At 69.7% G+C, this 115,343-nt stretch carries 90 protein-coding genes and 1 pseudogene (2 of these 91 running past the window's edge); 57 read left to right on the top strand and 34 right to left on the bottom strand.

Annotation, left to right across the window (positions count from 1 at the left end; translation table 11 throughout):
• The 4 genes from A605_RS15665 to A605_RS13570 form a co-directional block, all read left to right on the top strand.
• Positions 1-50: the final stretch of a hypothetical protein gene (locus A605_RS15665; RefSeq protein ID WP_169331444.1), read on the top strand. 97 nt of this gene lie to the left of the window's left edge; only the last 50 of its 147 coding nucleotides appear in the window; its start codon lies off the left edge, out of view; its stop codon occupies positions 48-50.
• A 235-nt stretch (positions 51-285) separates the two neighbouring features.
• Entirely contained in the window at positions 286-1,182 is an 897-nt protein-coding gene (locus A605_RS13580) for a universal stress protein (RefSeq protein WP_015402084.1), read from the top strand.
• A gap of 215 nt (positions 1,183-1,397) precedes the next feature.
• Complete coding sequence (locus A605_RS13575; RefSeq protein WP_015402083.1) at positions 1,398-1,655, top strand: GlsB/YeaQ/YmgE family stress response membrane protein; 258 nt, start codon at positions 1,398-1,400, stop codon at positions 1,653-1,655.
• 237 nt (positions 1,656-1,892) lie between these two features.
• A complete protein-coding gene (locus tag A605_RS13570) occupies positions 1,893-2,522 on the top strand; it encodes a TetR/AcrR family transcriptional regulator (protein ID WP_015402082.1) in 630 nt (209 codons plus the stop codon).
• On the opposite strand, the gene yidC is transcribed toward A605_RS13570, so the two are convergent.
• Positions 2,510-3,916 (bottom strand): membrane protein insertase YidC, encoded by a 1,407-nt coding sequence (gene yidC / locus A605_RS13565; RefSeq protein ID WP_015402081.1) that lies wholly within the window; start codon positions 3,914-3,916, stop codon positions 2,510-2,512. The genes A605_RS13570 and yidC overlap by 13 nt on opposite strands.
• Positions 3,917-4,200: 284 nt before the next feature.
• Between yidC and A605_RS13560 the strand changes: the two genes are divergently transcribed.
• Both A605_RS13560 and A605_RS13555 read left to right on the top strand, forming a co-directional pair.
• Positions 4,201-5,544, top strand: coding sequence for a sensor histidine kinase (locus A605_RS13560; RefSeq protein WP_015402080.1), 1,344 nt, complete (start codon positions 4,201-4,203; stop codon positions 5,542-5,544).
• Positions 5,545-5,551: 7 nt separating this feature from the next.
• Complete coding sequence (locus tag A605_RS13555) at positions 5,552-6,190, top strand: LuxR C-terminal-related transcriptional regulator (protein WP_015402079.1); 639 nt, start codon at positions 5,552-5,554, stop codon at positions 6,188-6,190.
• A 13-nt stretch (positions 6,191-6,203) separates the two neighbouring features.
• Here the strand turns inward: A605_RS13555 and A605_RS13550 are convergent, their stop codons facing one another.
• Positions 6,204-6,530, bottom strand: a complete 327-nt coding sequence (locus A605_RS13550; protein ID WP_015402078.1) for a histone-like nucleoid-structuring protein Lsr2 — start codon at positions 6,528-6,530, stop codon at positions 6,204-6,206.
• 525 nt (positions 6,531-7,055) lie between these two features.
• Positions 7,056-7,691 (bottom strand): DUF6474 family protein, encoded by a 636-nt coding sequence (locus A605_RS13545; RefSeq protein WP_015402077.1) that lies wholly within the window; start codon positions 7,689-7,691, stop codon positions 7,056-7,058.
• Between the two features lie 106 nt (positions 7,692-7,797).
• Here A605_RS13545 and A605_RS13540 point away from each other — a divergent pair, with 106 nt between their 5' ends.
• Positions 7,798-9,372 (top strand): TM0106 family RecB-like putative nuclease, encoded by a 1,575-nt coding sequence (locus tag A605_RS13540; RefSeq protein WP_015402076.1) that lies wholly within the window; start codon positions 7,798-7,800, stop codon positions 9,370-9,372.
• 51 nt (positions 9,373-9,423) lie between these two features.
• Here A605_RS13540 and A605_RS13535 read toward each other — a convergent pair whose 3' ends face one another.
• Both A605_RS13535 and A605_RS13530 read right to left on the bottom strand, forming a co-directional pair.
• Complete coding sequence (locus tag A605_RS13535; protein WP_015402075.1) at positions 9,424-10,821, bottom strand: hypothetical protein; 1,398 nt, start codon at positions 10,819-10,821, stop codon at positions 9,424-9,426.
• Between the two features lie 71 nt (positions 10,822-10,892).
• Positions 10,893-12,146 carry an MFS transporter gene (locus tag A605_RS13530; RefSeq protein ID WP_015402074.1) on the bottom strand — a complete coding sequence of 418 codons (1,254 nt, stop codon included), beginning with the start codon at positions 12,144-12,146 and terminating at the stop codon, positions 10,893-10,895.
• 95 nt (positions 12,147-12,241) lie between these two features.
• On the opposite strand from A605_RS13530, the gene A605_RS13525 reads away from it, so the two are divergent.
• Complete coding sequence (locus A605_RS13525; protein WP_015402073.1) at positions 12,242-13,174, top strand: LysR family transcriptional regulator; 933 nt, start codon at positions 12,242-12,244, stop codon at positions 13,172-13,174.
• Between the two features lie 140 nt (positions 13,175-13,314).
• The gene (locus tag A605_RS13520; RefSeq protein WP_149029449.1) at positions 13,315-13,911 is read left to right on the top strand and encodes an LURP-one-related/scramblase family protein; all 597 of its coding nucleotides are present in this window, start codon (positions 13,315-13,317) and stop codon (positions 13,909-13,911) included.
• 98 nt (positions 13,912-14,009) lie between these two features.
• Here A605_RS13520 and A605_RS13515 read toward each other — a convergent pair whose 3' ends face one another.
• Positions 14,010-14,615, bottom strand: a complete 606-nt coding sequence (locus tag A605_RS13515) for a superoxide dismutase (protein ID WP_015402071.1) — start codon at positions 14,613-14,615, stop codon at positions 14,010-14,012.
• Between the two features lie 268 nt (positions 14,616-14,883).
• Between A605_RS13515 and msrA the strand changes: the two genes are divergently transcribed.
• The 3 genes from msrA to A605_RS13500 all read left to right on the top strand — a co-directional run bounded on the left by msrA (position 14,884) and on the right by A605_RS13500 (position 18,741).
• On the top strand, positions 14,884-15,555 hold the full coding sequence (gene msrA / locus A605_RS13510) for a peptide-methionine (S)-S-oxide reductase MsrA (protein WP_015402070.1): 672 nt from the start codon (positions 14,884-14,886) through the stop codon (positions 15,553-15,555).
• Positions 15,556-15,796: 241 nt separating this feature from the next.
• Entirely contained in the window at positions 15,797-18,262 is a 2,466-nt protein-coding gene (locus A605_RS13505) for a molybdopterin oxidoreductase family protein (protein ID WP_034990959.1), read from the top strand.
• Entirely contained in the window at positions 18,259-18,741 is a 483-nt protein-coding gene (locus A605_RS13500) for a hypothetical protein (RefSeq protein WP_015402068.1), read from the top strand. The genes A605_RS13505 and A605_RS13500 overlap by 4 nt, the downstream gene beginning before the upstream one ends.
• A 40-nt stretch (positions 18,742-18,781) precedes the next feature.
• Here the strand turns inward: A605_RS13500 and A605_RS13495 are convergent, their stop codons facing one another.
• Complete coding sequence (locus A605_RS13495; protein ID WP_244428989.1) at positions 18,782-19,483, bottom strand: HAD family hydrolase; 702 nt, start codon at positions 19,481-19,483, stop codon at positions 18,782-18,784.
• 104 nt (positions 19,484-19,587) lie between these two features.
• On the opposite strand from A605_RS13495, the gene A605_RS13490 reads away from it, so the two are divergent.
• Entirely contained in the window at positions 19,588-21,342 is a 1,755-nt protein-coding gene (locus A605_RS13490) for an alkaline phosphatase D family protein (protein WP_015402066.1), read from the top strand.
• A gap of 69 nt (positions 21,343-21,411) precedes the next feature.
• Here A605_RS13490 and A605_RS13485 read toward each other — a convergent pair whose 3' ends face one another.
• From A605_RS13485 to A605_RS13475, 3 genes are all read right to left on the bottom strand, one after another.
• Entirely contained in the window at positions 21,412-22,377 is a 966-nt protein-coding gene (locus A605_RS13485; protein WP_015402065.1) for a DMT family transporter, read from the bottom strand.
• A complete protein-coding gene (locus A605_RS13480; RefSeq protein WP_015402064.1) occupies positions 22,377-22,913 on the bottom strand; it encodes a TetR/AcrR family transcriptional regulator in 537 nt (178 codons plus the stop codon). The genes A605_RS13485 and A605_RS13480 overlap by 1 nt, the downstream gene beginning before the upstream one ends.
• Before the next feature lie 146 nt (positions 22,914-23,059).
• Complete coding sequence (locus A605_RS13475) at positions 23,060-24,895, bottom strand: alpha/beta-hydrolase family protein (RefSeq protein ID WP_015402063.1); 1,836 nt, start codon at positions 24,893-24,895, stop codon at positions 23,060-23,062.
• A 125-nt stretch (positions 24,896-25,020) separates the two neighbouring features.
• On the opposite strand from A605_RS13475, the gene A605_RS13470 reads away from it, so the two are divergent.
• The 4 genes from A605_RS13470 to A605_RS13455 all read left to right on the top strand — a co-directional run bounded on the left by A605_RS13470 (position 25,021) and on the right by A605_RS13455 (position 29,643).
• Entirely contained in the window at positions 25,021-25,995 is a 975-nt protein-coding gene (locus A605_RS13470; RefSeq protein WP_015402062.1) for an L-lactate dehydrogenase, read from the top strand.
• A 90-nt stretch (positions 25,996-26,085) separates the two neighbouring features.
• Positions 26,086-27,972: a pyruvate kinase gene (locus tag A605_RS13465; protein WP_015402061.1), complete on the top strand. Its 1,887-nt coding sequence runs from the start codon at positions 26,086-26,088 to the stop codon at positions 27,970-27,972.
• A gap of 5 nt (positions 27,973-27,977) precedes the next feature.
• Positions 27,978-28,694: a glycerophosphodiester phosphodiesterase family protein gene (locus tag A605_RS13460; RefSeq protein WP_015402060.1), complete on the top strand. Its 717-nt coding sequence runs from the start codon at positions 27,978-27,980 to the stop codon at positions 28,692-28,694.
• Between the two features lie 28 nt (positions 28,695-28,722).
• Positions 28,723-29,643, top strand: a complete 921-nt coding sequence (locus A605_RS13455) for a DUF5926 family protein (RefSeq protein ID WP_015402059.1) — start codon at positions 28,723-28,725, stop codon at positions 29,641-29,643.
• Positions 29,644-30,046: 403 nt separating this feature from the next.
• Here the strand turns inward: A605_RS13455 and A605_RS13450 are convergent, their stop codons facing one another.
• The 4 genes from A605_RS13450 to A605_RS13430 form a co-directional block, all read right to left on the bottom strand.
• Entirely contained in the window at positions 30,047-30,511 is a 465-nt protein-coding gene (locus A605_RS13450; RefSeq protein WP_015402058.1) for an Hsp20/alpha crystallin family protein, read from the bottom strand.
• Between the two features lie 365 nt (positions 30,512-30,876).
• Entirely contained in the window at positions 30,877-32,334 is a 1,458-nt protein-coding gene (locus tag A605_RS15150; protein ID WP_081602144.1) for an LCP family protein, read from the bottom strand.
• Between the two features lie 75 nt (positions 32,335-32,409).
• Positions 32,410-33,153, bottom strand: coding sequence for a CPBP family intramembrane glutamic endopeptidase (locus tag A605_RS13435; RefSeq protein WP_015402055.1), 744 nt, complete (start codon positions 33,151-33,153; stop codon positions 32,410-32,412).
• A complete protein-coding gene (locus tag A605_RS13430) occupies positions 33,150-34,379 on the bottom strand; it encodes an amidase (protein ID WP_081602189.1) in 1,230 nt (409 codons plus the stop codon). The genes A605_RS13435 and A605_RS13430 overlap by 4 nt, the downstream gene beginning before the upstream one ends.
• 35 nt (positions 34,380-34,414) lie before the next feature.
• Between A605_RS13430 and pheA the strand changes: the two genes are divergently transcribed.
• The 3 genes from pheA to A605_RS13415 are packed head-to-tail and all read left to right on the top strand — an operon-like array spanning position 34,415 to position 36,645.
• On the top strand, positions 34,415-35,392 hold the full coding sequence (gene pheA, locus A605_RS13425; protein ID WP_015402053.1) for a prephenate dehydratase: 978 nt from the start codon (positions 34,415-34,417) through the stop codon (positions 35,390-35,392).
• Positions 35,389-36,078 (top strand): histidine phosphatase family protein, encoded by a 690-nt coding sequence (locus tag A605_RS13420; protein ID WP_015402052.1) that lies wholly within the window; start codon positions 35,389-35,391, stop codon positions 36,076-36,078. The genes pheA and A605_RS13420 overlap by 4 nt, the downstream gene beginning before the upstream one ends.
• Positions 36,079-36,126: 48 nt before the next feature.
• On the top strand, positions 36,127-36,645 hold the full coding sequence (locus A605_RS13415) for a DUF421 domain-containing protein (protein WP_015402051.1): 519 nt from the start codon (positions 36,127-36,129) through the stop codon (positions 36,643-36,645).
• A 6-nt stretch (positions 36,646-36,651) separates the two neighbouring features.
• Here A605_RS13415 and A605_RS13410 read toward each other — a convergent pair whose 3' ends face one another.
• The 3 genes from A605_RS13410 to A605_RS13400 all read right to left on the bottom strand — a co-directional run bounded on the left by A605_RS13410 (position 36,652) and on the right by A605_RS13400 (position 38,927).
• Positions 36,652-36,999, bottom strand: a complete 348-nt coding sequence (locus A605_RS13410) for a metallopeptidase family protein (protein WP_015402050.1) — start codon at positions 36,997-36,999, stop codon at positions 36,652-36,654.
• A gap of 2 nt (positions 37,000-37,001) precedes the next feature.
• Complete coding sequence (locus tag A605_RS13405; protein WP_015402049.1) at positions 37,002-38,093, bottom strand: septum formation family protein; 1,092 nt, start codon at positions 38,091-38,093, stop codon at positions 37,002-37,004.
• A gap of 63 nt (positions 38,094-38,156) precedes the next feature.
• Positions 38,157-38,927: a GntR family transcriptional regulator gene (locus A605_RS13400; protein WP_015402048.1), complete on the bottom strand. Its 771-nt coding sequence runs from the start codon at positions 38,925-38,927 to the stop codon at positions 38,157-38,159.
• A 164-nt stretch (positions 38,928-39,091) separates the two neighbouring features.
• On the opposite strand from A605_RS13400, the gene serS reads away from it, so the two are divergent.
• The 4 genes from serS (at position 39,092) to glpK (ending at position 43,783) form a co-directional block, all read left to right on the top strand.
• Positions 39,092-40,351, top strand: coding sequence for a serine--tRNA ligase (gene serS, locus A605_RS13395; protein ID WP_015402047.1), 1,260 nt, complete (start codon positions 39,092-39,094; stop codon positions 40,349-40,351).
• A gap of 76 nt (positions 40,352-40,427) precedes the next feature.
• Positions 40,428-41,354, top strand: a complete 927-nt coding sequence (locus A605_RS13390) for a lysophospholipid acyltransferase family protein (protein WP_034990985.1) — start codon at positions 40,428-40,430, stop codon at positions 41,352-41,354.
• A gap of 2 nt (positions 41,355-41,356) precedes the next feature.
• Positions 41,357-42,184 carry a Cof-type HAD-IIB family hydrolase gene (locus tag A605_RS13385; protein ID WP_015402045.1) on the top strand — a complete coding sequence of 276 codons (828 nt, stop codon included), beginning with the start codon at positions 41,357-41,359 and terminating at the stop codon, positions 42,182-42,184.
• 75 nt (positions 42,185-42,259) lie between these two features.
• Positions 42,260-43,783, top strand: a complete 1,524-nt coding sequence (gene glpK, locus A605_RS13380; protein ID WP_015402044.1) for a glycerol kinase GlpK — start codon at positions 42,260-42,262, stop codon at positions 43,781-43,783.
• A 343-nt stretch (positions 43,784-44,126) separates the two neighbouring features.
• Here glpK and A605_RS13375 read toward each other — a convergent pair whose 3' ends face one another.
• Positions 44,127-46,268 carry an N-acetylmuramoyl-L-alanine amidase gene (locus A605_RS13375; RefSeq protein WP_027004436.1) on the bottom strand — a complete coding sequence of 714 codons (2,142 nt, stop codon included), beginning with the start codon at positions 46,266-46,268 and terminating at the stop codon, positions 44,127-44,129.
• Positions 46,269-46,481: 213 nt separating this feature from the next.
• Between A605_RS13375 and glf the strand changes: the two genes are divergently transcribed.
• From glf to A605_RS13355, 4 genes are all read left to right on the top strand, one after another.
• The gene (glf, locus tag A605_RS13370; protein ID WP_015402042.1) at positions 46,482-47,654 is read left to right on the top strand and encodes a UDP-galactopyranose mutase; all 1,173 of its coding nucleotides are present in this window, start codon (positions 46,482-46,484) and stop codon (positions 47,652-47,654) included.
• A gap of 253 nt (positions 47,655-47,907) precedes the next feature.
• Entirely contained in the window at positions 47,908-48,531 is a 624-nt protein-coding gene (locus A605_RS13365) for an arsenate-mycothiol transferase ArsC (protein WP_015402041.1), read from the top strand.
• 83 nt (positions 48,532-48,614) lie between these two features.
• The gene (locus A605_RS13360) at positions 48,615-49,301 is read left to right on the top strand and encodes a phosphatase PAP2 family protein (protein ID WP_015402040.1); all 687 of its coding nucleotides are present in this window, start codon (positions 48,615-48,617) and stop codon (positions 49,299-49,301) included.
• 520 nt (positions 49,302-49,821) lie between these two features.
• Positions 49,822-50,460 carry a three-helix bundle dimerization domain-containing protein gene (locus A605_RS13355; protein ID WP_034990990.1) on the top strand — a complete coding sequence of 213 codons (639 nt, stop codon included), beginning with the start codon at positions 49,822-49,824 and terminating at the stop codon, positions 50,458-50,460.
• Between the two features lie 8 nt (positions 50,461-50,468).
• Here the strand turns inward: A605_RS13355 and A605_RS13350 are convergent, their stop codons facing one another.
• The gene (locus A605_RS13350) at positions 50,469-51,920 is read right to left on the bottom strand and encodes a DUF5129 domain-containing protein (RefSeq protein WP_015402038.1); all 1,452 of its coding nucleotides are present in this window, start codon (positions 51,918-51,920) and stop codon (positions 50,469-50,471) included.
• Positions 51,921-52,043: 123 nt separating this feature from the next.
• Here A605_RS13350 and A605_RS13345 point away from each other — a divergent pair, with 123 nt between their 5' ends.
• The 18 genes from A605_RS13345 (at position 52,044) to A605_RS13260 (ending at position 81,831) form a co-directional block, all read left to right on the top strand.
• A complete protein-coding gene (locus A605_RS13345) occupies positions 52,044-54,032 on the top strand; it encodes a glycosyltransferase (protein ID WP_015402037.1) in 1,989 nt (662 codons plus the stop codon).
• The gene (locus tag A605_RS13340; protein WP_015402036.1) at positions 54,029-54,571 is read left to right on the top strand and encodes a phosphatase PAP2 family protein; all 543 of its coding nucleotides are present in this window, start codon (positions 54,029-54,031) and stop codon (positions 54,569-54,571) included. Before A605_RS13345 ends, A605_RS13340 begins: the two co-directional genes overlap by 4 nt.
• On the top strand, positions 54,568-55,548 hold the full coding sequence (locus A605_RS13335; RefSeq protein ID WP_015402035.1) for a decaprenyl-phosphate phosphoribosyltransferase: 981 nt from the start codon (positions 54,568-54,570) through the stop codon (positions 55,546-55,548). Before A605_RS13340 ends, A605_RS13335 begins: the two co-directional genes overlap by 4 nt.
• A 299-nt stretch (positions 55,549-55,847) precedes the next feature.
• Positions 55,848-57,830: an arabinofuranosyltransferase AftB family protein gene (locus tag A605_RS13330; RefSeq protein ID WP_042440182.1), complete on the top strand. Its 1,983-nt coding sequence runs from the start codon at positions 55,848-55,850 to the stop codon at positions 57,828-57,830.
• A 254-nt stretch (positions 57,831-58,084) separates the two neighbouring features.
• Complete coding sequence (locus A605_RS13325; RefSeq protein WP_027004441.1) at positions 58,085-59,110, top strand: alpha/beta hydrolase; 1,026 nt, start codon at positions 58,085-58,087, stop codon at positions 59,108-59,110.
• A 451-nt stretch (positions 59,111-59,561) separates the two neighbouring features.
• Positions 59,562-61,505: an alpha/beta hydrolase-fold protein gene (locus tag A605_RS13320; protein WP_015402032.1), complete on the top strand. Its 1,944-nt coding sequence runs from the start codon at positions 59,562-59,564 to the stop codon at positions 61,503-61,505.
• Between the two features lie 2 nt (positions 61,506-61,507).
• Entirely contained in the window at positions 61,508-62,014 is a 507-nt protein-coding gene (locus A605_RS13315) for a DUF732 domain-containing protein (RefSeq protein WP_015402031.1), read from the top strand.
• 4 nt (positions 62,015-62,018) lie between these two features.
• Positions 62,019-62,987, top strand: a complete 969-nt coding sequence (locus A605_RS13310) for a cutinase family protein (protein WP_034990963.1) — start codon at positions 62,019-62,021, stop codon at positions 62,985-62,987.
• Between the two features lie 175 nt (positions 62,988-63,162).
• The gene (locus A605_RS13305; protein WP_015402029.1) at positions 63,163-65,016 is read left to right on the top strand and encodes a FadD32-like long-chain-fatty-acid--AMP ligase; all 1,854 of its coding nucleotides are present in this window, start codon (positions 63,163-63,165) and stop codon (positions 65,014-65,016) included.
• Between the two features lie 331 nt (positions 65,017-65,347).
• The gene (pks13, locus tag A605_RS13300; RefSeq protein ID WP_015402028.1) at positions 65,348-70,282 is read left to right on the top strand and encodes a polyketide synthase Pks13; all 4,935 of its coding nucleotides are present in this window, start codon (positions 65,348-65,350) and stop codon (positions 70,280-70,282) included.
• 25 nt (positions 70,283-70,307) lie between these two features.
• Positions 70,308-71,858 (top strand): acyl-CoA carboxylase subunit beta, encoded by a 1,551-nt coding sequence (locus A605_RS13295; RefSeq protein WP_015402027.1) that lies wholly within the window; start codon positions 70,308-70,310, stop codon positions 71,856-71,858.
• A 366-nt stretch (positions 71,859-72,224) separates the two neighbouring features.
• Entirely contained in the window at positions 72,225-73,298 is a 1,074-nt protein-coding gene (locus A605_RS13290; RefSeq protein WP_149029448.1) for a GNAT family N-acetyltransferase, read from the top strand.
• Positions 73,299-73,454: 156 nt separating this feature from the next.
• Complete coding sequence (locus A605_RS13285; protein WP_149029447.1) at positions 73,455-75,740, top strand: GNAT family N-acetyltransferase; 2,286 nt, start codon at positions 73,455-73,457, stop codon at positions 75,738-75,740.
• Entirely contained in the window at positions 75,737-77,248 is a 1,512-nt protein-coding gene (locus A605_RS13280) for an oligosaccharide flippase family protein (RefSeq protein ID WP_015402024.1), read from the top strand. The genes A605_RS13285 and A605_RS13280 overlap by 4 nt, the downstream gene beginning before the upstream one ends.
• A 42-nt stretch (positions 77,249-77,290) precedes the next feature.
• Positions 77,291-78,106, top strand: coding sequence for a polysaccharide deacetylase family protein (locus A605_RS13275; RefSeq protein ID WP_149029446.1), 816 nt, complete (start codon positions 77,291-77,293; stop codon positions 78,104-78,106).
• Positions 78,103-79,464: an O-antigen ligase family protein gene (locus A605_RS13270; RefSeq protein ID WP_015402022.1), complete on the top strand. Its 1,362-nt coding sequence runs from the start codon at positions 78,103-78,105 to the stop codon at positions 79,462-79,464. Before A605_RS13275 ends, A605_RS13270 begins: the two co-directional genes overlap by 4 nt.
• Positions 79,465-79,607: 143 nt before the next feature.
• A complete protein-coding gene (locus A605_RS13265; protein ID WP_027004443.1) occupies positions 79,608-80,750 on the top strand; it encodes a GumC domain-containing protein in 1,143 nt (380 codons plus the stop codon).
• Positions 80,716-81,831, top strand: coding sequence for a glycosyltransferase (locus tag A605_RS13260; RefSeq protein WP_015402020.1), 1,116 nt, complete (start codon positions 80,716-80,718; stop codon positions 81,829-81,831). Before A605_RS13265 ends, A605_RS13260 begins: the two co-directional genes overlap by 35 nt.
• Positions 81,832-81,892: 61 nt before the next feature.
• On the opposite strand, the gene A605_RS13255 is transcribed toward A605_RS13260, so the two are convergent.
• Positions 81,893-82,921 (bottom strand): glycosyltransferase family 4 protein, encoded by a 1,029-nt coding sequence (locus A605_RS13255; RefSeq protein WP_015402019.1) that lies wholly within the window; start codon positions 82,919-82,921, stop codon positions 81,893-81,895.
• Positions 82,918-84,333 (bottom strand): exopolysaccharide biosynthesis polyprenyl glycosylphosphotransferase, encoded by a 1,416-nt coding sequence (locus A605_RS13250; RefSeq protein WP_081602142.1) that lies wholly within the window; start codon positions 84,331-84,333, stop codon positions 82,918-82,920. Before A605_RS13250 ends, A605_RS13255 begins: the two co-directional genes overlap by 4 nt.
• A gap of 598 nt (positions 84,334-84,931) precedes the next feature.
• On the opposite strand from A605_RS13250, the gene A605_RS13245 reads away from it, so the two are divergent.
• Together A605_RS13245 and A605_RS13240 are read left to right on the top strand one after the other, a co-directional pair.
• Complete coding sequence (locus A605_RS13245) at positions 84,932-86,035, top strand: glycosyltransferase family 4 protein (RefSeq protein ID WP_015402017.1); 1,104 nt, start codon at positions 84,932-84,934, stop codon at positions 86,033-86,035.
• Positions 86,028-87,140, top strand: coding sequence for a cellulase family glycosylhydrolase (locus A605_RS13240; RefSeq protein ID WP_015402016.1), 1,113 nt, complete (start codon positions 86,028-86,030; stop codon positions 87,138-87,140). Before A605_RS13245 ends, A605_RS13240 begins: the two co-directional genes overlap by 8 nt.
• A 403-nt stretch (positions 87,141-87,543) precedes the next feature.
• On the opposite strand, the gene A605_RS13235 is transcribed toward A605_RS13240, so the two are convergent.
• From A605_RS13235 to trmB, 5 genes are read right to left on the bottom strand one after another with little or no spacing between them, the layout of a single operon-like run.
• The gene (locus A605_RS13235; RefSeq protein ID WP_015402015.1) at positions 87,544-87,927 is read right to left on the bottom strand and encodes a DUF3054 domain-containing protein; all 384 of its coding nucleotides are present in this window, start codon (positions 87,925-87,927) and stop codon (positions 87,544-87,546) included.
• Positions 87,924-89,108, bottom strand: a complete 1,185-nt coding sequence (locus A605_RS13230) for a lysylphosphatidylglycerol synthase transmembrane domain-containing protein (protein WP_015402014.1) — start codon at positions 89,106-89,108, stop codon at positions 87,924-87,926. Before A605_RS13230 ends, A605_RS13235 begins: the two co-directional genes overlap by 4 nt.
• Positions 89,109-89,112: 4 nt before the next feature.
• On the bottom strand, positions 89,113-91,647 hold the full coding sequence (locus A605_RS13225; protein WP_015402013.1) for an MMPL family transporter: 2,535 nt from the start codon (positions 91,645-91,647) through the stop codon (positions 89,113-89,115).
• A gap of 14 nt (positions 91,648-91,661) precedes the next feature.
• The gene (locus A605_RS13220; RefSeq protein WP_015402012.1) at positions 91,662-92,339 is read right to left on the bottom strand and encodes an NYN domain-containing protein; all 678 of its coding nucleotides are present in this window, start codon (positions 92,337-92,339) and stop codon (positions 91,662-91,664) included.
• A 40-nt stretch (positions 92,340-92,379) separates the two neighbouring features.
• Positions 92,380-93,186, bottom strand: coding sequence for a tRNA (guanosine(46)-N7)-methyltransferase TrmB (gene trmB / locus A605_RS13215; protein WP_015402011.1), 807 nt, complete (start codon positions 93,184-93,186; stop codon positions 92,380-92,382).
• 227 nt (positions 93,187-93,413) lie between these two features.
• Here trmB and A605_RS13210 point away from each other — a divergent pair, with 227 nt between their 5' ends.
• From A605_RS13210 to A605_RS13200, 3 genes are all read left to right on the top strand, one after another.
• The gene (locus tag A605_RS13210; RefSeq protein ID WP_015402010.1) at positions 93,414-94,712 is read left to right on the top strand and encodes a hypothetical protein; all 1,299 of its coding nucleotides are present in this window, start codon (positions 93,414-93,416) and stop codon (positions 94,710-94,712) included.
• A gap of 7 nt (positions 94,713-94,719) precedes the next feature.
• Positions 94,720-95,193: a DUF6802 family protein gene (locus tag A605_RS16075; protein WP_015402009.1), complete on the top strand. Its 474-nt coding sequence runs from the start codon at positions 94,720-94,722 to the stop codon at positions 95,191-95,193.
• A 105-nt stretch (positions 95,194-95,298) separates the two neighbouring features.
• Entirely contained in the window at positions 95,299-97,128 is a 1,830-nt protein-coding gene (locus tag A605_RS13200; protein ID WP_015402008.1) for a phosphoenolpyruvate carboxykinase (GTP), read from the top strand.
• A gap of 784 nt (positions 97,129-97,912) precedes the next feature.
• Here the strand turns inward: A605_RS13200 and A605_RS13195 are convergent.
• Positions 97,913-99,454, bottom strand: a complete 1,542-nt coding sequence (locus A605_RS13195) for a CitMHS family transporter (RefSeq protein ID WP_015402007.1) — start codon at positions 99,452-99,454, stop codon at positions 97,913-97,915.
• A gap of 276 nt (positions 99,455-99,730) precedes the next feature.
• Between A605_RS13195 and A605_RS13190 the strand changes: the two genes are divergently transcribed.
• Together A605_RS13190 and A605_RS13185 are read left to right on the top strand one after the other, a co-directional pair.
• Positions 99,731-101,392, top strand: coding sequence for a sensor histidine kinase (locus A605_RS13190; RefSeq protein WP_015402006.1), 1,662 nt, complete (start codon positions 99,731-99,733; stop codon positions 101,390-101,392).
• Between the two features lie 2 nt (positions 101,393-101,394).
• A complete protein-coding gene (locus A605_RS13185) occupies positions 101,395-102,060 on the top strand; it encodes a response regulator (RefSeq protein ID WP_015402005.1) in 666 nt (221 codons plus the stop codon).
• A 10-nt stretch (positions 102,061-102,070) separates the two neighbouring features.
• Here A605_RS13185 and A605_RS13180 read toward each other — a convergent pair whose 3' ends face one another.
• Positions 102,071-102,841: a class I SAM-dependent methyltransferase gene (locus A605_RS13180; RefSeq protein WP_027004445.1), complete on the bottom strand. Its 771-nt coding sequence runs from the start codon at positions 102,839-102,841 to the stop codon at positions 102,071-102,073.
• A 150-nt stretch (positions 102,842-102,991) separates the two neighbouring features.
• Between A605_RS13180 and A605_RS13175 the strand changes: the two genes are divergently transcribed.
• Positions 102,992-104,101 carry a glycosyltransferase family 4 protein gene (locus tag A605_RS13175; protein ID WP_015402003.1) on the top strand — a complete coding sequence of 370 codons (1,110 nt, stop codon included), beginning with the start codon at positions 102,992-102,994 and terminating at the stop codon, positions 104,099-104,101.
• Positions 104,102-104,218: 117 nt separating this feature from the next.
• On the opposite strand, the gene A605_RS13170 is transcribed toward A605_RS13175, so the two are convergent.
• On the bottom strand, positions 104,219-105,838 hold the full coding sequence (locus tag A605_RS13170) for an MmpA family trehalose lipid delivery protein (protein WP_425277969.1): 1,620 nt from the start codon (positions 105,836-105,838) through the stop codon (positions 104,219-104,221).
• Positions 105,835-107,040 (bottom strand): PorA family protein, encoded by a 1,206-nt coding sequence (locus tag A605_RS15145; protein ID WP_161607633.1) that lies wholly within the window; start codon positions 107,038-107,040, stop codon positions 105,835-105,837. The genes A605_RS13170 and A605_RS15145 overlap by 4 nt, the downstream gene beginning before the upstream one ends.
• Before the next feature lie 65 nt (positions 107,041-107,105).
• On the opposite strand from A605_RS15145, the pseudogene A605_RS15140 reads away from it, so the two are divergent.
• Positions 107,106-108,149 (top strand): annotated as a pseudogene (locus tag A605_RS15140) (acyltransferase family protein); the annotation flags it as partial.
• Positions 108,150-108,208: 59 nt separating this feature from the next.
• Here the strand turns inward: A605_RS15140 and A605_RS16070 are convergent.
• From A605_RS16070 to A605_RS13140, 3 genes are read right to left on the bottom strand one after another with little or no spacing between them, the layout of a single operon-like run.
• Positions 108,209-111,469 (bottom strand): DUF3367 domain-containing protein, encoded by a 3,261-nt coding sequence (locus tag A605_RS16070; RefSeq protein WP_015401998.1) that lies wholly within the window; start codon positions 111,467-111,469, stop codon positions 108,209-108,211.
• Between the two features lies 1 nt (position 111,470).
• Positions 111,471-111,668 carry a DUF2613 domain-containing protein gene (locus A605_RS13145; protein ID WP_015401997.1) on the bottom strand — a complete coding sequence of 66 codons (198 nt, stop codon included), beginning with the start codon at positions 111,666-111,668 and terminating at the stop codon, positions 111,471-111,473.
• Between the two features lie 56 nt (positions 111,669-111,724).
• A complete protein-coding gene (locus A605_RS13140) occupies positions 111,725-112,201 on the bottom strand; it encodes a universal stress protein (protein WP_034991013.1) in 477 nt (158 codons plus the stop codon).
• A 226-nt stretch (positions 112,202-112,427) separates the two neighbouring features.
• On the opposite strand from A605_RS13140, the gene A605_RS13135 reads away from it, so the two are divergent.
• Positions 112,428-113,651 carry a glycoside hydrolase family 3 N-terminal domain-containing protein gene (locus A605_RS13135; RefSeq protein WP_015401995.1) on the top strand — a complete coding sequence of 408 codons (1,224 nt, stop codon included), beginning with the start codon at positions 112,428-112,430 and terminating at the stop codon, positions 113,649-113,651.
• Positions 113,652-113,672: 21 nt separating this feature from the next.
• Here the strand turns inward: A605_RS13135 and A605_RS13130 are convergent, their stop codons facing one another.
• Positions 113,673-114,563: a LysR family transcriptional regulator gene (locus A605_RS13130; protein ID WP_015401994.1), complete on the bottom strand. Its 891-nt coding sequence runs from the start codon at positions 114,561-114,563 to the stop codon at positions 113,673-113,675.
• A gap of 256 nt (positions 114,564-114,819) precedes the next feature.
• On the opposite strand from A605_RS13130, the gene A605_RS13125 reads away from it, so the two are divergent.
• Positions 114,820-115,343, top strand: partial view of an MFS transporter gene (locus tag A605_RS13125; protein WP_015401993.1) — the start only. Its footprint extends 955 nt past the window's final position; only the first 524 of its 1,479 coding nucleotides appear in the window; the start codon lies at positions 114,820-114,822; the stop codon falls past the right edge of the window.

The raw sequence follows: 115,343 nt of genomic DNA, 5'->3' as shown, positions 1-115,343 counted from the left end.
TCTACCCGGCGAACGCCGATCCGGCCACACCGGTAGAAATCCCGGAGTAGGCCCGGGCCTCCGCGGAGAGAGCTGGATGAGCCCAGCGTAGCCGGTGCCCATTCGGGCGCCGGCAGTGGTCTTTTCGGGGTGGGGGCGCATGCTGGCTGGTTGTAACCACTGATGGAAACCTGTGGCTCCCGGTATAATCAGTAGATGTACAGGGTCGCCCCCGGACCGCGGCCGACACCGGTGCCGCCCGGGAGACACCACAGCCACGTCCACCCACACGAAAGGGCGATCGAGATGACCAGGGAAGATATCGTAGTCGTCGCAGTTGATGGCTCCGCCGCCTCACACAATGCGGTGCGCTGGGCCGCGAACACGGCCAACAAGCGGGGCATCCCGCTGCGCCTGGCCTCCAGCTACACCATGCCGCAGTTCCTCTACGCCGAGGGCATGGTGCCCCCGCAGGAGCTGTTCGATGACCTCCAGTCGGAGACGATGGAGAAGATCGACGAGGCGCGCGAGATCGCCTATCAGATCGCCCCGGACCTCAAGATCGGCCACACCATCGCCGAGGGCTCCCCGATCGACATGCTGCTGGAGATGTCCCGTGACGTCACCATGATCGTCATGGGCTCCCGCGGCCTCGGCGGTCTGTCCGGCATGGTCATGGGTTCGGTCTCCGCCTCCGTGGTCTCCCACGCGTCCTGCCCGGTAGTCGTCGTGCGTGAGGACAACGACGTCACCGAGGACTCGAAGTACGGTCCCGTCGTCATCGGTGTCGACGGTTCCGAGGTGTCCCAGAAGGCCACCGAGATCGCCTTCGCTGAGGCCGACGCCCGCGGTGCCGAGCTCATCGCCGTCCACACCTGGATGGACATGCAGGTCCAGGCCTCCCTCGCCGGTCTCTCCGCCGCCCAGCAGCAGTGGGAGGAGGTCGAGCGGGAGCAGACCGAGATGCTCGCCGAGCAGCTCGCCCCGCTGACCGAGCAGTACCCCGAGGTTCCGGTCAAGAAGATCATCACCCGCGACCGGCCGGTCCGCGCGCTCTGCGAGCAGGCCGACGGCGCACAGCTCCTCATCGTCGGCTCCCACGGACGCGGTGGCTTCAAGGGCATGCTCCTGGGCTCCACCTCGCGTGCACTGCTGCAGTCCGCCCCGTGTCCGATGATGGTCGTCCGCCCCGAGAGTCTGTAACCCCCCGCTTGCCGACGCCCGCTCCCGCCTGGCGCGAGAGCGGGCCTTGTCGTCCCCGTTTCCCTGACTTTCCACTTCGACCTGCACCACTGCAGTTTTCCCTCACTTATGCCACACTGGTCACATGACCATATGTGATACGTGTCGCAGCAGGTCATACGTCCGTTAGCCATGAAGGGCGGAGAAAGTAACCTCACGGAAGTTAGGAGAACACAATGCTCGGACTGGGAATCATTGGATGGATCATCATCGGCGGGCTGGCCGGGTGGATCGCCTCCAAGATCAAGGGCACTGATGCCCAGCAGGGTATCCTGCTCAACATCGTGGTCGGTGTGGTGGGTGGCCTGCTCGGTGGTTGGCTGCTCAGCCTCTTCGACGTGGACGTCGCGGGAGGCGGGCTGATCTTCAGCTTCCTCACCTGTCTCCTCGGCGCCGTCATCCTGCTCACCATCGTCCGGATGGTACGCAGATAACCTGACCTGACCTTTAGCGATACGATGCCCGCTCGCCCCGCAACCGGGGGAGCGGGCATTGTCATGGAGCTTCCGGGTTCCGGAGCAGTTTCACTGCAGCGGGCGTCGTCATGTGCGCGGGCCCTCCGACGGCGGGCCGGATCAAATGAAACGTACCGGTTTGTCTATATTGGGTAGGAGGAATCGTCCGGCGCAGGGCGAGGTAACCGAAGCACGAGCAGAAAGGACGGGAACGCCGTGGCCGCAGGCACCGCCAGGAAGAAGACGAGTAGCCGTCGCCGCAACCGGCCCAGTCCGCGCCAGCGGCTGCTCGACTCCGCCACCAACCTCTTCACCTCCGAGGGCATCCGGGTCATCGGCATCGACCGCATCCTCCGTGAGGCGGACGTCGCGAAGGCGTCCCTGTACTCGCTCTTCGGTTCCAAGGACGCGCTCGTGATCGCGTACCTGGAGAACCTCGACGAGCAGTACCGTCAGGCCTGGATCGAGCGGACGCAGGGCGTGACGGACGCGGAGGAGAAGATCCTCGCCTTCTTCGACCAGGCGATCGAGGAGGAACCCGCGAAGGACTACCGCGGCTCACACTTCCAGAACGCCGCCAACGAGTACCCGAAGCCGGAGACCGAGTCCGAGCAGGGCATCGTCTCCGCCGTCATGGAGCACCGCCGCTGGATGCACCAGACGATGACGGACCTGCTGACCGCCAAGAACGGCTATCCCTCGGCCACCCAGGCCAATCAGTTGCTCATCTTCCTGGACGGTGGCCTGGCCGGTGCCAGGCTGCTGCGCGACACCGCCCCGCTGGAAACCGCGCGCGATCTGGCCCGGCAGCTGCTGTCCGCCCCGCCGGCGGACTATTCGATCTGACGCTCCGGGCGCTGTCCGCCGTCGTCGCTGTCACCGGGTTCGCGGCCGACGACACCCGACTCGGCCACGCCGCGGTCCGGCTCGGCTGATCTCCCGACGGTCGGGGTCGGCTCCTGGTCCGCCTCGTCCTCCGCCCCGGCCGCCGTGCTCGCGGTGCTCTCCATGGCCTCCGTGGATTCTGTGGATTCGGTGGATTCCGTGATCTCGGCCCCGGTGGGGTCGTCCGGGGTGGCCCCGTCCCCGCCCTGCTGCTGTTTCCCCTCGCGCTCGGCCTTCTTGGCGCGGCGCTTCTCCCGGTTCAGCTGCAGGCGGGCGGCCTGCTTGGCCTTGCGGATCTTCTTGCGCTCGGCCTTCTCTGCTTCCTTCGCCTCCTGCCGCGCCTCCCGGTCCGCAGCCAGCTCGCGGCGGATTTCCCCGAGCCTCCACGGCTGCACCAGCGCCCGCAGCCGCAGTCGGCGCAGGTGCCACTTGTGGGCCCGCTTGGCCCGCAGTGCCTCCTTCACGACGCCACGGCGCTCCCTGTGGTGGGTGATGTGCTCCTCCTGCAGCGGCATCGTGCGTGCCAGCGCGACCTGGGCGATGGCGTTCTGGACCAGGGTCCACAGGTTGTTGGCGAACCAGTAGAGGATGACCGCCACCGGGACCGGACCGAACAGGCCGAGGCACAGCAGCAGGACGGGCACGAAGATGGCCAGGACGATGATGAACTTCTGCAGCCCGCGGGACAGGCTCGAGTCCCAGTCGAGGGTCTGCAGACTCCGGGTGATCGACAGCACCATGTTCAGGGTGGTGAAGACGATCGCGAGCAGCAGGAAGGGCAGGATGAAGTCGCGGACCCCGCCGCTGGTGGTACCGAGTGCGGCGAGCTGCTCCTGCGGCATCGCGATGTAGGCCGGCAGGGGCACACCGCCGACGCGGGCGTCGAGGAAGGACCTGATCTCATCCGCGGTGAGGAATCCGATGTGGGTGTCCGGGGCGACCTCCAGGCCCCCGGAGGGGCGGGCCATCCGCAGGAGAACCTGATAGAGGCCGAGGAACGTGGGGATCTGGATGAGCGCCGGCACGCAACCGGCGGACGGCCGGTAGTTGTATCTCTGGTGCAGTTCCTTCTCTGCGGCCGCGTGCGCGGCAACGGACTCCTTGTCCGTGGCCTTCGCGTACTTCTCGGCCAGCGCGGCCTTCTCCGGGCGCATGAGCACAGCGGTACGACCGGAACGGATCATCACCCAGTAGAACGGGGCGATGAGCGCCCGGACGGTGACCACCAGTCCGAAGATCGAGATCAGCCACGCCCGCGAGTCCTCCATCCCGAACGCGTCGTGCAGCAGCATGTGCCAGAGCTTCATGACGCCCGACACCGGGTAGATGAATATTTCCAGCACGGTGGCGCTCAACCATCCTTCACGTTCGGGTGGACCAGGTTCCTCGGGTGGACCGCCGACAGGGCGGGAGATGTTGAATTACCCAGTTGATGGTACGTCGCACACCCTCCCCGAACGGAACTGGACGCCACCACCCGGCCGTCGCCGCACCCCGACCCGGAATCCACCGGGTTCCCACCGGGGCGCACCTGCTCTTCGCCGTCCCCCGGGGCGACCCGCCCAACCCCCTCCTCCGGACCGTGCCGACACCGCCGGCAACGCGGGGAATCGGGGGTCGGCTGGGTAGGCTCACACGCATGGAGACCAGCCCCAACCCGCGTCCCGCGGACCGCAGTGACACCGCCACGGACCCCGACCAGCTCGAGGCGATGCAGGCCTCCGGGCTCCCGGGCGATGCGGCGCTGCGCGACGGCATCCACATCCTGACCTCGGTGGTGCTGGTCGCGGCGCTCGTGTCCTCGGTGCGCCTGCCGTTCAACGTGGCGGTGACCAATCTCCTGCTGTGTTCGTTGTTCGCACTGCTGTACTTCGTCGGCTCGGCGAACATCGGGCGCTGGCGGGAGCCCGCCCAGGTCGCCTGGGTCATCACGCTGACGGCCGTGTGGCTCGTGGAGATGATCGTCGCCCCGGTCGGCATGTACCTGCTGTTCACGCTGTTCTTCCTGTACCTGTGGGTGATGGACGACCTGCGCGGGGTCCTGTCGGTCGTGTTCGCCACCGCTGTGGCGGTGATCGTGCAGATCCCCGACGGCCTGACGGTGGGTGGCGTGATGGGCCCCGCGGTCTCCGCGATCGTCACCCTGGCCATCCACTGGGCCTTCCGTACGCTGGCGCGCATCAGCCGTGACCGGGAGCAGCTCATCCGCCAGCTCATGGACACCCGCACCCAGCTGGCGGAGACCGAGCACGCCGCCGGTGTCGCCGCCGAACGCCAGCGGCTGGCCCATGAAATCCACGACACCCTCGCCCAGGGTCTGTCGAGCATCCAGATGCTCCTGCACGCCGCGGAGCGGGACCTGCAGGCCACCGGGCTCAGCGGGGAGCAGCTGGCTGGCCCGCTGGAGCGCATCACCCTGGCCCGCACGGTGGCTGCCGACAACCTCGGGGAGGCCCGCGCCATGATCGCCGCCCTGCAGCCGGCCTCGCTGTCGCAGACCTCCCTCGCCGGCGCGCTGGAGCGCATGGCCGCGAACTTCGGGGGGACGGGCGGGGTGGACATCACCGTCGATGTCGACGGGGACGGCCACCAGCTGCCCATGCAGACGGAGGCCGCGCTGCTGCGCATCGCCCAGGGCGCGGTGGGCAACGTGGTCAAGCACGCGGGTGCCACCCGCTGCCGGGTGACGGTGACCTATGAGCCGGACGAGGTACGTCTCGACGTCGTCGACGACGGGCGCGGCTTCGACCCCGCGGACGTCGCGAAGCGGCCCATCGGCCTCGGTCACATCGGGCTGGACGCGATGCGCCGGCGCGCCGTCGAGCTGGGCGGGGCGCTCGAGGTGGAGTCCCATCCGGGCTCCGGAACGGCCGTGTCGGCGTCGATACCGCTGACGGAACCCGGCGACGGAGAGACTAGAATAGGGCGGGAAACGCCGCCGTCGGCGGCTGGATCTCCTGATGCTTCCGAGGAAGGGGCCTGATGCCGTCATGATCCGAGTGATGTTGGCTGATGATCACGAGATCGTCCGACTGGGGCTGCGGGCCGTGCTCGACGAGGCCGACGACATCGAGGTGGTCGGGGAGGTCGCCACGGCCGATGCCGCCATCGCCGCCGCGCAGGCAGGCGGCATCGACGTGATGCTGATGGACCTGCGCTTCGGCCCCGGCGTCGAGGGCACGCGCGTGACGACGGGCGCGGAGGCGACCGCCGCGATCAAGTCCGCGATGGACAACCCGCCGAAGGTACTGGTGGTCACCAATTACGACACCGACGCCGACATCCTCGGCGCCATCGAGGCCGGCGCGGTGGGGTACCTGCTCAAGGACGCCCCGCCCACGGATCTGCTGGCGGCGGTCCGGTCGGCGGCCGACGGGGACTCGGCGCTGTCGCCGGTCGTCGCGGACCGGCTCATGACCCGGGTGCGGACGCCGCGGACCTCCCTGACCCCGCGCGAGCTCGAGGTGCTCAAGCTCGTGGCCTCGGGTTCCTCGAACCGGGAGATCGGGCACGCGCTCATGCTCTCCGAGGCGACCGTGAAGTCGCATCTGGTCCACATCTACGACAAGCTCGGCGTGCGCTCGCGCACCTCGGCGGTGGCCGCCGCCCGCGAGCAGGGGGTCCTGTAAGCCGCTGCCCGGTTCAGGAGTGTGCCTCGTTGTAGGCGGCGATGATCTCATGGGGGATCTTGCCGCGGTTGGCGACGGCCTTTCCCTGCGACTGGGCCCACCGGCGGATCTCCCTGGGGTGGACGCGGGCACCTCCGCCGCGGCCGTGCGCGCTCGGGGCAGGGCGGGCGGCCTGGACGAAAGGCTCGAGAATCTCGCGGAATTCACGGGCGTTCTTCTCGGAGAGATCGAGAATGTAGTCGTTGCCGTCGACGCTGAAACGGACCACGTGCACCTGCTCTTCCGTGATGGGGGTGTTGTCGAGGTCGTCGAAGTACTGGGTGATTTCGCGGCGTGCCATAAGTGTTTCTCCTGCAGGTTTTTCTCCGGTCTCCCAGATGAGAAGGCCGTTCCTTTCGGGGTTGAGTTTCTGCTCTTTCCCGAAAGCCGTGGTGGATTAGGTGGAAAAGGCCGGAACAGATGGACGGAGCCGGGGAATCGAACGTCCAATGGCGTCGCTTTTATTCTACAAATATGGCGCCATTTCCGAAAGGCTGAGAAACACTCTAATAAAAAGGATCGACCTGCGCAGCAGTACCTCTCAGATAATATTTTTGATCGAAGCGGTAGGGGGTGCCTGCTGGGGTCAACGGGCAGGGAAAACGGCCTCCGAGCATGTCGGAGGCCGTTCGGGGCGAAGGAGTGGGGGCGCCGCTGAGCGGGGGCGATGGTGAGGCGATGGGGGATTATGCCACCCGAAACGGGGGTAGTTTCCACGTTGTCCGAGAGGATCGGCCGAAAGGTTTACCGGCCCTTCTTCTTCGCCTTTCCGCCTGAGAAAACACCGAGAGAAATGAAGAAAACGCCCGGGCCGCGGGACTGCCGTCTACCGCTGCCGGAGTCGCTCCTGGATCTGCTGGGTGACCTGGTCGATGTCCCGGGAGACGCTGTCGTGGGCCCGGCGGCGCTGCTCGGGGGTCATGTACTCCGCGTTGTCGACGGCCGCGCTCAGCTCGTCGAGGCGGTCGTTGACGTCACGGACGAAGCCGGGCATCAGGGAGGTGTCCTCCAGGTTGTCGCGTACTCCCTGGATGCGGGCCTTCAGTGGGGCACCGTGGCCCGCGAACTCGGCCAGCTGATCGGGCGTGACCCCCAGTTTGCGGGCGCGGGCGGCGATGAGCTGCTCGCGCCCGGCGGTGACGCCGCGGTAGACCAGCGGCAGGACGATCGGGAGCGCGACCCGCGCCGTGCCCGACCACTTGATGATCTTGCGGGCGCTGACTTTGCCCTCCTTGACCTGCTGCAGCGCGTTCTCGGCCATCTTGCGCTGGTGCTTGCGCTTGGCCTTCAGGCCCTTCTTCTCCGCCTTGAGCAGATCATTCTCCTGCTGGACCAGCAGCTTCTCGCGACGCAGCTGCAGCTTGGCCTCCTCCTTGGCCTCCTGGCGGGCGCGCACCTTGGCGGCCTTGATCTCGGCCTTGGTCCTGGCGCGGCTCTTGCGGATCTTTTCGAGGATGCCCATGTAACTTGCCTTTACTTCCCGAGTGTCGCTGTGGTCACGGTCGGGTTCAACATTACCCGTACCGGTGGGCTATGCTCTCGCCATTGTGGATGCCCGAGGAGAAGCCGTGGATGACGGGCGGTCGGGAACGGCCGACCGGGTCGCTGACCGCCTGCAACCCGCCGACCTTGTGGGCTGCGGATACCGCCTGGTCCAGCGGCGCCGGCACCCCGACGTGCCGCGCACCGAGGCAGCCCGCCGCCGCCTCGAGCGCCTGGCCCTGGCGCGCCGGATCGTCCTTGACGCGCTGCCGACCCGCCCCGCCCTCGGCGACGGCCGCTCACGCCGCTTCCTGCGCATCGACATCCCCGCCCCGCCGGTCAGCGCCGCCACCGAGGAGGAACTCGAGCAGGCCGAGTTCGACACGCTCGAGGCTCTCGCCGCGGAGGCGAACCTGATCACCGGCGCCACCTTCACGGGCACCTCCGAGGGGGCGGAGTGGCGGGTGGATGTCGACGTCCTCGCCCGCCGCCCCGACGGGACCTACCTGCCGGTCATCGTCAGCAACCACCGCGTCGCCCGCCCCCACGAGGCCTCGACCATGCCGATGGTGGCGACCTCGCGCCTCGGACTGAGCGAACCCATGGACGCCCCCTTCCGGCAGCGCCACCACGTCGCCGACGGCTACCGGCTCGGTCTGGCGGCCCGCGCCCTGGCCGAGGTCGGCCTCGACAGCGGATGGGGAGGGGCCATCGGCCAGGACCGCACGCGGGCCTTCATCACCCGCACCGGCGGCTACCAGGAGGCCCTGACGACCGCGCTCACCGCGCCCCTGCCCGACGCCCCGCGCCGCGTCAAGGAGTGCGCCTCCTGCCGCTTCTGGTCGCTGTGTGAGCCGGAACTGCTCGCCACCGACGACATCAGTCTCTTTCTCCCCGGTGACCGCGCCGCGAAGCACCGGGCGGAGGGTATCACCACCGTCAGCGGGCTCATCGACGCCCCCGCCGGGCAGGTCTCCGAGCTCGCCCGGGCGTGGCGCGACGGGATCCCCCTGCTGCGCCGGGTCGACCGTGCCACCGCGCCGCGGGCGGACGTGGAGATCGACGTCGACATGGAGGCCTACCTCGACCAGGGCGCCTACCTGTGGGGCACCTTCGACGGCGACGAGTACCGGCCGTTCGTCACCTGGCGGAAACTCGGCGGCGCCGCCGAGGCGGAGAACTTCGCCCGGTTCTGGGCCTGGCTGATGGGCCGCCGCGCGGCCGCGCACGCCGCCGGACAGACCTTCGCCGCCTACTGCTACTCCTCCCACGGGGAGAACCACTGGATGCTGCAGTCGGCCCGCCGGTTCGCCGGGCGGCGCTTCGGGGAGGTCACCGTCCCCGACGAGGATGAGGTCACCGCCTTCATCGGTTCCGACGAGTGGATCGACATCTTCCGTTCCGTGCGCGAGCAGCTGGCCGGGCCCCGGGGCCTGGGCCTAAAACTCGTGGCTCCGGAGGCCGGATTCACCTGGGACGACGAGGACTTCGACGGCGAGGAGTCGATCCACGCCCGTCGGGTCGCGCTCAGTGGCGGGCCGGAGGCGGAGGGGGCCCGGGCCCGGCTGCTGCGCTACAACAGCGACGACTGCCGCGCCACCGCGGCCGTCCGCGTCTGGCTCGACGCCGGCGCGCCGGGTACCCCGCTGCTGGGGGAATAGTGGCCCTGAGAAGTGCGCGGCTGCGCACTCTGCGCCGTGCGGCGGGCGTCGTCACGCGCCGGGGCCCTGGAGTCCGCCGAAGATACTGAGCAGCAGTGCGAGCGTGGCCACGCCTGCGGTGACCTGCCCCCACGCCGGTGTCGGATCCTCCTCCTTCGGGGAATCTGCCTCACCGGTGATCACCCTGCGCTGGGCGCGCACCGCACGGATCAGCAGCGGGAGGAAGACGGCGAGGGCGCCCAGACACAGGATCGAGGACACCACCCGCAGCCACGAGTGGTCCGTGGCCAGCCAGATGGCCAGGCCACCGTTGATGAGGGTGAGGCGGTACAGGCCACCGCGGTTGACCTCCCTCAGGCCCGCGCGGGTGGCGGCGGGGCCACCGTGCATGGTGGTGGGCAGCAGGTAGCTCATCACCCCGATCAGCAGCTGCGCGGCGAAGCCGATGAGCAGCTGATTGGTGGGCAGCGGAACGCCGCTGACACCGCCGTCGGCGAGGAACACCTGGACCGTCAGATGGACCAGGGTGCCCACCAGCCACAGCACCGCGAGCAGCACCGAGCCGGAGGCGTAGTTGACCCGGTCACGCGGGTCCTTCATCACCTCGCCGACATTGCGCAGCCACCCGGAGAGGCTGACGAGCCAGCCTGCCACGTAGACCGTCAGGCCGAGGCCCGCAGCGAGGAGGCTGTCGACGAGGACGCCGAACGTGGTGACGAGGACACCGACGGTGAGCAGGGTGAGGGTGGGCCGGCCGTGTCCGGCGATCCCCCTCGTGCGCCAGATGGAGGGGAACAGGACCGTCAGGGAGCCTGCGGCGGCCAGGCCCACGAAGCCGAGGACGTTGACCACCAGGTGGGCCAGCACCAGCCGGCCGTGGAGCCCGACGGCCGGATTCATGGCCAGCAGTGCGCCGATGACGGCGCCCACCGGCAGGCACAGCGCCGAGACCACATAAGCCAGCGCCGCCGGGCGGAAGCGCGTGCCCCGGTCGGAGCGCACCCACTGGCGGGCCAGGGAGACCGCGTGCCACACCAGCACCAGTCCCACGATCAGGGCGCCGACCTGCGTGATGGTCCAGTGCAGCTCCCACCACTCGCCCAGGATCTGACCGGCGAGGGTGACGACGATGCCGACGTTGAGCAACTGGATCCGCCGCAGCTGCCACGGGCGGGCTTCGTCACTGAGCCGCTGGTGGAGGAAGCGCTCGGTCAGGTGCTGGGACCACAGCACGATCGAGTTGGTCACCGCGCCCAGGGTGAACATGTGGATGAGCACCCAGCGGTAGTCGGGGATGAGCGTGTGGACCGCCCCGGCGACGACGAGCAGCAGCAACCAGACGGTGACCGGTCTGCTCGCCCGGCGGTGCCAGTTCCTCCTGCTCCAGCCCTTGGGGGACGGGGTGTGATCGGCGGCCGGTGGGACGCTGTCCATGTCGTGCTCAGCCATGGAATTCAACCTACTCCAGATTAATTACCGGACAAACCGTGGAATAGGGGGAGCACCCGCTCCGGACAGACCTACCCTCCGGCCCCTCCGACGGCGGGAGCGCCGTCGCCGGCATCGGCCTCCTCGCGGCGGGCCAGCAGCGCACCGATGCCGATGACCGGGGCCAGGGCCACCACCAGGACGAGGACGAAACCGCCCCAGGGCAGGAGCGCGAAGATGACACCCGCCAGCGCGCCGAGTACCGAGGAGCCGACGTAGTAGCAGAACAGGTACATGCTCGAGGCCTCGGCGCGGTGGTCGGTGGCGATCAGCCCGATCCACCCGGAGGCCGTGGAGTGCATGGCGAAGAAGGCGGCCGTGAAGACGAACAGGCCGGCCAGCACCAGCGGCAGCCAGCCGACGGCGGTGGCCGCCAGCCCCAGCAGCATCAGCGCGGCGCCGGTGAGCAGGACGCGCCCGCGTCCGTACCTCTCCGTCAGGGCACCGGCCCGGGTGGAGCTCCAGGTGCCCGACAGGTACATGAGGAACACGACGCCGACGAGCGCGGGGGAAAGGCCGAAGTGGTCGATCATCCGGAAACCGAAGAAATTGTAGAGGGAGACGAACACCCCCATGCCGATGAACGCCGTCAGGAACAGGCCCGCCAGCCGCGGGTTGCGCCAGTGCCCGACCATCGCCGTCAGCTCGTCCCGCAGGTGGAGCCGCCGCGGAGTGAAACGCCGCTGGCGGGGCAGCAGCACCACCATGACGACCGCGCAGGCGAGGGCCACCAGGCCACTGACCAGCAGCGCCCACCGCCAGTGCGTGAACTCGAGCAGACCGGCCGGGATGAGGCGGCCGGTCAGGCCACCGACCGTGTTCCCGGCGATGTAGACGCCCATCGCCCGACCCAGGTCGTCGGGGTGGAGTTCCTCGGACAGCCACGTCATCGCCACGGCGGGCACCCCGGCGATCATGACGCCCTGGAGCGCGCGCAGGGCGATCAGCATCGCGGCGTCCTGGGCGAGGGGCAGGAGCAGCCCCAGCAGGGTGGCCGCCACCGCCGAGACGATGAGGACGCGGCCGCGACCGAATTTCTCCGACAGGATCGACGCCGGCACGACGCACACCGCGAGCATGCCGGTCGCCGCGGAGACGGTCAGGGCCGCCTCGGTCGGGGTGATGTCGAGGTCCTCGACCAGGATCGGAAGAAGGGCCTGAGTGGCGTACAGGGTGTTGAAGATCGCCAGGCCGGCGGCGAGCATCGCGAGGACGGCACGCCGGTAGTCCCGCTCGCCGCGGCGCAGCCCGGCGGGCAGGGAAGGTGTGGTCGGGCTCACGGACATGTCTGTTATCGTCCCCCACCCGGGCTCATGAGTAAAATGACCGAAACAGCTGATTCCGATTCATGTCCCGCATGAAAAATCGGGGGGTGTCTCCCATGGCCGAACCGGGGCCCTCTGATCTGCGCGGTTTCCTCGCTGTCGCGGAGGCGGGCCACCTCACCGACACCGCCGCCATCCTGGGAATATCGCAACCCACGCTGACCAGGCGCATCCGCCGCGTCGAGGAGTTCACCGGCGCCACCCTCTTCGACCGGACGGGGCGGCGCCTCGTCCTCAACGCCCGCGGCCGCGCCTTCCTCCCGCACGTCCGCCGTATGATCGCCGAACTCGAGGACGGCGTCGCGAAGGTCGCCCGCCTGATGGACCCTGAACGGGGCGTCGTGCGCCTGGACTTCATGCACTCCCTGGGCACCTGGCTCGTGCCCGACCTGCTACGCGACTACCGGGCGCGCCACCCCCACGTCGAGTTCCGGCTCCACCAGGGCGCGGCCCGGCAGCTCGTCGGGCGGGTGCTTTCCGACACCGCCGACGTCGCGCTCGTCGGTCCCCGCCCGGAGGAGGCGGGAGGTGAGCTGGGCTGGCACCAGCTGCGGCTGCAGCGCCTGGCGCTCGCGCTGCCCGAGGCACACCCGCTGGCGGCCGAGGGTGCCGTACCCGTCAACCTGCAGGAGGCCGCGGAGGAGAACTTCATCGGCATGCTCCCCGGCTACGGCACCCGCCTCCTGCTCGACCGGTTGGCCGCCGAACACGGCTTCACCCCGCGCCTCGTCTTCGAGTCCATGGAGCTGACCACCGTGGCGGGTCTGGTCTCTGCGGGGCTGGGGGTGGCGCTGCTGCCGCTGGACGACCCGTACCTCGCGCCCGTCGGCATCGTCCTGCGCCCACTGGACCCGCCGGCCCACCGCGAACTGGGGCTGGTGTGGCGCGCCGGGGCCGGGGCCGCCCCGCCCGTCGACCGGTTCCGGGAGTTCGTGACGGCGGCTGACCGGGCGGATGGCGGCTGGACCTCCCGACGTGCCGGAGGATGAGGTGGTTCACCCGGGGTCGGCTCGCCCGGAACGCCCACTCGCCCGATTGCTTCCGGGCGGGGCGTGTCACGGGTGATACGAGCGGTGACTCCCCGGTGGGACGGTGGCCGGGCCAGGGGCACTCCGGCACAATCTGTTGTATGGCCACACCTTTCGAGCCCCATCACAATCCTGTGCCACCGCAGCGTTCCCTGCTCGAGGAGCCCGTCCTGGTGATGCAGCAGATCACCACCTTCATGAGCAATAACTTCGACATCCTCAACCAACAGGGCGACGTCGTGGGCGTCATCACCACCGGTGGTTCACCGCTCTCCCGGATGTTCACGGGCAGCCGGAGTCTCACCGTCACGGAGGCCGATGGTCGGCCGGTGCTCTCGCTCGAGGACACGGTGAACTTCGGGCGGGACACCTTCGAGCTCGCCGACCCCCACGGCGGCCCCCTGGCGCACCTGCGTAAGCGGTTCACCTTCTTCCGGCGGCGGGTGGACATGCACCTGGCCGACGGCACCGTTGTGGAGTTGCACGGCAGCGTCTTCGACTTCGACTTCGAGTTTCGGGTCGGCGAGCTGGTTCCCGCCCGGGTCACGCGACAGTGGACGGGACTCGGCAACGCTCTGCTCGGGCGCAGCCAGTACTCGTTGACCTTCACCCCTGACACTCCGCTCCGTCTTCGGGCGGCATTCATCGGCGGCGTGGTCGCGCTGGATCTCATCCGTGCGAAGGATGAGCGGGACTAGCCGGCACCGGGACGCCGGGGAGCACGAGGGATGGGAAGCGGAAACGCCCGCCCCTGGTGGGACGGGCGTGATGCGTGCGGGCCGGGCCCGCTGCAGTCCTAGTGTGCGGAGGCGGCGGCGTAACGCGCGGCGACGTCCTCCCAGTTGAAGACGTTCCAGACGGCCTTGACGTAGTCGGCCTTGACGTTCTTGTACTGCAGGTAGAAGGCGTGCTCCCACATGTCCAGCATCAGCAGCGGGGTCAGGTCGATGGAGACGTTGCCCTGCTGGTCGGTCAGCTGCTCGATGACCAGGCGGCCGGCGATGTGGTCCCAGCCGAGCACGGCCCAGCCGGAGCCCTGCAGGCCGGTGGCGGCGGCGGAGAAGTGCGCCTTGAACTTCTCGAAGGAACCGAAGTCGCGGTTGATGGCCTCGGCCAGCTCACCGGTCGGCTCGCCACCACCGTTCGGGGACAGGTTCTTCCAGAAGATGGAGTGGTTGGTGTGGCCACCCAGGTTGAACGCCAGGTTCTTGGACAGGGCGCGGATCTTGTCCGGGTTGGCGTCACCGTTGCGCTCGGCCTCCAGGCCCTCGAGCGCGGCGTTGGCGCCGGCGACGTAGGTGGCATGGTGCTTGGAGTGGTGCAGCTCCATGATCTCGGCGGAGATGTGCGGCTCGAGAGCGTCGTAGGCGTAATCGAGCTCGGGAAGTTCGTAGACAGCCATGTTCAGATCCTTTCGTCGGTGTCGCGGCCCCATAAAAGGAAACCGCAGTATCGCCGATTATAGGTGCGAATTTGCGTTCGGCAACGGATTTGTTTCCGAATTCGATCAGTTGGAAGATCGGCGGGCACGTATGCGTTTGTGTAGGTGCCGGTCGCAACGACCGGGCCCACGGTGCGACGCGAGTACAGTGGGACCCAGAAAGTCGGGCCCACGGCCTCCAACGCCGCCTGGACCCCACAGTAGCGATTTTGATGGAACGGAGCAGGAAATGTCCTGGATGTTCATGCGCACCCCCGAACTCGTCGCCCCCGAGGACGCACTGAAGGGCGGCCGCCATCCGGTGCTGCCCGACCCCGCCCCGCATGCAGTGCTGGGCACCCCGATCACCGGCCCCTGGAAGGACGGCCAGAAGTCCGTGATCGTCGGCATCGGCTGTTTCTGGGGTGTCGAGCGGATGTACTGGGAGATGGACGGTGTGGAGTCCACCTCGGCCGGTTACGCCGGGGGCGTCACCCTCAACCCCACGTACCGGGAGGTCTGCTCCGGGCGGACCAACCACGCCGAGGTCGTCGAGGTCGTCTACGACCCCGAGCGCATCTCTCTGCGGGAGATCATCGTCGCCGCCCTCGAGGCTCACGACCCGACCCAGGGCTTCCGCCAGGGCAACGATGTGGGCACCCAGTACCGCTCGGCGTTCTACACTACCGGTGATGACGCCGAGGCCGAGAAGGCCGAGATCCAGCGCATCGTCGACCACTACGCCGAGCAGCTGAAGGGGCACGGCTTCGGTGAGGTGACCACCGAGGTCAAGACGCTGGCGGAGACCGACTCCGGCGAGTACTACCTCGCCGAGGACGAGCACCAGCAGTACCTGCACAAGGTGCCCAACGGCTACTGCCCGCACCACTCCACGGGTGTGGCCTGCAGCCTGCCGGCCTGACAGGCGGAACCTTCCCGGACCTGTCTCCGGAGGACCGAGGGGCCCGGGTGGACGAGCTGTCCATCCGGGCCTCCGGCATGTCCGGCACCTGTCCGACCCCCGTCCCCACCAGCGCCTGGGCCGCCGGGCCCGTGACGCCGGAGGGCGGCCGTATGTAATATCGGCCACACCCGGACGCGGATGGCGCGCCCAGACCAGCCAGACCCGGATGTCTTCCGGATCGACGACCGAAGGGGACTCGATGACGAGCAGGGACAGGATTGCCGAACCATGGGGTACCCGCACCCCGTACGCTGCGGGGGAGTCATGGCCCGTGCGGGTCGACTCCCATCTGGAGGAGGGGCTCTCGCCCGGGGACGTGGACCGCTGGGTGCAGACCGCCTCCATCCTCCATTCCAACGGTGACGCCCTCGACGTCGGCGTCAGGGACGACCGGATCGTCGGGGTCCGCGGCCGCGCCGGGGACCGCGTCAATCACGGCCGGCTCGGGGTGAAGGACCTGTACGGGTGGCAGGCCAACTCCTCCCCGGACCGGCTGACACGGCCGCTCATCCGGCAGAACGGGGAGCTGGTCGAGACGGACTGGGACACCGCCATGGACCGGATCGTCACGCGCACCCGCGAGCTGCTGGAGGAACAGGGGCCCAGCGCCCTCGGTTTCTACACCACCGGTCAGCTCTTCGCCGAGGAGTACTACACCCTCGGCATCATCGCCCACGGGGGCCTGGGCACCAACCACGTCGACGGGAACACCCGGCTGTGCACGGCGACGGCCGCGGCGGCGCTGAAGGAGTCCTTCGGCTCGGACGGCCAGCCGGGTTCCTACACCGACATCGACCACGCCGACGTCATCGCCCTGTACGGCCACAACATGGCCGAGACGCAGTCGGTGCTGTGGATGCGGGTCCTCGACCGGCTCGCCGGCCCGAACCCCCCGAAGATCATCTGCGTGGACCCGCGCCCCACCAAGGTGGCCCAGCACGCCACAGTGCATCTGGCCCCGCGCCCGGGCACCAACGTCGCGTTGATGAACGCACTGCTGCACGAGATCATCGCCCACGACTGGGTCGATCACGACTACATCGACGCCCACACCGTCGGCTTCGACGAGCTGGTGAAACGGGTGAAGGAATACAGTCCGGAGACGGTCGCGCAGATCTGCGACGTCCCCGCCGAGCAGATCCGCGAGGCCGCGCGCATCCTGGGCACCGCCGAACGGCTGCTGTCCACCGTGCTGCAGGGCTTCTACCAGTCCAACCAGGCGACGGCCGCCTCCGTTCAGGTCAACAACATCAACCTCATCCGCGGCATGCTCGGCAAGCCCGGCTGCGGCATCCTGCAGATGAACGGCCAACCCACCGCCCAGAACACCCGCGAATGCGGCGGGGACGGGGATCTGCCCGGCTTCCGCAACTGGGCCAATGACGCCCACATCGCGGACCTGGCCCGGGTGTGGAACGTGGATCCGATGAGCATTCCCCACTACTCCCCGCCCACGCACGTGATGCAGATGATGCGCTACGTGGAGGACGGCTCGATCCGCATGCTCTGGGTGAGCGCGACCAACCCGGCCGTGTCCCTGCCGGAGCTGCGCCGCATCCGGTCCATCCTCGAACAGGAACGGTTGTTCCTCGTGGTGCAGGACATCTTCCTCTCCGAGACCGCCCAGCTGGCGGACGTGGTGCTGCCGGCGGCCACGTGGGGGGAGAAGACCGGCACCTTCACCAACGTGGACCGCACCGTGCACCTGTCCGAGAAGGCCGTGGAACCCCCGGGGGAGGCCAAGCCTGACCTGGACATCTTCCTCGACTACGCGCGCCGGCTGGACCTGCGGGACAAGGACGGGGAGCCACTGGTGAAGTGGCACGACCCGGAGTCGGCGTTCGAGGCGTGGAAGGAGTGCACCCGGGGCCGACCGTGCGACTACACCGGCCTGAGCTACGACAAGTTGCGCGGGGAGTCCGGCATCCAGTGGCCGTGCAACGAGGAGCACCCCGACGGCGCCGAGCGCATCTACGAGAACGGGCGGTTCTGGGCCGCCCCGGACTACTGCGAGAGCTACGGCAAGGACATGATCACGGGCGCCCCGCTGGAGCCGGACGAGTACCGGTCCATGAATCCCTCGGGCAAGGCGATCCTGAAGGCCGCCGGGTACATGCCGCCCCACGAGACACCGGGCACCGATCACCCCCTGCAGCTGATCACCGGGCGGACCCTCTACCACTTCCACACCCGGACGAAGACCGCCCGGGCCCCACAGCTGCAGAAGGCGGCGCCCGAGGTCTGGGTCGAGGTCTCCGCCGGCGATGCCGACCGGATCGGGGCCTCGGAGGGGGACCTCGCCCGGGTGAGCACTCCCCGCGGCAGCGTGGAGGCGCGGGTGCGGATCACCGGCATCCGTGACGGTGTCCTGTTCCTGCCGTTCCACTACGGGTACTGGGACACCGACGCCGGGCACCAACCCGACGGGTCGGGCCGGGCCGCCAACGAACTGACCATCACGGACTGGGATCCGGTGTCCAAGCAGCCCATCTTCAAGACGGCCGCCGCCCGGATTGAGCGGATCAGCGGTGGAACGGGAGCCGCACCGGCCCCGACCAACACGGCTTCCGCGCCACTCGTGGACGTCGGGGCCGGCACCGCCGGGGACGCCTCGGCGGTGGCGGACGAGGACATTGACCCGGCGACGAGGGGAGAGACCCGATGAAGATCGACCTGATCCTGCGGGAGCTGCACCGGTCCGAGAACGACCTGGCGCAGAAACTGCTGCACGTCTCCGAACGACACAAGGTCGACCACGAGATCTACCATCTCGCCCGCGACCTGGCCGGGTGGTCCCAGCACCACGTGCGCGAGATCGCCGAGATCGGCCGGGACTTCGGCCTGGATCTCGATCCCGAGCCCGAGGGCGAGCCCGGGTGGGCGGAGAAGCTGCGCGAGCGGGGCAGCGAACTCATCGGGCGTCGCAGCGAACCCGAACTGTCGATGCTGATTGACCTGCGGGAAGTCTACACGATGGCCGCGGGGGTCTCCGTCGACTGGGAGATGCTGGGGCAGGCGGCCCAGGGCATCAAGAACCGGGAGCTGCTCGACTGCACCAAACGGTGCCACCCCGACAACCTCCGCCAAATGCGGTGGGCCAACGGCAAGCTCAAGGAGGCCTGCACCCAGATTCTGGTCAGCTGACCTCCCCGCCGGAACCAGGCGGCCCCACGGGAGCAGACGCTCAGCGCGCCCACTCCAGCTCGGCCAGTGAGGCGATCACCGGCTCATCGACCGGGGCGCGCCGGTCCCGGCGCAGGCCCTCGCGCACCAGGTACATGCCCCGCATGCCGGCCCGGCGGGCCCCGACGACGTCATTGATCCAGTCGTCGCCGATCAGCACGGAGCCGGCCGCCTCGGCCCCCAGCCGTGCCAGCGCCGTGGCGTAGGCCTCGGGCTGGGGTTTCGCCGCCGCGAGGTCGGTGGCGGCCAGGACCACGACGCCGTCGAGAAGCAGGCCCGTGCGCTCGAGCTTGGCGGTCTGCATCGACAGCGCGCCGTTGGTCAGCACCCCGACCGTCGCGCCGCTGACCAATGCGGACTCCAGCGCTGGCCGGGCATCGTCGTAAGCGCGCCAGTTGGCGCGGTAGACCGCCAGGTAACGCTCATACAGCCGCAGCGCCTCCTCCTCGCTGAGATCGGGCCGGCCGAGGAACTCCCGGGCCCGTTCCACGCGCTGGCCGAGGTGGGATATCTGCCGGCGCTCGAAGCGGGTGAACCACCGGCGCTCGATCTTCCGCCACCGGTTCCACTGGCCGGCCGGCAGACCGAGTTCGACGCACCACTGGTCGACCCCCGCGCGGGCGGCGGCCGCGTGGTCGACGAGCGTGCCGTCCAGGTCGAACAGGACGGCGTGCGCGTGGTGCGGAGCCAGCGGACGTGACATGCCGGTCATTCTAGATTCACCCCGAGGTGACCGGACCGTTACACCCGCGTGAAATCTTGCGCCCCGCCCTGCGGAGGGCACCGGCCGGGGGTGACAATGTGGCCGTGACACAGGACGGCAAGCGCGGGCTCAGCCGCCGGGGCCTGCTGCGCGGCATACTCGCGCTGGGGGCCACGGCCACCATCCCCAGCTCGATCAATCGCGTGCACGCCTCGAACCACCAGGTGCTCGCCGACGCCGAGCCGGTCGGACTGCACGAACCCGCCCCCGGCGAGCACGGGGTGTTCATGCACGGTGTGGCCTCGGGTGATCCGCTGCCGACCTCGGTGATCCTGTGGACGCGCGTGACCCCCGATCCCGCGGCGGTGCTCGGATCCGGTCTCGGCCCGGCCGTACGCGTCGGCTGGGAGGTCGCCACCACCGAGAACTTTGCGACGACCGTCCGCTCCGGCACGGTCACCGCCACCGCCGCAGAAGACCACACCGTCCACGTCGACCCCTTCGGCCTCGAACCGGGCACTGTCTACTTCTTCCGCTTCACCGTCCTCGATGGCGGGCACGCCGGCCACGTCTCGCGCACCGGCCGCACCCGCACCGCCCCGGCCGACGACGCCGAGCCGGACGCCCTCCGGCTGGCCGTGTGCTCGTGCGCGAACTACGAGTCCGGCTACTTCGGCGCCTACTCCGATATCGCGCGCCGGGCGGTGGCCGGGGAGATCGACGTCGTCGTCCACATGGGCGATTACCTGTACGAGTACGCCTCCGGCGAGTACCCCGGAAAGCACGGTATTATCCGCCCGCACGTGCCCACCTGGGGCATCCGGACGCTCGCGGACTACCGCTCCCGCTACGGCCACTACCGCCGCGACGCCGAGCTGCAGGCCGCCCATGCCGCCGCTCCCTGGGTGGTGACCTGGGACGACCACGAGATCGCCAACGACGCCTGGTCTGGCGGCGCCGAGAACCACGGCGACCTCGACGGTGACTGGAGTACCCGCCGCGACGCCGCGATGCAGGCCTACCTGGAGTGGCTGCCGGTGCGTGGAACCTCTCCCTCCCGCGGTGGCCGCATCTACCGCACCCTGCGCTTCGGTCGGCTGGCCGAACTGCACATGCTGGACCTGCGCAGCTACCGCAGCGCCCCGGGCGTGCTGCACGCGGCCCGGCGCACCAGTACGGAGCGCACGATCATGGGTTCGGAGCAGTTCTCCTGGCTGTCCGCCCGGCTGGCCACGGCGTCGGCCCGCTGGAACCTCATCGGCACCTCGGTGATGATGGCCCCGCTCAACCTGCTCGCCCTGGAGGAGATGGTGCTGGATCCGGTTATCGAGCTGCTGGGACTGGACCTCGCCGGCACCCCGGTCAACGCCGACCAGTGGGACGGCTACGCCGTCGACCGCGCCCGCCTCCTGTCCCAGTTGCTCGACCAGCACCCGCACGGGCGCACGGTGTTTCTCACCGGCGACATCCACTCGGAGTGGGCCAGCCACATCGAGCACGCCGGACGGATCGTCGCCGCGGAACTGGTGTGCACCTCGGTGTCGGCGTCGAATATCGACGACATGCTCCGCCTCAGTGAGGACAACCCGGTCTCACGGGGCGCGGAGACGCACATGCTGCGGCACAACCCCCATATCTCCCACGTGGAGCTCGATGCCCACGGCTACAGTGTGCTCGACGTCCGCCACGACGGTGTCGAGATGTCCTGGCACCGGGTCGCCGATATCACGGTCGCGGGCGCCCCGATGCACGCCGGGCCGACGCTGCGTTACGACGGCGCGCGGCTGCGGGAGACGAGGTCTGATGAGTCGGCGCGGACGAACCGTGGATCTTTGAATGCGGCTCCTGGATCCCGATGAGAAATAGCGTTGTGGGCACCTGGGGCCAGCAATCCCGGATAACCGTTGAGGTGGCAGGTGGAGACGAGGTTATCGGTGCTGTGGTGTGAGCGCGGAGGTGGTGGGCTGCTCTGACCCGTGGGGTGGTGGGGCGGCGCCGGCGGGACCGGTGGAGTTGGTCGGGGCGAGCGCGAGGATGAGGAGTACGGCGGCGATGATTCCGAGGCCGACCCAGCCGAGCAGACCCAGTTGCTCCCCGACGATGACCACGGCGAGGATGGTCGCGACGGCCGGTTCCGTGAGGGTGACAGTGGTCGCGGTGCTGGGGGACACGCGGGTGAGCCCGAAACCGAACAGGACGTAGCCCAAGAACATGGGCAGCAGGGCCATGTAGCCGGCGACCAGGAGCGCCTCGGTCGAGGCGATCAGTGGGGCGCCGGTGAGCAGGAGAACCGGCATGAGCAGCAGACCGCCGCAGCCGAAGACGGCACCCATGGACGCGGATCGGCTGATCCCCTGGGTCATCAGCCGGTGGACCACCCAGGAGTAGGTTGCGTAGGTGATCCCGGCGATGAGTCCCAGGGCGATGCCCACGGCGGTGGGGACGGTGGCAGCCGCTGGACCATTCATCTTCGACAGGCACAGCAACACGCTGCCGAGAATCCCCAGGCCCGCGGCGATCATCCACCACGCGCTCAAGCGGCGTCGGTCGATGATGCGCTCCAGTATGCCGGAGGCCAGTGGGGCAGAGGCCAGGGAGACCACGGAGCCGATTGCGACACCGGCGTGGTGCATCGAGCTGTAGAACGCCAGCGGGTAGATCGCCATCGCCAGCGCGCCGAGCATGATCAACCGTCGGTGGGAGCGCAGGGAAGTACGGGCGGCGCGCAGCGCGAGCACGGCTATCACCGCCTGGAGCAGGCCCCCGATACCGAGGCTGGCCGCCCCGATGGCCAGGGGGCCGGCCTCGGGGGCGAAGGTCGCGGCCGTTCCCGTCGTCCCCCACAGCAGCGAGGTGATGGTGATGGCCCCGATGCCCAGGAGCCGGTCCCGCATCACAGGGCCTCGATGATGCGGCGAGCGATGTCCCTGGCCTGCTCCAGTCGGCCGAGATGACTGTCCAGGCCGGCCAGACTCACCGCTCCTTCCAACAGGAGCGCCAGGTGTTCGGCGGTCTCCTGCGCTCTCTCACGCGAGGTGATCTCACCGAGGTGGCTGGCCAGAATTGACTGAACTTCCGCCTTGTGTCGGCGGACCGCCTCGCGGCCCGCGGCCCCGGCAGGGAGCTCGGCCGCGGCATTGAGCAGCCCGCACCCGCGGAAACCGTCCGGCGAGGAGACCTCCGCATGATCGATGTAGGCGTCGAACACCGCCAGGACCCCGTCGGCCGGAGGGGCGTTGTTGTCCGCACAGGAGCGGTAGAGCTCCAGCCACTCCTGATGTCGGGCGTTGATATAAGCCAGCATCAGGTCCTCCTTCGAGGAGAAGTTATTGTACAGGCTCATCTTCGCCACACCCGCTTTCGCGGTGATGGTGTCGATCCCGGTCGCTGTCATGCCCTTGGCATAGAACAACTGCGACGCAGTCTTCATCAGGCGATTCCGTGCTGATGTTGTACTCATGATCCACCTCTCCCCGTAATTAGGTAGACCAGTCTACCTAATTATTTGTGGATGCACTGCCTCCGGAAACACGGGGCGGTGGTGACGGTGACTGATCAGGGGGCCCGGGCACGGTGTTACCGCCGCACCGAGTGCGTGCGGATCCACCGCTCGGCGCGGGCGACGACATCGGTGGTCAGCTCCACCCGCACGCCCTCACCGAGGACGGCGGCCCAGTAGTACAGCATCTCGGCGTGGTAGTTGTGCCCGTGCCCGCTCGGTGAGGTCGTCGAGGTCAGCTGGTCCAGGCCCACCTGCCAGGCGGTGATGAACGGCACCCAGCGCATCCCGGGGAAGACGTCGAGGTGCTGACCGGGCGGGGCGGGGATGCCGCGCGAGCCGGGCTCGGTCAGCCAGTCGGGGCGGCGCCAGAACAACCGGGAGTGGAACCACACGACCGGGTCGGAGGCGTGCTGGGCGATGATCACCCGGGGGTGGTCCCAGGCCCGCCGGTAGGGCCGTCCGGTGAAGTCCCGGCGCAGATGGGCGGGGTGGGCGACGAAGCGGACGTGGCGGCCGCCGTCGACGATCGGCAGCCGTTCCGGGGAGCCGTCCTCGCGGCGCCGCGTCAGATCCGCGATCAGGCGGGTGAACCGGGGGGCGCCGCTGAGCACCGCGCCATCGACGCGGTTGAGCAGGTCATCCAGGTCCTCGAAGGCGGCCGCCGTTCCGTAGGCACCGAGGGATTCGCCCGCCACGTAGATCTTCGGGCGGTTGTCCTCCGGCAGGCGCTCCAGTCGCTCGAGGACGGCGGTGATGAGCATCCGTGCGGCGGTGGCGGGCAGTTCGCGGTCGTCGAAGTAGGAGAAGGCACTCGGCAGGTAGGAGTACTGCAGCGCCATGGTTGCGCAGTTGCCGCCGGTGAGGAACTCCACCGCCTCCATCGACCAGTCGGCGATCCAGCCTGTGCCGGCGGAGGTCTGGATGACCAGGGTGTCGCGGTGGAAGGCGCCGGTGCGGTCCATCTCCGCCAGCGTCAGGTCCACCGCCTGGCGCAGCGTGCGCCCGGGCACCCGGCCGATGAAGATACGGATGGGCTCGCGCGCGAAGTCCAGTCCCGTCACCTCGGCGATATTGCGCGCCCGCGGCCCGCCGGAGAGCAGCGCCCGGCCCTGCGAGCCGACGGCCGTCCACGCCTCGAGCGACCACGGGCTGCCCGAGCGCTCCGGCTCCCAGGGCATGCTCGTGCCGGGGAAGACCGCCCGGTTGACCAGCTCCGCCTGCCGGGCCGCGCGGGCGAGGAAGCGGCGCAGCAGCACCCGGTCGCTGGCGACCCCGGCGAGCGCCCCCACTGTCGCAGCGGCGAGGGGCCAGCTCAGCCACGGCGGCAGGAAGTACCCCAGCCGACGGCTCATCCGGTCCACGCCCTGCTGGGCGGCCTCGCCGAGCAGCAGCAGCGCGCCGTAGCCGACGGTGCCGACGGCCGTGCCGACCAGCGCGTGCCGGGGACCCCGCCGGTTGCGCGCGCCGATGAGGTCGGCCTGCTGGCCCTGGCGGCGCAGACTCAGCACGGCCGCCACCGCGGTGACCGCGGCGAGCGTGACGTGGGTGGTGCTCAACGACGGTGTCGTCAGATGGGTGGGCGGGCGCCGGCCCGCGGCCGCGGTGAGCTTCCCCAGGCCCCAGGCGGCCCCGGCGGCGGTGACGTGGCCGACACCCTGGCAGATGGCGACGTTCGCGGCGGTGATCCACCAGGGCCGGGGCAGCAGGGAGGGCGAGATCGCCCACCAGGTCGCCACCTCGGCCCCGAGAATGCCGGCGCCCATGTTGTTCGGCAGGCGACGGCGGGTGGTCATCCGCACCCCGGGGGTCAGATCCGTGACCACCTCGAGGGCGAAGACCGCCCCGGTGAGCAGGCCGGAGACCGTCTTCAGCAGTACCCTGCGCGCCAGGGCCCGGCGAGACTTCGGCATGCCGCCGATTCTGGCAGAGACCACTGTTTCCCGCAGCGCAGGGCGGGCAGGGTGCCTACACTCGGAGGGGCGACACCGGGCAGGAGGGCGCGGTGATTCCGTCACCCGCCGGGAAGGCAGCGGTCATGAAGGAAACGGTCGGAAACAAGGTTGTGCTCGTCGGGGCGGGGGACGTCGGCGTCGCCTACGCCTATGCGCTGGTCAACCAGGGCACGGTCGATCATCTCGCGGTCATCGACCTCGACGAGCGGAAGCTGCGCGGCAACGTCATGGATCTCAACCACGGGGTGGTGTGGGCGGAGTCCCGCACGCGCGTGACCGAGGGGACCTACGGGGACTGCGCCGACGCCGCGATCGTCGTCCTGTGCGCCGGGGCGGCCCAACGGTCCGGCGAGACCCGGCTGCAGCTGGTGGACCGGAACGTGCGGATCATGGAGAGCATCGTCGGTGACGTGATGGCCAGCGGCTTCGACGGCATCTTCCTGGTGGCCGCCAACCCGGTGGACATCCTCACCTATGCCGTGTGGCGGTACTCGGGTCTGCCGGCGGAGCGGGTCATCGGCTCCGGCACGGTGCTCGACTCCGCCCGTTTCCGTTATCTGCTCGGCGAACTCCACGAGGTCGCACCGACCTCGATCCACGCCTACATCATCGGCGAGCACGGGGACACGGGTCTGCCGGTGCTGTCCTCGGCGACGATCGCCGGGGTGCCCCTGCGGGCGCAGCTGGCGAAGGATCCCACCCTCGAGGGGCGCCTGGAGAAGATCTTCGAGGAGGCCCGCGACGCCGCCTACCGCATCATCGACGCCAAGGGGTCGACCTCCTACGGCATCGGCATGGGGCTGGCGCGCATCACCCGCGCCATCGTCCAGAACCAGGATGTGGCGCTGCCGGTGTCCGCCCGCCTGGAGGGCCAGTACGGGCAGCGGGACATCTACATCGGAACCCCGGCGATCATCAACCGCCGCGGCGTCCGACGCATCGTCGAGCTGGAGCTGACCCCGCGCGAGCAGGAACGTTTCACCCGTTCCGCGGACACCCTGAGTTCCATCCGGGAACGGTTCTTCCCCGGATCGCCCGATGCGGGGGAGGTGCCGTGATGTCCGGCGCCGTCCCTGTCGGGGGGATGCCGACCGGGCCGTCCGGGGGCACAATGGGTGCAGCACACATACCCATCCGGAGGATGACACGTGGACACCAGGCTGCAGGAACTGATCACCGAGGTCGATGACACGATCGAGGCCCTCGAGCAGGAGGCCGATTCCCAGCGGGAGGCCATCGACCGGGTCGCCGGGACGCACCGCCACGGGGCCCGGAACCTCCTCCACTACGCCGCTCTGCGCCAGCGGGACATGCGTCCCCTGCAGGCCGGGCTGGCCTCCCTGGGCGCGACCCGTCTGACGACGACGGAACCGTCGGTGCTGGCGCGTCTGCAGGCGGCGCGCAACGTGCTGTCCGCCTATGCGGGGGAGGATCTGAAGTACGAGGCCGTCGAGCTCAACGACGCGTTCGCCCGCGCCGACGACGTCCTGGAGGACCACGCCACCACGCTGTTCGGGGAGTCCTCCGACGAGACGCACTCCCGGATCATGGTGACGCTGCCGACCGGGGCCGCCGACGACCCGGACCTGGTGCGCGACTTCGTCGACGCCGGCATGGAGCTGGCCCGTATCAACTGCGCCCACGACGACGAGGACACCTGGGCGCGGATGATCGCCAACGTCCGCGCCGCGGCCGAGGAGCAGGGCCGTGACGTGCGGGTGTCCATGGATCTGGCGGGCCCGAAGCTGCGCACCGGCGCGATCGTGCCGGGCCCGGCCGTGGGGCGTGCCCGGGTCACCCGCACCAAGGCGGGCCAGGTGCTCACGCCCTCCAAGTTGTGGCTGACGCCCACCGGGGAGGAGCCGTCCCCGGTGCCCGAGAATCTGCCGGGCCGGCCCGCCCTGCCGCTGCAGGTCGATGCCGAGTGGCTGGCCGACCTGGCGGTCGACAGCGTGATCTCCCTGATCGACAACCGCGACTCCAAGCGCGTCTTCACCGTCAGCCGTGTCGACACCGGTGACCAGCTGGCCGTGCTGGCGGAGGGGCGCCGCAACGCCTACATCTCCAACTCGACCCTGCTCGAGCACGACTGGCGCAGGACCCGGGTGTCGGGTGTCCCACCCACGGAGCAGAAGCTGCTGCTGCACACCGGCGACCGTCTCATCCTCACCGACGAGCAGGTTCCGGCCGAGCTGCACCCGGACACCACCCCGCGCATCAGCTGCACCCTGCCGGAGGCCGTCGCCGCGGTCGAGGTCGGCCAGCGGGTGCTCTTCGACGACGGCGCGATCGCCGCCGAGGCCGTCGACAAGCGCACCACCGACGCCGGACACACCGAGATCGACCTCGACATCACCTTCGCCGGGCCGGACGGCACCAAGCTGGCCGCCCACAAGGGCATCAACCTGCCGGAGACACACCTGCCGTTGCCGAGCCTGACGGACGAGGACCTCGCCGCGCTGCGCTTCGTGGCCCGGCACGCCGACATCGTCAACGTCTCCTTCATCCGCGACGCCGACGACGTCGACTTCGTGCTGGAGAAGCTGGAGCAGATCGCCGCCGAGGTGGAGGATTCCGACGGCGCCGAGGCCGGTGAGCGGGTGCGCAACCTGGGCGTGGTGCTCAAGATCGAGACCATCCCCGCCTACGAGAACCTGGCCGCCGTCCTGCTGGCGGGCATGCGGCACGCCAACCTGGGCATCATGATCGCCCGCGGGGATCTGGCCGTCGAGCTGGGTTTCGCGCGCATGGCGGAGGTCCCGCGCCTGATCGCCCAGATGGCCGAGGCCGGCCACATCCCCACGATCCTGGCCACCCAGGTGCTCGAGAACCTGGCGAAGTCCGGTCTGCCCTCGCGCGCCGAGATCACCGACGCCGCCTACGCCCTGCGCGCCGAGTGCGTCATGCTCAACAAGGGCCCGCACATCACCGACGCGATCAACATCCTCCATCGGATGTCCACCCGGCTCGGCCGCTCCCAGCGCAAGAACCGGCAGTTGCTGCGGCGCATCGGCAGCTGGGACCGGGAGGAGTAGGGCGCGTGGAGATCATCGCCCACCGCGGCTACTCCGGCCGCTACCCCGAGTTGACGCGGGTGGCGTTCGAGAAGGCGCTCGAGCTGCCCGTCCACGGGATCGAGTGCGACGTGCGGCTGACCCGCGACGGGAAGCTCGTGGTCGTCCACGACGCGGAGATCGGCCGCGTCTCCGACGGGCGCGGGAAGGTCGCGCAGCTGACGCTGGCCCAACTGCGGGAGTTCAATTTCGGCACCGAGTCGTCGCCGCAGTCCGTGCTCACCCTCGACGAGCTGCTGGAACTGTTCGCCGACCACCCGGAGCACCACCTCTACATCGAGACCAAGCACCCGGTGCCCCACGGGCGCATCGTCGAGGAGCAGGTGCTCATGCGGCTGCGCTACGCCGGTCTTTACGACGACCCGCGGATCCACGTCATCTCCTTCTCCCAGCCCGCGATCGTCCGGCTGCGGGCGCTGGCCCCGCACCTCGACCGGATCCGGCTGCGCCGCCGCGTCGAGCGCCGGCTCAACCCCGTGGATCTCCATCTGGGACGACCCACCGGCCTCGGGCTGTCGTTGGAGCGGGCACGCGCCAACCCGGGCCTGATCGGACGCCACGGCCTGCCGACCTATCTGTGGACGGTCAATGAACCGGAGGACCTGCGCTGGGCCCGCGACCACGGCGTCGACCTGGTGGCCACCGACGAGCCCGGGACGGCACTCGAGGTGCTGGGGCGCTGACCCCGGTGCGGCAGGTATCTTGGTGGGCATGGCCAAGAAGAACAAGAAGAAGGACGACCTGCCGGAGGGCATGAGCCGCCGCCAGGCCAAGCTCGCCGCCCGCGCCGCGGAACGTGCCGCCCTCGAGAAGGACCCCCGCCCCTACGGTGGTCTCGCCGCCGAGGCCGACCTCGTGGCGCTGCAGGAGTTCGTGCCCTCGGCCGTCGCCAAGCTGGACGTCAAGGGCATCGACCGTGACGTCCACGTCGTGACCGTCCTGCCCGGCGGCGGTGCCGCGCTCATCCGCGAGGCCCAGTACGGGGGCGGCGCCCTCGTGGCCCTGCAGGTGCAGTCCCGCAGTCACAATCCCGGCCGCGACCTGGCCTACACCCTGAACTGGGTGAGGGATGCCCAGCCGGGCCAGAGCCTCGGCTCCACCATCGCCGACGGCACCGAGCCGCCGCTGAGCGAGTTCCTCGACCCGGCCACTGAGCTCGACGTCGTCGAGCACCAGGACTTCGACTGGTGGCTGCCCGAGGGCGCCGACGTCGACCTGGCGACCCGCCAGGCGATGCAGAACGCCAACGACGCCGTCATCGAGTCCCACCGCGTGCGCGCCGACGTGCCCGGCTCCGTCTGGTGGGCCAACCCGGGCGGCGGCAAGGCCTACATCCGCTGGGTGCGCGTCGACGACAACGAGGACGCCATCCTGCGGTCCCTGGCGCGCGTCGCCGCCCGCGGCGAACTCAACCTCGGTGAGGGCACCAAATTCGCCGGGGTGTTCCGCACCCACGGCATCGTCGCCCCGGTCTTCGACCTCGATCCGGAGGCGCCGTTCGACTCCTACGCCGCCGAGCTCGAGCGCGTCAACGAGGCGCTGGAGAAGGAACTGACCAACGACGCCCAGCTGACCGCCGACGAGCACCGGCAGCTGCAGAACATCAAGTCCCGCCAGGTCACCATCCGCTAGCGCGGGGACTCACAGGAGGGGCCGGTGCCATCGGGCACCGGCCCCTTATCATTCGGCGGCTGAGCGGCCAAGTGGGGAGTGTGAACCGAACCCATTCCCGGTCAGCTCATTGCGGGTGCGATCTCGGGCGACTGGTGCTGCGGCGCCCTCAACGAGAAGGCGTCCCGCACGTCTATGCCCAGGACACCACCGAGCCGGGGGAGGGGGGGGATCAGCGCCGCCGTCCGTGTCGGGAGCTGCAGGGAGAACCTGTTCAAGACGATCGACGTCGTCGGCCTCAGGCGAGAACGGTGGGATGGTCGTGTCCTTGTGCGTCGTCATCCTCCGGTACATGCCTGCGCCTGTGAACAAGTTAGCGGTGGCGCCAGACCGAGACCGCGCCACCGCCTCCGGTGCCAGCAGCCTACTGCTCGAGGGCAGATTGCTCCTTGCTGTGCGGTGCCTCTTCCAGCACGTTGTCTCGACCGGTGACTACTTCGATCTTGCGCGGCTTAGCCCGTTCGGTCACAGGCAATGTCACACTCAGCACACCGTTGGCGTATTCGGCGGAGATGTTGTCGACATTGATACCTTCGCCCAGGCTGAGCTGCCGCAAGAACGAACCGCTCTGACGCTCACGGCTCAGCCAACTGACGCCTTCTGCCGTGGGGAGGGTCCGTTCAGCGCGGATGGTCAGGACTTGCCCGTCGACGTCAATGTCGACTGAACCTGGATCCACTCCGGGCAGATCGGCGGTCAGCACGTAGCGGTCACCGTCGCGGTACAGATCCATCGGCATGGTCCGCAGGCCGTTCCTGTTGCTCCACATGCCGTTTGCGAGCCGGTCGAATTCCCGGACCACATCATCAATGCTCATGGCCATCTTCATCAACTCCTTCATCAAACAACCGTCTGACAGCTGACTAGGCGTAGCCGTTGGGTGCGTCCCCCAACTGGCCCTCATATTAGCACTATCCGCTTCGGAGTGCTAGGTCTGGAGAGTAAATTTTAGAGGGGGAATAGCAGGGTTGAGTCGAGTTTTTCCGGCATCGGGCGCGGCAGGGGTGAGGAATGGTGGTTGGTCCCGAGGATCACGCACTCCAGCGGGATCCTCTTGTAGTCGACCAACCGAGACGCTTGGTGCTCATTTTTCGCCGGTCGGACAAGGTTTTTCCGACGACCTCCCCACCACGCGCACCCTCCATCCGCGTGATCTCTAACAAAAGCGCTGCCAGGGGTGGCAGCCCCCGGTGGCTACCGCATGGAGTCCCACAGCGCCTGGGCGCCGGCCTCGTCCCAGATCACGACGTTGCCCACCGTGTAGTTCGCGAAACCGGCCACGGGCACGGTCTCGGTCTCCACCCCGGAGCGCATGGCCAGCGCCACCCGGGCCAGGTGCCATACGTGGTCACCCTCCCCGACGGTGAAGGTGCCCGCCGTGTCCGCGATGAGCGGGACCAGGCGGAACGGGTTCAGCAGGGTGCCCGGGGAGGTCACCTTGTCGATCAGCGCGGAGAAGAACTGCCGCTGGCGCTCCACGCGGTCCAGGTCGCCCTGGGGCGTGGCGCGGGTGCGCACGAATCCGAGGGCGGTGGGCCCGTCCATCTCCTGGCAGCCGGCCTCGATGTTGAGGTTCGCCAGCGGGTCGTTGATGGGGTAGTCCACGCAGATCTCGACGCCGCCGACCGAGTCGACCACGCTGGCCAGCCCGCCCATGCCGATCTCGGCGTAGTGGTCGATGTGCAGGCCGGTCGCCTGCTCCACCGTGGTGGTCAACAGCTTCGGGCCACCGAAGGTGAAGGCGGCGTTGATCTTGTTCTGGCCGTAACCGGGAATGGTGACGTAGCTGTCGCGCGGCAGCGAGACCAATCGCCCCGGGCCCGTGAGCGGGATATGCAGCAGCATGATCGTGTCGGTGCGCCCGACCCCCAGGTCGCCGCCGGTGCCGAGCCGGGCGACCTCGTCCTCGGACAGGCCCTGGCGGGAATCGGATCCCACCAGCAGCCAGTTCGTGCCGGCGGTGTCGGCTACCTGCTGGTCCGGGGTGGCGTCGATACGCGTCAGCCGCGAATCCGCCCACAGGGACAGCGCCAGGGTGAATACCACCACGATGGCCACCGCCCAGCCGAGTCCGCCCAGACACCCGCGGGGCCGCGGCAGGCGCAGCCGGGGCCGTCGCCGGGGTCGGGGGCCGGGTGCCGGGCGCCGACGCAGTGACCGGGGCGGGGCCTGCTGCGGTGACTGGCGGGGATCCGGGGAGTGCGGCGCGGGGCGCTGCGGCTGCCGGGACGGGATGTACTGGCGCGGGCGGCCGGCGTCCGGGTGGTGCGGGGGCGGTACCTGCCGTGCAGGGCCCTGGTCCCGGGGCAGGTCGAAACGGGTCTGATCCGGGGGAGCCCCCGCGGCGCCCGCGGCCGACACCCCTGCGGCGCCCGCACCAGGGGCGGCGTCCCGTCGCGGCCGACGCTCCGTTGGCCGCTTCGGCTGGGGCCGGCGGCGCACCGGGCGGCCGAAGCGGTCGACGAGCGGACGGCCGTCACGGCCGCGGACCACGTCACCGGAGTCCCGGGGATCGCTCGAGCGGCGGCCGAGGCGCTCCTCGCGGGGATCCCGGGGGCCACCGGGACCGGCACCGGAACCGGGATCGGCCCCGGGGCGCTGGTGGCCGGGATACCTCCGGCCCGGGCGATCGTCGCGTCCGCGTTCATCCATGCGTCTCAGGGTATCGCGGGAAAACGCGACCAGAGGTATTAGTGGGGCGATTGTGACGAAGCGGAGCGGGCGTTTCTACAGCCCCAGCCAGCTCAGATCCCCGTCGATGGCGGTGTAGCCGACGAAGGCGACGGCGTCGATGAAAAAGTGCGCGATGACCAACGGCCACACCCGCCCCGTCCGCCAGTAGAAGAAGCCGTAGACCACACCCATGACGATATTGCCGAAACCGGCGGAAACCCCCTGGTAGAGGTGGTAGCTGCCGCGTAGCACGCTGGAGGCGGCCAGGATGGCGGGCAGGCCCCAGCCCAGCTGCCGCAGCCGGGACATCAGGTACATCACCACCACGGTCTCCTCGCCGAAAGCGTTGGCCGCCGACCACAGCAGCAGCACCGGCACCTCGATGGCCGCGTGCTCCATCCCGGTGGGCACCACCTGCCGCGACAGTCCCGTCTGCACCGCGAAGACGTACAGTCCCAGACCGGGCAGGCCGATGACCGCCGCCAGGCCCGCGCCCCAGCCGAGGTCCGACCAGCGGGGCCGGAGCGCCCGGAGCCCGTCGCCGGCCAGCAGGAACAGCGCCAGCCCGCCGTAGGCGAAGAGCACGCCCGCCGAGCACAGCTGCAGCGCCAGATCCAGCCACAGCAGCTCCGACTGTGAGACATTCAGTGCCACGGTCTGCTCGTTGAGGGCGGCCGGGGCGAGCAGCCCGTCGATCAGCTGCAGCAGCGCGCGCACCCCGGAGATACCGAAGGTGACCGCCAGGACCAGCAACACCTCGACCCGCAGGCGCCGCTTGTCGACGACCGTCCCGCTCACGGGTGCACCTCCCGGGCCAGGCCGAGCAGGGCGGCGTCGGAAAGCCGGATCGCGCCCAGCTGCACGCCGACGGGCGGCCGGCCGGGCACCGCCCAGGGGATGCTCACCGCCGCGGCACGGGTCATGTTGAACAACGACCCCCACGGTGACCAGCGGGTCTGCGCGAGGAAATCCTCCGCCGGCTCGAGTGCCGCGAGGTGCCCGACCGGCGGCGGATCGGTGCTCAACATCGGGCTCAGCAGCGCGTCGACGCCCCAGTACTGTTCCAGCAACCGTGGCAGACCCGCCGCGTGGTGGCGCGCCGCCGCCAGCCGCTCCGGGGTCACGGCGCGGCCGCGCTCACGCAGCCAGCCGACGATGCCGTCCACCGGGTCGGGCAGCGGGGCCAGCTTCTCGGTGAACAGGGCGGTGAACGCCGCGAAGGTGTCCTCCACCCGCGGGTAGGGGGCTATCTCGACGACGTCGTGGCCGGCGTCCGACAGCCGGTCGGCGACCGCGCCCACCGCCTCGAGCATCACCGCATCAACCGGCGTGCCGGCGAACAGCGGTTGGGTCAGCACCCCGATCCGGCGGCGCCCGGTGACCGGCGTGAGGCCGTGGAGGAACGCGGCGTCGTCCAGCGAGCGGGTGACAAAACCCGGCACGGACAGCCCCGAGTTGCCCGCGGGTTTGAAGCCGACGAGCCCGCAGGCGGCGGCCGGCACCCGGATGGACCCGCCGCCGTCGGAGGCGTGCGCGGCCGGCAGCAGGCCGCGGGCGACGAGCACGGCCGCCCCGCCGGAGGATCCGCCCGGGGTGCGCCCCGGCCACAGCGGATTGTCCGGGGCGGGCAGCCCGGCGGGTTCGGTGTAGATCGTCAGCCCCAGCTCACAGGTGGCGGACTTGCCGGGGATGACCACGCCCTCGGCCAGGAGCGCGGCCAGGAACGGATCGGTGCGCCCCGCCAGGCGCGTGCGGGCGGCGGAACCGTGGGTGGTCGGCTGCCCGGCGACGTCGTGCAGGTCCTTCGCCGGCAGCGGCAGCCCGTGCAGGCGGCCGCGCCGGTCCGCGGGCAGCGCGTCCAGCCGTTCGGCCGTCTCATGGGCGGCGTCGAGGTCGAGGTGGGAGAAACCGTGCTCCGCGGGGCCGAGCCCGGCGAGCGCCCCGGCCAGCTCCTCGATACGGGAGACCGCGGTGAGTTCACCGCCGCGGAGCCGGTCGACGAGGACGCGCACGGATGAGGTCATGCGCCCCAGGATACGGCTGGATAAGGTGGACACCCATGAGCACCTCCAGCACCACCAGTGCCGTCAGCGCGACCGGCGCAACCGTTGCCTATCTGGGGCCCGCCGGAACATTCACCGAGGCCGCGCTGCTGCGCTTCGCGGAATCCGGGGCCTTCGGTGGCGGGGAGATCACCCAGCTGCCCGTCAACTCCTCGCGCGCGGCCATCGACGCCGTGCGCCACGGGGAGGCCGATTTCGCCTGTGTGGCCATCGAGAACTCCGTCGACGGCGCGGTGACCTCCACCTTCGACGCGCTCGCCGACGGCGGCGGGGTGCAGATCTACCACGAGCTCGAACTCGAGATCGCCTTCTCCATCATGGTGCGCCCCGGCACCCGCCTGGCGGACGTGCGCACCCTGGCCACCCACCCCGTCGCCCACCAGCAGGTCCGCCAGTGGATGGCCGAGCACGTGCCGGAGGCGGCCTACACCCCCGCCTCCTCCAACGCGGCGGGCGCCGAGGCCGTCGCCGAGGGACGAGCCGACGCCGCCGCGGCCCCGGACCGCGCCGCGGACCTCTTCGGGCTCGAGGTGCTCGCCGCCGACGTCGCCGACGTCGGCGGGGCCCGCACCCGCTTCGTCACCGTCGGCCCCCGCGGCGTGCCCACTCCGCGCTCCGGCAACGACACCACCTCCGTGGTGTTCACGCTGCCCAACGAGCCCAGCACGCTCGTCGGGGCGCTCACCGAGTTCGCGCAGCGCGGTGTCGACCTCTCCCGCATCGAGTCCCGCCCCACGCGCCGGGTCTTCGGCACCTACAACTTCTATGTGGACCTGGTGGGCCACATCGACGACGCGCCCCTTGCCGAGGCGCTGCGGGCCCTGTGGCTGCGCGCCGAGAACATCACCTTCCTCGGCTCCTGGCCGGCGGCCTCCGGTGACGGTCGCGAGGACGCCCTCGCGGCTGACCTGGCCCGGCTGGAGCGGGCCAGTACCTGGGTGGACGCCGCGCGGGAAGGAAAGGAGATCTCATGACCGGTCGCCTGATTCTGCTGCGGCACGGCCAGACCTACAGCAACGTCGCCCGCAAGCTCGACACCCGCCCACCGGGCGCCGAACTCACCGACCGTGGCCGCGCCCAGGCGTGGAACGTCGGCGACGAGCTCGTCGAGTACTGCCGCGCCGGCAACAGCACGGCCGGCCGGCTCGCGGCGGTGGTCTGCTCCACGGCCCTGCGCGCGGAACAGACCGCCTGGCTGGCGATGCAGGCCTTCGAGGAGACCGCCGGACTGCCGGAACACAGCATGCGCATCGATGTGCGCACCGGCATCCACGAGATCTTCGCCGGCGACTACGAGATGCACAACGACGAGGACGCCCACCGCGACTACACGGCGACCCTGCGTGGCTGGTTCGAGGGGGACGAGGACGCCCGCCTACCGGGTGGGGAGACCCTGGCTGACCTGCTGGGCCGCTACCGGCCGGTGCTCGAGGACCTGGTGGCCGAACACCTCTCCGACCCGGAGGAGGAGAACGACGTCGTGGTGGTCAGCCACGGCGCCGCCATCCGCACCATCGCCACGCACGCCGCAGGCGTCGACCCCGACTTCGCCTTCGCCGGCTACCTGGGCAACTGTCGTTTCATCGTGCTCGAACCCGGCGGGCGCGAGTTCGGGAAGTGGGAGCTGCTGCGCTGGGCGGACCTGGAACACCAGCTGTAGGGCCGCGGCGGCCCACCCGCCGCACAACTTGAATAGGAGGTGTCCAACATGTGGTTCGATTCCTGGAGTGACGTGCTGCGGGTGCTCCTGATCGGAGCGGCGACCTACATAATCCTGGTCGCCATCATTCGGCTGTCGGGCAAACGCACGCTGAGTCAGCTCAACGCCTTCGACTTCATTGTCACCGTCGCTCTGGGTTCGACCCTGGCGACCATCCTGCTCAGTACCGACGTGTCCTTCACCGAGGGCGTGACCGCCCTGGCGCTGCTGGCCGGTCTGCAGTTTCTCGTGGCTACCGTCTCCTCCCGCTGGCCACGTACCCGTCACGTCCTCACCGCAGAGCCGGTGCTGCTGCTGGCCGACGGACACATCAGGCAGGAAGCCCTGCGGCGCAGCCGCCTGACCGAGTCCGAGCTGCGCCAGGCCGTGCGCTCACAGGGCACGGGGGATCTGTCGAAGGTGAAGGCGGTGGTGCTGGAGACCAACGGCAAGCTCAGCATCATCACCGACAGCCGGTACGGCTCCGGCTCCGCCCTGGAGGACGTGCACGGGGCCGGGGAACTGTAGCTGTTTCTACCCCCACCCCAGCCGGTGCAGGTCGTCCTCCTCCATCCCGAAGTAGTGGCCCACCTCGTGGAAGACGGTGACCTCCACCTCCCGGGCGAGTTCCTCCTCCGTGGTGCAGAACCGTTCGAGCGCGCCCTTGTAGATGGAGATGGCGTCGGGCAGGAAGCCGGTGTGGTCGAAGGTGCGCGCGGTCAGGGCCACGCCCTCATAGAGCCCCAGGATCGAGGGGTTCTCCTCGTTGAAGTCACGCACCAGGATGACCAGATTGCCCATGTGCCGGGCGAATTCGTCCGGAATCTTGTCCAGGGCGTCGTCGACCATCTCGTCGAAGCGCTCGTCGCTGACCTCGATCACGCTCAGGCCCCCGGCTGCGCTTCGGCCGCCGGGGCCGGGGCGGCCGGATTCTGGCCCTCGGACCGCAGCGGGTTGCGCTCCGGCTGCGGCGGGGGCGGGTTGCCGTCGATGGTGAAGCCCTCCCGGCCCGCCTGGGCGGAACCGTTGAGCACCGAGAACCCGCCGGACTCGCTGGCGTGCACCAGGGAGCAGTTCACCGAATGGGAGCCGCCGATCCAGGAGGCCTGCGGGATGGTGCCCCAGTACGGCTGCAGCGTCGACTGGTAGAGGGCCTCCTCGCTGCCGAGGTAGTCCATGGCCGCCTGGGTGCACACGTCGGCCAGGTGGGCGTCCTGATCCTCGACGCTGGGCACCCCGTCCGGGAAGACGGGCAGCAGATCCACGACCGCGGTGGTCTCCATGTGGTGGTCCTCAGTGCAGTCGACGATGCGCAGGGCACGCGAATTGTCCACGAAGACGCACTCGCCGGGCTGGGCGACGCGTGCCTGGTCCTGCTCGGCCACCCGGCCCTCCGTGAGCATGGGCACGCCGTCGGGGTCGGTCGACTGGAGCCCGCACAGCATCGTCCGGTCGCCGGCCTCCCACGCCTCGGGGGAGGGCAGGATGGGGGCGATGGAGTAGCGGCCGATGGGGTCGAAGCGGCCGTCGAGATAGCGGATCGTGGGCGTGTGGCACAGCTCCTCGCGCAGCTGTGCCTGGCGCGTCAGATCCGGGATGGGGGCGTCCGAGCCGAACTCGGAGGAGGGGTAGGCGCCCAGGTTCTCGCGGGCGGAGACCTCGAACCGGTGCGGCTCGTCGCAGCTGGCCTGCTCGAAGTTGGAGACCTCCCCCTCGGCGTCGATGTCCCACGTCAGACAGGCGCCGACGTCGGCGGTGGTGAAGGGGGCGATCGCCGCGTCCTCGGCGGAATCGTCCCCGGGGCCGGTCGTGGGCGCCGACGTCGTGGTGCCCGTGCCGTTGGCCAGGTTGGAACCGTCCCCGTTGGAGACGTAGCCGTACGCGCCGACGGCGACGGTGGCCGCCAGCGCGGCGACGAGCCCGGTGCGCACGGCGGTGGCCGACCGCGCCGGCCGCCAGAATCCTCGGGAAGTCATAATGGCCCCATTCTGCTCTCAGTCGGGCCGATTTTACATTCTTTCCACCGGAATCGGGCGGACTCAGACATCCAGCGCTCGGGTGACCCGGGTCTTCAGGCGGTAGCGGTCGGTCCGGTACACCGAGGAACACCATTCCACCGGGCGGTCTCCCGCGCGCGAGTGCCGCACGATGTGCAGCAGCGGGGTGCCGGGCGCGACGTCGAGAAGCGCGGCCGCCAACTCGTCGGCGGCGACCGCGGTGACCACCTGGTCCGCCTCACTGACGGGGAGTTCGTAGTGCTTCTCGAGGATGTTGTAGACGGAGTTGTAGACGTCGTTCTCCAGCAGGTCGGGCACGAGGGCCGAGTTGTACCAGGCGTCGTCGATCGAATAGGGCTCGCCGTCGCCGAGCCGCAGGCGGCGCAGGTGGGTGTGCAGTTCCCCGGGGCCGGGGCCGAAGAAGGCGGTGACCTCCTCGGGGGCCACCGCGCGTTCGGAGAGCAGGATCTTCGACGACGCCGCGACGTCCTGGGCCCGCATCTCCGAGGAGAAGGACGCCAGGTGCAGGCGGGAGACCAGCGGGTTCGGGGCGACGAAGGTGCCCTTGCCGCGGATACGGCGCAGGCGGCCGGAGGCCACGAGATCACCGATGGCACGGCGGACCGTGATGCGGGATACGCCGTAGGTCTCCTCGAGGGTGCGTTCGCCGGGCAGCAGGTCCCCCGGGCGCAGCTGCGTGACGCACAGCTCCTCAAGGATTTCGCGCAGCTGGGCGTGCTTCGGGATCGGCCCGTCCGTGATGGTCCGGGCGGGCAACTCCGGAATCCGGGCGTTTCTGGTCGTCGGGGACATGTGCCCATTCTACGATTGTGGTTATTACCAGTACAAGATTTCCGGGACCGGTTCCCTGCGCCGGTATGCCTTCCGTGGGGCACCGTCTCCCCGTGCCGGGATCGGGTCCCGTTCCCCGCCCGTCCTTCGCCCGGTTGCCCCACCGGCGCGGTAGGCTCATATCCGTGATTGATCTGAAATTCCTCCGCGAGAACCCCGACGTCGTCCGCACCTCCCAGGTCACCCGTGGGGAGGACCCGGAGCTGGTCGATCAGCTCATCGCCGCCGACGAGTCCCGCCGCCGGGCGATCCAGTCCGCCGATGAGCTGCGCGCCGAGCAGAAGGCCTTCGGCCGGAAGATCGGCCAGGCCTCCCCGGAGGAGCGCCCGGCCCTGCTGGAGGGCTCCAACGAGCTCAAGGCCAAGGTCAAGGAGGCCGAGGAGGCCCAGAGGACGGCCGAGGAAAAGGTCACCGAGCTGCAGATGAAGCTCTCCAACATCGTCGAGGGCGCCCCGGCCGGCGGCGAGGACGACTTCGTGGTCCTTGAGCACGTCGGTGAGCCCACCCGGTTCGACTTCGAGCCGAAGGACCACCTGGACCTCGGCGAGTCCCTGGGCCTGATCGACATGAAGCGCGGCACCAAGGTCTCCGGCGCCCGCTTCTACTACCTCACCGGCGACGGCGCGTTCCTCCAGCTGGGCATGCTCACGCTGGCCGCCCAGAAGGCCCGCGAGGCCGGCTTCCAGCTGATGATCCCGCCGGTGCTGGTGCGCCCGGAGGTCATGGCGGGCACCGGTTTCCTCGGTGAGCACTCCGACGAGATCTACTACCTCGAGCGCGACGACCTGTACCTGGTCGGCACCTCCGAGGTCGCCCTGGCGGGTTATCACGCCGACGAGATCATCGACCTGTCCGACGGCCCCGTCCAGTACGCCGGCTGGTCCTCCTGCTTCCGCCGGGAGGCCGGCTCCTACGGCAAGGACACCCGCGGCATCCTGCGCGTCCACCAGTTCGACAAGCTGGAGATGTTCGTCTACTGCAGGCCCGAGGACGCCCAGGAGCAGCACCGGAAGCTGCTCGAGATGGAGCGCGAGATGCTCTCCGCCGTCGAGGTGCCCTACCGCGTCATCGACGTCGCCGGCGGTGACCTCGGTGCCTCGGCCGCCCGCAAGTTCGACACCGAGGCGTGGATCCCCACCCAGAACACCTACCGTGAGCTGACCTCCACCTCGAACTGCACCACCTTCCAGGGCCGCCGCCTGTCCACCCGCTACCGCGACGCCAACGGCAAGCCGCAGACCGTCGCCACGCTCAACGGCACGCTGGCCACCACCCGCTGGCTCGTCGCCATCCTGGAGAACAACCAGCAGGCCGACGGTTCGGTCGTCGTGCCGGAGGCCCTGCGCCCCTTCGTGGGCAAGGACGTCCTCGAGCCGGTCAAATAGCAGGTCAAACAACCGCAGGGCCGAGTCAGAGGAGTCGAGTCAGTTGTCCGAGCAGAAGTTCACCACCCGCGGCGGCATGTTCCGCGTGCCCGCCGACCTGCCCGAGGTGCCGCCGCACCCCACCGAGTCGAAGGAGCGCTTCTACAACGGATTCATCATCCGAGCGCTCAAGGGGATCATGCGCGCCCAGGGCATCCGGATCACCGTCTTCGGCGCCGAGAACCTGCCGACGACCGGCGGCGCCATGCTGGCGATGAACCACACCGGCTACTACGACTTCATCTTCGGGGAGATCCCCGGCCACGTGCGCGGCAGGCGGCTGGTGCGGTTCATGGCGAAGAAGGAGATCTTCGAGGTGCCCGTGATCGGGGCCTTCATGCGCTCCATGGACCACGTCTCCGTCGACCGCTCCGCGGGCGCCGCGTCCCGGGAGGAGGCGGTCGACCGGCTGAACAAGGGGCAGATCGTGGGCATCTTCCCGGAGGCGACGGTCTCCCGCAGCTTCGAGATCAAGGATCTCAAGACCGGCGCCGTGCGCATCGCCGCAGAGGCCGGGGTGCCGCTCGTGCCGATGGTGACCTGGGGTTCCCAGCGCATCTGGCCCAAGGGGCAGAAGAAGCACCTGGGCCGCACGAACACCCCCATCCACATCCGCCTCGGCGCCCCGGTCGATCCCTCCGGTGACCCCGAGGAGGCGACCGAGCGGCTGCGCACCGCCCTGAAGGAACTGCTCGAGGTCACCCGTGCCGGGTACGACGCCGAGTACGGGCCCTTCCCCGACGGCGAGCCATGGCGCCCGGCCAGCATGGGCGGCTCCGCACCGACGCTGGAGGAGGCGGGGCGTATCGACGCCGAGGTCAAGGCCGCCAAGCGGGCGAAGAAGGAGGCCAAGGCGGAGAAGGAGTCCGAGCGGGCAGCCGAGAAGCTCAACCGGAAGGCCGACTCCGCCCTCGGCAACGGCCTCGGCCTCCTCGACCGGCTCAAGAACAGGTTCCGGAAATAGCCATGGAACACGCCCCCCAGCTGGTGGTCAGCGATATCGACGGTACCCTCCTGAACTCGCAGGACCGGGTGATTCCCCGGCTGCGTGAGGTCATCGCCCGCGCGGTGCGTTCCGGCGCCGAGGTCGCCCTGGCCACGGGGCGCCCGCACCGCTGGATCTACCCCGTCCTCGAGCAGTTGCCGGTGCGCCCGGTGTGCGTGACCGCCAACGGTGCGGTCCTCTACGACTCGGGCGAGGACAAGGTGCTGCGCGCCCACGAGCTGGCGCCCGAGACCATGTCCGACGTCGTGGCCGCGGCCCGCGGGGCGCTCGCCGCGCACGGGGGAGTGGCGGTGGCCTGCGAACGGGTGGGCACCTCCGCCTTCGACCCGGAGGACGAGACCTTCGTCATCTCACCCGGCTACGTGCACACCTGGGCGGAGCAGGGCTTCGGAGTGCTCACCGAGGAGGAGGTCGTCTCCGAACCGGCGGTGAAGATGATCCTGCGCAACGACAATCTCACCGCCCCGCAGATGTACGGTCTCATCGCCCCGCACGTCGATGAGTCCAAGGCGCACGTGACGTTCTCCATGAACGAAGGGCTCATCGAGGTCGCGGCCCCGGGGGTGACCAAGGCGTTGGGGGTGTCGACGCTCGCGGAGCTGCACGGCATCGAGCAGACACGGACCGTCGCCTTCGGCGACATGCCCAACGACATCGAGATGCTCCGGTGGGTCGGATTCGGTGTGGCCATGGGCAACGCCCGCGACGAGGTCAAGGCGGCCGCGGACCACGTCACCGGCACCAACGACGAGGGCGGGGTCGCTCAGGTACTGGAACGCTGGTTCTAGGGACCGCCCCGGTCGAAACCCCGTGCGGGACGGCTTTTCCTGCCGGTGGCCCACCCACATGCGAGACTTGAAACCGTGACCGTCTCCCACCAGAAACAGTTCGTGGCCGCCATCGACCAGGGCACGACGTCGACACGCTGCGTCATCGTCGACCACGACGGACAGGTTGTCTCCTCCGCCCAGTTCGAGCACCGCCAGATTCTGCCGCGGCAGGGCTGGGTGGAGCATGACGCCCTGGAGATCTGGGACAACACCCGCAGGGCGGTGTCCGCGGCGATGGTGGCCGTCGACGTCTCACCCGAGGACGTCGCGGCTCTGGGCGTGACCAATCAGCGGGAGACCGCCGTGGTGTGGGATAAGGCGACGGGCCGGCCGATTCACAACGCCATCGTGTGGCAGGACACGCGCACAGGGAACACCGGGGGCAGGCCGGCCGACCGCTGGCTCAAGCGGACCGGCCTGCTCGTCAACTCGTACCCGGCGGGTCCGAAGATCGCCTGGATCCTCGACCACGTGGACGGCGCCCGCGAGCGCGCCGAGCGGGGCGAACTGCTGGCCGGCACGATCGACACCTGGCTGCTGTGGAACCTCACCGGTGGGGCGGAGGGTGATGAGGGGCATGCGGCCGTACACGCCACGGACGTCACCAACGCCTCGCGCACCCTGCTCATGGATCTGCGCACCCGCGCCTGGGATCCCGAACTGTGCGCCGCCGTCGGCGTGCCGGTGGACATCCTGCCGGAGATCCGCCCGTCCGTCGGCGATTTCGGGAAGGTGCGCCGCCGCGGCTCGCTGCCGGGGGTGCCCATCCGCGGGGTGCTCGGCGACCAGCAGTCCGCGATGTTCGGCCAGGCCTGCTTCCACGAGGGCGACGCCAAGAACACCTACGGCACCGGCCTGTTCCTGCTGCTCAACACGGGCGCCGAGCCGAAGGTGAGCACGCACGGGCTGCTCAGCACCGTACTCTACGAGATCGAAGGACAGGAGCCGGTCTATGCACTGGAGGGCTCGGTCGCCGTCGGTGGTTCGCTCATCCAGTGGCTGCGCGACCAGCTCGGCATCATCCCGGATGCGGCGGGCGTCGAGAAGCTCGCCGCGGAGGTGCCCGACACCGCCGGCGTCTACATCGTGCCGGCCTTCTCCGGGCTGTTCGCGCCGCGCTGGCGGGCCGACGCCCGCGGGGTCATCGTCGGCCTGACCCGCTTCACCGACCGCCGCCACCTCGCCCGCGCCGCCCTCGAGGCCACCTGCTACCAGAGCCGCGAGGTGGTCGAGGCGATGGTCGCCGACTCCGGGGTGGAGCTGACGCGACTGCGGGTCGACGGTGGCATGGTGTCCAATGAGCTGCTCATGCAGATGCAGGCCGATCTTCTCGACGCCGAGGTGGTCCGTCCCCGCAATATCGAGACCACCGCGCTGGGCGCGGCCTTCGCCGCCGGGCTCGGGGCGGACTACTGGCCCTCGCTGGACGATGTCGCGTCCCTGCCCGAGGTGGACCGCTCCTGGTCGCCGGAGATGACGGTGGGGGAGCGGTCCGGACTGATCGCGGGGTGGAATCGGGCGGTCGAGCGTTCCTACGGCTGGGAGGACGGGGAGTAGGGGAGGGGTGAGTGCGGACGTTCAGATCCGTGGCCTGCTCACCGTGCCCTCGATGACGTGGTCAGTGATTGTCCCCGTCGGGGTCCGGCGCCGCCTGAGACGGTTCCTCTCCAGGTGAGGACCTTCCGGCCAGGAACCCGAACGGGCGGTCCTCTGCGACCTGCGCCATGCAGTCCGTGGTTCAGCGGCTCCCATCGAGCAACTTGACCGCATGGGAAACGCCGCAATGATCCCGCTGGCCCCGTCGACATACAGGAGTGCGCGGCTGCGCACTCTCTCACCTGTAGGCACACCGAAGCCGCCGCGGCCCGGTGGTCGGGCGGCGGCGGCTGGTCCGGCACACCTAGTTCAGCTGGATGTCGACCTGGTTGGTGGCCGGGTCGTAGGTGACGTAGCCACCCTGGAAGTCCACGCGCACGAGGTCGCCGGCGGCGTACTCCTCGTTCAGCGGCAGCCCCAGCGGGCCCAGGTCGAAGCCCTGGCCGGCCCAGGCGTCGGCGATCGCACCCCACAGGGCGTTGGTACCGGTCTCCTCGGAGTCGAGGATGATGCCGCGGTCGAACAACGCGTAGTCGACGGGGGCGTCACCACCCAGGTAGCCGGTGGTGGCGATGCCGCCGCGCGGGCTGCCGAGGACGGGGCCGGCGCTCGCGTTGATGCGGTTCCAGGCCTGCTCGATCTCACTGTCGCCGGACAGGGAGATGACCGTGCTGATGATGGGGGTCAGATCCGAGATGGTCAGGCCCTCGATGAGCTCGACGTCGCCCACCTGGGAGCTGCCGCCCGTGAGCTCGCCGTCGGACAAGGCCGCCGTGATCGCGAGGGCGGCCAGCGAACCGACGAGGGTGGTCAGGACCGACTCGTCCCCGTTGACGATGCTGCTCAGCAGCGCGGTCGGGGTGCCCGGGGCGGGCCCCGGCTCCGGCGCGGGCTCATTCGTCCCGGTGTCCGTCGGCTCCGGGGAGGCGGAGCTGGTCGACGACTGCGTGGTGCTGCCGTCCGGTGCGGAGGAGCTCGGCGAGGAACCGCCGGTGCCGCTCTCGATCTCCTGGTACTTGTCCGCGGCGATGTCGCGGATGTTGTCCATCTGGGCGTAGCCGTACTGGCCCGGGCACGTGTTGTAGTGGAAATCGCGGTGCGCGTTGATGTTCGGGAACGTGCCGCCTCCACCCGCGGCGTACTTGGAGCCGCCGAAGCTGAACTCGGCGTAGTGCTGGTCCGTGCCCTTCGGATGGAAACCGGAGATGGCGGCCTTCCAGCCGGCGAGCTCACCGACGGAGCGGATCATCTCCGGGGAGGGCTGCGTGATGTCGTAGTTGCCGATCATGGACACGCCCCAGGTGTTCTGGTTGAAGCCTCCGACGTGGGCGCCCTGCACGGCCTTGTCCAGGCCACCGGCGCGGCCCTCGTAGATGGTGCCGTACTTGTCGACGAGCGCGTTGTAGCCCACGTCGCACCAGCCGAGGGTCGAGGCGTGGTAGCGGTAGATGCCGCGCACGACACTGGCGGCCTCGACCTGCGAGTAGTTGTTGGAGCCGGCGGTGTGGTGGATGGTCACGGCGGAGACCTGGTTGTCGATGGTCGGGGAGTCGCAGCGGAGGGACTCATTGGCGCCCCAGCCGGCACGGGTGACCACGTCCGGCATGCCGTAGGTCGTGGACTCGGACGCGAGGGCGATACCGCCGTCCGCGGCGTTGCCGTCGATGAACACGGCCTCGATCTCGGAGGCGTCGATGACGTCGGCCACCGGGCGGATGGCACCGTAGTTGGACGGCAGCGGGGCGGTGCCGTTCGAGGGGGCCGGGGCCTCCTCGGGTGCGGTCCCGGCCTCGGGAGCCTGGGCCGGAGCTTCCTGGGCCGGAGCTTCCTGGGCCGGTGCCTGTTCGACGGGTGCCTCGACCGGAGCCTGCTCAGTCGGCGCCGCTTCCGCCGGGGCGGGGGCCTGCTCGGCCGGTGCCTGTTTGACGGGCTGCTCCTCCAGCTGGACATCGGGGGCGGTCTCGTCGCTGAAGAGGTCGACGCCGGTGAGGGAGACCTGGACCTTATTGGTGGGCTCGAGGTAGATCAGATCGGTGCCGGTCTTGCCGTCGGGACCGGTCTCGGCCAACGGGTCGGCGGCGTACCACGGCCCCCACGTGCCGTCGGCGTTCTCGGCGCGGACGAAGGCCGCGATGTCCTGATGGCCGTACCAGGTCAGGGCGAACATGGAGAACTGCTCGTCGCGGGTGAACTCCTTGACGGTGCGCTCGCCACCCTCACCGGACTGGGCGGAGATGGCGGCGTCGTCGACGACGACGTTCTCACCGGAGGCGAGGGAGACGGTGGCCTCGGAGGCCTCGACCGGGCCGCTTCCGGCCCCCTGGGTGTTGAGGATGCGGTTACCGCCGAACGCAGCGGCGACCACCAGGGCGGTGGACAGGATCACTGCCAGCGTCGGGCTGAACCATGCCGGCTTAGTCGCGGCAAGTCGGCGTCGTTGCTGCACGTTTAATGCTCCCTGGAATTGGCGTTACGGAAGTGACTAGTGGAAACAGATGGTCACGATAGTACATCGGTGGGATAGATGGTACTTGTGTTAACGAAAGATTCATCTGTGGCGGAAAGGGAATTACCCGGTCAGTGGGACGTCGTCCCCGTCACGCCCCGTCGGCGGAGTGTTGCGGTGCTGGTCACCACGGCGTCGGTTAGGGTCGAATCCATGACGGAAGAGAAGACCCATGACCTCATCGTCGTCGGTTCCGGCCTGTTCGGCCTGACTGTCGCCGAACGTGCCGCCAGCCAGCTGGGCAAGCGGGTGCTGATCGTCGAACGGCGCAGCCACCTCGGTGGCAACGCCTACTCGGAGGCGGAGCCGGAGACCGGGATCGAGATCCACAAGTACGGCGCCCATCTCTTCCACACCTCGAATAAGCGGGTCTGGGACTACGTCAACCAGTTCACGGACTTCACCGGATACCAGCACCGCGTCTTCGCCATGCACGACGGCACCGCCTACCAGTTCCCCATGGGACTCGGCCTGATCAACCAGTTCTTCGGCCGCTACTACTCCCCGGACGAGGCGCGCGAACTCATCCGCGAGCAGACCGACGGGCTGAACCCGGCCGACGCCACCAATCTCGAGGAGAAGGCGATCTCGCTGATCGGCCGCCCGCTGTACGAGGCGTTCATCCGCGACTACACCGCCAAGCAGTGGCAGACCGACCCGAGGAACCTGCCTGCCGGCAACATCACGCGCCTGCCCGTGCGCTACACCTTCAACAACCGCTACTTCAACGACACCTATGAGGGCCTGCCGGTCGACGGCTACGCCGCCTGGCTCGAGCGCATGGCCGACCACGAACTCATCGACGTCCGCCTCGACACCGACTGGTTCGAGGTGCGTGACGACGTCCGGGCGGCCTCGCCGGACGCGCCGGTGGTCTACACCGGGCCGCTCGACCGCTACTTCGACTACTCGGAGGGCGAGCTCGGCTGGCGCACCCTCGACTTCGAGACCGAGGTGCTCGAGACCGGCGACTTCCAGGGCACCCCGGTGATGAACTACAACGACGCCGACGTTCCCTACACCCGCATCCACGAGTTCCGGCACTTCCACCCCGAGCGCAACGACCGCTACCCCAGCGACAGGACCGTGATCATGAAGGAGTACTCGCGCTTCGCCGGGGAGGGTGACGAGCCGTATTACCCGATCAACACCCCCGAGGACCGCGAGATGCTGCTGGCGTACCGGGAGCTGGCCGCGGCCGAGACCGAGAACAACAAGGTCCACTTCGGCGGCCGCCTGGGTACCTACCAGTACCTGGACATGCACATGGCGATCGCGTCGGCGCTGTCGATGTTCGACAACAGGCTGGTCGAGGCGCTCGCCTGAATCGGCTCGCGCCCGCTGTCCCGTTCGACGGCCCCGTCCATCAGGAGGTGGACGGGGCCGTCGCGGTTTTCCGGGCGACCTCGGGGGCGGGCGCGGGGCTAGGATGAGTGAGGTAAATGACATCTCGGGAGAAAATTGAGTTGACTCACCTTTCCGATCGGGTAAAGTGAACTGCAGGTTAACAACAGGGGAATCAAGGGTCTCCGCAGGAGGCGGTTTCCGTGTCCCCCGTGCACAGAAAGGCGTGAACGTCATGAACGACGACCGTTTCGTCATTGTCCGTGAGGATCTGCATCGCCGCTACGGGCAGGCCTTCGACGCCCAGACCATCGACGGTGTGCTGGACAAGACCATCGCGGAGCGCAACGAATCCTCCCGCATGCAGACCTACATGCCCGTGTTCGTCGAGCGCGAGGCCAGTGAGCGCCTGTGTGCGTTGGCGGCCGAGCGTGACCTCAGGCACCTGCGTCGCCAGGAGATCCTCTACGTCGACGAGCGCAACGCCGGCCGTTCCCAGCTGGCCGCCGCCATCACCCTCTGGCTGGCGGGTGAGTCCGTCGTCTTCCGTTCCGTGGGGCTCAACCCCGTCGGTGGCATCGATCCGAACGTGCTCAAGGTGCTGGGTGAGCGGGGGATCCGCCACGACATGCTGTACCAGAAGGAGATCGTGCCGCGCACCGTGCACCGTTCCGACATCGTGGTGCTCATGGGCGTGGATTCCATCCCGGGCATCCCCGGTGACAGGTACATCCACTGGGACATCGACGATCCGGCCGGCCAGCCGATCGAGAAGGTCCGCGAGATCGCGGACCAGGTGGAGGCGCACGTCCGCCCCCTGCTCGAGGAGCTCGGGGTGACCGTCGCTCACGCAGCCTGATGTGATCTACTGGCGGGTATGCGCATCCGCCGCCCCCCGAAAACCCCGGTGACCGGCACCGGGGCTTTCCTCATGCCCACCGCATGAGCGTCAGCGGCATCGACGCCGCCGTGTGGTCCTGGTGGATCGACCACCGCAGCGAGGCGCTCACCCCGGCCGTCACCGCGCTCACCACGCTCACGACGCCGACGACGATTACTGTGTGTGCGGTCCTCGCCGCGCTGGTCGTCGCCGCACGCACGCGGCGGGTCTGGCCGGCCCTCGTTCTCCCGCTGGCCGTCATCGTGGCGAATCTCGCCAGCCACCTCCTCAAGCCGGTGATCGGCCGTGAGCGACCACCCGAGCTGCACCGATTGGCCGAGGAGACCAACCACGCCCTGCCCTCCGGGCACGCGACGGGCGTGGCCGCGCTGGCGATGATCCTCACGCTGTGGCTGGGGCGTGGCCGCGCGGCGACCGTGCCGGCGCGGTGGCTGACCGGTGTGGCGTGGGTGCTGGCGGTGGCGGTGTCACTGACGCGCCTCTACCTGGGTGTCCACTGGCTCACGGACATTCTCGCCGGCCTGCTCCTCGGCGCCGCGGTCGCGGCCGTCACGTGGTGGTTGTTCCGCCGTGCAGTGGGGGATTGCCTCGCCGCCCGGCATCCCGGGGAGGGTGCCGACCATGGTGGTCCGGGGCGGGTTCTGTCGGCGGTTCACCGGCCGCACCCGGGAGACAACGGGGTAATGCCGCGGGAGCCCCGGCGGGGTTCCCGGCATCGCCACGGATGACCGCTGGTTGTGGAGCGGGCCGGAGGGCCGGGAATCTCCATTTCCGACGGCTCGGGGGTGCCGGCCTCGCGAGGGGGTTCGTGCCCTCGGCACCCGCACGCCGCCGGATATTCACGGCTCGTTAACCAACGGCGACCGTAGATGAACGGTAGGTTGCGGCTACTTCGGGGGTGAAAAGTGTGTGTGCCATACCCCCTCCGGCATGGTTTGCCCACCGCCCGTATCGGCATTTTCCATGCTCAACGCGCCGAACGCGCGACCTGCGGAAACACAAGAATTTAAATGGTCGAAACCTCACACGCTGCACAAAAAGCCTGCTATCAATTGAGTGACAGCGATCACGTGACGCGCTGGGGCGCTGTTTTGCGCCGTTTGATGAAAGTGCAAACCGGGTGGGGCTGGGTGCTCTGGACGGGCGCTTGACAGCCGCGTTCGCTCCGGTAGGGTGAACATCAGGTTAACAAACGGGGAACTCAGTTAACCGTTGTAACCACAGATATAGAAAAGGTGAGTGATCAAGATGATCAACAACTTCAACAATGTGCGCCACGATCTTCACGGCCGCTTCGGGCATGCCTGTGACGCCCGGGTCATTGACGCCATCGTCGACGACGTCATCGCCGACCACTCCGCCTCCGCCACGGTGACCGACTTCCTCCCCGTCTTCGTCGCCCGTGACGCGGCAGAGCGGATCGGCGAGCACCTGAAGTCCCACGGCGCCACGTCCTCCCCGCGCAAGCGGATCCTCTTCGCCAGCCGCGGGAACGGCTCCCGCGCCAAGCTGGCCGCCGCTCTGGCCCGCCAGCTCACCGATGAGGGTGTGCTGGCCACCGCCGCCGCCACCCACCCGGAGAACGCCAGCGACTCCAAGCTCGTGGCGATCCGCGAGGAACGCGGGCTGCCCACGGTGGCCGTCACCGGTCGTGCGGGTACGGGCCGCGTCCTCGACGCCCCGGACGTCGTCGTCTACATGGATGACAGCGAGTCCCACGATCTGCCGGGCCTGCGCCAGGTCCAGTGGGATGTCCCCAACCCGAGCGGCATGAGCATGGACCAGGTCCGTGACCTGGCCGATGACATCGAGCTGCGCGTCGTGGCCCTGCTCGACACCCTGGGCGTGCCGGTCACGGCCCGCGCCGAGGCCCTCCTGCCGGTGTAGCCCGGCAGCTAGAAGCCGCGTGAGCCGCCCCCACCCGAGAACCCGCCGGCCGAGTAGCCGGTGGTCGCCGAGGGGGATGAGGCGGACTGCGCCGTCGCGACGTCATTGTCGTGCCAGGTGTTGACCACGGCGAACGGCACGAAGTTGCCGTAGCCGTACCCCGGACGCCACGAGCTCTCCCAGAGTCGTGGCGTCTCGTGGTCTTCGCCCATCTCTGTGCCGGACTCGGAGTAGAGGCGGTTCCTCACCTCCTCGACGAGGACGCGGTAGTCACCGAGTAGCCCGGCGTACTCGTCCATGAAGGTCGGGGCGTCAAGCCGCTCACGCAGGTCGAGCAGTCCGGCGTCGAGCGCGCTGAGCCTCGACTCGAGCTCGCCGTCACCGGCGTGGACGGTCGCGGCGAGGACATCCTCGTGGAGTTCGGTGAGCTGCCGGCGGCGCACCCCGGCATCGCCCCGTTCCATGCGGACGAGCTCCCCGATATTGTCCTCCGCGGTGCGCAACCGCATCATCTTCTCGTGGGCCTCCCCGATCGACTCCGCCCGCTCACGGAACTCCTTGTCCGTTGAGTCCGCGCTGAGCTCCTCGAGGGTGTCCATCGTCCCGTGCAGACCGAGGAAACCGTTTTTGACCTCCTCCCACTGGGCGCGCAACCGGTCATTGGCCAGCGGGGAGGTCAGCGAATGCGCGCTGACGTCGATCGCGGTCAGCTCGGTGGCCACTCTGCCGTAGTCGCGCTGCACCTCGTCGAAGCGCTCCCGGGCCACGCGCGCCTTCTTCCGGCGGGACGCCGCCACCGCAACGCCCGCCACCCCGCCGCCGATCGCCGCGGCACCCACGCCCAGGGCGATGCCGACCACGGCGGGCAGGCCGGACTCCTCGCGGCGGACCTCCGGATCGGCCGCCGCCTGCACGCCGCGCAGCAGTCCCGCCGCCCAGTTGCCCTGCTGCAACGGCTCCTCCATCTCGTCGAGGATGCCGTCGAGCCGGCCCTCGCCGTAGATGTCGGTCGCCGAGCACACGTCGTCCCCGCAGTACACGCCCATCCGGTCCGGTCCCAGGCCCAGCGCCACAATCAGGAGTCCGGGCGCCCACTTGTCGCCCGCCTGATTGACCAGGTCGGGCCGCTGTTCACGGGCGTGGCCCAACACCGTGTCATTGAGGTTGTCGTCGTTGTCCTCGAAGACCACGTAGACCACCCGCTCCACCTGGGCCGGCAGGTCCACCTCCGGGGTCTGCTCCTCCAGCAGGGTGATGTCCTCGCCCGACAGCTGCTCCGACGGGTCGATCACCTCGACCCGTGGCGCCTCCTCCGCAGGTGCCTGCGCGACGACGGTGGCGGCGGGCACGGCGGGGGAGAGGAGGGCGTCGGCAAGCGCGGGCGCGAGGGCACCCGGCGCCACGGTGGCCAGGGCCGCGACGGCGACCGTGGCAGCGGCCCGATTGGTGATGCGTTTCACATTCACCAGCCTAGGCGGCGAAGGCGTCGCGTGTACACCTCTGCAATCCGGGGCCGGGCTACTACCCTTGACCCGGAAGAGTGCCCTTACGGGGCGCACCACCTGAGGAGTCGTCGAAAGGCAGTGTTCAGCAACGTGAACGACACCGACCACCCGTCTGCCGACAGCAGGGCTGTCGAGCAGCTGCAGCGCATCCTGCTGCCCAGCCGCGGCGAGCCGCATGATGTCCGCATGCTCTACCTCATCGAGGGCGAGCACAACAAGGAGCGCCTGAGCTGGTCCGATCGCTTCACCGTCACCCTGCCGGCGGGCAGCGAGGCCAGTTTCCAGACCTACTTCAACGCCTTCCCCGCCAGCTACTGGCGCCGCTGGTCGCAGCTCGACCACGTCATCCTGCACCTGCGGGTGGCCGGCACCGCCAGCGTCGACGTCTACCGCTCCAAGGTCGACGGCACCCGCGTGGCCGTCGACGGACGCCTGGTCACCGACGACGTGGTCGAGTTCGACCTCCCGCTGTCCCACTTCGAGGACGGCGGCTGGCTGTGGTTCGACGTGATCTCCGAGACGGAGGCCACCATCACCGAGGCCGGCTGGTACGCCGACCGCGCCCCGGGTCCGCAGATCATGCCCGACGGCGGCCAGGTCGGGCCCTTCGAGGCCCGCGCGACCGTCGGCATCCCCACCTTCAACCGGCCGGCCGACGCCGTCGCCGCACTGCAGGCGCTGGCCTCGGACCCGACCGTCGACGCCGCGATCGACGCCGTGATCATGCCGGATCAGGGTGACCGGCACCCGGCCGACGAGCCCGGCTACGCCCGGGCCACCGCCCATTTCGGGGATCGCTTCCACGAGTTCCGCCAGGGCAACCTCGGCGGCTCCGGCGGCTACTCCCGCATCATGTACGAGGCCCTCGGCGACGGCCCGGCGGGCGCGGCGCAGTCGCCGTACATCCTCTACATGGACGACGACATCGCCATCGAGCCCGACTCCGTCCTGCGCGCCATCCAGGTCGCCCGCTACGCGAAGAGCCCGTTCATCGTCGGTGGCCAGATGCTCAACCTGCAGGAACGTGCGCAGCTGCGCACCATGGGCGAGATGGTCGGCCGCGACGACTTCATGTGGAAGGCCGCCCCGCACTCGGTCTACGACCACGACTTCGCCCGCTACCCGCTGAGCTTCCGGGGTCGTCCCGAGGACGCGAGGAACCCCGACGCCCCCCACTCCCGCGACCTGCACCGGCGCATCGACGTCGACTACAACGGCTGGTGGATGTGCATGTTCCCGCGCGTGGTGGCCGCCCAGGTGGGTCAGCCCCTGCCGCTGTTCATCAAGTGGGACGACACCGAGTACTCCCTGCGCGCGGCGAAGGCCGGCTTCCCCACCGTCACCTGGCCCGGCGTGGCCATCTGGCACATGGCCTGGGCCGACAAGGACGACGCCATCGACTGGCAGGCCTACTTCCACCTGCGCAACCGCCTGATCGTCGCCGCCCTGAACCATGACGGCCCGGTCGACGGCATCATCGCCTCGATGCGCAAGTCCTCCTTCAAGCACGTCATGTGCCTGGAGTACTCGACCCTGGCCATCCAGATCGAGGCCATGAAGGACTTCCTCGCCGGCCCGGACCAGCTCTTCGACGTCCTCGAGTCCTCCCTGCCACGCATCAACGCCATCCGGAAGCGGTACCCGGACGCGCAGATCATCCCCTCGGCCGCGCAGCTGCCGCCGGCCTCCGGCGCACCGGGCGTACCCACCGCCGACATCGGCGGCCGCCTGGCCAAGATCAAGAAGGTCGGCTGGCTGCTCAAGGGACTCAGGCACTCCCTGTCCAAGGAGGATCCGCGCCACCACGAGGTGCCGCAGGCCAACCTCACCCCGGTGGAGGCCCGCTGGTTCTCCCTCTCGCGCCTCGACGGCGCGACGGTGACCACCGCGGGCAACAACGGCGTCGCCTTCCGCAAGCGCGACCGGGAACAGGCGAAGGAGCTCATCGAGGAGACCCTGGACCTGCAGAAGCAGATCAGCGAGCGCTTCGACGAGATGCGTGCCCGCTACCGCGCGGCCCAGCCCGACTTGGTCAGCCGCGCCTCCTGGGGGAGGATCTTCGAGTGACCGACCACAACGAGATCGAGCGTCAGATCAGCCGCCTCAGCCGCCGCGAGGTCGAGCTGCTCATCGACGTGCAGAAACTCCTGTACACCCCCCGCGTGACCGCGACCGCCCGGACCCTCTCGCACTTCGGCGAGCACTCGCTGGGTTGGCTGCTGCTGGCGGCGGCCGGCGCGGCCGTCGACAAGCAGCGGCGCCGCAAGTGGGTGACCCTGGGCGCGTCCGCGTTCACCTCGCACGCCGCGTCCGTGACGATCAAGCGCATCGTCCGCCGCCGACGCCCCTTCGACCCACGCATCCGGGTCGGTGTCGGCACCCCCTCGCGGCTGTCCTTCCCCTCCTCGCACTCGACGTCGACCTCGGCGGCGCTGGTGTCCCTGTCGGATCTGACGGGCTCGAAGCTGCCGCTGACCGGTATCCCGGTCATGATGGTCTCGCGTATGGTGCTGGGGGTCCATTACCCCTCCGACACGCTGGTCGGCGCCCTGCTGGGGGCCGCGACCGCACGAGCAGCCACGGAGATTGAGAGGCAGACAGCGTGACCGAACAGAACCCCACGATCTTCGGTTCCGAGCCGCACACCGAAGGCATCGACAACGTCAAGAAGCGCCAGCCGCCGAAGAACCTCCTCGACGGCATGATCAAGGCGCTGCGCCCCAAGCAGTGGGTCAAGAACGTCCTCGTCGTCGCGGCGCCCCTGGCCGCCGGCACCGAGGCGCTCACCGACGGGCGCACACTTCTCGACGTCCTGCTCGCCTTCGTCGTATTCTGCCTGGCGGCGTCGTCGATCTACCTGGTCAACGACGCCAAGGACGTCGACGCCGACCGCGAGCACCCCACCAAGCGCTTCCGTCCCATCGCCGCCGGCGTCCTACCGGTCTCCCTGGCCTACGCCATGGCGGCGGTGCTCATCATCGCCGCCGTGGGCCTGTCCTTCCTCGCCTCCTCGGGCTTCGGGCTGGCCATCGTGGTGGCCGTCTACATCGGCCTGCAGCTGGGCTACTGCTTCGGCTGGAAGCACCAGCCGGTGATCGACATCGCCCTGGTCTCCTCCGGCTTCATGCTGCGCGCCATGGCCGGCGGTGTGGCCGCCGGCATCTCCCTGTCCCAGTGGTTCCTGCTGGTCGCCGCGTTCGGTTCCCTGTTCATGGCCTCCGGCAAGCGCTACTCCGAGCTGCTGCTCGCCGAGCGCACCGGCGCCAAGATCCGGCGTTCGCTGCGAGGCTACACCCCGACCTACCTGCGCTTCGTGTGGACCCTGGCCGCCACCGCCGTGGTGATGTCCTATGCGCTGTGGGGCTTCCAGCTCTCCAGCACCCACGAGGGAGCCGCCGCCATCTGGTACCAGGTCTCCATGGTGCCGTTCACCATCGCGATCCTGCGCTACGCCGCCGACGTCGATCGCGGCGAGGGTGGCGCCCCGGACGAGATCGCCCTGTCCGACCGGGTCCTGCAGGCCCTGGCGTTGCTGTGGCTGATCTGCATCGCGCTCGCCGTGTACCTGGTGCCGGCGCTGTAGCCGGTTTCCGGCTCCGGTGGCGGGTATCGCGCCCGAACCCCCGGTTCGCTCCGCTGAAGCTGCGGAGGGGCCGGGGGTTTTCCGTGTCGGGGCGGGATCGGATGCACCGAAGCCACCGGGCCGCGGGATCGATCTGACGGGCCTCCCGGGACCGGGGGAGCGGGCCCTGATCCCCGTGAAGTCCTCTCGGGCAGGCGTCCCCGGTCAGGGCCGGGCCATCCGGCGCTCGACCACCGGCCGCGTCCCCGGCCAGCACGGCAGCACGGTCCCCCGTCGCCACCCTGATAACATTTTTCCCCATGACCACAGCTGTGCGAGGGGTTCGGCGGCCTGCGCGCGCCCAGGTTTCCATCACCGGCATAACGGCGATTCTCAGCGCGCTCGCCGTCGGCGTCTTCGCCTTCGTGGGGGGATGGCAGCGGCGCTGGATGTCCGATGACGGCCTGATCGTCCTGCGCACGGTGCGCAATCTGCTGGCCGGCAACGGCCCGGTCTTCAACGCCGGGGAGCGCGTGGAGGCCAACACCTCAACACTGTGGCAGTACCTCATCTATCTCGTCGCGCTGGTCACCGACGCCGAGCTTGAGGCCATCGCGACCTGGCTGGCGCTGATCTTCACCACCGCCGCGCTCGTGATCGCGGCCTTCGCCACCGCCGGGCTCCACCGTCGCCACCACGCGCTGCTGCTCCTGCCGGTCAGCGGACTGATCTACCTGGCGCTGCCGCCGGCGCGTGACTTCGCCACCTCGGGCCTGGAGTGGGGTCTGTCGCTGCTGTGGATCGCGGTGCTGTGGTGGCTGCTGGTGAACTGGACCCGCCCGAAGGCCCGCGGCCGGCACCACGCCCCGGCCCGCGACACGATCACCTACTGGCTGGCGTTCTGGTGCGGCCTGTCCTGGCTCGTGCGCCCCGAGCTGGCGCTCTACGGCGGACTGACGGGTATCGTCCTGCTCGTCACCGCCCGCTCCCGGCGGCAGGGACTGGGCATCCTGGCGGTGGCGCTGCCCGTGCCGGCCGCCTACCAGATCTTCCGCATGGGCTACTACGGCCTGCTCACCCCGCACACCGCGGTGGCGAAGTCAGCCGCCGACAGCGCCTGGGCCGACGGCTGGAACTACGTCCTCGACCTGGCGAACCCCTACTGGCTGTGGCTAGCGCTGGCCCTGGCACTCGCGATGGCCGCGGTGACCCTCTGGCGCGTCTCCGCCCCGTCGGCCGGGACGAATCCCGCGCACCCCGACACGCACCCGGATCCGGGACCGGGGGGCGGCGGGGTGCGCGTGGACAGGATGCGCCTGCGCACCCCCGCCGCGGTCATCGCGCTGATCGTGCTCTGCGGCCTGCTGCACCTGATCTACGTCATCCGCGTCGGCGGCGACTTCATGCACGGCCGCATGCTGCTGTTGCCGTTGTTCGCGCTGCTGCTCCCCGTCGCGGTGATCCCGGTGGTGGACTTCCTCCACACCTCCCGTACCTACGATCTCGCACTGGCCGTGGGCGTGATCGGCATCGGCTGGTGGACGGTGGCCACGGTCGCCGGCGGCCACGAGATCGACCCCGACGAGTACGAGGGCGAACTGGGCATCGTCGACGAGCGGCACTTCTGGACGCAGGCCACCGGGCGGGAGGACGGGAATCCGCCCCGCACCGCCGAGGACTTCCGTGGTGCCCTGGCGATGAACGACTATGTCGAGGTCGTCGAACGTGCCCGCGAGGAGGACGCGGGCCAGATGCTGCAGATCCTCGCCTCCTCGGACCCGGAGACCTACTCCTGGATCACGGTCCCGCGCATGGATCGGGGCTCGGATCTGGAGCACCTGCCGCCGACGGTCGCGCACGTCAACCTGGGCTTCACGAGCATGAACGCCCCGCTCGACGTCCGCGTGCTCGACACCGTCGGCCTGGCCACCCCGCTGGCCGCCCGGCAGCCCCGCGATGAGGACGCGCGCGTCGGCCACGACAAGTGGCTGCCGCTGGAGTGGCAGGCCGCCGACACCGCCGTCGAGATCGAGTCCCTGCCGCCGTGGGTGGACCGGGAGAAAACGGCTCTGGCCCGCCAGGCGCTGCGCACGCCGGAGTTCGCCGAACTCTTCGCCTCCTACCGCGCCCCGCTGACGCCTCAGCGCTTCCTGGACAACATCGTCTTCTCGTTGACAGCCGGCCGTACGCTCGAGTTCAGCGACGACCCGAGGGACTATGTCGGGGAGGGTGACGGATCTCTCGGTGAGGACGGAACACAGATCGCCTGGCCGGTGGACGCGGAAACTGATCCCGTCAGGTGAGGTCCGGTCGCCAGGGCAACGTGCGCTGCATGAATACCGCTGATCGGCCCATTCGGAGGGGCCTTAATGTCTCGTTCCGGTAACGAATGAATGAGTATTTGGCTACATCGTGGTCTATGCTGTCTGGCGAACCGAAAGCTTCGGCGGTAACGGTGTGCCCGCGATCGTCGATAGTCCTCACAGTGTGCGTGCAGGCCTCCCCCGTCGGGGTCGGCCGTGCCGCGACGAGGAAGACCGAAGAGCCGAGGAGAACGATGTCCTTATTGTCCGGACTGAATCGCACGAGCCGCCGAATCCTGGCGTTCGTGACCGCATTCGCCGTCGCCGCCACGTTGATGGTGGTCGGGAGTGGGGTCGCGAAGGCCGACAACCGCGCCTGGCTGCGTCCTGACGCCACCGGAACCTGCGAGTGGGATGCCGCCCAGTTCTGGGTGCAGCGCTGTGACGTCTGGTCGGAGTCGACCGGCCACAACATCACCGTCCAGATCCAGCCGGCCGCCCGCGGTGGCAACGCCGGCTACTACCTGCTCGACGGCCTGCGCGCGACCAACCACGCGAACGCCTGGACCGTCGACGTCAACGCCGCCGCCACCTTCAACAACTCGAACATCACCCTGGTGATGCCCGTCGGCGGTGCCGGCTCCTTCTACGCCGACTGGGAGGGCCCGGCCACCTACGACCTCGCCGACCCGGTCACCTACCAGTGGGAGACCTTCCTGACCTCCGAGCTGCCGGTCTACCTGCAGCAGCACTTCGGGGTCTCGCCGAACAACAACTCCATCGCGGGTCTGTCGATGGGTGGCACCTCCGCCCTGAACCTCGCGGCGAAGCACCCCGACATGTTCCGTCAGGCCCTGTCCTTCTCGGGTTACCTGACCGCCACCATGCCGGGCATGCAGACCATGATGCGCGTCGCCCTGCTCGACGCCGGCGGCTTCAACATCAACGCCATGTACGGCTCGATGATCAGCCCGCGCCGCTTCGAGAACGATCCGTTCCTCAACATGGGTGGCCTGCACGGCACCGACGTCTATGTCTCCGCCGCCTCGGGCCTGTGGGGCCCGGAGGACGCGAACTACCCGCTCAACCTCAAGCTCTCCGGCACCCCGCTGGAGATGCTGGCCCACGTGACCACCCGCATGTGGGAGGCCAAGGCCCGGCTCGAGGGACTCAACGTCACCGCGGACTACCCGCCGACGGGCATCCACAACTGGACCCAGTTCGGCTACCAGCTGAACAAGACCAAGCCGCGCGTGCTCGACGTCATGAACGCCTGGTGACAGGCGGCTGATCACGCGGGTCCCGGCGGGTGTTCCACCCCCGGGGCCTTTTGTGTGTCGGGCCAGGTGCCGGTCCGCTTGTCGACGCCCCGGTGGCCGCCGCAGGGGCGGATGTTTTCCGCCGAAACGCCGGGCGGTCGGTGTGTCGCTTCCCAAAGTCTCAAGTTCAACTTAAACTTGAGCCCGAACTGCAGGCCACGTACCCCCGCGCCCACACGCGGTAACGCGGCCACCTGCAGAGGCGACAGATATAAATGTATAGCCCGGGTCAGCGCGACCCCGGCCGACCGACACGGAACGCAGTGCCGTTGTGACCAGATCCCGGGGGAGGGGAACCCCCGGGGGTGGTCGGACACACTGTACAGCCACCCCGCTGCGCCGTTTCCGTCCGGTGGTCGACTCGTCCGAGCCCGGGGCCCACCCAGCCACCTCGAGACCTAGGACTGAAAACATGCGCGACACCGCATCCCGTTCCCCACAGCGCCAGCGGCGCCAGAACCGTCGTTCCATCTGGATGGCGGCCGCCGCCGTGCCGGCCGCACTGGCCGTCGGCCTGGCGGTCACCCCCGCCGTCAGTGCCCAGAGCTCCCTGCCGGGCTCCTCCCTGAGTGACTCCATCCGGCCCTCGGACCCGCCGCAGCGCACCGTCCTCAACACCGAGTACCCGGACGTCGAGGGGCTGCCGGAGGGCGTCGAGGTCGAGCGTGTCGAGTGGCTGGGCAACCGTCACGTCGCCGTGTGGATCCAGTCCGCCGCGATGCCGGAGCAGCTCATGCAGGTCCAGATCCTGCTGGCCCGCGACTGGCACTCCAACCCTGACCGCACCTTCCCGGAGGTCTGGGCGCTCGACGGCCTGCGCGCCCGCGACGACGAGAACGGCTGGACCATCGAGACCAACATCCAGCAGTTCTACGCCGACAAGAATGTCAACGTCATCCTGCCGGTCGGCGGCGAGTCCTCCTTCTACGCCGACTGGCAGCGGCCGGACAACGGCAAGAACTACCAGTGGGAGACCTTCCTGACCCAGGAGCTCGTCCCCGTGCTGGACAACGGCTTCCGCTCCAGCAGGGAGCGGGCGGTCGTCGGCATCTCCATGGGCGGCACCGCCGCGATGAACCTCGCCGAGCGCCACCCGTACCTCTTCGACTTCGTCGGCTCCTTCTCCGGCTACCTGGACACCACCACCACGGGCATGCCGGAGGCCATCACCGCCGCCCAGCTGGACGCCGGCGGCTACAACTCCGAGGCCATGTGGGGCCCGCCGTACTCCCAGGGCTGGATCGACCACGACCCGAAGCTGGGCATCGACGCCCTGGAGGGTGCGACCGTCTACGTCTCCGCCGGCTCCGGCAGCAGTGACTACGGCGACCCGAACTCCGTGGCCAACGGGCCGGCCAACCTGGCCGGCATGGGCCTGGAGATCATCTCCCGGATGTCCAGCCAGACCTTCGTCGACTACGCCCAGAACGCCGGCGTCCCGGTGATCACCCAGTTCCGCCCCTCCGGCGTCCACTCCTGGGAGTACTGGCAGTTCGAGATGACGCAGGCCTGGCCGTACATCGCCAACGCCCTGAACATCCCGGAGGAGGACCGCGGCGCGGACTGCGCCCCGGTCGGCGCGATCGCCGAGGCCACCGCCTCCGGCCTCATCGGCACCTGCGTGAACAACGAGTACGCCGTCGCCGACGGGATGCAGCAGGACTTCCGCTCCGGCACCGCCTACTGGTCCCCGGACACCGGCGCGTACCCGCTCTTCGGCGCCATCAACGCCCGTTACACCGAGCTCGACGGTCCGGCCGGTTGGCTCGGCTTCCCGACCACCGGTGAGATCGCCACCCCGGACCGGGCGGGCCGTTACGTCCACTTCGAGAACGGTTCGATCTACTGGAGCCCGGCCACCGGCGCCCACGCCATCCCGGGCGACATCTTCACCGAGTGGGGCACCACCGGCTGGGAGGCCGGCGACCTGGGCTACCCGGCGGCCGCGGCCCGCGAGATCGACGGCGGCTTCGTCCAGGAGTTCCAGAACGGCTACGTCGTGCGCACCCCGGAGGGTGACAACCACTGGGTCCGCGGCGTCATCGCCGACAAGTACGGCGAGCTGGGCACCGCCGAATCGCAGCTGGGCTACCCGACCTCCGATGAACGGCTCATCGAAGGTGGCGCATTCCAGGAGTTCGAGAACGGCAACATCTACTGGAGCCCGGCCACCGGCGCCCACGTGATCATGCACGGTGCCATCTTCGACGCCTGGGGCGCGGCCGGCTGGGAGCAGGGCGAGTACGGCTTCCCGACCGCCGACCAGACCTCCATCCCGGCCGGCGGCCAGGTCGTCGAGTTCGAGAACGGCACCATCCGCCAGGTCAACGGACGTATCGAGGAAGACGAGAGGTAGTTATGCGACCGGGAAGGCACGGCCTGCTGCTGGCCACGGCGTTGTCGGCGTTCGCGCTGACGGCGTGCGGCGGCGCGACCGTCGAAAATGACCCGGGCACCGACACGAGCGTCGCCCCGCTGGAGCGGGCCCCGCAGTCGACGCCCGCGGAATCGGACGATGAGTCGGACGACGGGGGCGAACGGCCCCCGGCGGCCCCGCCCGCGAGCCCGCAGCCGCAGGATCAGGGCGCCCAGGAGGTCTCCGAGGTCCCGACCCCGCAGCCGGAGCGCTCCGGGGAAGACACCGCCTTCCTCGGCGGGCTCTCGGACGGCGGCATCGACGTCAACGGTGTCGAGGACCAGCTCATCGGCGCGGCGTCGACCGTCTGCCGGGCGGAGGAATCCGGCATCGGCGAGGTCACCGTCACCGCGGTCGCCGGTCAACTAGTCGAGCAGCAGCGCACCGAACTGACCGCGGAGGACGCCGTCGCGCTGATTGAGAATGAGGCACGGGCGGCGTACTGCTAGAGCAATGAGAAAAACACTCACCGTCCTCGCGGTGCTGGTGATCCTGGCGCTCATCGGCGTCGGGGTCTTCCAGTGGCTGCGCACCAGTGACGACTCCCCGCTGCCGCCGATCGGCGAACCGCCGATCCCGACGGAACCGGAGCAGCCGGACTGGTGCCCGGAGGTCGAGGTCATCGCCGCGCCGGGCACGTGGGAGTCCGCCGCGGACGATGATCCGATCAACCCCACCGCCAACCCCTGGAGCTTCATGCTGTCGGTCACCCGGCCGCTGCAGGAGCGCTACACCCCTGACGAGGTCAAGGTGTGGACGCTGCCGTACACGGCCGAGTTCCGCAGCATCAACTCCCGGAACGAGATGACCTACGACGCCTCGCGCAATGAGGGCACCTCCACGCTGGAGGGGGAGCTGCGCCACATGAACGACGTCTGCCCGGCCACCGACTACATCCTCACCGGCTTCTCGCAGGGCGCGGTGATCGTCGGGGACATCGCCAACAAGATCGGGCAGGGCCACGGGGCCGTGCCAGCGGAGAAGATCAGGGGTGTCGCCCTGGTCGCGGACGGGCGCCGGGAACCTGGTGTGGGCCAGGTCCCCGGCAACCCGGTCGCCGGCGTCGGCGCCGAGGTCGCCCTCGAACCGCTCAACCTGCTCGTCCAGCCGGTCGTGCCGGGCGCGACCATGCGCGGCCCCCGCCCCGGCGGATTCGGCGAGCTGCAGGACCGCACGTACGACATCTGCGCCCCGGACGACAGCATCTGCGACGCCCCGCGCGACGTCGGCAACGCACTCGCGCGCGCCCAGGAACTGGCCGCCGCCAACGGCATCCACGCGCAGTACGCCACCAACCCCAACGTCATCCCCGGCACGACGACCAACGCCTGGATCGTCGACTGGGCGATCGACCTGATCGAGAACGACCCGTCAGACCTTCTGGACCCACCCCTGGACATTCCCCTCGACGTAACGGGGTAATAACCGCGGACAATTAACAGGGGGCGGTGCCTGCTCTGTTAGGTTGGCAGGTAAAAGTAAGTCCCACCGCCCCGCGAACCGCGCACCCGCGCATGATGGCCGCCGCCGGACGTCCCGGAATCTCCGGGAGAACCCGCTGGTCAGCGGCGGGCCACCGACAGACACAAGGAGAAGCATGGACCTGAAAGCGGCGATGAGCCAGTTCTTCAACGAGAAGGGTGAGATCACCCTCGCCCCTCAGCTCACCCTGGCGGGGCTGGCTGAGCTGATGTACCAGGCCGATCTGCAGATGGGCGGCGGCGAGCGACACTGCCTGCGGTTCTGGGATTTCTCGGAGTCCCGCGAGGGTGTCCCGGTGGATTACAACCGCACCGGGATCAACACCCGCATCAAGGCGGTCGCGGCCCGTCTGCAGCAGGTGGGCAAGCTCGGCGACCGGGTGGCCATCCTGGCCAACAACTCCCCGGAGTACATCTTCGGTTTCATCGGCGCCCTCTACGCCGGCATGACCCCGGTGCCGTTGTACGACCCGAACGAGCCGGGCCACGCCGACCACCTGAAGGCCGTGTTCAACGACTCCGAGCCGAAGTTCGTGCTCACCAACTCGCTGTCGGCCGCCGCGGTGCGGGAGCACTTCGCGGAGATCCCGTCCCGCCAGCGTCCGCGCATCCTGTCCGTGGACTCCCTGCCGGACACCCTGGCCACGTCCTACCAGAACCCGATGACCACCCTCCAGGGCCAGCAGATGATGGCCTCGGCCCAGACCATGCCGGTCGACACCCCGGCCTTCCTGCAGTACACCTCCGGTTCCACCCGCACCCCGGCGGGCGTGCTGCTGACCAACCGCTCCATCCTGACCAACGTCCTGCAGATCTTCACCGCGATCCGCCTGCAGATGCCGCTGCGCCTGGTCTCCTGGCTGCCGCTGCACCATGACATGGGCATCATCCTGGCCACCTTCGTGACCATCCTGGGGCTGGAGATGGACCTGATGACCCCGCGCGACTTCATCCAGCAGCCCAAGCGCTGGGTGGACCAGCTCAACCGCCGCGAGTCCGAGGAGGGCGTGTCCATCTACGCCGTCGTCCCGAACTTCGCCCTCGAGCTGGCCGTGCGCTACGGCCGGCCGAAGGACGGTGAGACCCTCGACCTGTCGGCGGTCGACGGCATCATCATCGGCTCCGAGCCGGTGACCGAGAAGGCGCTGGACTCCTTCACCGAGACCTTCACGCAGTTCGGCCTGGAGCGCACCAGCCTGCGCCCGTCCTTCGGCCTGGCCGAGGCCTCCCTGCTGGTGACCACCCCGCAGACCAGGAATCGCCCGCTCGTCTCCCACTTCGACCGCGACAAGCTCGCCGAGGGGGTCGCCGAGATCGTCGCGAAGGACTCCGGGCGGGGTGTCGCCTTCGTCTCCAACGGCCAGGTCGTGCGCCCGCAGTACATGACCATCGTCGATCCGGAGACCCGCGCCGAGCTGCCGGACGGCACCGTCGGTGAGATGTGGGTCAAGGGCGACAACCTCGCCGCCGGCTACCTCGGCCGTGAGCAGGAGACCGCCGACACCTTCCACAACACCCTCGGTGAACGTCTCGCCGAGTCCCGCGTGGAGGGTGCCCCGGAGGACGGCTGGATGGCCACCGGTGACCTCGCCGTGATCATCGACGGTGAGACCTACATCACCGGCCGTCTCAAGGACCTCATCGTCATCGCGGGGCGCAACCACTACCCGCAGGACATCGAGTACACCGTCCAGGCCGCCACCGACCACGTCCGCCCGGACGCCGTCGCCGCCTTCTCCGTCGAGGGGGAGGACGTCGAGAAGCTCGTCATCTTCGTCGAGCGCGACGAGCGTGCCGACGCCGCCAGTGACGCGGACGTGGTCGAGGCCATCCGCGGTGCGGTGAGCTCCGCCCACGGCGTCACCCCGGCCGAGATCCGCGTCCTGGAGGCCAACGCCATCCCGCGCTCCTCCTCCGGGAAGATCGCCCGCCGCGTGGCCCAGAAGTCCTACCTGGCCGAGCAGCGGTAGTCTCCCGCCGGGCCCGCCGCCGGCGACGCCGCCATGAGCCCCTTCCCCGTACCCCGCCGACCGGGCCCCACCGGATCCGTCGGCGCGTCGTGGGGGAGCGGGCTCATGCCTGTTCCCGGGGTCCTGCGTCGGGCGTGGGAACGTGCGTGGCCACCCGCCTGGCCTGCACAATGAAACACATTGGAATAATGGGACGATACTTCCCTGTACAGAAAAATCTGTCCAGACCGTGCCGTGACCGCTGCCCGTCTCCCCGCCGCCCACTCCCGCACCCGGGAGGATGGAACGGGAACGGGCAGCCCGAGAAACATTGTAAGGATGTAGTCGCCGTATGAGTGAGAGCCAGAGCCCGGCGCCGATGACCGTTGAGCAGCTGCGCGGGTGGCTCCGCACCTGGGTCGCCGGTGTCACCGGCCTGCCCGCGGAGGAGATCGCCGACGACAAGCCGATGGAGAACTTCGGCCTGTCGTCCCGGGACGCGGTCGTGCTGTCCGGTGAGCTGGAGAATCTGCTCGGCGTGCAGCTCGACGCCACCATCGCCTACGAGTACCCGACCATCGCGGGGCTGGCGACGCGCCTCGTCGAGGGCGAACCGGCGAGCCGGGGGAAGTCCCGTGCCCGGGCCACCCACCGTCGCGTGGCCACCGATGCGGCCACCACCCCGGGCACCCACGACATCGCCGTGGTCGGCATGGCCGCGCGCTTCCCGGGCGCGGGCGATCTCGACGAGTACTGGTCGATGCTGGTGGAGGGCCGCGACGGCACCGGTCAGCCGCCGATCGGCCGCTGGAGCGAGTACGCCGGTGACGAGGTCATGTCCCGCAAGATGGAGGAGCAGAACCTCACCGGCGGGTACCTGGGCGACATCGCCTCCTTCGACGCCGAGTTCTTCGGTCTGTCCCCGGTCGAGGCCGCCAACATCGACCCTCAGCAGCGCATCATGCTCGAGCTGACCTGGGAGGCCCTGGAGAGCGCCCACCTGGCACCCAACGAGCTGCGCGGTGCCCCGGTGGGGGTGTTCCTGGGCTCGTCCAACAACGACTACGGCATGCTCATCACCGCCGATCCGGCCGAGGCCCACCCCTACGCGCTGACCGGCACCGCCAGCTCGATCATCCCGAACCGCATCTCCTACGCCTTCGACTTCCGCGGCCCGTCGGTCAACGTCGACACGGCCTGCTCGTCCTCGCTGGTGGCCGTCCATCAGGCGGTGCGCGCCCTGCGCGCCGGCGACGCCGACGTCGCCGTGTCCGGGGGCGTGAACATCCTCGCCTCCCCGTTCGTGTCCACCGCCTTCGGAGAGCTCGGCGTGATCAGCCCCACCGGCCACATCCACGCCTTCTCCGACGACGCCGACGGCTTCGTGCGGGCCGACGGCGCGGGTGTGCTCATCCTCAAGCGGGTCGACGACGCCCTCGCCGACGGCGATGACATCCTCGCCGTCATCAAGGGTTCGGCCGTCAACTCCGACGGCCACTCCAACGGCCTGACCGCCCCCAACCCCGAGGCGCAGATCGACGTCCTGCAGCGCGCCTACGACGACGCCCGCGTCGATCCGGCCGGGGTCGACTACATCGAGGCCCACGGCACCGGCACCATCCTCGGCGATCCCATCGAGGCCACGGCCCTCGGCGCGGTCCTGGGTGTGGAGCGGGAGCGCAGGAACCCGACCCTGCTGGGCTCGGTCAAGTCCAATATCGGCCACTCCGAGTCTGCCGCCGGCGCCGCCGGCCTGATCAAGGTCGTCCAGTCCATGGGCCACGGCGTCATTCCGCCGTCGGTCAATTTCTCCGCACCGAACCGCTACATCGACTTCGACGCGGAGCACCTGGAGGTCGTCGAGGACCCGCGCGAGTGGCCCGAGTACTCCGGCCGTAAGGTCGCCGGCGTGTCCGGCTTCGGCTTCGGCGGCACCAACGCGCACGTCGTCGTCTCCTCCTTCGATCCGGCCGATTACCCGGACGCCACCGTGCGCTCCCTTGAGCCGCAGCTGGCGGATCCGGAGAAGCCGAACGCCGTCGCCCTGCCGGTCTCCGGCCTGCTGCCGTCGCGGCGTCGACAGGCGGCCGCCGACCTCGCCGACTTCCTGGAGAGCCGCGGCGACACGGGGGACTCTGCCCTCGTGCCCGTCGCCCGCTCCCTGGCCGGCCGCAACCACGGCCGTTCGCGTGCGGTCGTGAGCGCCGAGAACGTCGCCGACGCCGTCAAGCGCCTGCGCCAGGTGGCCGAGGGCAAGGTCTCCGTCGGCATCGCCGCCGCCGATTCCCCGGCCGCCGCCGGCCCGGTGTTCGTCTACTCCGGTTTCGGATCCCAGCACCGCAAGATGGTCAAGGATCTCATCGGGTTCTCGCCGATGTTCCTCGCCCGCCTCGAGGAGCTGGATGAGCGTGTCGACGCCGAGTCCGGCTGGTCCATCCTCGACATCGTCCGCGACGACGAGCAGACCTGGGACACCGAGACCGCACAGGTGGCCATCACCGCCATCCAGATCGCGCTGACCGACCTGCTGGCCGCCTTCGGCGCGAAGCCCGCGGCCGTGATGGGCATGTCCATGGGCGAGATCGCCGCCGCCTACGCCGCCGGCGGAATCTCCGCCGACGACGCGATGCAGATCGCCTGCCACCGCGCCCGCCTGATGGGCGAGGGCGAGAAGTCCCTGCCCGAGGACCAGCTCGGCGCCATGGCCGTTGTCGAGCTGTCCACCGCGGACCTCGAGGCGCTGACCACGGAGCACGAGGACTACGTCGGCATCGAGCCCGCCGTCTACGCCGGTCCCGGCATGACGACGGTGGGCGGCCCACGCGAGGCCGTCACCGCGCTCGTCGCCAAGCTGGAGACCGAGGGCAAGTTCGCCCGCCTGCTCAACGTCAAGGGCGCCGGCCACACCTCGGCCGTCGAGCCGCTGCTCGGCGAGCTCGCCTTCGAGACCGCCGGCGTCACCGCCCTGCCGCTGGAACTCCCGCTGTTCTCCTCCGTCGACCCGGGCGTGGTCCACCAGCCCGGTGCGGTCATCCACGACACCGACTACTGGCTGCGGATGACCCGCCGGGCCGTCCACTTCCAGGACGCCACCGAGGCGGCCTTCGCCGCCGGCCACACCACCCTGGTGGAGATCTCCCCGAACCCGGTCGCCCTGATGGGCATGATGAACACCGCGTTCACCGTCGGCAAACCCGACGCCCAGCTGCTCTACGTGCTCAAGCGCAAGGTCGACACCGTCGAGTCGATCCGCGATCTGCTGGCCAAGCTCTACGTCGCCGGCGCGCCGATCGACTTCTCGCTGATCTACGGCGACGGCGAGCGCATCGACGCCCCGCACATCACCTGGAAGCACCAGCGTTACTGGACCAACGCCCGCCCCGCGAGCAACCGCGCCCCGGAGCTGCCGGGCGCCCGCGTCACCCTGCCCGACGCCCGCGTGGCCTTCTCCACCAACGCCGACCAGGTGCCCTCCGCCCTGGCCCTGCTGGAGCTGGCCGCCGAGGCCGTGGAACCGGGCGCGCAGCTCGTCGCCGCCGAGGAGCACGCGATGCTCCCGCCGAACGGCGAGATCACCACCGTGGTCGCCCGCGGCATCGGTGGGCTGACCATCACCGTGCACAAGGTCAACGCCGAGACCTCCCGGACCACCCTGCTGGCCGAGGCCTTCGCCACCACCCTCCAGCTGGGCGCCCCGGCCGGGGTGCCGGGCGTGGCCGCCCCGCAGGCGGGTCCGACCGCAGGCCCCGCCGCGGCAGACGCCGACGACGACCTGGGCGTCGAGGCCGTGCGCTGGGATCCCGCCTCCGGGGAGACCGTCGAGCAGCGCATGCGCGCGATCGTCTCCGAGTCCATGGGCTACGACGTCGACGACCTGCCGGCCGAGCTGCCGTTGATCGACCTCGGCCTGGACTCGCTGATGGGCATGCGCATCAAGAACCGCATCGAGAACGACTTCCAGATCCCGCCGCTGCAGGTCCAGGCGCTGCGTGACGCCTCCGTCGCCGACGTCGTGGACATCGTCGAGGAGGCCGTCGAGGCCCGTCTCGCGGGCGGGGGTGGCGGTGCTCAGGCCGGTCCGGCCGCCCCCGCCGTCGACGCCTCCCTGTCCCCGACCGCGGGTGAGGGCGTGACGCCGACCGAGCCGGTGGAGACCGCCCCCGCCGCCGAGGCGGGCGCGGAGAAGCAGGGCGCCCAGGGTGTCGGCGTGGCCCCGCGCGACGCCTCCGAGCGCATGGTCTTCGGCACCTGGGCCACCTTCACGGGCGCCGCCGCCGCGGGCGTGACCAGCCCACTGCCGGCCGTCACCGACGAGCAGGCCACCCGGATCGCCGAGCGGCTGACCGAGCGCTCCGGCATCGCGATCAGCGCCGCACAGGTCCGCGAGGCCGAAACACTCGAGCCGCTGGCCGACCTCGTGCGCGAGGGCCTGGAGACCGAGGTCGAGGGCAATATCCGCGTGCTGCGGGCCCGCGCTGAGGAATCCACCCGCCCGAGCGTGTTCCTGTTCCACCCGGCCGGCGGTTCCTCGGTGGTCTACCAGCCGCTGATGCGGCGTCTGCCCGAGGACGTGCCGGTCTACGGCGTCGAACGCCTCGAGGGCTCCCTGGACGAGCGCGCGGCGGCCTACCTCGACGAGATCCGCGCCTACGCCGCCGGGCGGCCGATCATCCTCGGCGGCTGGAGCTTCGGCGGCGCGCTGGCCTTCGAGGTCGCGCACCAGCTGCAGGGCCTCAATGACCCTGACATCGAGGTCGCCAGCATCGTGCTGCTGGACACGGTCAAGCCCTCCGAGCCGATCCCGGACACCATGGAGGAGACCAAGGCCCGCTGGCAGCGTTACAGCGACTTCGCCGCCAAGACCTACGGGCTGGAGATCCCGGTTCCCTTCGAGCTGCTGGAGACCGCCGGGGAGGAGGCTCTGCTGGGCATGCTCGAGCAGTTCCTGGCCACCACGGACGCCTCGGAGCACGGCCTGTCCGCCGGTGTGCTGGAGCACCAGCGCGCCAGCTTCGTGGACAACCAGATCCTCGGCCGCATGGACCTGTCGCGCTGGGCCGACGTGAACGTGCCGGTCATGCTCTTCCGCGCCGAGCGCATGCACGCCGGCGCCATCGAGCTGGAGCCGCGCTACGCGACGATTGATCCGGACGGCGGCTGGTCGACTATCGTTGACGAACTGGACATCATCCAGCTCCACGGCGACCATCTGGCCGTCGTCGACGAACCCGAGATCGGTACGGTGGGGGCACACCTGACCCGCCGTATCGAGGAACTGGACCGCTAGAGCAGAACGAATCGAGTGGTGATCTGTGACTGAGAGCACGACCGCGGACAAGCTCGCGGACCTGCGGGCCCGCCTCGCCAAGGCGCAGGACCCCGGCAGTGAACGCGCCCGCAAGCGGCGGGACGAGGCCGGCCGGTCCACCCCGCGCCAGCGCATCGCCCGGCTGCTCGACGACGGCAGCTTCGTCGAGGTCGGCGCGCTCGGCAAGACCCCGGGCGACCCCGACGCCATCTACTCCGACGGCGTGGTCACCGGTTACGGGCGTATCGACGGCCGCCCCGTCTGCGTCTACGCGCACGACAAGACCGTCTACGGCGGTTCCGTCGGCGTGACCTTCGGCCGCAAGGTCGTCGAGGTCATGGACATGGCGATCAAGATCGGCTGCCCCGTCATCGGCATCCAGGACTCCGGCGGTGCCCGCATCCAGGACGCGGTGACCTCCCTGGCCATGTACTCCGAGATCTCGCGACGTCAGCTGCCGCTGTCCGGTCGCAGCCCGCAGATCTCCGTCATGCTGGGCAAGTCCGCCGGCGGCGCCGTCTACGCCCCGGTGACCACCGACTTCGTCATCGGCGTCGAGGGCGAGACCGAGATGTACGTGACCGGCCCCGCCGTGATCCGCGAGGTCACCGGTGAGGACGTCACCTCCGCCGAGCTCGGCGGGGCCCGTCAGCAGGAGCTCAACGGCAATATCTCCGCGGTCGTCGGCAGTGAGGACGAGGCCTTCGACTTCGTCCGCGACCTGCTCGACCACCTGCCGCTGACCTGCAATGACCCGGCCCCGGTCTTCGACGCGCCCGCCGACGAGGAGGTCGCCGTCACCCCCAGCCTGGACACCTTCATGCCGGATGACACCAACGCCGGCTACGACATGCTGGACCTGCTCGTCCAGCTCGGCGACGACGAGAATCTCGTGGAGATCCAGGAGAACTACGCGCCGAACCTCATCACCGCCTTCGGGCGTATCGACGGCAGGGCGGTGGGCTTCGTCGCCAACAACCCGATGCACCTGGCCGGCTGCATCGACGCCGACGCCGCGGACAAGGGCGCGCGCTTCATCCGCATCTGCGACGCCTACAACATCCCACTGGTCTTCGTCGTGGACACCCCCGGCTACCTGCCCGGTGTGGAACAGGAGAAGGTCGGCCTCATCCACCGCGGTGCCAAGCTCGCCTTCGCCGTGGTCGAGGCCACCGTGCCGAAGGTCTCGCTGATCGTGCGCAAGGCCTACGGCGGTGCCTATGCGGTGATGGGTTCGAAGAACCTCACGGGGGATATCAACCTGGCGTGGCCGACCGCCCAGATCGCGGTCATGGGTTCCGCCGCGGCCGTCGTGATGATCCAGGGCAAGCAGCTCGAGGCCGCCCCGCCGGAGCAGCGGGCCTACCTCAAGAAGGTCTTCATGGACTTCTACGACGAGAACATGACCAGCCCCTACGTCGCCGCCGAGCGCGGCTACCTGGACGCCATGATCCAGCCGGGGGAGACCCGCCTGGCCCTGCGCCACGCGCTGCGCCAGCTGGCAACCAAGGACGTGCGCGACCTGCCGAAGAAGCACACCATCATGCCGATGTAGGGTCCCGGATCCGAACGGGGGTGGAGGGTGCCCCGGGAGGTCAATTGAGCCGGCAAGAAATCTTAAGGAAAGTTATTATGTTCCTTAAGTTTTCTTATTCCGTCCTCGTGTCCTCCGGGTGTCCGGTCCCGGGTCCGGCCGGTGGCGGATTGCCCCGGAAGGATCACGTTGATGTCCCGACCCGACAGCAGGCCCCGGTCCCCGTTCCCCGATGGGAACACCGGTGAACACCGAGCCGACCAGGTGGCACCTCCCGCCGGATCCGGGACCGGTGCCGGGGGCGGGGAACCCGGCGTTGTCGCCACCGCTCAGCGCCCCCCAGCGGCACCGGCGGACGGTGACCTCGAATTCCGTATCCACCACGCCGTGGACACGGAGCTGGAGGCGCAGTGGAGCGATCTCGCGGAGCGGTGCGCCACCAGGTTCGCCTCCCGTCCCTCCTACGGGCTGAACTGGTACCGGACCCTGGGGAAGGGGCGGTTGGCGGTCGCGACGGTCCATGACGGTGGCCGGCTCATCGCGCTCCTTCCGCTCCACGCACGCAGGCGCCCGGGGGTCACGATCCACCGCTGGCTCGGTCACGGGCTGGGCACGGTGGGCGAACCCCTGGCCGAGGACGGGACCGCGGTGGAGGAGCTGGTGGCCGGGCTGCACCGCTCCGGGGTGGTCCTCGAGCTGACGCACATCGAAGCGGGCTCGCCGCTGCTCTCCGCCCTGCACCGGCACGGTGGTTGGGCGGTGGAGTACACGCGGGACGAGCTCTGCCCCGTCATCGACCTGCCGCCGGGCGCCACCCCCAGGGACCTCCGCAGCGCGAAGACGCTGAGCAACCTCCGTCGGCACCGGGGGAAGATGGCCCGGCTCGGCGCGCCCCACGAGTTCCGGGTGCTGGAGACCCCGGAGGAATTCGAGGAGCACTGGCCTGACATCGTCGCCGTCGCCGAGGCCTCGGCAGAGGGGGACGCGGGGAGGCGCGAGAATCTCTGTGCCCCTCCCTTCGACGCATTCGCGAGGAATTTCCTGCTCGAGGAGGCGCGCGGCGGCCATCTGCGGATCTGGGGGTTGACCTTCGGCGGCTCCTGGGCGGCCTTCGCGATCATGCTGCAGACGGGAAAGGCCGCCGAAGGGTGGTTCACCCGTTTCAACCCGGAATTCCGGAAGGCGAAGACCGGACACCAGCTCATCGAGGACATCTGCCGCCGGCACGATGACCTCGGCATTACCCGGGTGGACATGATGATCGGCCGCAGCTCCTACAAGAGCGACTGGCAGACCGGTGAGTACGCGGTCGGGACGCTGCGCGCCGCACCGAGGGGCAGGGTCGGAGCGCTCCCGCTGGTGAGGCTGAGTGATTCCGTCGTCGCAGGGGCCCGCGCCGGGTTGCGGAAGCTGAGGACGTGCCCGTCTCCCCGGCGTTTCGGCGACGCGAGGCAGCGGTAGCCGGCGTCGAGGCGGTCAACCCGGCGATTGCGGGGACAAGGAAACTTAAATCAAGCTAGTCTTTGTCTTAATATTTAACAAGTCCGCCCGGGTGTCGCCCGGATGTCCTGGCCCGGGTCCTGCCCGGGGGCGGATTGCCATGGAAGGACCATGCTGATGCTCCGGCCCGACAGAAAACCCCGGTTCCTGTTCGTCAACGAAAACATCGGCGGGCACCGGACCGTTCACAGTTCACTCCGGAAAATCTTCGCGGATCGCGGGGACATCGACGTCGAGTTCATCGACGGCGAGGCCCCCGGACCGCTCGGCCGGCTGCTCCGTGCCCCAGTGCCGGGCCTGGACCGGCTGGACCTGGATCTGCAGCCACTGCGGGGACAGCTGGTGCATTCCTGGGCGATGCGCCGCCGGGTGCGGCGGCGGCTGGCGGCCGGGGGGATCGACGCGCTGCACGTGTACACGCAGAACACGATGCTGGGCGGGGCACGCATCCTGCGGTCCATCCCGACGGTGATCACCACGGACAGCACGGGCAGGCTGAACGTGTTCAGCATCCCCTATCGGAGACCCACCCGCTTCACCGCCCCGTTGAGCCGGCTCAACCTCATCTTCGAGAGGCCGGTGCTGCAGGCGGCGACCAAGGTCTTCGCCAACACCCGGAAGGTCGTGGACTCGCTGCGCTCCGCGGACTACCGGCTGCCTCCCCGGCAGGTCTCCCACCTGGAGATGGGGGTGTACTCCCCCTACCTCACCGAGCCGCTCCCGGTCCGCGACCCGGCCCGGCACCCGGGCATCGTGTTCATCGGCACGACGCTGGAGCGCAAGGGCGGCACGATGCTGCTCGACATCTGGCGCCGGGAACTGAAGGACCGCGCGGACCTGACCCTGATCACGCTTGAGCAGGTGCCCGCCGAACCCGGTCTGACCGTGGTCAACGATCTGCAGCCGGGGGATGCGCGCCTGTGGGAGATTCTCGCCCGCGCGGACATCATGTGCTTTCCCTCGGTGATCGACCAGGCGCCGAACGCCATCCTCGAGGCGATGGCGGCCGGGCTTCCGGTCATCGCCCACCCCAACGGCGCAGTCCCGGAGATGGTGCTCGACGGGGAGACCGGTTTCCTGGTGGACTGCCACCGGCGCGAGCCCGTCGCCGACGCCCTGAAGACTCTGATCGACGACCCATACCTGCGCATACGGATGGGGGAGGAGGGCCACCGCCACGTCCGGGAGCACTACAACATGGCCGACTCAGCCTCCGTCATCGTCGACGAGCTGCTCGCGACCGTCACCGGTGGGCGGCGTACCTCGGCGGCCTCCCCGGACGGGGAGGGGGACGGGACGGCCGGGATCCTCCGCTTCCGGATCCACCACACCGTGGACGCGGAGCTCGAAGCGCAGTGGGATGAGCTCACGCAGCGGTGTTCCACCAGGTTCGCCTCCCGGCCCTCCTACGGTTTGAGCTGGTACCGGACCCTGGGGAGGGGGGATCTGGCGATCGCGGCGGTTTACCGCGGTGACCGGCTCGTCGGCCTTCTTCCGCTCCACACGCGGAAGCGGGTGTGGGTCACGGTCCACCGCTGGCTCGGCCACGGGCTCGGCACCATCGGCGAGGTCCTGGCCGAGGACGGTGCTGCCCTGGATAAGCTGGTCACGGGCGTGCGCGAGGCCGGGATCCTGCTCGAACTGACACACGTGCCGGAGGATTCCCCGCTGCTCGCCGCACTGCTGGACAGCGGTGGCTGGACCGTGGAATACACGGTGGACGACCACTGCCCGGTGATGGATGTTCCACGGGGAACCACCCCGGGCGATCTCCGGAGCGCGAAAACCCTGAAGCGCCTGCGGGTACTGAGAAGCGGTGCCGCGAAGGAACTCGGAACGGTGGGTTTCACGGTTCTCCGCACTCCGGAGGAACTGCGGGCGCACTGGCCCGACATGCTGCGGGTCACCCGCGTTTCTGAGGAGGCCGACAGGGAGAATCGCCTCAACCTGTTCGGCGAAGGGCACGCGGCCTTCACGGAACGCTTCCTGGCCCGGGAGGCGCGGCGCGGTCACCTGTGCGTGATCGGCCTGACGGTGGACTCGGTCTGGGTCGCGTTCGACGTCATGTTCCGGACGGGCGAGCGGGCGGAGGCGTGGTTCACCGCCTTCGACCCCGCTTACGGCAAGCTCGCTCCGGGACACCAGCTGATCGAGCACTCCGTCCGGATTCACGACGAGCTCGGCATCACCCAGATCGACCAGATGATCGGGCGCAACCCGTACAAGCAGGCCTGGCAGACCTCGGAGTATGCGGTGGGCACTGTGTTCGCGGTTCCGGTGTCGCGCTCCGGACTGCTCCCCCTGGCCAAGGGCGCCAACGGTGCCAGCGACGTCCTCCGCCCCGCGGTGGGGCAGTGGCGCCGCCGGGTCGCCGTCCCGGCAGGGGAGGGGCAGGGCACATGAGCACCGTCGACCAGTCATCCGGCGTCCAACGGCGGGAGCGCCGGAAGGGCGTCGGGACGGAGAACCGCCGACTGTTCAGCAGCAGCACCGCGATGATCCTGGGCCGCCTCATCACCGCCGTGTTCGGGTGGGCGGGAAGCGTGATCATCGCCCGGACGCTCACCGGCGACGATTGGGGACGCTACTCCTTCGTCTTCGCCCTACTGGGCATCATGGAGGTGGTGACCGACCTCGGTGTGGGGCGTGTCGTCCTGGCCAGGCTGACGTCGGACAAGCCCGAGGAGGTGTCCAGACTCGCCGGTTCCTTCATCATGCTGCGCACGGCGCTGGGGATCCTCGGTTACCTCATCGCTCTCGGCTACGCCTACTTCGCGGGGCTGGCCCCGCTGGTGGTGGCCGCCGCAGGCCTGGCGGGCACCACGGTCGCGCTGGCGACCCCGGCGAACGCTCTTTTCGTCCTCTACCAGAGCAAACTCCGCCTGACCTACGTCGCTGTCTGGGACATCATCGGCCAGGCGGTGCAGTTCCTGCTGATCGTCGCCGTCGCCGCCGTCCACCCGGCCCTGCTCGCCTTCATCATCCCCGCGATCGTCCGGGAGATCGTGGTGTTCGCCGCCCGGGCCGCCGGGGTGCCGAAGCTGTTCACGCCTGAGTTCCGCCCGTCCTTCAGGGCGGTGACCGCCTACTGGGGGGAGATGCTGCGCGAGGCCCTCCCGATCTCCGTCGGATTCGCGTTGTTCACCCTCCTCGAGCGCATCGACATGCTGATGCTGCAGCAATTGGGCACCTACGAGGCCGTCGGCGTGTACGCGATCGGGTACAAGTTCTCGGATCTGATGGGACTGATCGTCAGCGCCCTGGCGGTCCCCTTCACCACGGTTCTCATCAAGACGTGGCCGGAGCAACCCGGGGTGTTCCGCGCTCGGCTCCATCAGGCGGTCGCCGTCGCGGCGTTGCTGGGAGGTCTGGGTGCCGTCGTGTTCTGGCCGAGCGCTGAAGCGTTGATCTCCCTGCTGTACGGCACCCAGTTCGCCGGCGGGGCGGCCGCGGCCGCCCTCCTGGTGGTCGGCAGTGCCTTGTCCGGCCTCACCTTCGTGGTGGTATCCGCGCTGGTCGCGGCGAGAAAGCTACGGGTGTTCCCCTGGATCGCGGCAGCCGGACTCCTGCTCAACGTCGGCCTCAACCTGGTCCTGATTCCGCTGTGGTCAATCGACGGGGCGGCGATCGCCACCGTCGCCACCGAAGTGGTGATGCTCGCGGCCATGCTGCTCCTGCTGCGGGGCAGCCTCGGTATCCCCGGGGTCTCGCCCTGGGGGCTGCTCATCCGGCAGGCGCTGGTGGCGACGGCCGTCGCGGCGTCGGCGGTGCTGCTGGTCAGCGAGGTCGGCATCCCCTGGCCGGTGGTGGTCCTCGTGGCCGTGACCGTCCACGTCACCGTGTCCGCGCTGACGGAACGCCGGGCAAGCGCCGCTGTCCTCACGCAGGTCCGCTCGATTCTGGGCGGATGACGGGCCGGCTGACCATGCGTCCTGAAAGGGAAGGTTGAGAACATGTCTGACAGATCCGTACGCTCCGCGGGGGCACGTGCGCTCCGCGGGCTGGCCTCCCCGGTCGCGGACCGCTTCGGAGGATCCGGGTTGGTGATGGCGTACCACGACATCATCGACGACCTCGCGTCCCCGTACCCTTACGCCGTGCGTGCCTCCGTCTTCCGGGAACAGGTCGCGATGGTCGGGCAACTCGGATACCGGTTCGTCCCCCTGTCGGAACTGGCGGAGACACTCGTCGCGGGCGGATCCACGTCGGGGAAGGCCGCGATCGTCTTCGACGATGCCCTGATCGGGGTCCACCGCAACGCCCTGCCCGTCCTCCGGGAGCGAAACCTCCCCTGGACCCTGCTGCCGGTCACCGACCATCCCGGCGTTTCCCCTCCCTGGTGGCAGGAGGCGGACCGGACAATGGATCTGGATGAGATTCGCGAGGCGGTCGCCGCCGGGGCCGAATTGTGCGGACACACGGCGACGCACCTCTCACTTCCGGACATGTCTCCCGGGCAGGTGCAGGATGAACTGGTCCGCTCCCGGGAGCTGCTGTCGGAATGGGGCGGTCGGGAGGTCGTGGACCTCTGCTATCCGTTCGGGCACCAGAACGCACGGGTCCGGGAGCTGGTCCGGGCCTCGGGGTACCGCACCGGCTGGACCTTCACCAACGGCCGGTGCCATCCGGGCGACGAGCCCCTCACCCTCCGGAGAATGGCCATGCACGACGAACTCCGCGGTCTCCACTGGGCACGCACCCTGCTCCGCCCGAGGTGGACCTGGCCTGCCGTGGAGGACGTGGAGGCGGGAGGGGGATCGGGATCATGATCAGTCTCATCGTCACGGCCGCGGTGTGCGCGCTGTTGTTTCTGCTGTCCGTCCGGAGGCCACAGTGGGGCATCATCGCCATTGCCGCCCTGGTTCCCTTCCACGGACTGCTGCTGGTGTTTCCGGTGGCGGCCACCTTCTGGAAGGAGGCCGCGGTGCTCACCGTCGCCCTCGCCGGCGTCCTCGCCGCGCGCCCCCGGGGCCGGGTGACCGTCGCCCCCTGGCTGGGGCCGGCGTTCCTCCTGGTGCTGGTGGGCGTCGTGTCCGGGGTGGTGGTGCTGGGGGCTGATGCCGCGTTCCCGGTGAAGATCGCCTTCTTCTACCTCATCCCCGCCGTGGTGGTCTATTTCTTCCCCTTCACCCGCGCCGACAAGGATCTGCTGGTGACGGTGCTGATGTGGACGGGGCTGCTCAGCGCGATCTTCGGGCTCTGGCAGCAGGTGGTGGGCGGTTACCGTCTCGCGGATCTCGGGTACGAGTGGAACGAGCACATCCGTTCCGCGGGACCGCTGCTGCGCAGTTTTGGCACATTCAATCAGCCGTTCCCCTTCGCGTTCTACCTGATGCTCGTCCTCATCATCGCCGGGACCGCGGCATTGTCCCGGCCGGGGCGTCCCAGATCGCGGATCTTCTGGGCCATCTCCCCGATCCTCCTGCTCGCCATGGCCTCCTCCGTGGTGCGGGCCAGCTTCATCGGACTGCTCGCGGCGGTGATCGTGGTGGGGGTGGTGCTGCACCGCCGGCTGCTCAGATACCTCGCGGTCGCGGCCGTGGCCGCTGTCCTGCTCGTCCCGGTGGCCCTCGTCATCGACCAACGTGGGGTGCTGGCGACCATGGCCTCCTCCAGCAGCCTGCAGGAACGAGGGGGGCACTGGTCGCTCACTCTTCCGCAGATGCTGATCCACCCCTTTGGCGGAGGGCTGGGCACGACCGGTTCCTCCGCGGAGAAGGTGGCGGAGATCTCCGGATCCATGACCGCGGTGTACCAGCCGGACAACCAGTACCTGAAGATCGGGCTCGAGCTGGGGCTGGTGGGGCTGGCCCTGTACGCGGTGACCGTGGGGGTGGCGATGGTGGTCCTGCGGCGGCTCATCCGGGTCCAGCGGGACGTGGTGGAACAGGGTTTCACAGCCGGAGTCCTCGGAGTGACGGTGGCCGCCTGCGTGGCGGCCGCCTTCGCCACCTACCTCGAGATCTTCCCCCTGGATTTCCACTTCTGGCTGCTCCTGGCCTGTGCCGCATCAGTTCCGCGGGGGGAGGCCGCCAGGATCGGTGGATGGGCGTCGACGCGGTTCATCCCCCCTCGTCGGAGAATGCCGTCCGCAACGGACGAGCGGTGGGCCCGGCATCCCGTTTAGTTTCTTGAAACATCTTTCTAAGGTGATTCTTGTAGTAGTTTCAGATTCATGCACTCGGTTGGAACAACCGGAAAGGGTCGAGAATGTCGGAGAAAACGCTGACGATTGATCGGTGGTCGCCCGGGGCGGCCTCGCCCGCCCCTGTGCCTTCCCCTGTCCCCACCCCACTCGACCTGGGGCTGATCGCTTCCGCGTTCCTTCGCTCCATCCCGGCCGCGCTCGTGATCGCGGTGGTGGCGGGCGGAATTTCCGCGGGGGTCCTCTCGCAGACCGACCCCGTCTACGAGGTGAACACCCAGGTGTCCCTGGGATCGCCCGCCGACACGAGCCTGGATCCGCAGACCCTCGAGACGCTGGGCCCCCTGTACTCGTCGATCGCCAACGACGAGGCGACGAAGGATATCGTCCGCCAACGCACCGGGTTGGACGATCCTGCGCTGACCACCTCGACGACCTCCGTGCCCGGCATGATCGAGGTGAGCGCCCGGGCCGGAAGCGTCGGTGAGGCGCGGAATGTGGCCGCCGCGGTCGTCGAGTCCATGTCGCGCCGCAGTGACTACCTGTACTCCGAGTCCACTCAGAGTCTCGCGGAGGACGTGGAGCGGCGGACCGCCGCGATTCGGGAGCAGATCGACAACCGCCGGGAGGAGGATGAGGACGCCGACGTCTCCGACCTGGAGGGGCAGATCGACATGATCCTCCAGGACACCCGGGATGAGCGTATGCAGCACGTGCAGCCGATCGTGTTGTCCCAGTCCGACAATGACGGGGAGCCGGTGTGGCCCAGACTCTGGCAGACCAGCCTGGTCGTCGGACTGCTGGTGTTCCTCCTGGCGCAGATCCCGCTCACCGTGTGGAAACTCCGGCGTCACCGGCGCGCGGACGCCCTGTGGCTGCGGTTGATCGGACACCGCTACGGGGTGGATCGGGAATCGGCGCTGGCCGATGGCGGGCTGACGCCTCTGGCGGAGGCGAGGGTGTCCACAGCGCTGGCCGAGGGCGGCGACGTCCTCATCCTCGGGGACGTCGACACCGGCGGCATCTTCGACGCCTACGACGCGGAAAGACTGCACCGGGCCGGCTGGCTGGATCCCTGGTGGCGTGAGGTCTCTCCCCCGGACCTTCAGCTCGGAGTCGTGGTGATCGACAAGGGTGACCGCCGGGCGAATCTGGCGGATACCGCAGTGGAGAGGCTGATGGAGAGCGGAGTCCCCGCGTTCGTTGTGGTCCGTTCCGGGAAGAGAAAGGCGAATGGCGATGGCGCCGAAGATCGCGATCGTTCATGAGCGGCTGACCGACGTCGCCGGCAGTGAGCACGTCGTCGCGGAGCTCGCGACGACCTGGCCCGGGGCGGAGGTGCACGTCCCGTTCGCCCGCGCCGAAGGTATCCCGGCGGGACTGGCGGACCGGGTGCGCACCGGGCCGCTGCAGCGGCTCTACCGTGTCCTGGGGGAGAAGAGCTACGCTCCGTTGCTGCCCCTGGTCCCCCGGGCACTGAGGCACGGAGGCCTGAAGGACTCCGAGCTCGACGCGGCCGTGATCAGCCATCACGCCTTCGCCCTGGCCGCGGTCGGCGCCGTTGACGCCCCTTCGGTCGCCTACGTGCATTCCCCCGCCCGCTGGGCGTGGGACGCGCAGTTCCGGCGGGATGAGGCGAGCGGCCTCCCGAGGTCTGCAGCGCTGCGGGCGCTGGCGGCCCGGGCCCGCGCCAACGAGCGGAGGTGGGCGCCGCGGGTCACCTCGGTCGTGGCCAATTCGACGGCCGTCCGGGGTCGAATCCGGCAGTGGTGGGACCGGGAGGCCACCGTCGTGCACCCACCCGTGGACACCGCCTACTTCACCCCTGACACGGAAACGGGGAAGGGTGACTACTTCATCGCCGTGGGCCGGCTCGTGCCGTACAAGCAGGTGCCCCTCGCCGTCGCCGCGGCCGTCGAGGCGGGGGTCCGCCTCATCGTCGTCGGTGACGGGCGGGACATGGAACGGGCCCGCTCCATGGCGGGCCCCGGGGTGGAGTTCCGGGGCCGTCTGCCCGGTGCGGAGATGCGGGACCTGGTGCGGGGCGCCCGCGCGCTGCTCATGCCGGGCGAGGAGGATTTCGGGATCGTGCCGGTGGAGGCGATGGCGTGCGGTACCCCGGTGATCGCCCTCGGCCGCGGGGGAGCGCTGGACACCGTCCGGCCCGGGGAGACCGGCGTTCTGGTGGACGGTGGCGACGAGCGGGAGATCGTGCACAACCTGGCCGAGGCCATGCGGGATTTCAACGACGCGCAGTACAGCACCGGACAGTTGAGTTCCTGGGCCGCGACATTCTCCCCCGCGGAGTTCCGCCGGAAGATGTCCGCCGTCGTCGCCGGGGTGCTGTAACCGCGCGCAGCCGGTGGCGGTGCACGTCCACCCGGCCACGCCCCCGAACCTGAGGACCTTCTCAGAGCAGGGGGGCGTACACCTCCGCGGTCGCGGCCGCCGTAGCGTTCCACGTGAGCTTCCGCACCTGTTCCGTGGCGTCGGCGCTCAGGGCCGCCCGCACGTCACCGTCGTTCAGGGCGGGCAGGAGCGCCTCGCGCCAGCGGACGGGATCCAGCCCGGAGACCACCACGGCACCGTCGCCGACAGCCTCGGGAATGCCGCCGACGGCGCTGGCGACGACGACCGCGCCACAGGCCATCGCCTCCACCGGGGGGAGGCCGAAGCCCTCGTAGGCTGAGGCGTACGCCACCACGTCGGCGGCCCGGTACAGGGCCGGGATGTCCTCGAGATCGACGTACCCCAATCCGATCGAGCCGGTGGGGCGCCCGGGGCCGTCGGTGCCGCCGCCGGCCAGAACCAGGGGGACCCCGGTGCCCTGCAGCGCCTCGTTGACCACCTCGGGGCGTTTCCGGGGCTCGAGTGTGCCCAGCTGCAGCACGAACCGTGGGGGCAGGCCGTATTTCCTCCGGACCATCCGCACCGCCTCGTCGGACGGCACGTGGGTCCAGGAACCCGGGGCGAGGGGAGTGACCGCCGAGGTGCGGCCGGTGATCTCGGCGACGCGTTCGGCGGTGAAGGCGGACACCGAGATGATCGCGTCGGCACGCCGGAGTGCCCGGCGGAGCAGGAAACGCTCGCCGCGGGCCCGGATCCGGGACATCGCCCAGGGGGTGTCGAAGACGGACATGTCGTGGACCGTGGCCACGGTCGGACCCTGCTGTCCCACGGGCAGGTCGACGTCCAGCCCGTGGAAGAGATCCGCGGAGACCGGGACCATTCCCTGCAGCGCCCGCCGGGCACCGGAGGAGACCGGGCGGCGCACCGGCCGCACGCCCCCGGGTAACTCGCCGGCGGCGTCCGCCTGGACCACGGCGGACAGGGCGGGAAGGCCCTTGAGAGCGGCCAGGGCACGCATGAGTTCGCGCTGGTAGGTCTGCACTCCGCTGCCGTTGGGTCGGAGCGCCAGCGCCCCGAGAACGAGATTCATCCTCCATTCCCCCCGACCACGGCACGGACGGTGAGCAGTAGGACCTTGACGTCCAACCAGGGGGACCAGTTCTCGATGTAGTAGTTGTCGTAGAGCACCCGATCCCGGATGCTCGTGTCGCCCCGGAAGCCGTTGATGGCGGCCCAGCCGGTCAACCCCACCGGAACGCGGTGACGGGCGTGGTAGCCGGGAAGCTCCTGCCCGAACTTGTGCACGAAATAGGGGCGCTCCGGACGCGGGCCGACCAACGTCATGTCCCCGCGGAAAACATTGTAGAGCTGGGGTAACTCGTCCAGGGAGAAGCGTCTCATGGCCGCGCCCAGCGGGGTGAGTCGGGCATCACCCGCGATATTCCAGCGGGAATCGGATTCCCCCGGGTCCGCGGGGGTCAGGGTACGGAATTTCAGCAGCTCGAAGGGCTTGCCGTCCAGGCCGATTCGCTCCTGGCGGAACAGCACTGGAGCGGTCCTGGTGTCGAGTTTCACCAGCACGGCCAATACCAGCAGGAGTGGTGACAGTGCCCACAGCGCCAGACCGCTGACCAGGAGATCAAAGGGGCGCTTCAGGAACCAGGTGAGGGATCGGTGCGCCGCCCGGGGCACGTGGCGCAGGGGAATCGCCCCGATCATCTCCGTGGCATTGTCCATCGCGTGGTACTCGGGGAGACGGGGAACGAGGTAGAGCTCCGCCTCCTCGCGCACGCAGGAGCGTAGGACGGTCAACAGATGATCGTCCGGGCAACGGCTGAAGGCGATGATCACCGTCGTCGCGCTGTACTTCCTGATCAGCTCGGGAAGGTTGTCTTCGAGTGGTTCCAGGGAGAGCCCGGGGATGTCGGGGCCGGGTTCCGGATCGCGGTCAATGAGCGCGACCGGCAGCAGCCCGAAGGTGGGTGTGTTCTTCAGATCCCGGCACAGCTGCCGGGCGACCGAACAGCAACCGAGGATGAGCGTGCGGCTCAGCACGGCGGGATTCCGCCGGCGCCGGGCCCGTAGGAGCGCCGCGACGATCACGCGGGAGAACACCAGGCCACCGGCCGTCACCAACGAGAAGACCACATCGTGGAATGAGCTCAGCTCCGGATTCAGCACGGAGGAGGCCACGTAGGGGGCGATGGTGCCCACGACGAGCAGCCGTGGCAGTTCATCGAGCACCGATATGCCCAGCCGGAACCGGTAGAGACGCGGAACCACCGTCAGAATGAGGAGGATTCCGACAGCGGTCAGCAGCGGGTACGTGAGGTCGGCGACGGCGCACACCGTAAGGACGATGAGGCAGTCAGCCAGGCGCTGCCACGGATCGGGGAGATAACGGCCGAGGATACCCGGCCAGCGGCTACGGTCCCTGACCGCTACGGCGGTGTCACCGTCCACTACCCGGTGGGGAGATGTCTCGGGAACTTTGGTGACCATCAGAACGCTCCGGGCCCTTGGTGAGGGCGTGTCGGTTCGCTATGGAGGTCTGATGTGGATCTCCTGGGGCCGCTCTTGAACACTGGATCCTCCTGATTGCCTGAAATCTGAGGGAACAGAGACTGGTGGTGAGGTGTGCCCGGCATTCCGGGTGGGTGACGGAAAATGGTGGAGCCACCGGATGGTGATCGGTCCTTGCGTGGTGGTTGCCGGGCCGTCCCCGCTCCCGATGGAGGGCGGGGATGGTTGCCGTCGGGAAACCGTCGGGTGTCTCCCGGTGCCGAGTCTAACTCTTTCCACATCAAAATTTAAGCAGAATATTAGAATGAGGAAGGCGGGCTTGTTTCCGGGCGTTGTGGAGAGGGGTGACATCCCCCTGGTTCTGCTGGTGGGGGCCCTTGGGTGCCGGGCGGGGCCTATGCGTCATGGCAAGATGGCGCTTTGCTTTTCTTAAGGTTCGGCTCAGTATAGGGTGGTGCTCAGTTCGGGGACGCGTGTCGGTTGCATCCCGAGGATGGGCGCGCGACCGGCATTCTGCGGAGGTTCAGCTCCCGGATGCGCAGCTGGCCACCGAGCCCAGAAACTGGAAGGGTCCATCATGCACATCGTGGCGGTGAACGCGGGCGCCGACGTCTCCGGCGCGGAGAGGGTGCTCGTCGACCTGCTCCGGCAGGCGGTGGCGGACGGCCATCGGGTCACCCTCTTCTGTCCTTCCGGGGACCTGCCTGAACTCCTCGCCGGTGAGGTCATCCACGTTCCCGTTCCGCTGTCCCGCCTGGGAGGGGTGCGTGGGGCACGGCGCCTGTGGAGCATCGCCGCGCTCCCCGGTGGCTGGTGGCGGACCGCACGGCGGATCCGGCGTTCTGCCCGGGGAGCCGGCGCCGTGATCATCAACTCGACGTTCGCGTTGCCGGCGGTGGGGATGGCCTACCCCTTCCACTCCCGGCGCCGCGGTCGGGGCCCGAAGATCTCCTGGCTGGTCCACGACACGATTCACTCACGGAAGCAACGCACGGTCCTGCGCCTGGGGGCCCACGCCCTGACGGCGGCCGTCGCCGTCTCCGAGGTCACGGCGGACTCGGTCCGGCGACTGGTCCGCAGAACCGTGGTCCGGCCCAACGGCGTCCCGGTTCCAACGGAGATGAGCGGCGGAACCGGCTCCACCCCGGGCCGGCCCGTCGTGGGAATCCTGGCGGTGCTCACGGGGTGGAAGGGCCATGACGTCCTCCTCGAGGCGCTCGCGGAGCTTCCGGACGTCCATCTCGACATTGCAGGTGCCGCCTTCCCCGGATCCGAGCAGTTCGAACAGGAACTGCGTACCCGGGCCGCCCGGCCCGACCTGGCTGGCAGGGTGCGTTTTCTGGGCCACGTCGACAAGCACCGGGTCTTCCCGCGTTGGGACATCATGGTCTCGGCCTCCACCTCCCCGGAGGCGGGGCCGTTGGGGGTTCTCGAGGCGATGGCCTGCGGTGTTCCGGTCATCGCCACCGATCACGGCGGGGCCGCGGAATACCTGCGCGGGGGAGCCGGTCTCCTGGTTCCCCCGGGTGACGCTTCCGCGCTGGCGGCGGCGATCCGGACGCTGCTCGACGACCGTGCGCTGGCCGACCGGCTGCGCGACAACGCCCGCGCCGCAATCCTGGAACGGCACGATGTGACCGTCACCGTCCCGAAGATGCTGGAGGCGTTGTGCCATGACTGACCCCGTCACCGTGAGGAAAGGGCCGGCGAACCGGAGGGGCTGGATCATCACCGGCGTCACCGTCGCCCTGTCGGTGGTCCTGGTGCTCGCCATCACCGTCCCCTTCTCCGGGCGGAGTCAACAGGCGCCCGCGGAGCTGCCGGAGGTGTCCGCGGCGGGCTGCCGGGATCTCGGGATCGCGGGGCCGGCGGCCTGGGAGCGCATGCCCGTCGGTGATTTCCGGGACATGGTGGACGAGCAGGTCACCCTGGGCGCCACACGGATCCGGTTGTCCGCTGTCTGGAAGGACATCGAACGCGAGCGGGGGCGGTACGACTGGAGTGGTCTGGACCAACGCGTCGACGCGGCGGTGGCGGCCGGACTGGTCCCGTTGATGCTGATCCACATGTATCCGGACTGGGTCGAGGATTTCGGTGTGGTCGGTGGCGGGGCGGCCGCGGAATTCGGGGAGTTCGCGGAGGCGGTGGCCGCCCGCTACGGCGACCGGGTCGACGCCTACGAAATCTGGAACGAGCCGAATCTGGCCAGGTTCTGGCCCGATCCGGATCCGGACGCCTACGCGGAGCTGCTGGCCGAGTCCTCCCCCAGAATCACGACCGCGGATCCCGGCGCGGAGATCATCTCCGGCGGGCTGGCCCCGGCGACGAACATGCCCGGATACTCCGTGGCCGGACTGGATTTTCTGGGGCGGCTGTACGAGCTCGGGGCGCACGACCATCTGACCGCGGTGGCCGTGCACCCCTACTCCTATCCGGAACGGCCCTCCGGCAACTCACGCTGGAACGGCTTCCGGCAGTTGCGCGACTACCGGGAACTGATGAGCTCCCATGGCGACGGGGCGAAGCGGATCTGGTTGACGGAGTACGGTGCGCCCACCGGCGGTGACGGCGGGGTGAGTGAGCGGGCGCAGGCCGACATGGTGGTCGAGGCACTGCGGATCACCTCGTCCGAGTCGTGGCTGGGGCCGATCTTCCTGTACACGATGTATGACCTGGATCTCGGGGCGGATGACCGCGAATCCTACTTCGGGCTGCTGTACGGGCCGGGCGCGCCGAAGCCGGCCTTCACCGCCGTGCGGGAGGCGGCGGAGTCCTGCGGCGCCTGATTCCCGGGCCGACCCCGGCGGGATGTGTCTCAGCTGCCGTGGGGACGGACAATCCCACCGGCGCATTGGCTTTCTCCGCCGTCTGTGTAACAGAATGATCAGTGAGGGGCGATATACCTCTTGCAACTGCCTTCGAGCTCAAAGGAGCACACCTTATGCTGAGCATCGCCTTGGACCTGTCCGGGGACATCATCAACTACGTGATCATGATCGCCAACATGATCATGCACGGAGCCGGCTCCTCAAACTAAGGGACAGCGCCCCGGCCCACCCCGTGGTCGGCCCGACCGGGTGCCCTCGGCCCCGATCCTCTCCGTGGAGAGGATCGGGGCCGAGCTGATTCCGGGACGTCCCCGTGCAACTTTGCGACGCCGCGGTGCCACCGCAGGCACCTCGATCCCGGCTACGCCGCCTGCTCGACCTTCCGGCGCCCCGCCAACCGGGCGGCCAGCCGCCAGCCGAGCATCAGCACGCCGGACATGATCGTGGCCACGAGGATGAAGGACCAGTGGGGGACGGAGCCGTTGCGCAGGCCCCAGATCACCAGCCCGACGACGGCCGTGACGAGCCAGGCGGTGACGCCGGCCGGGGCCGGGCGTGCCCCGTCCCACTTACAGGCGACGATGAGGATCCAGGACACGGCCACACCCAGCAGGAAGGGCCACAGGGTGCTCAGCCAGCCGGTGAAGGTCAACGGCATGGACTCGCTCTGGTGGGCCATGCGGGCGAGAAACGCGAAAACCGCGATGGCGATGACGTCCGCGATGAGTCCGGTGTACCTGCTCACTGTTGTCCTTCCTCACGATGTTCGGTCCTCTCCGAGTCTATCGGGCGCATCCGCGTGCTCCCGGTGCCCTCCCCGGAATCAGGGGCGGGGGGCTTCCCGCTGCCCGCGCCGACGTTCTCCAGCTCCCCGGAGGGGCGGTGGTCCCGGGCGTACACGCCCCGGCGGGCATAGTGCAGGAAATAGATCACCCAGCCGAGCACGGTGATGAACGCGAACGAGATCAGGCGGTAGACCAGGGCCGCGGCGGTGGCGTCGGCGGCCGTCATGCCGGTGGCCACCAGGGTGGCGATGATGGCGGCCTCCACCGTGCCGAGGCCACCGGGGGTCACCTGTGCGGAGCCGGCGAGTTTCGCGGTGACGTAGGCGAGCACCACGCCCATCAGGGTGGTGTGATCCTCCATCCGCTCCAGCCAGGGCAGCACCCCGGTCACGGCCCACACGCACGCCCACAGGGTGATGATGTCGAGGACGCGGTTGAGCAGTGAGTAGGTCCCCGCCACCGCGAAGCGGCGCGGGGAGAGCTGCACGGTCTCCAGCTGACGGATCTGCTCCACCACGCCGTCGAGACCGGCCCCCTTGTCCCGACGCAGGAGCGAGTTGAGCCGTGGCAGCAGGGACCGGGCCCAGCGCTCCAGCAGACCGGGGTGTTCGGCGGCCCAGTACACCGCCCAGGACAGTACGGTGGTGACGGCCAGGGTGACCAGCAGTGAGCCGATGCTGACGTGCGCGCCGAGGAACCACACCGCGGCCAGGCCGACGACCACCAGCCACATGGTGGAGATTGCCGAGGACAGCACGAAGAACCAGCCGCACAGGATGATGCTGGCCCCCCAGCCGCGCTGGACCTGGTAGGTGAAGATCGCGGAGAACGCCGGCCCGCCGGGCAGGGTGGTCGACCACGAATTCGACGCCAGGGTGAGCGCCCCGGTCTCCATCAGCGGGACGCGGGTACCGCCCGCGGCGAGCAGGAGACGCATCACCTCGGCCATCGCCAGCAACGACAGCAGCGCGGACACCAGCGCGACGAGCAGGCCGGCCGGGTGGGCCTCCAGCAGGCGGTGGAACCCCTCGCCGAGGAACGGCAGCTGGTCACGGAAGAGGAACAGGGCGACGGCCAGCACCGCCAGGGGCGCGAGCCACCGCACCCACGGGTTGGAGAGGAACCGCCGTAGTCCGGCCATCAACTCACCGGTCCCGGTGGGGCGGGTTGTCCTTGTCCGACCGCAGACGCTTCATCAGCTCGGAGAAGGGCACGAGCTCTTCATCCTGGGCCGTCGACCTGCCGCCGCGCACGGCCTCGGTCTCGTCGACGACCACGGCCTCGTCCACGGACACGTACTCCTCGCGGTCAGTCGCGGCGTCAGCCCCGGCCTCAGTCCCCGGTTCCGGCTCGGGCGTCGTGGCGTCGCGCTTGTCGACGCCGCGCTGCACGGCCTCCTCGGCGGCGGCCGGTGCCACCGGCTCGTCCGGCACGACCGGGGTGACCACCGTGTCGGCGGTGCTCGGGGTGGCGGTGGCCGTGGCCGGGACCGGGGCGGGCGTCGACACGCGCGTGGCAGCGGGTTCGGCAGCGGGTTCGGTGGCGGGTGCGGCGTCGCCGCCGTGCCCGAGCTTCTCGTAGGCGCGCCTGACCCAGCCGGGCGCCCACCAGTTGTCGTCGCGCAGCAGGTGCATGACGGCGGGCACGAGCATCATGCGGATGACGGTGGCGTCGAGGGCCAGGGCCGCGATCATGCCGAAGGCGATGTACTTCATCATCACGATCTCGGAGAACCCGAACGCGCCGGCGACCACGATCATGATCAGCGCCGCGGCAGTGATGATGCTGCCGGTGTGCGCGGTGCCGTACTTGATGGCCTCGTCGGTGGTGGCGCCCTTGTCCCTCGCCTCGACCATTCGGGAGACCAGGAAGACCTCGTAGTCGGTGGACAGGCCGTAGATGATCGCGATGATCAGCACCACGATCGGGGACATCAGCGGGCCCGGGGTGAAGTTGAACAGGCCCGCGCCCACGCCGTCGACGAACATCAGGGTCAGGATGCCCAGGGTCGCGCCCAGGCCGAGGACCGTCATGATGATCGCCTTGGCCGGCAGAATGAGCGAGCCGAAGACCAGCGCCATGAGGATGAACGTGGCGAGCACGATGTAGAGCGCCATCCACGGCAGCTTCTCGAACAACGCCTCGATGGACTCGACCTCCATCGCCGGGGTGCCGCCGATGTAGAGCCCCACCCCCTCGGGGGCCTCGATCTGGCGCAGCTGGTCGATGACGGACTCGTTGAGCTCGCGGTCGGTGATGCCCGCCGAGAGCACCGTGGTGCCGTCCTGCGTGGCGGTCGCCGGGCTCAGGGGGGCGGTCAGTCCGTCGACCTCGCGGGCCTGCAGGACCACGTCCACGAGCTGTTCATTGGTGGCGTTCGTGACCACCAGCTTGATCGGCTCGGTGCGGAAGGTCGGGAAGGTTTCGTTGAAGGTGTCCTGGGCGACGCGGGTCTCGTGGTCCGGCGGCAGGTAGGTCTCGTTGATGCCGCCGAATTTGATGCCCGCGATCGGCAGGGTCAGCAGCAGGAGGCCCCCGGCGACGGCCACCGTGATCACCTTGGAGTGCTTCATCGCCCACGCCGGGACGCGGAACCAGATGGTGTCCTCCAGGCGGCGGCCGGTGCGGCTCGTGCGGCGCACCGACCATTTGTCGATGTTGTGGCCCAGCATGCCGAACAGCGCCGGCAGCACCGTCACCGACAGCAGGGCCGCCAGCCCGACGGCCGAGATCGCGCCGTAGGAGACGGACTTGAGGAAGGCCTGCGGGAAGACCAGCAGGCCCGACAGCGCCACGGCGACCATGAGCGCGGAGAACACCACCGTCTTGCCGGCCGTGGCGGTGGTGGTGGCCACCGCCTCCTCGACAGCTGAGCCCTTGTCCAGCTCCTCCCGGAAGCGGGAGACCATGAACAGGCCGTAGTCGATGGCCAGGCCCAGGCCCAGCAGGGTGACCACGGACTGGGCGAAGACGTTGACCTGCACCAGGCCCGCGATCATCGACAGGATGCCCAGCGAACCCAGGATCGACAGGACACCCACCACCAGCGGCATCGCGGCGGCGACGACGGAGCCAAAGATGACCAGCAGCAGGATCGCGACGACAGGCAGCGCGACGACCTCGGCGCGGAGGATGTCGCCGGCCATGCCGTCGTCGAGGGCGTCGGCCACGGCGGTCGCGCCGGCTACCTGGGTGGTCACGTCCCCGGGCAGGTCGTCGGGGACCAGCGAGTCCTCGATGGCCCGGAAGTCCTTCAGGGTCTGTTCGTCGTCGCCCTCGAGGCCGATGGCGGCGAAGGCGGTGGAACCGTCCTCCGAGATCAGCTGCGAGTTACGGGTGTCGAAGTAGCTGGTGACGTGCGAGATCTGGTCCGGGTGGGCGGCCTGGAGCTCCTGCAGGTGGGAGGCGATCGCCCCGAAGGTGGCCGGATCGTTGAGGCTCTGGTTCTCCCTAGCGGTGAACAACAGGATGACGTCGCCGCTGTTGTCGCGCCCGAAGGCCTCGAGCTCGATCTGGGCGGCGGCGGTGGAGTCGGAGCCCGGATCGTCCCAGCCCTCCTGGCTCATCCGCTCCCCCAGCCGCAGACCGAAGATCAGGTACACCAGCAGGATCGCCGCGACGACGATCAGCGGCACGATCCGGCGGTGTCGGTAGGAGAAGTGACCCCATTTCAGGAACACGGTGGGTGGCCTTCCTAGTGCTGTCGGCTGTTGAGGAGCGCGGAGAGGGGACGGAACGGCTGCAGCCAGGCGCCCTCGTCGGGCAGCTGGTCCAGGCTGATCCGCGGCAGCGGCTCACGGAACACCCCGGGGATGTCCTCGAGGTCGATGAAGTCGATCGTGTCCGAGGACACGGCCCAGGAGGCGTGCTCGTGGAAGCCGATGACGGTGACCGGCAGGCCCTCGTCGATCAGCTCGTCGATGGTCTCCCGGAAGTTCTGCCCGTCGGCGGAGGCGACGACCACGCCCTGCAGCACGCCCTCGGCGTGCCGGCGGCGGATGTGGGCGAGCATGTCCGGGTCGACGTCGGAGTCCTCGTCGATCTTCGGCTTGGCGAACACGGCGAAACCGACGTTGCGCAGCGCCTCGACCCAGGGGCGGACGACGTCCGCACCACCCGGGGTGACGTTGGTGAACACGGTGGCCTCCGGCTCGACGCGTGCCCCGGTCTCCCGGGAGAGCTCGGCGGCCTCGCCCAGCAGCCAGCGGCCGATGGCGTCGAAACGCGGCCGGTAGGCGGCCGTCGGGCGGCCACCGAGGATGGCGCCGAGCCCCATGTCCAGGTTGGGGGCGTCCCAGACCAGCAGCAGATTCTGCGGCCCGGGGCTGGCGTTCTCACGGTAGTGGTGAGTGGACTCGTGGATGTCGTTCACGGTGGCTCATTTCAGTAATTAAGGAATCAAAAAAAGGGAATCAGTCCTCGGCCGGCGCCTCGGTGCGCTGCCACAGGAATTCGTTGATGGTGTGGTCCTTGTCCAGGCCCTTGCCCTCGAACTTGGTGATCACCTGCCGGTCCGTCAGTAGCGGGGCCTCGTCCCACGGCCAGCCCCGGTACTCGAGCAACGGCTCAACGTCCACCAGCTCGGAGATCCATTCGGCGTAGTCGGCGTGGTCGGTGGCCACGTGCAGCACCCCGCCCGGCTTGAGCCGGGTGGCGATCAGGTGCAGCGGCCCGGACTGGATGATGCGGCGCTTGTGGTGGCGCGCCTTCGGCCAGGGATCCGGGAAGAAGATCCGCACCCCGTCGAGACTGGCCGGGGCGATCATGCGGGCGAGCACCTCGATGCCGTCGCCGCGGACCATGCGGATGTTGTCGATGCCGCCGCGCACGACCGCGCCCAGCAGTTTCGCCAGGCCCGGCTTGTACAGCTCCACGGCGATGACGTTGGTGTCGGCCTCCAGCGGCGCCATCGCGGCCGTCGAGGTGCCGGTGCCGGAACCGATCTCCAGGACGGTGGGGGCACCGGCGCGGCCGAACCAGGCGTCGACGTCGATGGTCTCGTCGGAGAGCACCCGGCCCAGGCGCGGCCAGTTCTCCTCCCACAGCTTTTCCTGGTTGTCCGTCAGTGTGCCGCGGCGGAAGCTGACCGCGCCCAGGCGCGGGTAGTCGAGGCCGTCATCGAACTCGGTCTGCGGGGGTCGGCCGGCCGGCAGATCGCCGAGGGGGCGATCCGCGGAGGAGGGGCCGGGGGAACTCTGGGAAAAATCAGGACTAGTCACCGTGCCTATTGTTCCCTTGCCGTGGGTGAACTTCAATTTTCCGGCCCGGAAAACCGGTGGTTTCCGGCCCCTGAGATGGGGTCAGGTGTGAATGATGGGCCTGGAGTGGTGGTGCCGGCACTGCTCCGGTTGCGGTGCCCGCGCCCGTCGGCCACCATGGCCGTGGGGAGGGCGCCACCGACGCTGGGCGCCCCCGCAACCACTGACAGTTCGGGGGATGGACAGTCATGACCGGGGACACCACGGCGGTACCGACGCCCGTGATCTTCACCCGCGCCGCGGACTGGGCGCACGGCCGCCCCTTCGGCTGCCGGGCCGGCGAGGACCTGCGGCGCACGCTGATCGAACTGACCGGGCCGCCGCGCATCGGCGCCTGCGGTCTCGACGCCGCGGTGCCCCTGCCGGAGGACTGGCTCACCACGCTCGGCGCCCGCGAGGTCGCCGTCAACTGGCCGGTGACCACCCCGGGCGTCGACGCCGTCGTGTTCGTCCATGCCGGCACCGTCCCACCCCGGGTGCGCTCCCGCATGCTCGCCGGGCCCGCGCTGTTCGTGCGGGTGCCCGACCTCGGCGAGGACGCCGCGCGGCAGGTCATCGCCGCCCTGACCCCGGCGGCCGTCCTCGGCGCGCGTACCCACCTGCTGGCCGGGGAGCTGCACGCCCTGGCCGCCCGCCACCCCGGGCTGGCCCCCGGACTCGAATCCATCGCGGTGCTGGCCGACCCGGTCATGATGCCGGCCGTCCGTGTCGCGGTGATCGGGCCCGAGGAAGCGCGCCGCGGCGCCGTCACCCACGAGCTGAGCCACGCGCTGCCGGACGTGGAGATCGTGGACCACGGGGACGTCGAGGCCGTCGTGGCGGTCGCGCCCGCCCGCGGCTGGGGCGCCACCGACGCCCCCACGCTCGCCGATGCCGCGCGCCGGGTCGGTCGGCTCGTCTCCACCGCGCCGCTGCCCGCGGGGGTTGCCGGTCACCACACCGTCGAGGGGGAACTCGCGGCGGTGCTCACCGCCGTCCTCGACCGGCCACGGACCGTCGAGTTGCCGGAGCCACGGCCCGGCGCGTGGTCGCGGGCGGCGGACCACCTGGAACGCCGGCGCCGCCGCACACTCGAACTGCGCCTGCAGGAGGCCGTCGCACTGGCTGGTGATGACAACCGCGCGGCCCTGGCCAGTTTCCGCCGCCTCGCCCGGCAGCTGGGCGGGGGCGAGGTGACCGAACCGGGCAGGGAGGTGCTGCTGGAACCGCTGGCGCAGGCGGGTCTGCTCGCCGTCCTCGCCGGTGCGGCCGTCGGGCGCCTGGTCTGGGCGCTCGATCCGGTGACCGGGGCGGGCGCGGGGATCGCCGTCGGCGCGCTCGTCGGCTGGCTGCGGTGGCGCCGGGCGCACCGGCAGCGGTGGACGGCCTGGGCCGGGGAGCAGGCCGGACGGCTGCGGCGAGGGTACCTGCAGGCGGGTGGGGCCGGGGGTGCGCCGGCTGGCCCGCAGGCCTGGCTGCGGCGGGCACTGACCCGCGCGCACGACTGAGAGGGGAGTGAGGACGTTGTCCGACGGGTGGTGGCAGGTCTTCCATGGGCTGGACGGGCTGGACGGGCCCGAGGGGGAGACGACGGAGGTCGGAAGCGCAGGGGAGGTGGTGGCGGGGGAGGACTCGTTGCGACTCTCGCTCGGCGGGGAAGACTGGCGGCTGGACGGTTCGGCGGGGGATTCCGTGACGCTCGCGGACGCCAATGGGATGACCATTTACGCTGATCTGGACGCCGACGGGGAGGTTGACCACATCACCACCGTCCACGCCGCTGGAGACTTCGAGGTCTGGTCCTCCGACCCCCACGCGGCCGAGTGGGGGCTACCGGAGGAGGGTTCCGGAAATGGGGCTTCCGGCCCGAGTGAAGCGTGGGGATTGCCTCCCGAGCGCACCCCCGAAATAGGGCAGGTGGATCGTTGTTCACATCAACAAAATCGGGGGTGGTGGAGGATAGAACGGGAGGAAACGGGCCGGTCATGACCAGTGACACATGAGGAAAAGGTCACGAATCGCCCGCACCGGTTGTCGAGTAGATACCCTGTGGGGTGAGAACTCTGCCGAGTGACTTATATGTCAGGAGAACACATGACCACTGCGATTAAGGGCCTCGTGGGCCCTGCTCCCACCGATAATGAGAATCTTCTCACCTGGATTGCCGAGGCAGTGGAGTTGTTCCAACCCGACTCCGTCGTCTTCGCCGATGGCTCCCAGGAAGAGTGGGACCGTCTCGCAGCCGAGCTCGTTGAGGCAGGCACCCTCATCAAGCTCAATGAGGAAAAGCGTCCGAACAGCTACCTCGCCCGCTCCAACCCGTCCGACGTCGCCCGCGTCGAGTCCCGCACCTACATCTGCTCCGAGAAGGAGGAGGACGCCGGCCCGACCAACAACTGGGCCGATCCGTCCGAGATGAAGGCGGAGATGCGCGAGCACTTCCGTGGGGCGATGCGGGGCCGCACGATGTACGTCGTGCCGTTCTGCATGGGCCCGATCACCGATCCGGACCCGAAGCTGGGCGTGCAGCTGACCGATTCCGCCTACGTCGTCATGTCCATGCGCATCATGACCCGCATGGGCCAGGAGGCGCTGGACAAGATCGGCACCGACGGCGATTTCGTCCCCTGCCTGCACTCCGTCGGCGCGCCGCTGGAGCCGGGCCAGGAGGATGTGCCGTGGCCGTGCAACGACACGAAGTACATCACCCACTTCCCGGAGACCAAGGAGATCTGGTCCTACGGTTCCGGCTACGGCGGCAACGCCATCCTGGCCAAGAAGTGCTACGCCCTGCGCATCGCCTCCGTCATGGCCAAGGAGGAGGGCTGGATGGCCGAGCACATGCTCATCCTGAAGCTGACCTCCCCGGAGGGCGAGGCCTACCACATCGCCGCGGCGTTCCCGTCGGCCTGCGGCAAGACCAACCTCGCCATGATCACCCCGACCCTCGAGGGCTGGTCCGCCGAGGTCGTCGGCGATGACATCGCGTGGCTGCGCCTGCGCGAGGACGGCCTCTACGCCGTCAACCCGGAGAACGGTTTCTTCGGCGTCGCCCCGGGCACCAACTACGCCTCCAACCCGATCGCCATGCGCACCATGGAGCCGGGCAACACCCTGTTCACCAATGTCGCGCTCACCGACGACGGCGACGTCTGGTGGGAGGGCATGGACGGCGAGAAGCCGGCCCACCTCATCGACTGGCAGGGCAATGAATGGACCCCGGACGCCGACCGGCCAGCCGCCCACCCGAACTCCCGCTACTGCGTGGCCATCGAGCAGTGCCCGGTCGCCGCCCCGGAGTTCAACGACTGGAAGGGCGTCAAGCTCGACGCCATCCTCTTCGGTGGTCGCCGCCCCGACACCGTGCCGCTGGTCACCCAGTCCTTCGACTGGGAGCACGGCACCATGCTGGGCGCGACCCTGGCCTCCGGCCAGACCGCCGCCTCCGCCGAGGCCAAGGTCGGCTCCCTGCGCCATGACCCGATGGCCATGCTGCCCTTCGCCGGCTACAACATCGGTGACTACCTGCAGCACTGGATTGACATGGGCAACAAGGGCGGCGACCGCATGCCCTCGATCTTCCTGGTCAACTGGTTCCGCCGCGGCGAGGACAAGCGCTTCCTGTGGCCGGGCTTCGGCGAGAACTCCCGCGTCCTGAAGTGGATCGTCGACCGCATCGAGGGCCGCGTGGGCGCCGAGGACACCGTCGTCGGCCACACCGCCCGTGCCGAGGACCTGGACCTCACCGGCCTGGACACCCCGATGGAGGACATCCGCGAGTCGCTGTCCGCCCCGGCCGCGGACTGGACCCGCGACCTCGAGGACAACGAGGAGTACCTCAAGAACCTCGGCGACCGCATCCCGCAGGAGATCTTCGGCCAGCTGGCCAAGCTGCGCGAGCGTGTCGAGGCCGCCCAGAAGTAGCCCGCTGTGCGCTGCGTGACCACGCCGCGCTGAGACCCCGCCCCCGCCGGTTCTTCCGGTGGCGGCGGGGTCCGGCGTTTCTGAAGGGACGTGACTGTGAACCTCAGGGGGTCAGTCACGGCCTGAAGCGCCGGGCGGGCTCAAGGTTTTAAGGATTCTTCCCGTCTAACCTCCGGGAATAACAATGACTGCGGAACTCCCACTCTGAATTCGAGGCGATAAGCGCACTCTGCCCCTCTTCTGTGAATCTGGGCATGTTTAAACCTGCTCAAATTGTCTCGAAAAGGGGGCTTGTGTACGGAATCACCTGGAGTGGTTCCCTGATCAGGGCGTCGACCACGGCGCCTGACGTCTGGAGGCCGCCCTGTCGGGGACGGTCTCTCGCCAATCTGACTCGCCGGATACCCCGGTTCCACGGAATAAGGGGGCTGACAGTCTGATTCGGAAGGAGGGGTCTCGTCGGTAATCCGATAAGGATGGCGGCACCTTCCCGGATGCCCGGCTCGGGCGCCCAGCCACTGGTGGAAGGGGTTCCCCTTTGTCGAGTCGTCGAAGCCGGTCCAGATCTCCGCCTCCGCAGGAGGGAGTCGCAGGGCCGCCATCCCGGTGGCTGATGTCCCCTGACCCCAACGTTCCCGCAGGTAGTCCGTGGCGCAGTCTCATGGTCCGACGATGACGGGATGGAGGGGGTTGCCCGGGAAGCTGTGGCTCCCCGAGGTCGACCGCTCCCGATCTCCCATCGTGGTGGGAGTCCGGGAGCGGCCCAGGGAAGTGGGGACTGCCGTCAGACGGCGAAGGGGATGGCGCCGACGAGGACGCCGATGACCAGCATGGCCAGGGAGACGATCACGGCGCGCCAGAGCACCTTCTTGTGGTGGTCACCGAGATTGACGTTGGCCAGGGAGACCAGCAGGAGGATGGCCGGGACCAGCGGGCTCTGCATGTGGACCGGCTGGCCGGTGATGGAGGCGCGTGCCATCTCGGCCGGGTTGATGCCGAAGTTCGCGGCGCTCTCCGCCAGGACCGGGAGGATGCCGAAGTAGAAGGCGTCGTTGGACATGAAGAACGTCATCGGGATGGACAGCACGCCGGTGATCACGGCCAGGTACGGGCCCATGGAGTTCGGGATGACGGTGGTGATCCAGTCCGCCATCGCGGTGACCATGCCGGTGCCGTCGAGGACACCGACCAGCACTCCGGCCGCCAGGACCATGGAGACCACGCTGACGATGCTGGGGGCATGGGAGACGATTTCACTGGTCTGAGCCTTGATCTGCGGGAAGTTCACTACCAGGGCCAGGCCGGTGCCGACCATGAACACGAAGGCCAGCGGGAAGATGTTGAGAACCAGCAGCACCATCACGGCGATGGTCAGGATCAGGTTGAACCAGATCAGCTTCGGGCGCAGGGTCGCACGGTGCGGGTCGAGCGCGGTGTCGGCCATCGTGGGATCGTCGTCGTCGACCAGGCCGGCGGTGGAGTGTTCCTCGACCTCGACGCGGGTGTCGGTGTCCACTCCGCCCCCGCCGCCGGAGGGCCCGTGTCCGGAGCCGCCGCCGAAGCCGTCGTCACGGGAGGATCCGGAACCACCGACGGTCCCGCCGCCGCGGCCACCGTCGCCGCCGAAGCGGGAGGTGTCGATGACGCCGCCGAGGCGCTTGCGCTCGGCCAGGCCCATCCACCAGGCGAAGGCGAGGCAGATGATGACGCCGACGGCCAGGGAGGGCAGCATCGGGACGAAGATGTCGGTGGCGTCCACGCCGAGCGCGGCGGACGCGCGGGCGGTCGGGCCGCCCCAGGGCACGATATTCATGGTGCCGTTGATCAGGCCGGCGGTGCAGGTGAGGATGACGGGGCTCATGCCCAGGCGCAGGTAGATCGGCAGCATCGCGGAGGTGGTGATGATGAAGGTGGTCGAGCCGTCACCGTCGAGCGAGACGACGCCCGCCAGGACGGCGGTGGCGACGACGACCTTCGCCGGGTCGTTGTCCAGCACCCGGGTGATCCCCCGGATCAGCGGGTCGAAGAGCCCGACGTCGATCATGATGCCGAAGTACATGATCGCGAACATCAGCAGTGCTGCTGTGGGGGCCATGTCGCCGATGGCGTCGAGGACCATGTCACCGAGGCCGAAGCCGGCACCGGCGATGAGTCCGAAGATCGTGGGAACGAGGATGAGGGCGACCAGGGGAGTCAGGCGACCCGTCATGATCAGCGTCATGAACGTGAGGATCATGGTGAAGCCGAGGGCGACGAGGACTCCGTCTGAGAGGGTGTAGCTCATCGCGTATTCCGCGGCGAGCGTAACGGTGGCGGGGGTATTCATCGACAGTCCTTCAGAGAGGCGGGAATAGTTCGTGGGGTCTGACGTCCACGAAAGATTAAGTGTTCTGCGCCACATAGTCGTGCTTGAGTGCATTGGCCCACCTAAAGTGCATTTAAAGATTTCTGTGCATTTTGCTCAGGGGATGCGGCAACCCCGGAGGTGCCGCCTCTTTTCGCCGGCACCGGGCGGGCTGAGATCATGAGGGACGGACGGCGGGACGGATTCCGCATTGTCCCGCGCCGTGCCGGACCGGGATGAGGAGATGAGGGGAAGATCATGCGCTTCGCCACCAGGGTGCTGCTGCTGCAACTGCTCACGGTCGTGACCGTTGTCGCGGTGTGCGCCGTGATCTTCGCCTGGCTGGCCGTCAATCAGCTCAAGGCCGAGGCCGAGTCCTCGGCGCTGTCGATCGCCCGCACCGTCGCCGCGGAACCGGAGGTCCGGAGCGAGGTCGCCCGACGGGTGGCTGCCCCGGAGGCATCGGAGGTGGAGCTGGCCTCGGGAATTCTGCAGGACTACGCCACGGACATCACCGCACGCACCGGCGCGTTGTTCGTGGTCATCGCGGATGCCGAGGGCATCCGGCTGGCGCACCCCGAGGAGGAACGCCTGGGGGAGCAGGTGAGCACCAGCCACGAGGCGGCGTTGCGTGGGCAGGAGATCATCGCCTGGGAGACCGGGACATTGGGGGAGTCCGCGCGGGCGAAGGTGCCCGTGTACGCCCCCGGCACGAGGGAACCGGTCGGCGAGGTCAGCGTGGGTTTCGAGCGGGCGAGCGTCTTCGATGAGCTGCCGCGGCTGCTGCTCGGGGTGTCCGCGGCAGCGGTGGTGGCGCTCGCCGTCGGAATCGGCGCGCTGCTGCTGATGCGGCGCCGCTGGGAACAGCTGACCCTGGGGCTGCAGCCGGAGGAACTCGTCTCGCTGGTGCAGAACCAGGCGGCGGTCCTCGACGGCGTCGACGACGGCGTCATCTCCCTCGACCTGGACGGGATCGTCCGCGTGTGCAACGAGCCGGCCGCCCGGATGCTCGGGATCGAAGCTCCCGAGGGGCGCGCGTTCGCCGAACTCGACCTGCCGGCGGATGTGCTGGTCGCGCTGCGCAACGGTGAGGCCCGGGACGCGGTGGCCATCGGCGACCGGGTGCTCTACCTGGACTCGCGGTCGGTCGAACGGGCCGGGCGCCGGCTGGGTTCCGTGATCATCGTCCGGGACCGCACGGACATCGTGGGGCTGAGCGAGCGGCTCGGTTCCGTCCGCGCGATGACCTCGGCGTTGCGGGTCCAGCGCCACGAGTTCGCCAACCGCATGCACGTGGCCACCGGCCTGCTGGACGCCGGCCGGATCGGGGAGGCCGGGGAGTTCCTGCGGGAGATGCGCGACCGCGGGCCGGTGGACTACCCCCTGGCGGACGGTGAGCTGCTCGCGGAGCCTTTCCTCCAGTCCTTCCTCGGGGCGAAATCCATGGAGGCCGCCGAACGGGGCGTGGATCTCAGGCTCGGGGAGGAGACCCTCGTGTTGGGGACGGTCTCCGGGGTGGAGGACACCGCCACGGTGCTGGGTAACCTCGTGGACAATGCGGTCAGGGCGGCTGCGGAAGCACCGGAGACAAGCGAGACGCCGCGGGAGGTCGACATCACTCTCCTGGACGAGGGCGGTGACTTGGTGCTGGTCGTCGCCGACACCGGCGCGGGGATTGCCCCCGGCACCGATGTGTTCGCGGCCGGGTCCGCCGGCGGCGACGCGGTCCACGGGCACGGCATCGGACTCAAGCTGTGCCGGGAGCTGGTGCGCCGCCGCGGCGGGGATCTGTGGATCATCGACCGCGGCCGGCAGCCGAGCGGCCGCGGGGCGGTGTTCGGCGCCCGGCTGCCGGGTGTGATGGAACCGGGAGTGACTGCGGATCGGCGGCGCGACCGGGAAGAGGATGGGAGTAGATGACAATGAACAGGGACTGGCGGGTGCTGGTGATCGACGACGACTTCCGAGTCGCGGGCATCCACGCGGACGTCGTACGGGGCACGGCGGGTTTCACCGTGCTGGACTCGGTACGGACGATCGCCGAGGCCAGGGACGTGATCGCCCGGGACGCCCCGGACCTGCTGCTGGCCGATGTCTACCTGCCCGACGGGGACGGGATCGAACTGGTCCGTGCGGCAGATGTGGACGCCTTCGTGCTCAGCGCCGCCGACGAACCCGCCACGGTCCGCCGCGCCCTACATGCCGGGACCCTGGCCTACCTGGTCAAACCGTTCTCCCAACGGGTGCTGGCGGAACGACTCGACCGCTACGCCCGGTTCCGCAGGGTGGTCTCCGGAACCCGCAGACTCGGACAGGAGAAGGTCGACCAGGCCCTGTCGATCATGCACGGTTCCGAGGAACCGGCGAGCCCGTCCGCCTCGGCGACGGAGCAGCTGATGCTGGACGCCCTCGGGGATGGCGTGCTCTCCGCCAGCGAGGTCGCCCGGCTCGCCGGGGTCTCCCGGGCGACCGCGCAGCGCCGCCTGGCCGCGATGGCGGGTCGGGGCATTCTGGAGGTCCGCCTGCGCTACGGCACCTCGGGCCGCCCCGAGCACCTCTACGCCCGGGGAAACGCCTCGGGCAGGTAGCCGCCGGCTCTCAGCGCCTGCGCACCACGACGACCAGGTTGCTCACCAGGAATTCCCGCACCAGCGGCACCCGCACCAGCCACCACGCCCAGGACGGGTGATAGCGGGGGAAGAGCAGCTCGACGTCGGCCAGGCCCTGCTCCTCGAGCCCCCGCGCCCAGCGCAGCCCCTCGGAGCACGAGACGTCGAACAGTGACTCGCCGAAGACGTTCTTCGGCGGGTGCCCGTGTCGGCGCGTGTAGCGGTCGCGGGCGAAGCCGCCGCCCACGTAGTGCTCCCACAGCCCGGTCTCGTGCCCGCCGAACGGGCCGAGCCAGACCGTGTAACTCAGCACGACCAGCCCGCCGGGGCGGGTGACCCGCAGCATCTCCCGGCCCATGTCCCAGGGCCGGTCCACGTGTTCGGCGACATTGGAGGAGTACACCACGTCGAAGGCCGCGTCGCGGAAGGGCAGCGCCGTCCCGGAGCCGCGTACCGACGCCGCGACCTCGATGCCGGCCGCCGACATCTCGCCCACGTCCGGTTCCACTGCCACATAGCTCGCCCCGCGGCGCTCGAAGGCGGTGGCGAAGTAGCCGGGGCCGCCGCCGACGTCGAGCACCGCGTCCCCGGACAACGACTCGCCCGTGATGTCGTGGCGCAGCGCGGCGAGCAGCCCGGCGGTGTCCTCGGCGAGCTCGCCGTAGAACAGGTCGGGCCGGGTCTGCTCCTGACGCACCGAGGTGAGCAGGCGCAGCGAGCGGGCCAGGGTGGCCAGTGCGCGGGTGCGGGGAAAGATCATGGTGGAGTAGTTCTTCCGGAGGGTGCGGGGAGGGGAGGTGTCGTCCCACAGAATGCCAGACCGGATCCCGGGCCGGGCCACCCGCCGTCACCGCGGCGGCGGAGACGGCGGTGCACCGCAAAAGGGGATACCGATAGGCTGGGCGAGGTCATGAAGATTCTTCTGCTGTGCTGGCGCGACTCCACCCACCCGCAGGGTGGCGGCTCGGAGCGCTACCTCGAGCGCGTCGGCGAGTACCTCGCCTCCCGCGGGCACGAGGTCGTCTACCGCACCGCCGGCCACACCGACGCCCCGCGCCGGTCCTACCGCAACGGGGTGCGCTACTCCCGCAGCGGCGGCAAGTTCACCGTTTACCCGAAGGCGCTGGCCGGTATCCTGCTGGGCCGGTTGGGCATCGGCACGCTCGGCCGCCTCGACGCGGTCGTCGACACGCAGAACGGCATCCCCTTCTTCGCCCGGCTCGTCACCGGCGCTCCGACCGTGTTGCTGACCCACCACTGCCACCGGGAGCAGTGGCCGGTCGCCGGACCCGCCATCGCGCGGCTGGGCTGGTTCCTGGAACGACGCGTCGCCCCACTGGTCTACCGCCGCAGCCCGTACGTGACCGTCTCCGGACCGAGCGCCGACGAGCTGGTCGGACTCGGGGTCGACGCCGACCGCATCCACATCATCCGCAACGGCGTGGATCCGGTGCCGGAGCACCACCCGCGGGCGGAACGGACCGGCCGGCACCACCTGGTCACCCTGTCGAGGCTGGTGCCGCACAAGCAGATCGAGCACGCGATGGACGTTGTCGCCGCACTCGGCGAATCCCACGACGTGGTGCTCGACGTCATCGGTTCCGGCTGGTGGGAGGACGAGCTGCGCGTCTATGCGCAGCGCACCGGGGTGGCCGACCGGGTGACCTTCCACGGCCAGGTCGCCGAGGAGCACAAGCACGCCCTGCTCGACCGCGCCTGCCTGCACCTGATGCCCTCGCGGAAGGAGGGGTGGGGGCTGGCCGTCATCGAGGCCGCCCAGCACCGCGTGCCCACCCTCGGTTACCGCAGCTCCGGCGGCCTGCGGGACTCCGTGCTCAACGGGCAGACCGGCATGCTCGCCGAGGACCGCGACGAGCTCATCCGGTTGACGCAGGCGCTTCTCGACGCCCCCGAATCCCGCCACGACCTCGGCCTGGCAGCCTACGTGCGCGCCCAGACCTTCTCCTGGGAGCGCACCGGACGACAGTTCGCGGAACTGCTGGAGGGGCTGGGGCGGTAGCGGACGGACTCAGGGGGTCGCAGTCGTAGTTCGCTCTCAATCAGGTCGCTCCACAGTGATGGGCGATTCAATAGGGTATACCTTAATGCCCCTGATTCAGCTGGTCTTGACGCGGTACTAGTCTTCCGCCGCGTCCTTCCCGGTGCGTTTGCGCGGGGAGGCGGCGGGGCGGGCATCCCGCTTGCCGGCCGACTTACCGCTCTGTTTGCCGCCCTGCCTACCGCGCGGGCCACCCGCGCGTCGACCCGCCGGCCGCGGTCGAGCACCTCGTCGACCACCCCGCCCGGCCAGGCGCAGAACCAGCACCCCCACGGGAATGAGCAGCCACAGCCCCAGCAGGGCCACACCCAGGGGTGCGACGCGTCGCTGCGCGTCGGTCCCCACCACGCGGCCGTCGTCGTCGACGATCACCCCGACGCCGAGTTCCTCGAGCGTGTCCATGTCCCGCCACGCCCACGCCTCCTGCGCGGCCACCCAGCGCTCCGAGGGAGGGTCCACCAGCACCCCGTCCACGGTGAGTGCCCCTGATTCGACCATTGACAGTGCCTTGGCGTAGGGATCGGTGACCACGCGGCCGTCGGCGAGCGTGATCAGGGCGGGCCGGTCGACGAAGAGCACGTCGCGCCCGTCGGCGAAGGCCACCAGCTCCTCGTTGACCTGGACCTCCACCGGGGTGAGCTGCTGCAGGGCACGCGGGGCGTCGGGGACCTGCAGCAGTGCGAGCACCAGCGCCCCACCCGCCAGCCAGCGGGGCCGCAGTCCGCCGGCGAGTGCGGCGTAGGCGGGCAGGGCCAGCATGACGAGCTTCTGGGAATCGCGCAGCAGGCCCGCACCGGGGATGGTGGACACCGCCCAGGCCAGGGCCTCGGGCAGCAGCCACGCGGCGACCGCCCCGCCCAGGCCCACCAGCCCGAGGACCAGCAGCACCGGAGGACAGCGGCGCACCCCCAGCAGCAGCACGGCGAACAGCGCCACGCCCGCGACCGCGAAGCCGACCTCCCGGGAGGCGGGCACGGCGTCGGCATTCCAGATTCCACCGAGCCCCAGCAGGGAGCCGAGGGTGCCCACGAGGCCCTCCGCGCGCGGGGCGAAGGCGGCGACGGACTCGGGCGTCGACAGCGCGGACGACGCCGACGCCAGCCCCGGGATGATCCACGGCAGGCAGGCGACCACGCCGACGCCGGCCGTCCACCAGCGGTGCCGGCGCGCCGTCGCCACGCCGGTGAACAGCGCGAACAGTCCGCCGGTGGGGGTGAGCGCGGCCAGCCACATCGCCAGCCACGCCACCCACGCCCGCCCCGACAGCCCCGCCGCGGCGATCAGGGGCAGCAGCCAGGCGGCTATGACCAGCGACCAGTGTCCCTGCAGCAGGCGTTCGACCACGAAGGGGTTCCACAGCACCACCGTCATCGCCGCGGCCGTCGCCCACCCGCCCCCGCGGGCCCGGCGCGCCAGCCACGCCGCGCCCCCGGCCCCGGCGGCCGCGGCGGCGACGATCAGCCCGCGCGCCACCCAGGAGGCCGGGGCGAACGTGCCGAGCACCGCGAGCACTCCGTCCTGCGGCACGTTGCGCGCCGCCAGGTTCCCGAAGCCGAGCGCCGAGGGGGACAGGGCCGGGTGGTCGAGGACGAGCATGTCGCGCAGCGCCAGCTGCCCCGGGCTAAACAGTGGCCAGAGCAGCAGGCCGATGAGCAGGGTGGCCCAGGCGGTCGGCAGGAACCGGCGCGCGGTGCTCAGGACACTCGCCCCCGCTGTTCCAGCCGGCGCCGCACGATCATGACGGCGGCGACGGCGATGAGCACGAAGGCGAGCGCCTTGCACACGGTGGCCAGGACCTGCAGGGCCCGCAGCCGGTCGACGACGGGCTGGGCCTTCTCGTGTTGGGCGGCCTGCGTGCGCTCATCCCAGTGGGCCACGGTGTGGAAGATGGCGCGGTCCGGGGAGGGCTCGGCGGCCAACGCCTGGGCCTCGCGGGGATCGGCGGCGAGGTAGATGTGGAACTCCCGCTCGGAGTCGACGATCACGCCGGACTCCGGCTCGGTCCACAGGGTGCGGGCGACGGCGTAGTAGGGCTCGAGGACCACGGTGGTCTCCGCGTCGCGGTCGAGGCGGGCGAGTTCGGCGTCGCTGTAGTAGTCCCCCGCCCGGCCGACGACCTGGAGCCCGTCGAGCAGGGCGCGCTGTTCGTCGCTGAGGAGGTTGAGCAGCTGTTGGCCGGCCGGCTGCGGTTCCTCCGGCTGGGCCCAGCCGCGGGCGATGGCCTCGGTCAGGGGAAGGGCGGTGACCTCGTGGTGGAAGCGGTAGGTCTCCAGGCCGTGGTGGGGTTCCTCCGCCACATAGTCGAGGGGGATGGTGCGCTGGGCGATCGGGTCGAAGTAGGCGTAGGAGCGGCGTTCGGTCGTGAAGGGGAAGAAGTACTGCAGGCCCCGGCGTACGGCCTCGCCGGTGTCGAGCCCGAGGTCCGCGCCGGGGAGGTCCACGCTCATGCGGGCCACCGGGTCGGCGACGGGGTAGGTGGACTGCCGGGTCACACGCAGGTGGTCGGTGATCCCGGCGAGCAGCCGGTCACCGGCGCGCACCTCCAGACGCGTGTCGACGTCCGCCTCGCGACGGTCGTCGGCCGGGCTGGTGGTGGTCTCGCGGTGCAGGTGGGATTCGGTCTCCACGATGAAGCAGGACAGCGGCAGCTCCGCCGGATCCTGCCCGGCGCAGCCGCCGTCGTCGGCGTTGGCGTCCGGGACACGTCCCTCGCGCAGGGCGACCGCGTCGAGGACCAGCGTGGGCGCGGGTTCGGTGGTGTAGGTCGCCGAGATGTCGGTGGACAACGGCTTCATCAGGTTGATGATGGGCGGGGCGACGAAGTTGCCGAGGATGATCGCGATCACCGCGAGGGTGATCACCACCAGGAGCCGTCGTCCGGCGCGACTGGGGTTCCGCAACTCGGCCAACGTCTTCCTTCCAGTAACATCTCCGGCAGTAACCCGGAGAAAGGGGGTGACGACCCGTGACGGGAGAGACACCCGGCACCGCCCCGACCAATGCGGCGGCAGGGCCGACGGCACCCGCATCAGGCACCGCCCCATCTTACAAAGGTTCCTACATCTTCTCGCTGGAGGGGCTGCGGGCCGTAGCGGCGCTCGGGGTCGTCGTCACGCACGTCGCCTTCCAGACCGGCGCGGACCCGGCCACCTTCCTCGGTTCCCTCTCCGCCCGCTTCGATTTCTTCGTCGCCGTCTTCTTCGCCCTGTCGGCGTTCCTGCTGTGGCGCCGCCACCGCACCGACCGCACCCTCGCCCGAGCGGGCCGCTACTACGTCAACCGCGCCGGGCGCATCCTGCCCGCCTACCTCGTCTGTGTGGCGGCCGTTATCCTGCTGCTTCCCGACGCCGCCGGCATGTCCGGCACCCAGATCGCCGCGAACCTGACGCTGACGCAGATCTACGTGGCCGACGGCCTGGCGCCGGGGCTGACGCACCTGTGGTCCCTGAGCGTGGAGGTGGCCTTCTACCTGGTGCTGCCCGTCCTGGCGCTGACGGTCGGGCGCCTGTCCCGCCGGGCGCGTGTCGGGGTGTTCCTCGCGGCCGCGGTGGTCAGCCTGGGCTGGGCGTGGCTGCCGTTCGTGGAGTCCACCCCGGCGCCGGGGGTGGCCAACCGGCAGATCTGGCCGCCGGCGTACGTCTGCTGGTTCGCCGTCGGGTTGCTTGCCGCCGAGGCCGAGGGGCGCGTGCCCGCCTGGTGCGAGCGGGTCTTCCGGGTCCGGCCGCTATGGTGGGTGCTGGCCCTGGTGGTCGCCTGGGTGGCCGGGCAGGAGTGGTTCGGCCCGCTCGGGCTGGTCCACCCCTCCCCGGGCGAGTTCACCGCCCGCGTGCTGGCCGGCACCGCCTTCGCCGCCCTGCTGGTCGTGCCCTACGCCCTGGCCCCCGGCCCGGGGCTGCTGACCAGTGGGGTCATGCAGGCGCTCGGCCGGTGGTCCTACTCCATCTTCCTGTGGCACCTGGCGGTGTTGGCGGTCGTCTTCCCCCTGGCGGGGCAGGGCCTGTTCCAGGGCGGTTTCTGGCTCGTGCTCGCTTTGACAGCGGTGGGCACCGTCCCCGTGGCCGCGGCCAGCTATGTCCTGGTCGAGGATCCGGCGCGGTGGGCGGTGCGCCGCCTGCGGGGCCCGCGGGAGGCGGCCCGACGAGCGGGGAACCCGGGCGGCGCGGGCAGCAGGCAGGCCAGTGCCGCGGCACAGACCAGTGAGACGAATCCGGCGTCACCGGCGTAGTCCGCGCTCGGCCAGGGCGCGCGCGCCAGCCACGCACCCGCGATGCCCGTGAGCACCCCGGCCAGCACCGGGGCGGGGAAGACCGTGTAGCGGCGCACCAGGAACATCAGTGCCCCGGCCAGCAGCCCGGGCCATCCCGCGACCAGGACCAGCGTGACCGCTCCCAGGGTGAGCAGTCCCGCCCCGGAGCCCCCGCGGGAGAGGACGGCCGGTGACCACGCTTCGCGACGGTCGCGCCCCCGGAGCAGCAGCAGGACGCACCCGGCCACGGTGAGCAGGGCGAGCACGCCACCGCCGAAGAGGAAGGCGCGGTAGGGGGCGTCGCCGGCGAAGGAGAACTCCACGCGGCCCGATACCCCGGCGGGCACACGGAAGGCCTGGGTCGCGGCGTCGACGGTCACGGGCTCGAGCCGCACACCGTCGATCTGCGCGCGCAGCCCCGGGTTGGCCGCCCGCCCGGTGACCAGCAGGCGGTCGGTCTCGGCGGCGGCGATGTCGGCGTCGGTGGGGACGGGGGCGGGGCCCGGGGTGAAGCCCGGTACGGTGAGGCTGACCCACCGGGCGTGGGTGCGCAGCCGGTGGTCGCCTTCCGCCAGCTCGACGGTGTCGCCGGGCCGGTGCTCCACGCCGTCGATGGTCACCGGCTCCCCGTCGGCGGTGTCGACCTCGACGGTCATGTCCCGGGGTGCGGTGAACTCGCGGTTGAGCACCCCGGTGTCCACCGCCAGGTGCTGGAAGAGGAACTGGCGCACCTCCGGCGAGGTGTCGGGGACCTTCACCACCCGCTCGACCGGGACCCCCTGGATGCCGAACTCGCTGACGCCCACGGGGGCCGGACCGTGCAGGGTCACGCGCACCGAGTCGGTGGCCCCGCCGGGGACGACGATCTCGGCCGGTTCACCGCCGACCAGCTCACGCTCCACCGAGGCCGTGCCCGCCGGCCCGGAGGAGACGGTGACGGTGGTGTCACCGGTGACGGTGATCTCCAGGACGGGATCGGGGAAGTGCCCGCGCAGCTCGATCCACTCGCCCGTCGCCGTGCCCGGGGTGGGCCACCAGGCGGTGTCGGGGTCATCGTCGACGGCCGCGGTGACCGAGCGCGCCGGGTCCGCCCCGCCGAAGCTCGTGGCGTCCGCCGCCGAGCTGGAGGCGGCGACCTGCCCGCCGCGCTCGTCGACCCGTGTGTACGGGCCCACGGAGGGGTAGTCGGGCACGGCGTTGCGCACGTCCGAGCCCTCGGCGCGGTCGGCCAGGGGAGCGGAGACCGGATCCTGCAGCGTGCCGTAGTTGCGGGCCACGAGCATCGGGGTGTCGGTGACGATCTCGGCGTCCCCGGACACCAGCTGGCGGGTGGCGGGCCCGTGCAGGGTGTCGAGTAGGGCGAGGATCTCCCCGCCGCCGGCCACCCGCACCGGCTCCGTGCTGGTCAGGGTCATGCCGGCGTCCGGGTCGAGCAGGACGATCTCGATCTCGCCGTTCCCGCCGAAGGCGTGCACCCGGTCCGGATCGTCCGTCAGGTCGGTGGCGTCGATCGGCTCGCCGCCCACCCCCTCGGCGAGGTCGTGGCGCAGCAGCACCGCGCCGATGCCCAGCCGCGACAGTGCCCGTGTGGCGGCCTCGTTGCCGGAGTGCAGGGCCGTCATCACCCCGTCGAGGCCGCGGATCGCCTCCGGGTGGATCAGCGGCACCGCGTCGCGCACCGCCCACGGCACCTCCAGCAGCGGCTGGGCGGGCTCGTCGCGGGTCCAGCCCCAGTCCTGGCGGGCGAAGGAGGCCTCCGGGGCGATGAGCGTGCGGGTGCCGGCGGCGTGCTCGTTGAGGAAGGCGGTGGCCTCGTGCCAGTACCCGGGCACCTGCTCGTAGGCCCCGCGCGGCAGCAGGCGCGCCGACCAGGCCGGGGCCAGGGCGGCCACGGCGACGCACACGACGAGCACGGCCGCCGCGTGCCGGCGCCCCGGGTGCGCCAGCTGCGTCCTCGACGCCGGCAGCGGCAGGTGCGAACCCAGCGCGGCCAGGCCGATGAGCAGCGGGAGCCGCACGAGGGGATCGAATTTGTGCAGGTTACGCAGCGGAGCGCCGGCACCGTCGAGGAAGTCCAGCCAGGCCTGGCCGAAAGGTCCGTGGGCCATCCCCAGAATCGCCACCCCGACCAGCAGCATCCCGGTCCACAGGCCGCGGTGGGGGGTGTCCTGTAGCGCCAGCCCGGCCAGGCCGAGCGCCGCGACCGCCGCGGTGACCAGCACGAACACCGGCTCGGAGACCAGCAGGTTGCCGGCGACCCGCTCGGTGTCCACGAACGGTGACCAGCTGGTGGTCCCGCGCAGTATCTCCGGCAGGTTGAGCCAGCGGGTGGTCACGAAGGAGGACTCGATGTAGTCGGTGAAGGGCGCGGAATACCGGCCGAGCACCAGCAGTGGGCCGATCCACCACAGCGAGACCGCCAGGCAGCCGGCCAGCCACCCGGCGGTGGCGCGGACCGCGCGCCCGTCGCGGCGCAGCATCCGCCAGACCAGCACGATCCCGGCGGGCAGGCAGGCGGCCAGGGTGGCGGTGGCGTTGACCGCGCCCATCGCTGCGACGGGCAGCACGGCGGCGGCCACCGCGCGCGTCGACAGGCGTCCCAGCAGCGGCACCATCACCCAGGGGGCCAGCATCACCGGCCAGGTCTCGGAGGAGATCGTCGTCAGGGTCGACAGGGTGCGCGGGGACAGGGCGAAGAGCCCGGCGGCCAGCACCCGGAAGGCCGGGGTGCCCACCTGCAGGCGGCGGGCCAGCACCAGGAAACCCGAGTAGCCCACGCCCGTGACGAGGGTCCACCACAGGCGCTGGGCGATCCAGTCGGGCAGGGGATCGGCCAACAGGAAGAACAGGCCGTGGGGGAACAGGTAGCCGTAGGCCTGGTTCTGCAGCTGACCGAGGGTGAACGTGTCGGTCCAGGCGTGCAGGGCGCCGGCGAGGAAGCCGGCCGGATCGGCGGTGAGGTCGTGCTTGGTGTCGGCGGCGGTCAGCCCCCAGGGCTGGAGGAACATGACGGCGGCCAGCAGTAGCCAGCCCGCCAGGTGGGCGTGGAGCGGGCGCAGCGGGCGGCGGCCGGTGCCCCTCACGTCAGCCGCGGGTGCCGTACTCCGGGCCGCCGAGCAGGGCGTCCTGGGCGGGCACCGCGTTGCCCTGCGGCACGGAGTCCTGCCCCGAGAAGGAGGCGATGCCGATGACGGCGACGATGCCCAGGGCCACGCCGACGACAGCGCTCGCCACCGCCGGACCCAGGGCGCGGCGGTTGAGGGAGTCGGATTGGTAGGCCATGGGCAGATATCCTAGCAGCGCAGACCAGCCCCCGGCCAAGCCCGCGCTCAGGCCCGTTAGGCCTCCGTGCCCCGGTCCTCCTCGATCTCCGGGGGCACGATGAACACCGGGATACCGGCGTTGTGGACCACGTTGTCTGCCGTGGAGGTCTGCCACAGCGAACGGATACCCGTCACCGCCTTCGTGCCGGTGACGATGACGTCCGGACGCAGCTCCTGCGCGGCGTCGACGATCGCGGACCAGATGGCGGTCGCGGACTCCACCATGTGGGCACGTGCCTGCAGCCCCATCGACTCGGCCAGCTCCACGCCGGCGCGGCAGGTGTCCCGGGCCCGGGAGTAGGCCGGGTCGTCCGCCTCGGCGCCGGCCACCCAGTCCGCCTGGTGCATCCCCGACATGCTCGACGCGCGGGCCGCGGTGCGGTGCAGCGGCTCCCACGCGGTGAGGATCTCCACGTGGCGGGGCCGCAGCAGCCGCGCCGCGTACTCCATGGCACGGCGGGCCTGCGGCGAGCCGTCGTAGGCGATGAGCATGGTCAGCGGGCGCTGATCGGACGATGGGGACTCGTCCGGGGTCGGGTTCTCAGGTGGGGTGGTCACGGGGAACTCCAGATTCCGGTGCGGGGAACAGATACCGGGACCGAGTCTAACCAGCGCCCCGCGGGCGCACGGGGAACCGGTGATGACGCGGCGGGTGTGCCTCGGGCAGACTGTGGGGGTGTTGCACAACGTTGACGCCGGTGGGGAAGGAGGCCGGAGCATGGACATCAGACCGGCCCTCGCGCTGGTGGCCGCCGCCTGTCTGCTCGTGGCATGTGCCCCCGCCGCGCAGGATTCCGGACCCACGGAAACCACGGAAACCACTGCGACGTCCCCGACGCCCACGACGTCCGCCGCCCCCGACGCGGCGTCGACAAGCGCGCGGGAGTCCACCCCGCGCCCGACGGGCACGCCTACACCGGAGCCCACGCCGCGGGAGATCGCCCGCTCCCGGGTGCCCGAGGAACAGCGCGCGAAGATCGCCTCCCTGATGGTCGTCGGCGTCACCGACTTCGACGACGCCCTGGCCAAGTTGGAGCAGGGTGTGGGCGGCATCTTCATCACCAGCTGGGCGGACCCGGCGATCCTCACGGAGCCCGGCCGTGACATCGCCGCTCTCCGCGAGATCGTCGACCGGCCGTTCTCCGTGTCCATCGATTTCGAGGGCGGACGCGTCCAGCGACACTCGCAGGTGCTCGGCTCCTGGCCGTCGCCGCGTGAGATGGCGCTGACCATGAGCCCCGAACAGGTCACGGGCATCGGCCGTGAGATCGGTGCCTCGCTGCGCCACCACGGGATCACCGTCAACTTCGCCCCGGTCCTCGACGTGGACACCGTCGGTCTCGAGATCGTCGGCGACCGCTCCTTCTCCGCGGACCCGCACACCGCCGGGGTCTACGGTGCCGCTTTCGCCCGCGGACTGTCGGAGGCCGGGGTCACGCCGGTGTACAAGCACTTCCCCGGCCATGGGCAGGCCAGCGGCGACACTCACCTGGGCCTGGCGCACACCCCGCCCTACGAGCAGATGGTCCACCACGATCTGCCGCCCTACGCCGTGGCGCTGGGGCAGGCGCCGGGCGCGGTGATGGTCGGGCACATGGTGGTGCCGGGCCTCGGGGACGGGACCAGCCCATCGACCCTGGATCCGGCGGTCTACCGGCTGCTGCGCTCCGGCGGCTACCCGGGCGGGGTCCCCTTCGACGGGCTCGTCTACACCGATGACCTGTCGGGCATGCGGGCGATCACCGACCGGATGCCCACCCCGGAGGCGGTGCGCGCCGCGATCGCCGCCGGCGCCGACCAGGCCCTGTGGTCCTCGGCCACCGGTCTGGGGCACGCCATCGACCTGGTGGACGCGGCCGTCACCGCCGGGGAGATCCCGATCGGGCAGATCGACGCCTCCGCGCTGCGCGTGCAGCTCCAGCTGCTGGAGTCGGGCAGCTAGCCGGGCACCGGGCTCCCGGGGTCAGGGCGTGGGGTCCTGCGTGAAGAGCTCGACCGCCGCCGTGACCTCGGGGGAGGGCTTCGGGTTCCAGGTCGCCCACGTGCGGACCACGAGATCCTTGCCGGAGGCGTCGTGGCCCTCCAGCGGGATCCACTCCCAACCGGGAAAGTTCCGCCGTGCGGAGGCCTCGGTGGTCAGGGCGACATCCGCCTCGACCAGATCGGCGATCAACGCGCTGTACTGGCCGAACTTGCGGAAGATCCAGGTGGCGTCCACGTTGACCGACCGCATGGCATTCTTGAGAATCTCCTCCTGCACCCGGATCTCACCCCGGGAATGGGCCAGGACCCGCAGGCCCTCCATGTCGTAGAGCGTCGCGGAGGGTCGGTCACCCAGGACGTGGTGGAGCTCCGAGCCCAGCCGCACCACGATCCCCATACGCTGCCGGAACACCAGCTGCGTGGGGAACGCCTCGCTCTGCCTCCTCGCCAGGGCGATGTCCAGCTGCCGTTGTTTCAGAAGAGTCAGTTGTTCATCGGTGGGGGCCTCGATGAGCGAGACCCGGACGTTTTCGGGCATGCCGCCCAGCCGCTCCCGCAGCCAGGTCCCCGGCAGTCCCGGGGGCACCCCGATCTTCACACTGGTCATCAGATGTTCGCCGGAGCGGATCTCGCCGATCAACGACTGCATGCGGGCCAGGATCTCCGTGGCCTCATCACGCAGGACCTCCCCCGCCCGGGTCAGGGACACCCCGCGCGAGTGGCGCTCCAGCAGCGGGGCGCCGATATCCGCTTCGAGCGCGGCCATCTGCCGGCTGAGGGCGGGTTGGGAGAGGTGCAGTTCCTCCGCTGCGCGGAAGATCTGCCCGTGCTGGGCCACCACGAGAAAGGATTTCAGCTGGTGCAGGTTCACGGGGTGCCCCCTTGAGCGACGGTATGCAGGGAATGTATTTCTGGGTTGTTGGATATGCATTTGTACTATAAATCACACTCGCATATCGTCCCTCGAGAGGGTCACTCCAGACCGTGGGACACCGACCCCGTCCCGTCGCCGGCCGCGCCCTCCGTTTTAGTCGGATACCGGCGCGGAGGACGCGGCAACCCTCAGAGAAGGTATCGAGACAAGTGTTGACGAACAGGGTTCCCGCAACCCGGAAGGACACCTGACCATGACCACCCAGGCCCCCGCCTCCGGGCACCGCAAAACCCCGAAGAAGGCCGCCCTGTCCGGCTGGATCGGCTCGGCCCTTGAATACTATGACTTCGCCGTCTACGGCACGGCGGCTGCGCTGGTGCTCAACCAGCTCTTCTTCCCGGAGGACACCGCGCCCGGCGTGGCGATCCTCGCCTCGATGGCCACCGTCGGTATCGCCTACATCGTCCGTCCGCTGGGCGCGCTGATCATGGGGCCGCTGGCCGACCGCTTCGGGCGCAAGTTCGTGCTGATGCTGTGCCTGTTCATGATCGGCGCGAGCACGTTCATCGTGGGCTGCCTGCCCACCTTCGACCAGGTCGGCTACCTGGCCCCGGCACTGCTGGTGATCTGCCGCGTCATCCAGGGGTTGTCCGCCTCCGGGGAACAGGCCAGCGCGATCTCGGTGTCACTGGAGCACTCCACGGAGCACAGGCGTGCGCTGACCGCCAGCTGGACGCTGCACGGCACCCAGTTCGGCACCCTGCTGGCCACCGCCGT

Origin of the sequence: Corynebacterium halotolerans YIM 70093 = DSM 44683 (genome assembly GCF_000341345.1) — a bacterium.
Lineage (GTDB): Bacteria > Actinomycetota > Actinomycetes > Mycobacteriales > Mycobacteriaceae > Corynebacterium > Corynebacterium halotolerans.
This window is presented reverse-complemented; position numbering and strand designations above follow the sequence as displayed.

Excerpts from the sequence above, each read along its gene's own strand:
- A605_RS13575 (WP_015402083.1), top strand. The coding sequence starts at position 1,398 with ATGCTCGGACTGGGAATCATTGGATGGATCATCATCGGCGGGCTGGCC.
- A605_RS13475 (WP_015402063.1), bottom strand. The coding sequence starts at position 24,895 with ATGCCGAAGTCTCGCCGGGCCCTGGCGCGCAGGGTACTGCTGAAGACG.
- A605_RS13185 (WP_015402005.1), top strand. The coding sequence starts at position 101,395 with ATGAACAGGGACTGGCGGGTGCTGGTGATCGACGACGACTTCCGAGTC.
- A605_RS13480 (WP_015402064.1), bottom strand. The coding sequence starts at position 22,913 with ATGAAGACTGCGTCGCAGTTGTTCTATGCCAAGGGCATGACAGCGACC.
- A605_RS13230 (WP_015402014.1), bottom strand. The coding sequence starts at position 89,108 with ATGGCCGGACTACGGCGGTTCCTCTCCAACCCGTGGGTGCGGTGGCTC.
- A605_RS13420 (WP_015402052.1), top strand. The coding sequence starts at position 35,389 with ATGACCGGTCGCCTGATTCTGCTGCGGCACGGCCAGACCTACAGCAAC.
- A605_RS13525 (WP_015402073.1), top strand. The coding sequence starts at position 12,242 with ATGGCCGAACCGGGGCCCTCTGATCTGCGCGGTTTCCTCGCTGTCGCG.
- A605_RS13400 (WP_015402048.1), bottom strand. The coding sequence starts at position 38,927 with ATGTCCCCGACGACCAGAAACGCCCGGATTCCGGAGTTGCCCGCCCGG.
- A605_RS13555 (WP_015402079.1), top strand. The coding sequence starts at position 5,552 with ATGATCCGAGTGATGTTGGCTGATGATCACGAGATCGTCCGACTGGGG.
- A605_RS13240 (WP_015402016.1), top strand. The coding sequence starts at position 86,028 with ATGACTGACCCCGTCACCGTGAGGAAAGGGCCGGCGAACCGGAGGGGC.
- A605_RS13495 (WP_244428989.1), bottom strand. The coding sequence starts at position 19,483 with ATGTCACGTCCGCTGGCTCCGCACCACGCGCACGCCGTCCTGTTCGAC.
- A605_RS13175 (WP_015402003.1), top strand. The coding sequence starts at position 102,992 with ATGAAGATTCTTCTGCTGTGCTGGCGCGACTCCACCCACCCGCAGGGT.
- A605_RS13140 (WP_034991013.1), bottom strand. The coding sequence starts at position 112,201 with ATGCTCATCGCCTACGACGGCTCGCCGCAGGCCCGCCGTGCCATGGAG.
- A605_RS13360 (WP_015402040.1), top strand. The coding sequence starts at position 48,615 with ATGAGCGTCAGCGGCATCGACGCCGCCGTGTGGTCCTGGTGGATCGAC.
- A605_RS13390 (WP_034990985.1), top strand. The coding sequence starts at position 40,428 with ATGTTCCGCGTGCCCGCCGACCTGCCCGAGGTGCCGCCGCACCCCACC.
- A605_RS13470 (WP_015402062.1), top strand. The coding sequence starts at position 25,021 with ATGAAGGAAACGGTCGGAAACAAGGTTGTGCTCGTCGGGGCGGGGGAC.
- A605_RS13580 (WP_015402084.1), top strand. The coding sequence starts at position 286 with ATGACCAGGGAAGATATCGTAGTCGTCGCAGTTGATGGCTCCGCCGCC.
- A605_RS13280 (WP_015402024.1), top strand. The coding sequence starts at position 75,737 with ATGAGCACCGTCGACCAGTCATCCGGCGTCCAACGGCGGGAGCGCCGG.
- A605_RS13535 (WP_015402075.1), bottom strand. The coding sequence starts at position 10,821 with ATGGCTGAGCACGACATGGACAGCGTCCCACCGGCCGCCGATCACACC.
- pks13 (WP_015402028.1), top strand. The coding sequence starts at position 65,348 with ATGAGTGAGAGCCAGAGCCCGGCGCCGATGACCGTTGAGCAGCTGCGC.
- A605_RS13330 (WP_042440182.1), top strand. The coding sequence starts at position 55,848 with ATGACCACAGCTGTGCGAGGGGTTCGGCGGCCTGCGCGCGCCCAGGTT.
- A605_RS13275 (WP_149029446.1), top strand. The coding sequence starts at position 77,291 with ATGTCTGACAGATCCGTACGCTCCGCGGGGGCACGTGCGCTCCGCGGG.
- A605_RS13325 (WP_027004441.1), top strand. The coding sequence starts at position 58,085 with ATGTCCTTATTGTCCGGACTGAATCGCACGAGCCGCCGAATCCTGGCG.
- A605_RS13210 (WP_015402010.1), top strand. The coding sequence starts at position 93,414 with ATGACCGGGGACACCACGGCGGTACCGACGCCCGTGATCTTCACCCGC.
- A605_RS13270 (WP_015402022.1), top strand. The coding sequence starts at position 78,103 with ATGATCAGTCTCATCGTCACGGCCGCGGTGTGCGCGCTGTTGTTTCTG.
- A605_RS13530 (WP_015402074.1), bottom strand. The coding sequence starts at position 12,146 with ATGTCCGTGAGCCCGACCACACCTTCCCTGCCCGCCGGGCTGCGCCGC.
- A605_RS13560 (WP_015402080.1), top strand. The coding sequence starts at position 4,201 with ATGGAGACCAGCCCCAACCCGCGTCCCGCGGACCGCAGTGACACCGCC.
- A605_RS13145 (WP_015401997.1), bottom strand. The coding sequence starts at position 111,668 with ATGGCCTACCAATCCGACTCCCTCAACCGCCGCGCCCTGGGTCCGGCG.
- A605_RS13195 (WP_015402007.1), bottom strand. The coding sequence starts at position 99,454 with ATGAATACCCCCGCCACCGTTACGCTCGCCGCGGAATACGCGATGAGC.
- A605_RS13190 (WP_015402006.1), top strand. The coding sequence starts at position 99,731 with ATGCGCTTCGCCACCAGGGTGCTGCTGCTGCAACTGCTCACGGTCGTG.
- pheA (WP_015402053.1), top strand. The coding sequence starts at position 34,415 with ATGAGCACCTCCAGCACCACCAGTGCCGTCAGCGCGACCGGCGCAACC.
- A605_RS13260 (WP_015402020.1), top strand. The coding sequence starts at position 80,716 with ATGGCGATGGCGCCGAAGATCGCGATCGTTCATGAGCGGCTGACCGAC.
- msrA (WP_015402070.1), top strand. The coding sequence starts at position 14,884 with ATGTCCTGGATGTTCATGCGCACCCCCGAACTCGTCGCCCCCGAGGAC.
- A605_RS13455 (WP_015402059.1), top strand. The coding sequence starts at position 28,723 with ATGGCCAAGAAGAACAAGAAGAAGGACGACCTGCCGGAGGGCATGAGC.
- A605_RS13500 (WP_015402068.1), top strand. The coding sequence starts at position 18,259 with ATGAAGATCGACCTGATCCTGCGGGAGCTGCACCGGTCCGAGAACGAC.
- A605_RS13405 (WP_015402049.1), bottom strand. The coding sequence starts at position 38,093 with ATGACTTCCCGAGGATTCTGGCGGCCGGCGCGGTCGGCCACCGCCGTG.
- A605_RS13430 (WP_081602189.1), bottom strand. The coding sequence starts at position 34,379 with ATGACCTCATCCGTGCGCGTCCTCGTCGACCGGCTCCGCGGCGGTGAA.
- A605_RS13515 (WP_015402071.1), bottom strand. The coding sequence starts at position 14,615 with ATGGCTGTCTACGAACTTCCCGAGCTCGATTACGCCTACGACGCTCTC.
- A605_RS13135 (WP_015401995.1), top strand. The coding sequence starts at position 112,428 with ATGGACATCAGACCGGCCCTCGCGCTGGTGGCCGCCGCCTGTCTGCTC.
- A605_RS13355 (WP_034990990.1), top strand. The coding sequence starts at position 49,822 with ATGATCAACAACTTCAACAATGTGCGCCACGATCTTCACGGCCGCTTC.
- A605_RS13450 (WP_015402058.1), bottom strand. The coding sequence starts at position 30,511 with ATGAAGATGGCCATGAGCATTGATGATGTGGTCCGGGAATTCGACCGG.
- A605_RS13180 (WP_027004445.1), bottom strand. The coding sequence starts at position 102,841 with ATGATCTTTCCCCGCACCCGCGCACTGGCCACCCTGGCCCGCTCGCTG.
- A605_RS13365 (WP_015402041.1), top strand. The coding sequence starts at position 47,908 with ATGAACGACGACCGTTTCGTCATTGTCCGTGAGGATCTGCATCGCCGC.
- A605_RS13245 (WP_015402017.1), top strand. The coding sequence starts at position 84,932 with ATGCACATCGTGGCGGTGAACGCGGGCGCCGACGTCTCCGGCGCGGAG.
- A605_RS13385 (WP_015402045.1), top strand. The coding sequence starts at position 41,357 with ATGGAACACGCCCCCCAGCTGGTGGTCAGCGATATCGACGGTACCCTC.
- A605_RS13255 (WP_015402019.1), bottom strand. The coding sequence starts at position 82,921 with ATGAATCTCGTTCTCGGGGCGCTGGCGCTCCGACCCAACGGCAGCGGA.
- A605_RS13305 (WP_015402029.1), top strand. The coding sequence starts at position 63,163 with ATGGACCTGAAAGCGGCGATGAGCCAGTTCTTCAACGAGAAGGGTGAG.
- A605_RS13415 (WP_015402051.1), top strand. The coding sequence starts at position 36,127 with ATGTGGTTCGATTCCTGGAGTGACGTGCTGCGGGTGCTCCTGATCGGA.
- A605_RS13315 (WP_015402031.1), top strand. The coding sequence starts at position 61,508 with ATGCGACCGGGAAGGCACGGCCTGCTGCTGGCCACGGCGTTGTCGGCG.
- A605_RS13550 (WP_015402078.1), bottom strand. The coding sequence starts at position 6,530 with ATGGCACGCCGCGAAATCACCCAGTACTTCGACGACCTCGACAACACC.
- A605_RS13200 (WP_015402008.1), top strand. The coding sequence starts at position 95,299 with ATGACCACTGCGATTAAGGGCCTCGTGGGCCCTGCTCCCACCGATAAT.
- A605_RS13505 (WP_034990959.1), top strand. The coding sequence starts at position 15,797 with ATGACGAGCAGGGACAGGATTGCCGAACCATGGGGTACCCGCACCCCG.
- A605_RS13545 (WP_015402077.1), bottom strand. The coding sequence starts at position 7,691 with ATGGGCATCCTCGAAAAGATCCGCAAGAGCCGCGCCAGGACCAAGGCC.
- A605_RS13310 (WP_034990963.1), top strand. The coding sequence starts at position 62,019 with ATGAGAAAAACACTCACCGTCCTCGCGGTGCTGGTGATCCTGGCGCTC.
- A605_RS13520 (WP_149029449.1), top strand. The coding sequence starts at position 13,315 with ATGGCCACACCTTTCGAGCCCCATCACAATCCTGTGCCACCGCAGCGT.
- A605_RS13285 (WP_149029447.1), top strand. The coding sequence starts at position 73,455 with ATGCTCCGGCCCGACAGAAAACCCCGGTTCCTGTTCGTCAACGAAAAC.
- A605_RS13485 (WP_015402065.1), bottom strand. The coding sequence starts at position 22,377 with ATGCGGGACCGGCTCCTGGGCATCGGGGCCATCACCATCACCTCGCTG.
- A605_RS13320 (WP_015402032.1), top strand. The coding sequence starts at position 59,562 with ATGCGCGACACCGCATCCCGTTCCCCACAGCGCCAGCGGCGCCAGAAC.
- A605_RS13250 (WP_081602142.1), bottom strand. The coding sequence starts at position 84,333 with ATGGTCACCAAAGTTCCCGAGACATCTCCCCACCGGGTAGTGGACGGT.
- glf (WP_015402042.1), top strand. The coding sequence starts at position 46,482 with ATGACGGAAGAGAAGACCCATGACCTCATCGTCGTCGGTTCCGGCCTG.
- A605_RS15150 (WP_081602144.1), bottom strand. The coding sequence starts at position 32,334 with ATGGATGAACGCGGACGCGACGATCGCCCGGGCCGGAGGTATCCCGGC.